The sequence below is a fragment of the Pantoea sp. C1E2 genome, assembly GCF_056491465.1.
Genome location: NZ_JBSZHT010000004.1, coordinates 744,501 through 859,843, shown reverse-complemented (window position 1 = coordinate 859,843; position 115,343 = coordinate 744,501). Strand labels below are relative to the sequence as shown.

The 115,343-nt window shown below is 50.5% G+C and carries 99 protein-coding genes and 5 pseudogenes (2 of these 104 cut by a window edge); 54 read left to right on the top strand and 50 right to left on the bottom strand.

Annotated elements, in window-relative coordinates; translation table 11 throughout:
- The 3 genes in view from ACXI0A_RS25495 to ACXI0A_RS25485 are tightly spaced (at most 36 nt apart) and all read left to right on the top strand, a layout consistent with a single transcriptional unit that may run on beyond the window.
- Window positions 1-403, top strand: partial view of a fimbrial outer membrane usher protein gene (locus ACXI0A_RS25495; RefSeq protein WP_476147135.1) — the end only. It extends 2,132 nt beyond the left edge of the window; 403 of the gene's 2,535 nt are visible here — the last part of the coding sequence; its start codon lies off the left edge, out of view; it ends in the stop codon at window positions 401-403.
- Between the two features lie 36 nt (window positions 404-439).
- A complete protein-coding gene (gene stbD / locus ACXI0A_RS25490) occupies window positions 440-1,726 on the top strand; it encodes a fimbrial usher protein StbD (protein WP_476147136.1) in 1,287 nt (428 codons plus the stop codon).
- Window positions 1,727-1,736: 10 nt separating this feature from the next.
- Complete coding sequence (locus tag ACXI0A_RS25485; RefSeq protein ID WP_476146169.1) at window positions 1,737-2,411, top strand: fimbria/pilus periplasmic chaperone; 675 nt, start codon at window positions 1,737-1,739, stop codon at window positions 2,409-2,411.
- A gap of 43 nt (window positions 2,412-2,454) precedes the next feature.
- Here ACXI0A_RS25485 and ACXI0A_RS25480 read toward each other — a convergent pair whose 3' ends face one another.
- Genes ACXI0A_RS25480 through ACXI0A_RS25465 form a run of 4 tightly spaced genes read right to left on the bottom strand, consistent with a single transcriptional unit; the run spans window position 2,455 to window position 6,409 of the window.
- The gene (locus tag ACXI0A_RS25480; protein WP_476146171.1) at window positions 2,455-3,801 is read right to left on the bottom strand and encodes an MFS transporter; all 1,347 of its coding nucleotides are present in this window, start codon (window positions 3,799-3,801) and stop codon (window positions 2,455-2,457) included.
- 36 nt (window positions 3,802-3,837) lie between these two features.
- The gene (locus ACXI0A_RS25475) at window positions 3,838-4,770 is read right to left on the bottom strand and encodes an SMP-30/gluconolactonase/LRE family protein (protein ID WP_476146173.1); all 933 of its coding nucleotides are present in this window, start codon (window positions 4,768-4,770) and stop codon (window positions 3,838-3,840) included.
- The gene (locus ACXI0A_RS25470) at window positions 4,767-5,717 is read right to left on the bottom strand and encodes an NAD(P)-dependent oxidoreductase (protein ID WP_476146175.1); all 951 of its coding nucleotides are present in this window, start codon (window positions 5,715-5,717) and stop codon (window positions 4,767-4,769) included. Before ACXI0A_RS25470 ends, ACXI0A_RS25475 begins: the two co-directional genes overlap by 4 nt.
- The gene (locus ACXI0A_RS25465) at window positions 5,717-6,409 is read right to left on the bottom strand and encodes an RraA family protein (RefSeq protein WP_476146177.1); all 693 of its coding nucleotides are present in this window, start codon (window positions 6,407-6,409) and stop codon (window positions 5,717-5,719) included. Before ACXI0A_RS25465 ends, ACXI0A_RS25470 begins: the two co-directional genes overlap by 1 nt.
- Before the next feature lie 168 nt (window positions 6,410-6,577).
- On the opposite strand from ACXI0A_RS25465, the gene ACXI0A_RS25460 reads away from it, so the two are divergent.
- Window positions 6,578-7,309 (top strand): IclR family transcriptional regulator, encoded by a 732-nt coding sequence (locus ACXI0A_RS25460; RefSeq protein ID WP_224932952.1) that lies wholly within the window; start codon window positions 6,578-6,580, stop codon window positions 7,307-7,309.
- A gap of 63 nt (window positions 7,310-7,372) precedes the next feature.
- Here the strand turns inward: ACXI0A_RS25460 and ACXI0A_RS25455 are convergent, their stop codons facing one another.
- Complete coding sequence (locus ACXI0A_RS25455) at window positions 7,373-8,713, bottom strand: MFS transporter (protein WP_476146179.1); 1,341 nt, start codon at window positions 8,711-8,713, stop codon at window positions 7,373-7,375.
- Window positions 8,714-9,028: 315 nt separating this feature from the next.
- A complete protein-coding gene (locus ACXI0A_RS25450) occupies window positions 9,029-9,514 on the bottom strand; it encodes a DUF1203 domain-containing protein (protein WP_476146181.1) in 486 nt (161 codons plus the stop codon).
- A gap of 191 nt (window positions 9,515-9,705) precedes the next feature.
- Between ACXI0A_RS25450 and ACXI0A_RS25445 the strand changes: the two genes are divergently transcribed.
- The 5 genes from ACXI0A_RS25445 to glgX all read left to right on the top strand — a co-directional run bounded on the left by ACXI0A_RS25445 (window position 9,706) and on the right by glgX (window position 18,360).
- Window positions 9,706-9,948 carry a hypothetical protein gene (locus ACXI0A_RS25445; protein WP_224932949.1) on the top strand — a complete coding sequence of 81 codons (243 nt, stop codon included), beginning with the start codon at window positions 9,706-9,708 and terminating at the stop codon, window positions 9,946-9,948.
- 333 nt (window positions 9,949-10,281) lie between these two features.
- The gene (proP, locus tag ACXI0A_RS25440; RefSeq protein WP_224932948.1) at window positions 10,282-11,721 is read left to right on the top strand and encodes a glycine betaine/L-proline transporter ProP; all 1,440 of its coding nucleotides are present in this window, start codon (window positions 10,282-10,284) and stop codon (window positions 11,719-11,721) included.
- Between the two features lie 245 nt (window positions 11,722-11,966).
- Window positions 11,967-13,751 carry a malto-oligosyltrehalose trehalohydrolase gene (treZ, locus tag ACXI0A_RS25435; protein WP_476146183.1) on the top strand — a complete coding sequence of 595 codons (1,785 nt, stop codon included), beginning with the start codon at window positions 11,967-11,969 and terminating at the stop codon, window positions 13,749-13,751.
- Window positions 13,748-16,243 (top strand): malto-oligosyltrehalose synthase, encoded by a 2,496-nt coding sequence (gene treY, locus ACXI0A_RS25430; RefSeq protein ID WP_476146185.1) that lies wholly within the window; start codon window positions 13,748-13,750, stop codon window positions 16,241-16,243. Before treZ ends, treY begins: the two co-directional genes overlap by 4 nt.
- Before the next feature lie 41 nt (window positions 16,244-16,284).
- Window positions 16,285-18,360: a glycogen debranching protein GlgX gene (gene glgX / locus ACXI0A_RS25425; protein WP_476146187.1), complete on the top strand. Its 2,076-nt coding sequence runs from the start codon at window positions 16,285-16,287 to the stop codon at window positions 18,358-18,360.
- Window positions 18,361-18,393: 33 nt separating this feature from the next.
- Here the strand turns inward: glgX and ACXI0A_RS25420 are convergent, their stop codons facing one another.
- A complete protein-coding gene (locus ACXI0A_RS25420) occupies window positions 18,394-18,732 on the bottom strand; it encodes a helix-turn-helix domain-containing protein (protein ID WP_476146189.1) in 339 nt (112 codons plus the stop codon).
- The gene (locus tag ACXI0A_RS25415) at window positions 18,704-19,111 is read right to left on the bottom strand and encodes a type II toxin-antitoxin system RelE/ParE family toxin (RefSeq protein ID WP_476146191.1); all 408 of its coding nucleotides are present in this window, start codon (window positions 19,109-19,111) and stop codon (window positions 18,704-18,706) included. The genes ACXI0A_RS25420 and ACXI0A_RS25415 overlap by 29 nt, the downstream gene beginning before the upstream one ends.
- Window positions 19,112-19,401: 290 nt before the next feature.
- On the opposite strand from ACXI0A_RS25415, the gene ACXI0A_RS25410 reads away from it, so the two are divergent.
- Both ACXI0A_RS25410 and ACXI0A_RS25405 read left to right on the top strand, forming a co-directional pair.
- Window positions 19,402-21,039 carry a methyl-accepting chemotaxis protein gene (locus ACXI0A_RS25410; RefSeq protein WP_476146193.1) on the top strand — a complete coding sequence of 546 codons (1,638 nt, stop codon included), beginning with the start codon at window positions 19,402-19,404 and terminating at the stop codon, window positions 21,037-21,039.
- A 77-nt stretch (window positions 21,040-21,116) separates the two neighbouring features.
- Entirely contained in the window at window positions 21,117-22,313 is a 1,197-nt protein-coding gene (locus tag ACXI0A_RS25405) for an MFS transporter (RefSeq protein WP_476146195.1), read from the top strand.
- A gap of 32 nt (window positions 22,314-22,345) precedes the next feature.
- Here the strand turns inward: ACXI0A_RS25405 and ACXI0A_RS25400 are convergent, their stop codons facing one another.
- Window positions 22,346-24,118 (bottom strand): chloride channel protein, encoded by a 1,773-nt coding sequence (locus ACXI0A_RS25400; RefSeq protein WP_476146196.1) that lies wholly within the window; start codon window positions 24,116-24,118, stop codon window positions 22,346-22,348.
- An 81-nt stretch (window positions 24,119-24,199) separates the two neighbouring features.
- Here ACXI0A_RS25400 and ACXI0A_RS25395 point away from each other — a divergent pair, with 81 nt between their 5' ends.
- Entirely contained in the window at window positions 24,200-24,607 is a 408-nt protein-coding gene (locus ACXI0A_RS25395) for a MarR family transcriptional regulator (protein WP_476146197.1), read from the top strand.
- Window positions 24,608-24,610: 3 nt separating this feature from the next.
- Here ACXI0A_RS25395 and ACXI0A_RS25390 read toward each other — a convergent pair whose 3' ends face one another.
- The 4 genes from ACXI0A_RS25390 to fliD all read right to left on the bottom strand — a co-directional run bounded on the left by ACXI0A_RS25390 (window position 24,611) and on the right by fliD (window position 27,466).
- Complete coding sequence (locus ACXI0A_RS25390) at window positions 24,611-24,946, bottom strand: SRPBCC family protein (protein ID WP_476146199.1); 336 nt, start codon at window positions 24,944-24,946, stop codon at window positions 24,611-24,613.
- Window positions 24,943-25,257 (bottom strand): ArsR/SmtB family transcription factor, encoded by a 315-nt coding sequence (locus ACXI0A_RS25385; RefSeq protein ID WP_224932939.1) that lies wholly within the window; start codon window positions 25,255-25,257, stop codon window positions 24,943-24,945. The genes ACXI0A_RS25390 and ACXI0A_RS25385 overlap by 4 nt, the downstream gene beginning before the upstream one ends.
- A gap of 25 nt (window positions 25,258-25,282) precedes the next feature.
- Window positions 25,283-25,894 carry an ATP-dependent Clp protease proteolytic subunit gene (locus ACXI0A_RS25380; RefSeq protein ID WP_476146201.1) on the bottom strand — a complete coding sequence of 204 codons (612 nt, stop codon included), beginning with the start codon at window positions 25,892-25,894 and terminating at the stop codon, window positions 25,283-25,285.
- Between the two features lie 159 nt (window positions 25,895-26,053).
- Entirely contained in the window at window positions 26,054-27,466 is a 1,413-nt protein-coding gene (gene fliD, locus ACXI0A_RS25375; RefSeq protein WP_476146203.1) for a flagellar filament capping protein FliD, read from the bottom strand.
- Between the two features lie 340 nt (window positions 27,467-27,806).
- On the opposite strand from fliD, the gene licT reads away from it, so the two are divergent.
- Window positions 27,807-28,670, top strand: coding sequence for a BglG family transcription antiterminator LicT (licT, locus tag ACXI0A_RS25370; protein WP_476146205.1), 864 nt, complete (start codon window positions 27,807-27,809; stop codon window positions 28,668-28,670).
- A gap of 30 nt (window positions 28,671-28,700) precedes the next feature.
- Here licT and ACXI0A_RS25365 read toward each other — a convergent pair whose 3' ends face one another.
- The 5 genes from ACXI0A_RS25365 to ACXI0A_RS25345 all read right to left on the bottom strand — a co-directional run bounded on the left by ACXI0A_RS25365 (window position 28,701) and on the right by ACXI0A_RS25345 (window position 34,543).
- A complete protein-coding gene (locus ACXI0A_RS25365; protein WP_476146207.1) occupies window positions 28,701-30,095 on the bottom strand; it encodes a 6-phospho-beta-glucosidase in 1,395 nt (464 codons plus the stop codon).
- 15 nt (window positions 30,096-30,110) lie between these two features.
- The gene (gene bglF, locus ACXI0A_RS25360; RefSeq protein WP_476146209.1) at window positions 30,111-31,979 is read right to left on the bottom strand and encodes a PTS beta-glucoside transporter subunit IIABC; all 1,869 of its coding nucleotides are present in this window, start codon (window positions 31,977-31,979) and stop codon (window positions 30,111-30,113) included.
- A 204-nt stretch (window positions 31,980-32,183) separates the two neighbouring features.
- Entirely contained in the window at window positions 32,184-32,906 is a 723-nt protein-coding gene (locus tag ACXI0A_RS25355) for a DUF1275 family protein (RefSeq protein WP_476146210.1), read from the bottom strand.
- A gap of 147 nt (window positions 32,907-33,053) precedes the next feature.
- On the bottom strand, window positions 33,054-33,734 hold the full coding sequence (locus ACXI0A_RS25350) for a response regulator transcription factor (RefSeq protein ID WP_479485310.1): 681 nt from the start codon (window positions 33,732-33,734) through the stop codon (window positions 33,054-33,056).
- A 206-nt stretch (window positions 33,735-33,940) separates the two neighbouring features.
- Window positions 33,941-34,543, bottom strand: a complete 603-nt coding sequence (locus ACXI0A_RS25345; RefSeq protein ID WP_476146212.1) for a LuxR C-terminal-related transcriptional regulator — start codon at window positions 34,541-34,543, stop codon at window positions 33,941-33,943.
- 199 nt (window positions 34,544-34,742) lie between these two features.
- On the opposite strand from ACXI0A_RS25345, the gene ACXI0A_RS25340 reads away from it, so the two are divergent.
- A complete protein-coding gene (locus ACXI0A_RS25340; protein ID WP_084931166.1) occupies window positions 34,743-34,928 on the top strand; it encodes a con-10 family general stress protein in 186 nt (61 codons plus the stop codon).
- 41 nt (window positions 34,929-34,969) lie between these two features.
- On the opposite strand, the gene lepB is transcribed toward ACXI0A_RS25340, so the two are convergent.
- A complete protein-coding gene (gene lepB, locus ACXI0A_RS25335; RefSeq protein ID WP_476146214.1) occupies window positions 34,970-35,905 on the bottom strand; it encodes a signal peptidase I in 936 nt (311 codons plus the stop codon).
- Window positions 35,906-36,123: 218 nt separating this feature from the next.
- Here lepB and ACXI0A_RS25330 point away from each other — a divergent pair, with 218 nt between their 5' ends.
- On the top strand, window positions 36,124-36,378 hold the full coding sequence (locus ACXI0A_RS25330; protein WP_234465385.1) for a hypothetical protein: 255 nt from the start codon (window positions 36,124-36,126) through the stop codon (window positions 36,376-36,378).
- Between the two features lie 71 nt (window positions 36,379-36,449).
- Here ACXI0A_RS25330 and ACXI0A_RS25325 read toward each other — a convergent pair whose 3' ends face one another.
- On the bottom strand, window positions 36,450-36,575 hold the full coding sequence (locus tag ACXI0A_RS25325) for a hypothetical protein (RefSeq protein ID WP_255352476.1): 126 nt from the start codon (window positions 36,573-36,575) through the stop codon (window positions 36,450-36,452).
- 385 nt (window positions 36,576-36,960) lie between these two features.
- Between ACXI0A_RS25325 and ACXI0A_RS25320 the strand changes: the two genes are divergently transcribed.
- Window positions 36,961-37,353, top strand: a complete 393-nt coding sequence (locus ACXI0A_RS25320; protein WP_476146217.1) for a NirD/YgiW/YdeI family stress tolerance protein — start codon at window positions 36,961-36,963, stop codon at window positions 37,351-37,353.
- A gap of 113 nt (window positions 37,354-37,466) precedes the next feature.
- On the opposite strand, the gene ACXI0A_RS25315 is transcribed toward ACXI0A_RS25320, so the two are convergent.
- Entirely contained in the window at window positions 37,467-37,667 is a 201-nt protein-coding gene (locus ACXI0A_RS25315) for a hypothetical protein (protein ID WP_224932928.1), read from the bottom strand.
- A gap of 239 nt (window positions 37,668-37,906) precedes the next feature.
- On the opposite strand from ACXI0A_RS25315, the gene ACXI0A_RS25310 reads away from it, so the two are divergent.
- Window positions 37,907-38,104: a hypothetical protein gene (locus tag ACXI0A_RS25310; protein WP_224932927.1), complete on the top strand. Its 198-nt coding sequence runs from the start codon at window positions 37,907-37,909 to the stop codon at window positions 38,102-38,104.
- Entirely contained in the window at window positions 38,105-38,893 is a 789-nt protein-coding gene (locus tag ACXI0A_RS25305) for a hypothetical protein (protein ID WP_476146219.1), read from the top strand.
- Here ACXI0A_RS25305 and ACXI0A_RS25300 read toward each other — a convergent pair.
- Window positions 38,885-40,651, bottom strand: a complete 1,767-nt coding sequence (locus ACXI0A_RS25300; protein WP_224932925.1) for a sensor domain-containing phosphodiesterase — start codon at window positions 40,649-40,651, stop codon at window positions 38,885-38,887. The two genes, ACXI0A_RS25305 and ACXI0A_RS25300, sit on opposite strands and share 9 nt — an antisense overlap.
- Window positions 40,652-41,427: 776 nt before the next feature.
- Between ACXI0A_RS25300 and ACXI0A_RS25295 the strand changes: the two genes are divergently transcribed.
- The 3 genes from ACXI0A_RS25295 (at window position 41,428) to msrA (ending at window position 43,096) form a co-directional block, all read left to right on the top strand.
- Window positions 41,428-41,673, top strand: coding sequence for a ParD-like family protein (locus tag ACXI0A_RS25295; RefSeq protein WP_045832646.1), 246 nt, complete (start codon window positions 41,428-41,430; stop codon window positions 41,671-41,673).
- Complete coding sequence (gene map / locus ACXI0A_RS25290) at window positions 41,670-42,452, top strand: type I methionyl aminopeptidase (protein ID WP_476146222.1); 783 nt, start codon at window positions 41,670-41,672, stop codon at window positions 42,450-42,452. The genes ACXI0A_RS25295 and map overlap by 4 nt, the downstream gene beginning before the upstream one ends.
- A gap of 107 nt (window positions 42,453-42,559) precedes the next feature.
- Window positions 42,560-43,096 carry a peptide-methionine (S)-S-oxide reductase MsrA gene (msrA, locus tag ACXI0A_RS25285; protein ID WP_476147137.1) on the top strand — a complete coding sequence of 179 codons (537 nt, stop codon included), beginning with the start codon at window positions 42,560-42,562 and terminating at the stop codon, window positions 43,094-43,096.
- Between the two features lie 76 nt (window positions 43,097-43,172).
- Here the strand turns inward: msrA and ACXI0A_RS25280 are convergent, their stop codons facing one another.
- Entirely contained in the window at window positions 43,173-43,790 is a 618-nt protein-coding gene (locus tag ACXI0A_RS25280) for a LysE family transporter (protein WP_476146224.1), read from the bottom strand.
- Between the two features lie 114 nt (window positions 43,791-43,904).
- Between ACXI0A_RS25280 and ACXI0A_RS25275 the strand changes: the two genes are divergently transcribed.
- Window positions 43,905-44,801 carry a LysR substrate-binding domain-containing protein gene (locus tag ACXI0A_RS25275; protein WP_476146226.1) on the top strand — a complete coding sequence of 299 codons (897 nt, stop codon included), beginning with the start codon at window positions 43,905-43,907 and terminating at the stop codon, window positions 44,799-44,801.
- 36 nt (window positions 44,802-44,837) lie between these two features.
- Here ACXI0A_RS25275 and ACXI0A_RS25270 read toward each other — a convergent pair whose 3' ends face one another.
- Window positions 44,838-46,403 carry a methyl-accepting chemotaxis protein gene (locus ACXI0A_RS25270; RefSeq protein WP_476146228.1) on the bottom strand — a complete coding sequence of 522 codons (1,566 nt, stop codon included), beginning with the start codon at window positions 46,401-46,403 and terminating at the stop codon, window positions 44,838-44,840.
- Window positions 46,404-46,814: 411 nt separating this feature from the next.
- Window positions 46,815-47,321 carry a YciE/YciF ferroxidase family protein gene (locus ACXI0A_RS25265; RefSeq protein ID WP_224932920.1) on the bottom strand — a complete coding sequence of 169 codons (507 nt, stop codon included), beginning with the start codon at window positions 47,319-47,321 and terminating at the stop codon, window positions 46,815-46,817.
- A gap of 452 nt (window positions 47,322-47,773) precedes the next feature.
- Between ACXI0A_RS25265 and ACXI0A_RS25260 the strand changes: the two genes are divergently transcribed.
- Together ACXI0A_RS25260 and ACXI0A_RS25255 are read left to right on the top strand one after the other, a co-directional pair.
- Entirely contained in the window at window positions 47,774-47,977 is a 204-nt protein-coding gene (locus tag ACXI0A_RS25260) for a con-10 family general stress protein (protein WP_224932919.1), read from the top strand.
- Between the two features lie 541 nt (window positions 47,978-48,518).
- On the top strand, window positions 48,519-49,103 hold the full coding sequence (locus tag ACXI0A_RS25255) for a TetR family transcriptional regulator (RefSeq protein ID WP_476146231.1): 585 nt from the start codon (window positions 48,519-48,521) through the stop codon (window positions 49,101-49,103).
- Window positions 49,104-49,282: 179 nt separating this feature from the next.
- Here ACXI0A_RS25255 and ACXI0A_RS25250 read toward each other — a convergent pair whose 3' ends face one another.
- Window positions 49,283-49,435, bottom strand: a complete 153-nt coding sequence (locus tag ACXI0A_RS25250) for a hypothetical protein (protein WP_476146233.1) — start codon at window positions 49,433-49,435, stop codon at window positions 49,283-49,285.
- A gap of 360 nt (window positions 49,436-49,795) precedes the next feature.
- On the opposite strand from ACXI0A_RS25250, the gene ACXI0A_RS25245 reads away from it, so the two are divergent.
- A complete protein-coding gene (locus tag ACXI0A_RS25245; RefSeq protein WP_476146235.1) occupies window positions 49,796-50,272 on the top strand; it encodes a DUF1348 family protein in 477 nt (158 codons plus the stop codon).
- Window positions 50,273-50,330: 58 nt separating this feature from the next.
- Here the strand turns inward: ACXI0A_RS25245 and ACXI0A_RS25240 are convergent.
- Together ACXI0A_RS25240 and ACXI0A_RS25235 are read right to left on the bottom strand one after the other, a co-directional pair.
- A pseudogene (locus ACXI0A_RS25240) lies at window positions 50,331-51,452 on the bottom strand (RNA-guided endonuclease InsQ/TnpB family protein).
- A 1,243-nt stretch (window positions 51,453-52,695) separates the two neighbouring features.
- Window positions 52,696-52,929 (bottom strand): DNA polymerase V, encoded by a 234-nt coding sequence (locus ACXI0A_RS25235; RefSeq protein WP_476146237.1) that lies wholly within the window; start codon window positions 52,927-52,929, stop codon window positions 52,696-52,698.
- A gap of 199 nt (window positions 52,930-53,128) precedes the next feature.
- Here ACXI0A_RS25235 and ACXI0A_RS25230 point away from each other — a divergent pair, with 199 nt between their 5' ends.
- The 3 genes from ACXI0A_RS25230 (at window position 53,129) to ACXI0A_RS25220 (ending at window position 55,866) form a co-directional block, all read left to right on the top strand.
- Window positions 53,129-53,299, top strand: a complete 171-nt coding sequence (locus ACXI0A_RS25230; RefSeq protein ID WP_182057135.1) for a hypothetical protein — start codon at window positions 53,129-53,131, stop codon at window positions 53,297-53,299.
- 639 nt (window positions 53,300-53,938) lie between these two features.
- Window positions 53,939-54,628 carry a YetF domain-containing protein gene (locus ACXI0A_RS25225; protein WP_476146239.1) on the top strand — a complete coding sequence of 230 codons (690 nt, stop codon included), beginning with the start codon at window positions 53,939-53,941 and terminating at the stop codon, window positions 54,626-54,628.
- A 746-nt stretch (window positions 54,629-55,374) separates the two neighbouring features.
- Window positions 55,375-55,866, top strand: coding sequence for a nicotinamide-nucleotide amidohydrolase family protein (locus ACXI0A_RS25220; protein ID WP_476146241.1), 492 nt, complete (start codon window positions 55,375-55,377; stop codon window positions 55,864-55,866).
- A 29-nt stretch (window positions 55,867-55,895) separates the two neighbouring features.
- Here ACXI0A_RS25220 and budC read toward each other — a convergent pair whose 3' ends face one another.
- Together budC and ACXI0A_RS25210 are read right to left on the bottom strand one after the other, a co-directional pair.
- A complete protein-coding gene (budC, locus tag ACXI0A_RS25215; RefSeq protein WP_476146243.1) occupies window positions 55,896-56,660 on the bottom strand; it encodes a meso-2,3-butanediol dehydrogenase in 765 nt (254 codons plus the stop codon).
- Window positions 56,661-56,841: 181 nt separating this feature from the next.
- Entirely contained in the window at window positions 56,842-57,975 is a 1,134-nt protein-coding gene (locus tag ACXI0A_RS25210; protein WP_476146245.1) for an alcohol dehydrogenase catalytic domain-containing protein, read from the bottom strand.
- A gap of 230 nt (window positions 57,976-58,205) precedes the next feature.
- On the opposite strand from ACXI0A_RS25210, the gene ACXI0A_RS25205 reads away from it, so the two are divergent.
- From ACXI0A_RS25205 to ACXI0A_RS25195, 3 genes are all read left to right on the top strand, one after another.
- On the top strand, window positions 58,206-58,373 hold the full coding sequence (locus ACXI0A_RS25205; protein ID WP_476146247.1) for a KGG domain-containing protein: 168 nt from the start codon (window positions 58,206-58,208) through the stop codon (window positions 58,371-58,373).
- A 143-nt stretch (window positions 58,374-58,516) separates the two neighbouring features.
- On the top strand, window positions 58,517-58,990 hold the full coding sequence (locus ACXI0A_RS25200) for a YciE/YciF ferroxidase family protein (RefSeq protein WP_182058583.1): 474 nt from the start codon (window positions 58,517-58,519) through the stop codon (window positions 58,988-58,990).
- A gap of 24 nt (window positions 58,991-59,014) precedes the next feature.
- Window positions 59,015-59,530: a DUF892 family protein gene (locus ACXI0A_RS25195; protein ID WP_476146249.1), complete on the top strand. Its 516-nt coding sequence runs from the start codon at window positions 59,015-59,017 to the stop codon at window positions 59,528-59,530.
- Between the two features lie 92 nt (window positions 59,531-59,622).
- Here the strand turns inward: ACXI0A_RS25195 and ACXI0A_RS25190 are convergent.
- From ACXI0A_RS25190 to ACXI0A_RS25175, 4 genes and pseudogenes are all read right to left on the bottom strand, one after another.
- Window positions 59,623-61,974: pseudogene (locus tag ACXI0A_RS25190) on the bottom strand (phosphoketolase family protein).
- 66 nt (window positions 61,975-62,040) lie between these two features.
- Window positions 62,041-63,822: a thiamine pyrophosphate-requiring protein gene (locus ACXI0A_RS25185; protein ID WP_476146251.1), complete on the bottom strand. Its 1,782-nt coding sequence runs from the start codon at window positions 63,820-63,822 to the stop codon at window positions 62,041-62,043.
- Between the two features lie 435 nt (window positions 63,823-64,257).
- Entirely contained in the window at window positions 64,258-64,434 is a 177-nt protein-coding gene (locus ACXI0A_RS25180) for a KGG domain-containing protein (RefSeq protein WP_476146253.1), read from the bottom strand.
- 301 nt (window positions 64,435-64,735) lie between these two features.
- Window positions 64,736-65,893, bottom strand: coding sequence for an EAL domain-containing protein (locus ACXI0A_RS25175; protein ID WP_476146254.1), 1,158 nt, complete (start codon window positions 65,891-65,893; stop codon window positions 64,736-64,738).
- Window positions 65,894-66,640: 747 nt separating this feature from the next.
- On the opposite strand from ACXI0A_RS25175, the gene ACXI0A_RS25170 reads away from it, so the two are divergent.
- The 4 genes from ACXI0A_RS25170 (at window position 66,641) to ACXI0A_RS25155 (ending at window position 69,175) form a co-directional block, all read left to right on the top strand.
- Window positions 66,641-67,651, top strand: coding sequence for a hypothetical protein (locus tag ACXI0A_RS25170; protein ID WP_476146256.1), 1,011 nt, complete (start codon window positions 66,641-66,643; stop codon window positions 67,649-67,651).
- A 579-nt stretch (window positions 67,652-68,230) separates the two neighbouring features.
- Window positions 68,231-68,443, top strand: a complete 213-nt coding sequence (locus tag ACXI0A_RS25165; protein WP_224932911.1) for a hypothetical protein — start codon at window positions 68,231-68,233, stop codon at window positions 68,441-68,443.
- A gap of 255 nt (window positions 68,444-68,698) precedes the next feature.
- Window positions 68,699-68,932: a putative cation transport regulator ChaB gene (chaB, locus tag ACXI0A_RS25160; protein ID WP_337022821.1), complete on the top strand. Its 234-nt coding sequence runs from the start codon at window positions 68,699-68,701 to the stop codon at window positions 68,930-68,932.
- 81 nt (window positions 68,933-69,013) lie between these two features.
- Window positions 69,014-69,175 (top strand): DUF2243 domain-containing protein, encoded by a 162-nt coding sequence (locus ACXI0A_RS25155; protein ID WP_476147138.1) that lies wholly within the window; start codon window positions 69,014-69,016, stop codon window positions 69,173-69,175.
- Window positions 69,176-69,497: 322 nt separating this feature from the next.
- Here the strand turns inward: ACXI0A_RS25155 and ACXI0A_RS25150 are convergent, their stop codons facing one another.
- From ACXI0A_RS25150 to ACXI0A_RS25140, 3 genes are read right to left on the bottom strand one after another with little or no spacing between them, the layout of a single operon-like run.
- A complete protein-coding gene (locus ACXI0A_RS25150; protein WP_476146259.1) occupies window positions 69,498-70,808 on the bottom strand; it encodes a c-type cytochrome in 1,311 nt (436 codons plus the stop codon).
- Between the two features lies 1 nt (window position 70,809).
- Entirely contained in the window at window positions 70,810-72,582 is a 1,773-nt protein-coding gene (locus tag ACXI0A_RS25145; protein ID WP_476146261.1) for a GMC oxidoreductase, read from the bottom strand.
- A 22-nt stretch (window positions 72,583-72,604) separates the two neighbouring features.
- The gene (locus ACXI0A_RS25140) at window positions 72,605-73,324 is read right to left on the bottom strand and encodes a gluconate 2-dehydrogenase subunit 3 family protein (RefSeq protein ID WP_476146263.1); all 720 of its coding nucleotides are present in this window, start codon (window positions 73,322-73,324) and stop codon (window positions 72,605-72,607) included.
- A gap of 424 nt (window positions 73,325-73,748) precedes the next feature.
- On the opposite strand from ACXI0A_RS25140, the gene ACXI0A_RS25135 reads away from it, so the two are divergent.
- Window positions 73,749-74,768, top strand: coding sequence for a substrate-binding domain-containing protein (locus ACXI0A_RS25135; protein ID WP_476146265.1), 1,020 nt, complete (start codon window positions 73,749-73,751; stop codon window positions 74,766-74,768).
- On the opposite strand, the gene ACXI0A_RS25130 is transcribed toward ACXI0A_RS25135, so the two are convergent.
- Window positions 74,765-75,643, bottom strand: a complete 879-nt coding sequence (locus tag ACXI0A_RS25130; RefSeq protein WP_476146267.1) for a LysR substrate-binding domain-containing protein — start codon at window positions 75,641-75,643, stop codon at window positions 74,765-74,767. The genes ACXI0A_RS25135 and ACXI0A_RS25130 overlap by 4 nt on opposite strands.
- Before the next feature lie 134 nt (window positions 75,644-75,777).
- Here ACXI0A_RS25130 and ACXI0A_RS25125 point away from each other — a divergent pair, with 134 nt between their 5' ends.
- Window positions 75,778-76,548 (top strand): enoyl-CoA hydratase-related protein, encoded by a 771-nt coding sequence (locus ACXI0A_RS25125; protein WP_476146269.1) that lies wholly within the window; start codon window positions 75,778-75,780, stop codon window positions 76,546-76,548.
- Between the two features lie 188 nt (window positions 76,549-76,736).
- Here the strand turns inward: ACXI0A_RS25125 and ACXI0A_RS25120 are convergent, their stop codons facing one another.
- The gene (locus ACXI0A_RS25120) at window positions 76,737-77,849 is read right to left on the bottom strand and encodes an oxidoreductase (protein WP_476146271.1); all 1,113 of its coding nucleotides are present in this window, start codon (window positions 77,847-77,849) and stop codon (window positions 76,737-76,739) included.
- A 146-nt stretch (window positions 77,850-77,995) separates the two neighbouring features.
- Here ACXI0A_RS25120 and ACXI0A_RS25115 point away from each other — a divergent pair, with 146 nt between their 5' ends.
- The 4 genes from ACXI0A_RS25115 (at window position 77,996) to ACXI0A_RS25100 (ending at window position 81,589) form a co-directional block, all read left to right on the top strand.
- A complete protein-coding gene (locus tag ACXI0A_RS25115; RefSeq protein WP_476146273.1) occupies window positions 77,996-78,367 on the top strand; it encodes a hypothetical protein in 372 nt (123 codons plus the stop codon).
- 363 nt (window positions 78,368-78,730) lie between these two features.
- The gene (locus tag ACXI0A_RS25110; protein WP_476146275.1) at window positions 78,731-80,350 is read left to right on the top strand and encodes an inorganic phosphate transporter; all 1,620 of its coding nucleotides are present in this window, start codon (window positions 78,731-78,733) and stop codon (window positions 80,348-80,350) included.
- A 25-nt stretch (window positions 80,351-80,375) separates the two neighbouring features.
- Entirely contained in the window at window positions 80,376-81,284 is a 909-nt protein-coding gene (ppk2, locus tag ACXI0A_RS25105; RefSeq protein WP_476146277.1) for a polyphosphate kinase 2, read from the top strand.
- Window positions 81,285-81,322: 38 nt separating this feature from the next.
- Window positions 81,323-81,589, top strand: coding sequence for a DksA/TraR family C4-type zinc finger protein (locus ACXI0A_RS25100; RefSeq protein WP_476146279.1), 267 nt, complete (start codon window positions 81,323-81,325; stop codon window positions 81,587-81,589).
- A 182-nt stretch (window positions 81,590-81,771) separates the two neighbouring features.
- Here ACXI0A_RS25100 and fhuE read toward each other — a convergent pair whose 3' ends face one another.
- Together fhuE and ACXI0A_RS25090 are read right to left on the bottom strand one after the other, a co-directional pair.
- On the bottom strand, window positions 81,772-83,991 hold the full coding sequence (gene fhuE / locus ACXI0A_RS25095) for a ferric-rhodotorulic acid/ferric-coprogen receptor FhuE (RefSeq protein ID WP_476146281.1): 2,220 nt from the start codon (window positions 83,989-83,991) through the stop codon (window positions 81,772-81,774).
- A gap of 644 nt (window positions 83,992-84,635) precedes the next feature.
- The gene (locus ACXI0A_RS25090; protein ID WP_476146283.1) at window positions 84,636-85,100 is read right to left on the bottom strand and encodes a nuclear transport factor 2 family protein; all 465 of its coding nucleotides are present in this window, start codon (window positions 85,098-85,100) and stop codon (window positions 84,636-84,638) included.
- Window positions 85,101-85,197: 97 nt separating this feature from the next.
- Here ACXI0A_RS25090 and ACXI0A_RS25085 point away from each other — a divergent pair, with 97 nt between their 5' ends.
- On the top strand, window positions 85,198-85,599 hold the full coding sequence (locus ACXI0A_RS25085; protein WP_476146285.1) for a winged helix-turn-helix transcriptional regulator: 402 nt from the start codon (window positions 85,198-85,200) through the stop codon (window positions 85,597-85,599).
- 36 nt (window positions 85,600-85,635) lie between these two features.
- Here the strand turns inward: ACXI0A_RS25085 and ACXI0A_RS25080 are convergent, their stop codons facing one another.
- On the bottom strand, window positions 85,636-86,526 hold the full coding sequence (locus ACXI0A_RS25080; RefSeq protein ID WP_476146287.1) for an AraC family transcriptional regulator N-terminal domain-containing protein: 891 nt from the start codon (window positions 86,524-86,526) through the stop codon (window positions 85,636-85,638).
- 137 nt (window positions 86,527-86,663) lie between these two features.
- Here ACXI0A_RS25080 and ACXI0A_RS25075 point away from each other — a divergent pair, with 137 nt between their 5' ends.
- The 7 genes and pseudogenes from ACXI0A_RS25075 (at window position 86,664) to ACXI0A_RS25045 (ending at window position 91,767) form a co-directional block, all read left to right on the top strand.
- A complete protein-coding gene (locus tag ACXI0A_RS25075; RefSeq protein ID WP_476146289.1) occupies window positions 86,664-87,407 on the top strand; it encodes an SDR family oxidoreductase in 744 nt (247 codons plus the stop codon).
- A gap of 14 nt (window positions 87,408-87,421) precedes the next feature.
- Complete coding sequence (locus ACXI0A_RS25070) at window positions 87,422-87,823, top strand: VOC family protein (protein ID WP_476146290.1); 402 nt, start codon at window positions 87,422-87,424, stop codon at window positions 87,821-87,823.
- 77 nt (window positions 87,824-87,900) lie between these two features.
- Window positions 87,901-88,884, top strand: coding sequence for a saccharopine dehydrogenase NADP-binding domain-containing protein (locus ACXI0A_RS25065; protein WP_476146291.1), 984 nt, complete (start codon window positions 87,901-87,903; stop codon window positions 88,882-88,884).
- Between the two features lie 153 nt (window positions 88,885-89,037).
- Window positions 89,038-89,325: a hypothetical protein gene (locus ACXI0A_RS25060; RefSeq protein WP_476146293.1), complete on the top strand. Its 288-nt coding sequence runs from the start codon at window positions 89,038-89,040 to the stop codon at window positions 89,323-89,325.
- A gap of 138 nt (window positions 89,326-89,463) precedes the next feature.
- Window positions 89,464-90,036: pseudogene (locus ACXI0A_RS25055) on the top strand (tyrosine-type recombinase/integrase).
- A gap of 157 nt (window positions 90,037-90,193) precedes the next feature.
- A complete protein-coding gene (locus tag ACXI0A_RS25050) occupies window positions 90,194-90,859 on the top strand; it encodes a DUF2625 family protein (RefSeq protein ID WP_476146295.1) in 666 nt (221 codons plus the stop codon).
- A 344-nt stretch (window positions 90,860-91,203) separates the two neighbouring features.
- Entirely contained in the window at window positions 91,204-91,767 is a 564-nt protein-coding gene (locus ACXI0A_RS25045; RefSeq protein WP_476146297.1) for a hypothetical protein, read from the top strand.
- Between the two features lie 249 nt (window positions 91,768-92,016).
- Here ACXI0A_RS25045 and ACXI0A_RS25040 read toward each other — a convergent pair whose 3' ends face one another.
- Window positions 92,017-92,757, bottom strand: a complete 741-nt coding sequence (locus tag ACXI0A_RS25040; protein WP_479485306.1) for a hypothetical protein — start codon at window positions 92,755-92,757, stop codon at window positions 92,017-92,019.
- 597 nt (window positions 92,758-93,354) lie between these two features.
- Here ACXI0A_RS25040 and mntP point away from each other — a divergent pair.
- Both mntP and ACXI0A_RS25030 read left to right on the top strand, forming a co-directional pair.
- Window positions 93,355-93,927, top strand: a complete 573-nt coding sequence (gene mntP / locus ACXI0A_RS25035) for a manganese efflux pump MntP (protein ID WP_476146301.1) — start codon at window positions 93,355-93,357, stop codon at window positions 93,925-93,927.
- A gap of 127 nt (window positions 93,928-94,054) precedes the next feature.
- Entirely contained in the window at window positions 94,055-94,741 is a 687-nt protein-coding gene (locus tag ACXI0A_RS25030) for a ZIP family metal transporter (protein ID WP_476146303.1), read from the top strand.
- A gap of 246 nt (window positions 94,742-94,987) precedes the next feature.
- On the opposite strand, the gene ACXI0A_RS25025 is transcribed toward ACXI0A_RS25030, so the two are convergent.
- Window positions 94,988-100,972 carry an autotransporter outer membrane beta-barrel domain-containing protein gene (locus ACXI0A_RS25025; RefSeq protein WP_476146304.1) on the bottom strand — a complete coding sequence of 1,995 codons (5,985 nt, stop codon included), beginning with the start codon at window positions 100,970-100,972 and terminating at the stop codon, window positions 94,988-94,990.
- 239 nt (window positions 100,973-101,211) lie between these two features.
- Entirely contained in the window at window positions 101,212-107,217 is a 6,006-nt protein-coding gene (locus ACXI0A_RS25020; protein ID WP_476146306.1) for an autotransporter outer membrane beta-barrel domain-containing protein, read from the bottom strand.
- A 747-nt stretch (window positions 107,218-107,964) separates the two neighbouring features.
- Between ACXI0A_RS25020 and ACXI0A_RS25015 the strand changes: the two genes are divergently transcribed.
- Complete coding sequence (locus ACXI0A_RS25015) at window positions 107,965-108,948, top strand: reverse transcriptase domain-containing protein (RefSeq protein WP_476146308.1); 984 nt, start codon at window positions 107,965-107,967, stop codon at window positions 108,946-108,948.
- A complete protein-coding gene (locus tag ACXI0A_RS25010; protein WP_476146310.1) occupies window positions 108,932-110,257 on the top strand; it encodes an AAA family ATPase in 1,326 nt (441 codons plus the stop codon). Before ACXI0A_RS25015 ends, ACXI0A_RS25010 begins: the two co-directional genes overlap by 17 nt.
- Window positions 110,258-110,393: 136 nt before the next feature.
- Here the strand turns inward: ACXI0A_RS25010 and ACXI0A_RS25005 are convergent.
- Window positions 110,394-110,820 (bottom strand): annotated as a pseudogene (locus ACXI0A_RS25005) (Lrp/AsnC family transcriptional regulator).
- A 139-nt stretch (window positions 110,821-110,959) separates the two neighbouring features.
- On the opposite strand from ACXI0A_RS25005, the pseudogene ACXI0A_RS25000 reads away from it, so the two are divergent.
- A pseudogene (locus ACXI0A_RS25000) lies at window positions 110,960-111,088 on the top strand (DUF2000 domain-containing protein); the annotation flags it as partial.
- Window positions 111,089-111,501: 413 nt separating this feature from the next.
- Here the strand turns inward: ACXI0A_RS25000 and ACXI0A_RS24995 are convergent.
- From ACXI0A_RS24995 to ACXI0A_RS24980, 4 genes are all read right to left on the bottom strand, one after another.
- The gene (locus ACXI0A_RS24995) at window positions 111,502-112,593 is read right to left on the bottom strand and encodes a hypothetical protein (protein ID WP_476146312.1); all 1,092 of its coding nucleotides are present in this window, start codon (window positions 112,591-112,593) and stop codon (window positions 111,502-111,504) included.
- Between the two features lie 264 nt (window positions 112,594-112,857).
- Window positions 112,858-113,412 (bottom strand): alpha/beta fold hydrolase, encoded by a 555-nt coding sequence (locus tag ACXI0A_RS24990; RefSeq protein WP_479485305.1) that lies wholly within the window; start codon window positions 113,410-113,412, stop codon window positions 112,858-112,860.
- Window positions 113,381-113,797, bottom strand: a complete 417-nt coding sequence (locus ACXI0A_RS24985) for an alpha/beta fold hydrolase (protein ID WP_479485304.1) — start codon at window positions 113,795-113,797, stop codon at window positions 113,381-113,383. Before ACXI0A_RS24985 ends, ACXI0A_RS24990 begins: the two co-directional genes overlap by 32 nt.
- Window positions 113,798-114,053: 256 nt before the next feature.
- On the bottom strand, window positions 114,054-115,343 hold the 3' portion of the coding sequence (locus ACXI0A_RS24980; protein WP_224932889.1) for an NtaA/DmoA family FMN-dependent monooxygenase. 90 nt of this gene lie beyond the right edge of the window; 1,290 of the gene's 1,380 nt are visible here — the last part of the coding sequence; the start codon falls outside the window, past its right edge — the gene reads right to left on this strand; the stop codon is at window positions 114,054-114,056.

Sequence of the window (115,343 nt, the reverse complement as noted above, 5' to 3'; positions counted from 1 at the left end):
GCTGCCTTCGCTCACCCCTTATCGTGAAAACACCGTCAGCCTTGATACGCTACACATGCGCGCTGATGCCGAATTAAACGGCGGAAGTCAGCGTGTGGTTCCTTATGCCGGTGCCGTGAGTCAGATTAGCTTTGCCACCTTACGCGGCACTGCCGTGTTGATTTCACTGAATACCACCGCAGGTCAGGCACCGCCGATGGGCGCTGAAGTGCGCGATGCCTCCAACACGGTGATCGGCGTTGTGGGTCAGGGAAGCCAACTGTATGCGCGCGTTCCCCATGATTCCGGCACTCTGCAAATCAGTTGGGATGGTCATGCCCAACGCTGTGCCGTCACTTATCAAATCACCGGAAAGTCGCAACAGGCGCTTATCCTCCTCAATGGTATTTGCAGGACGCTATAACTCGTGAAAATTAACTCTCTCCTGATTGTGCTGCTGATGCTGCCGCTGACGTTATGGGCGAACTGCATCAAAGTCACCAGCACCTCATCACTCTCTGCTGCGGCACTGGCAGCAGGCTATACCGCATCATCCTGGGCGGGTGCCTGTGATACCTGCTCCGGTAACCTGGGCTTGCCTTCGGTGATCAGCATTAATAGCGGGACATCCTTTCAGCCTGCAGGATCGTTGCTGGCGAGCTCGGTAGGTTCGTTTCTCAGCGCCGCCAGCAACACCGCTTACAGCCCGAATCAAATCCTCTACCGCTGTGCGGTGGCGGATGCAGGCAGTTTGTATGAGATGTACGCCACCAACGGTGACAGTGCTTATGCTGGCATGTATGCCAGCAGTGAGGTTAGCGGCGCTTATTACGATGTGGCGAAAAACGTGGCAGTGCGCATGACCAATCTGACCACCGGCGAGTATTACAGCCGCTACTGGAAGTCACGCCAGTTTACCGCTGACAGTTGGTACTCCGACGGCACCTACATTTATATTCCGGCCAGCGCGTTTAGTAACGTGCTGTACGAGATGTTCAAAATCAGTTCAACCAGCTATTACGCCAATGGCGATAACCGTTACAGCGATCTCTGGACGCAACCGCGCGGCTACATTGCTTTCAAAGGCCCAGGTCTGGATACCAACAGTCTGGCAGTGGGACAAGACAGCGCCAGCTATTGGTACGGGTTTTACGGTAACTGGCCCGCCGCCTGGAGTACGTATCGTAACGTAACCTATGTACGAGGCGCGCTCTGTGAAGTCCAGAACTACCCTTCTGTGGTGCTGCTGCCAACCATCAGCGTGAACGCGCTCAAAGCAGGCGGCAGCAGTCAGGTGCCGTTTTCCATCTCATTGCAGTGCGAATCGGGCGCGCGATCCAGTACCAGCACCTCCACCAGCAGTGCCGCCAATGTCGCGATGGGCTTGCTGGTGAATCAGCCCAATGCGGTGTCACAGGCGACGCAGTTGGGTTTGACCACCAGCGGCGGCGGACTGACCTGGCTGCTGGATAATCAATATGGCAGCAGCGGCGTGGCCTCGGGTGTGGGCATCAAAATCTATAACGCCAGTGGTGCTGCCATTAACTTATTGCCTAACCTCGCCAGCACCGGCACCGGGAATACACGCGGCTGGTATGCCTATACGGATCTCACCTCGCTGGTCTCTTCCGGCAGCAGCAATATTTACAGCGGTGATTTTTTGGCTTCGCTCGAAGCCTTAAGTGGACAAACAGTAACAGCAGGGACAGTCAATGCGCAGTTGCAAGTGGTGGTCAGTTTTCAGTAGCGCGTTGACGATGAGCAGCCTGTTATTTGCTGCTCACGCCTTGGCCGTGGTGAATCTCGATAGAACACGCATCGTTTTTAATGCCGGTGAAAGCAACCAGACGCTGAATTTAAAAAATGGTGCGGAATATCCCTCCGTGGTGCAGATCTGGAGCGATGACGGAGATTTGATGCAGTCTCCGGAACTGAGTACTGCGCCCATTTTTGCCATGCCGCCGATGATGAAACTCGCTCCCGATGAGCAACGTGCGATTAGTCTGGTGCTCACTTCGCGGCAGTCGTTGCCCGAAGATCGTGAAAGCCTTTACTGGCTGAATATTTATCAGATTCCCGCCTTGACCCGACACACCGGCGGCGCTGAACAAAAAATTCTGTTGCCGCTGCGGTTGCGGCTTAAGGTTTTTGTTCGACCTGCTGCGCTGGGTGCACCCCAGCCTGAAGATGTTAAGAAGCTGCGTTTTGTGGTGCACGATCGTCAGCTCAAGGTGGAGAATCCGACGCCCTGGTCTATGAGCCTGCGATTGAATATTGCCAATAAGGTTAAGGTTGATGATGTGATGGTGGCGCCGTTTGGTTCGTTCACCCTCCCCTTAACGCAACCGGTTAAGGTGGGTGAAAGCGTCACGTACGAGGTGTTTGACGATAACGGTAACCCGGTGGGTTATCAGAGCCATACCGGCATATAAGTTAGATTTCCGCGCCCTAATGGGCGCGGAAATGTTGCGTCATTCACGCAGCGTTTTTGTATGGATCGCGAACCTGAGATACCGCCAGTGCGCCGAAGAGCAATATTACCGATACCGCTAACAGTGCCCACATAAAGCCGCCTGACATCTGTTTAACGTAACCAATCAAAGATGGGCCAAAGAAGCCGCCCAGATTGCCCACCGAAACAATCACGGCTAACCCAGCCGCTGCGGCATTGCCGGTCAGAAAACCAGATGGCAGCGCCCAGAACGACGCCTGAAAGGCCAGAATGCCGCTGACAGTAATGCAAAGTGCCAGCATTTTTAGCACCGGCTCTGACACCACCGCGCTGCAAGATAACGCAATGGCAGCGATCACTAATGCGCCACTGATCCAACGAATGCGATGCGGCGAATGGTTTGCTCTTCGTGCCCAGAACAACATACTCAGTGCCCCGCAAACGTAGGGCAACGCGGTGAGAAAACCCGTCGCTGTGTGACTGACACCCATCTGTTTGATGATCTGTGGCATCCATAAGCCGACTCCAATCGAACCGACGATCCCGCAAAAGTTGATCAATGCCAGCAGCCACAGCAGCGGATTACGCATTGCGTGACGCATAGTGGCGCCATGTTTGGCGGCGATGCGCTGCTGTTCTTCATCCAGTCGGCGTTGCAACAGGCTTTTTTCATCGTCAGTCAGCCATTTTGCCTTAGCCGGTTTGTCGTCGAGGAAAAACAAACAGGCTATGCCGAGTAACACGGCTGGCACACCTTCAATCAAAAGCAGCCACTGCCAGTTACGAATATATTCATGGCTGGTAATCTGCATGATTGCACCCGAGATAGGGGCGCCAATGATGTTTGCCACCGGGATGCCCACCAAAAATGCGGCGGTGATTTTTGCACGCCAGGTACCAGGAAACCAGTAAGTGAAAAACAGATAGATGCCTGGCGTAAAGCCTGCCTCGGCCATGCCGAGACAAAAACGCGCGACGGCAAAGCTGGTTGGGCCGGTCACGAACGCCGTCGCCATCGAAATCAATCCCCACGAAATCATGATGCGGGCAATCCAGATGCGAGCCCCGGTTTTTTGCATTATCAAATTACTGGGGATCTCAAACAGGAAATAACCGATAAAGAACATCCCTGCGCCAAAACCAAACTGCTCCGCCGTTATCCCTAGATCGGCATTCATACCCAGCGCGGCAAAGCTAACATTGGTTCTGTCCAGGTAACTGATCACATAACAGATGAAAATGAACGGCAGAATTCGCCTGAATGCTTTGGCCGCCGCGTGTTCGCTGCGATCCATCTCTTGGGGATTCAGGGTTTTCTCAGGCGCAGCGGGCGCGCCTGGCATGGCATCAGGTACGGTATGCAGGGTCATGTGATGCTCCATGGTGCTCTGTGGCACCTGTTATTGTTAGCTTGCTGGAGTGGAACGGCCTGACAGCACTGCACCGGGATGGGCCATGTCGCAGGTCAGGATTGAGCCGGTGACCGACTCGGTGATAAACAGCTGCCGGCGCTCGGCACCGCCGTAACAGACATTGGTGGTCGAGCGCCCCGCTGGGCTGGTAATGATTTGGATAGGTTCCGCGAGCGCATTCAATAACCACAGGCGGCCTAACCCGGGATTGGCAATCAGCAATTCGCCTTCGGTATTGATGGCGAGTCCATCGGGTCCGCTCGGGCCATGTGAAGTGAAGAACTGCCCGACCTTGCTAACCGAACCGTCGTTTTGCAGCGGTACGCGCCAGATACAATTTCCGCGCGTCATCGCCACATACAGCAGACTCTCATCCGGTGATAACACCAGTCCGTTTGGGCTTGGGCAATTATCCAGCAACAAATCGAGACGACCTTCCACCGATAAGCGGTACACGCGTCCGGTAGGATCATGCAGACCCGTTTGCCCCTGATCGGTGAAATAGAGATTGCCTTGACGGTCAAACGTCAGATCGTTGACGCCTTTGAAACTTTCGCTGTTGCGACGCGTCAGCCATGGCGTGACGGTTCGGTCGATGAGAGAAAGTTTCATCAATCCGTTTTGGTAATCAGTGATCAGCAACGTGTCTTCATCCAGCAGCTTCATGCCGTTGGGTTCGCCCTGATACTGAACGATCAACTCCCACTCGCCCTGCATATCCACCCGAAAGATTCTGCCGTAGGGGATATCGGTGAGGTAAAGACAGCCTGAAGGATGCCAGACAGGCCCTTCCAGAAAGGAGTCAACAGCCTGACCACCGCGATTGGCTGCTGACCAGGCATTCGCCGGATCGTGTTTTCTGAAATGGTCGGGCAAGCGGCTGAACACCTCGGCCTGGCGGATTTCCGGTTGAGTCAGGCTGATCATGGTGACACACCCTCTTCCAGCGGCGTATCTGCCAGCGCCTGCAAAATATTCTGTGCCGCCACCGTTCCCATGCGGATGTAGGAGGCATCGCTCACGCCACCAATATGTGGAGAAAGGATCACGTTACTGATGCCCTGCCAGCGGTGCGGTGCCGTCAACGGCTCAACGCTGAAACTGTCCAATGCTGCCCAATGTAACCTGCCGGACTGCAGCGCATCAGCGAGCGCCGCCTCGTTGATTAACCCGCCTCGCGCGGTGTTAACCAGGATTGCGCCGGGCTTGCACTTCGCCAGCGTATCGGCATTGATCATTTCACGATTGGACTCTGTCAGTGGGCAGTGCAGCGACACCACATCAGCCTGCGCCAGCAGGGTTTCAAGGCTATTAACCGATTCACAGGCCGGTGGTAATTCACGCGCGAAAGGATCATAAGCCACGACCCGCATGCCCAATGCATTCCCGATCCGAGCCACGCGACTGCCGATCGCCCCCAAACCAATTAACCCTAATACTCGCCCTTCCAGTTCAATCGATTTGTGTGTCGATTTATCCCAAAAGCCTGCACGCAGGCGCGCATCCAGCGGCAACACCGATTTGGCACAGGCCAGGATCAATGCCCAGGTGTGTTCTGCTACGGCCGCGGCGTTAGCACCCGGCGCAGAACAGACACGTATCTGGCGTGCGGCGGCGGCTTGCTGGTCAATGACATCAATACCACTGCCGTGTTTGGAGATCACCCGCAAGGCCGGGGCGGCATCCATCACTGCTGCGTTGATTTTTCCGTAACGCACCAAAATCGCCACCGGATTGTGCTGGTGGCACAGGGCAATCAACTGCGTTTCTGTGGGTTGTTTACCCGCATATACCAACTCAAATCCACGGAGTATGGCTACCGCGTCGGCAGCGAGATCGCTGCCGGTAATCAGAATGACCGGTGGTTTCACCATCACAGCGTCTCCCCTTCTGCCAGCATGCCCGCCTGGCGCAGTGCGTTCTCAAGCCATGGCGCGCGCGAATCACCGGCACGGATGGCAGCAATGCGCTGGGTTTCGCCGTCCAGCTTTTTCTTCGCTAAGGCAATGATGGCCTGCACTTCATCACGTGGGATCACCACTACGCCATCAACATCTCCCACCACCAAATCACCGGCCTGAATCTGTGCCCCGGCAACGGAAATAGGATGATTAACGCGGCCTGGAATCAGTTTGGTGGGGCCACAAGGATTCAACCCTGCAGCGAACACTGGATAGGGTTGATTGCTCAGCATGTCGGCATCACGCACTGCACCATCAATGATGATGCCTGCAATACCGGAAGCCTCTGCCTGGGTCGCCATAATCTCCCCTAGCAACGCGCAACTGAGGTCGCCCTTGCCATCCACCACAATTACATCGCCCGGTTGGGCAATGGCCAGTGCAGCATGAATGGCCAGATTGTCACCCGGACGTACCTCCACGGTGATGGCCGGGCCCACCACTTTCATTTGCGGTGAGAGCGGTTTGATTCTGCCGTGCAGCGTGCCGCGACGCCCGGCAACATCCGCCAGTATCGCCGCCTGATACTCAGCAGCTTGTTGCACTTCTTCCGGGGTCACGCGGCTGATATTTCGTTGGATCATTGCAGTAGTGTGAGTGCTCATCTCTTCCTCGCTTTGTTTTACTGTGTAAAACACATGTGTACAATATAAAACAACTATAGCCAGGGCGAGGCAGATTTAGCCATAGCCTTAACGGCGTTTGTGACGTAAACACGAGGTGACTCACAAAAATTCAGGTACACTCGTTGTCGTTCAAAACAGGAGGAATGCATGGGAAATGAAGGCGTTATTGCGGTGGAAAAGGCGTTAGCGCTGCTGGACTGTTTCCGTCCAGGCGACGATAGCCTGACGCTGACTGCGTTGTCGCAGGCGTCGGGTTACCACAAAACCACGGTTTATCGCCTGATGAATTCTCTCGAACGAATGAACTACGTGGTACGCCATGAAAACGGTAGCTATGGACTGGGGCCACGCTTGCTTTATCTGGGCAAGTTGTATGAGCAATCTTTCCATCTGGCTAGTGTGGTGCAGCCCGAGTTGCAGCAACTGGCGTTGGCTACCCATGAGAGCGCCAGTTGGTATGTGATTGAAGGTGGTCAACGCATGTGCTTATTCCGCGCCGAGGCTTCGGAAGGTTTGCGGCACAGTCGTTTGCCTGGCACGATATTTCCGCTTGATCAGTCTGCGATTAGCCAGGTGCTGCGCTACTGGGGACAGAACGAAGCCGTGTTTGATGAGAATCCGCGCCTGCCGTTGTATACCTCTGGCGCACGCGATCCGCACACTGCCGCCTTCGCGATGCCGGTATTCGGCGTGAACGATAAATTGATTGCAGCCCTGGCGTTAACCGGCCCGGCCTCGCGCCTGATTGAATCGCGCCGTGACGATGGCCTGACCCAGCAAATGAGCCAGAGTGCCGCGCGACTCTCTTTGAAATTAGGTGCATCAAAGTTGTTTTGCAGTGCGCAATACGGTGAGGACGTACTGACAACCGATAACTGATGGTTGTGTCAGATAGCTTCCGGGCTCACCACAGTGTGCCCGGAAGTCTCACATTGAGTCAGTTCAGGATGAGTGACTCGACAAGCTACCTTCCGCCTTCTGGCCCTGCGAAAGATTACGCCCCATGATCACCACGGCAATCCCTCCCGCCAGACACAGCGCGGCCAAAGGCAACAGTGCCAAAGTATGACTACCGGTCTTTTCATTGATGATGCCGTAAGCATTCACCATCACCGCACCACCAATCAGATTGGCGATCGCCCCTATCGCCGCCAGCCCTGTTGCAGCGGATTGACTGCTCATCCATCCTGCCGCCAGTGCCCAGAATGGCCCTTTCATGGAATAAGCACCAACCAGAATCAGGCTCATGATAATGATGGTTGCTGGTAACGACAGGCTGATAAAAGCGGCGAAAATCCCTCCAGCGATCATGAACAACGTTAACGCCGTGTGCCAGCGTCGTTCGCCAGTACGATCCGAGCTACGTCCCCACACAACCATCAATACTGACGCCAGGCCATAGGGGATCGCATTGAGCATCCCGGTGGTGAGATTATCGAGCTGGAATGACTTCAGCAGTTGAGGTGACCAGACGCTGAGCGTCGTGCCGGCCGCAGACGCGCCTGAGTAGATCAGTGCCATCAGCCAGATATGCTTGTGCTTTAGCAACTGCCAGGTTGAGATATGACCGATGTTTTTTTGCTGCTGACGTTCGGCCTGCAGCGTGCCTTCCAGCCACTGCTTCTGCTCACCGCTGAGCCAACGCGCTTCGTGTGGGCGATTGCTCAGGACAAAATAAGCGGCAATGCCGAGCAATACGGCAGGCAATCCTTCAATGATGAACAGCAGATGCCAGCCGCGCAGTCCCATCCATCCGTCGAGTGTGAGTATCAATCCAGAAAGTGGTGAACCGATAAAGTTTGCCAGCGGGATCGCCACCATAAACGAGGCAATAATACGCGCGCGATAACGCGCAGGGATCCACCAGGTCAGATACAACACCACGCCAGGGAAGAATCCAGCTTCGGCGGCACCGAGTAAAAAACGCAGCACATACAATGAGGAAGAGGTCTCCACCAGCGCCATGCACATTGACACGATGCCCCAGCTAATCATGATGCGTGGGATCCACAAACGCGCGCCGACTTTCTGCATCGCCAGGTTACTGGGTACCTCAAACAGGAAATACGCCACGAAGTACAGACTACTGGCAAAACCAAAGGCGGCTTTGCTTAGGCCAAGATCTTCGTTCATCTGTAGCGCGGCCATGCCGATATTGCCGCGATCGATAATGGACACCAGATAGCTCACCACCAGGAACGGCAAGATGCGCCAGATTACTCGCCGCATGGTTTCGCGTTCCAGCGCCGAGACCGGCGTCTGTTTCAGTGTTTGTTCAGTCATTCTTTCCTCGCAGGGTCTGATTATGGTTATCAGGAAAAGACGCTTTGTTTTATTGTGTAAAACCAGGTTGTACAATATAAACTATCAGAAACGCTGCAAAGCAAACTGCCCCGTCATCTGGGATGCGGAGCGAATCACAAAATCGCCAGTGACTGTAGATTGAATTGTGATCGAAGGCAGGTCTTTAAAACGAAAAAACCTGCTTCGCTCCTTTGGGATGCTAAGCAGGTCGGCACTGCGGGTACGGGCGGAAAATGCTATTGGCTTTCGGCTACGCCACAACAGGTTTAGCGCTAAAAATATAAAAATAGGCCTCTAAAGAATAAGTTGACCCTCTTGCTTACGAATCGCCGCCAGATAGCAGCCGTACCGCGCGCTGTGGGCATGGATATAAGCCGTTTCAGGCATCTGCAACAGCGTTAACACCATAGGCTCGATATCTTCACCTGTCGCCAACTCCGCCGCGATAATGCAGTGTTCAACATTGAATGCTCGCAGTGAGAGTTGACGCTTAGCGAGATACTTCGGGATCTCGTTGTAGAAGAGGCCAGACTTTATACAACCTTCATGAATGAAGATGGCGTGCTTCCCATGGTAAGGCGATTGCGCAGGTTGATAAGTGTGATTGAGCAAGATTGCATTCTCGCCCGAGGGCACATCTTTCAACCCAATACGGTCAGGTAAAGCGGAGTCAGGACTGGCTAGCACCCGTCGTGCGTTGTGCTGTGCCAGATATTCATCATCCCGGCCGTACAAATGGGCAAAATCGCTGCTTTTCAATCCGCTAATGACATAATGCATACCGTCTCCTGCTTAAAATATGGGTCGTTCTGCAGTAAACGCGATCGCGCAAATCGTTGCTCGCTGGAAACGGACAGTGGATTATGTTTCATGGCCGCAACTGTGATAACCGCCTTAACGTCCTGAAGCAGGATTTGATACAGTAGACAACTTTGAAGTGCAGTATGTGCTTGCTTATAGGGAAAATGACCATGCCAGATTACATCTTCTATCGAAATGACCAGGTCGTCGCCACTGTCGAAAGAAACGATGTCGAGAGCGCCGTCTTGTTAATTTCAAAAGGCTACAAGAAGTTAGATGAAGAAGTCGAAGCGGCAAGTCCGGAAGCGGCGTTAAAACGGTTAGCGGATATACAAAATCAAGACAACGTCACGCATCATGCTTTCGTTACGGGTTCGGTATTAAGCTCAATCGTCAGTGCCTTGTTCAAATGATTGACTCACCCTGAGTTCCGCCGCTGAAGTTGATGCGGCGTGAATTGCTGCAGCATAATTAACTCTCTGACTAACTGTCACCACATAATATGGTGCAGAATAAAACCAACCTCACCCATCACGACACAATCAATTATTTCACCTCAAGAGCACTTTGACAGAATATACCTTCATCGCTACGCTTTTATGCAAGGATATATGTCACAAACTTGCACATCTTTAAAATATTTCCTAAGGTGTCCGCCTTTCAGCCTCTTATAGCTTTCATTTCCATTGGTGAATTGTTCGGCTGCGAAAGCTATAAGATCGCTCTAATTTCACTCATGGAGGTTTATGAGCACCGGAACGATTTCTAAACAATCTGACTTAACCGTTGATGATATTACGGTTATAGATAAAAAATTACTAAAACGCGCCGTCGGTGCTGCTGCATTAGGCAACACCATGGAATGGTTCGATTTTGGCGTATATAGCTATCTTGCCGTGATTATTGGCCAGGTCTTTTTTCCTGGTGCCAGTAATACCGCGCAATTAATCGCCTCTTTCGGTACTTTTGCTGCTGCGTTTTTAGTGCGTCCAATTGGCGGCATGGTATTTGGGCCATTAGGCGATCGCTTTGGACGGCAGAAGGTTCTCGCCTTCACCATGATCATGATGTCCATCGGAACCTTCTGTATCGGCCTGATTCCCAGCTATGCCAGCATTGGTATTGCCGCGCCGATCCTGTTGCTGGCCGCGCGCCTGCTGCAGGGTTTCTCCACCGGCGGCGAATACGGTGGTGCAGCAACCTTTATCGCGGAATACTCCACCGATAAGCGTCGTGGCTTTATGGGCAGCTTCCTGGAATTCGGCACACTCGCGGGTTACCTGCTCGGTGCGAGCCTGGTGACCGGCATGATTGCGCTATTACCGCATCAGGCAATGATGGATTGGGGCTGGCGTATTCCCTTTTTCCTGGCTGCACCCTTAGGTTTATTTGGCCTCTATATTCGCCTGAAACTCGAAGAAACACCGGCGTTTAAAGAGCATATGGATAAGCGCGAAGAGCTTGAGCACAATAAGCCGCAGTTAACTTTGCTCAAAATGCTGCGTGTGCAAAGCAAACCGCTGCTGAAATGTATTGGTCTGGTACTGTTATTTAACGTTTCTAATTATATGTTAACGGCTTATATGCCAAGTTATTTAACCGGCGTATTGGGCATGAGTGAATTGTCAGGGCTCATGTTGGTGATGGTAATTATGTTTATTATGATGCCATTAACCTTAATGTGGGGGCATTTGACCGACCGTATTGGTCGTAAGCCGGTGATTGGTTTGGGTGCATTGGGCTTAATCTTACTGGCTATTCCCAGCTATATGCTCATTGGATCCGGCAATATGATGCTGGTATTTGCCGGGTTGGCCGTATTAGGTTTATTGCATACCTGCTTTAGCGGCACCATGCCTGCAACGTTACCGGCGCTTTTTGTCACCGATATTCGCTACAGCGCATTAGCGATTGGCTTTAACTTGTCAGTGTCGTTGTTTGGCGGAACCACACCGTTGATCACTGCCTGGCTGGTGGACACCACGCACAATGCCATGATGCCCGCTTATTACATGATGGGCGCCGGGGTTGTCGGCCTGATTACCGTGTTAACGCTGAGTGAAACGGCGCGTAAGCCGTTGAAAGGCTCGTCTCCTGCTGTCGCCACCAAAGCAGAAGCCCACAAACTGATAGATAGACTGCGTAAGCAGCGCGGCCGCAAGGCCCAGCAACACAAACCTGCGTAAGTTCGAGGGCGGCCATCATGCCGCCCTTCTCTTCTTTACTTCCCGCTGATTAGCGAAGCGCAAGGCGTCGATAATTTCCTAAACCCATCTGTTCGCGCCAGAAAAGACCAAAATATCGACTATGATCTGTTCTCAGTCTTTTCGTGTCGTCCCACTGTAAATCGTACTCAGCCTGCATCTTTAAACGGAACGTGTACCGCTTGATGTCGTCCATTGCCCTTGCGAGGGTTAAACGAGGCAATTGAATGGAATTCAGATCATTTGAGAAATCCTGGGGAGCTGAGATTCAGGCAGATGGCAGCGTGCTATTCCGCTTGTGGGCACCAGGTCAGCAACAGATTACCTTGCGTCTCGCCGATGGCGATCAACCTATGTCAGCCTCCGACGATGGCTGGTATCAACTGCAACTTGGCGGCATACAACCCGGAGCGACATACCATTTTGTCCTGGCGGATGGCACGGAAGTGCCTGACCCTGCCGCGCGCGCGCAGCAATCCGAGGTCAATGGCCCTTCAGTGGTGATCGATCCTCATCATTATGCGTGGCAGCACACGGATTGGCGCGGGCACGCCTGGCAAGAAACGGTGGTGTACGAACTGCATATCGGTACTTTTACCTCCGAAGGCACTTTTCAGTCCGCCATTGCCAGATTGCCGTATTTGCAGGCACTCGGCATCACTATGATTGAGGTGCTGCCGGTCTCGCAGTTTGGGGGGAATCGCGGTTGGGGCTACGACGGCGTGCTGTTGTATGCACCTCATTCCGCTTACGGCTCGCCGGATGATTTCAAAGCCTTTGTCGATGCCGCACATGGACACGGCCTGTCGGTGGTGCTCGACATTGTGCTTAATCACTTTGGCCCGGAAGGGAATTATCTGCCGCTGCTGGCGCCCGAATTTTTCCATAAGGAACGCATGACGCCTTGGGGCGCGGGCATCGCTTATGATGTTGATGCCGCACGTCGTTACATCGTGGAAGCGCCACTTTACTGGTTGCAGGAGTATCATCTTGATGGCCTGCGCTTTGACGCCATCGATCAGATCGAAGATACCTCCAGCACACACGCGTTGATTGAGATCGCTGAACGCATCCGCCGTGAGATTACGGATCGCCCTATCCATCTCACCACTGAAGACTCACGCAATGTCACCTTCCTGCATCCACGTGACAAACAGGGCAATGCGCCGCTGTTTACCGGCGAATGGAATGACGATTTCCACAACGCCATTCATGTGTTTGCTAGCGGTGAAACCCATGCCTACTACCAGGATTTCGCCGAGGTGCCTGAAAAGCTCATCGCGCGCATCCTGACTGAAGGTTTTGCTTATCAGGGAGAGATCTCGCCACAGAGTGGTCAACGGCGTGGCGTGCCCAGTGCAGCACAACCACCGGTTGCCTTTGTCGATTTCATCCAGAACCACGATCAGGTCGGCAACCGTGCGCAAGGTGACCGCTTGATTACGCTGGCAGGCGCCGACCGCACCAAAGTGCTGATGGCCACGCTGTTACTGTCACCGCATATCCCGCTGATGTTTATGGGCGAGGAGTATGGCGAAACCAACCCGTTCCTGTTCTTCACCGATTTCCACGGTGATCTGGCTAACGCGGTACGTGAAGGACGAGCACGCGAGTTTACCGGCCATGCGGGCCATGACGACAGTGTGCCCGATCCCAATGCGGAAGAAACTTTTAACCGCTCGAAACTCGACTGGAGCAAGCTGGAAAGTGAAGAAGGTAAAGCCTGGCTGGCGTTCACCCAGCAATTGCTCGCATTGCGTCAGCGCCACATTGTGCCGCTGCTCGCCACGGCGGGCGGTCACAGTGGCAAAGTGCTGAAAACCGCCAAAGGTTTTATCGCGGTGAGCTGGCAGTTCCCGCAGGGTGAACTCTCGTTAGCGCTGAATATCAGTAAGCAGGCGCAGCCTCTGCCAACCATGCCAAGCAAAACGCTCTTTGCCTGGCCACAGGAGAACGATGTGTTGCCGCAACATGCCATTGTGGTGCGTCTGGCACAGGGAGAAAAAGCATGACGATTCCTTCAGCGACCTATCGTATTCAGTTCCGCAACGGCATGACCTTTGATCGCGCCATCAGTCTGCTGCCTTATTTGCAGCGGCTCGGTATCAGCCATCTCTATGCCTCGCCTATTTTCACTGCCACCACGGACTCTACGCACGGCTACGATGTCACCAATGCCAACGAGATCGACCCTGCGCTGGGCGGACGTGAAGGCTTTAAACGGCTGTCGGCGGCGTTACAGCAGGCCAATCTCGGTTTAATTCTGGATATCGTGCCAAACCATATGGCGGCTTCACTGGAAAATGTGTGGTGGCGTGATGTGATCGAGCATGGCGAGAGCAGTCAGTATGCGCGCTATTTCGATATCGACTGGTGGCGTCGCCTGACATTACCGTTCCTCGGCGATGACTTTGATCGCGTCCTGCAAAACGACGAATTGAGCATTAAGCCCCATCCACAAACCGGGCATCCGGCGCTGGCTTACTACGACAGCTTTTATCCGCTGACGCCGCCCAGTTGGCAAGGGCGCGCCGATGAGGTGCTGGCCATCAACGATCGCGCTGCCATTGCTGAATTGCATCAACAGCAGCCCTGGCAGTTGATCAACTGGCGCGATGCACGAAAAGATCTTTCGTACCGACGCTTCTTTGAAATCACCGGGCTGGTCGGCGTTCGCGTCGAGGATGAAGCGGTATTCAACGCATCGCACGCACTGATTCTGGAGCTGGTTCACAGCGGTGCAGTGGGTGGTTTGCGTGTTGATCACGTCGATGGTCTGGCCGATCCTCAGGGTTATCTTCAGTGTTTGCGCCAGGCCGCAGGTGAGGATTGCTATATTACGGTGGAGAAGATTCTGGCGGAAGAGGAACAAATTCCGTCTGAATGGCCGATTTCCGGCACCACCGGCTATGAGTTTATCGCCGCGCTTTCACATGCGCTGATCGACGATACCCAGATTGATGCGTTGCATCTGGCCTATGAAGCCGTTACCGAAGAACGGAATGATGTCAGTGCCGGACTGCGCGCCGCCCGTGAATTGATGGTTGATCGTAATTTTGCCGGTGAATTCTCACGCCTGCTGGCGATAGCGACTGACGTGGCGCATTCAGAGCAGCGCAATTTTGGCGAAGCAGAACTGCATGTCGCGCTGCGCGAGATGTTGATCGCCTTCCCGGTTTACCGCACTTATGGCCGATCGGCGGGTATGCCTCTGGCCGGTGAGGCACTTCTCCAGCAAGTGCTGGAACTGGTGAAGTTTAGTGCCTCCCCGCCTGCACTCAGTTTCCTGCAGGCCATTTTACTGGGCGCAATATCGGAACAAAGTGAACAGGATGCTGCTGAATTCCGTACGCGCTTCCAGCAGCTCACCGGGCCATTGATGGCAAAATCCGTTGAAGACACGCTGTTCTTCCGTAATCACGCCATTCTGGCCATCAACGAAGTGGGCGCAGAGCCGCTGCCGCATCCCTTCTCGGTGGAACACTTCCACCAGCAGATGCAAACCCGGTTGCATCATCAACCCGACGCACTCTCAACGACATCAACACACGATACTAAACGCGGGGAGGATGCCCGTGCCCGACTGTATACGTTGAGTGAAGCGCCCGCACTCTGGGCAGAGAATGTCACGCGCTGGCGGGAGCTGAATCAATCCAAAGTGCTCACCCTGAACGAAGGCCCGGCACCCGAACCGGCGGTAGAATGGATGCTGTATCAAGCGCTGGCAGGCGCGTGGCCCACCACGTTACAGCCAAACGACAGCGATGGATTGCGTGCCCTTGAAACGCGTTTTATACCCTTCGTGGAGAAAGCGCTGCGTGAAGCCAAGCTGCGCACTGACTGGGCTGAAGGCGATGAAGCTTACGAACAGGCGGTAGTGGAATATGCACAACACCTGTTATCAGCCGAAAATCAGGCGTTCCTGACCGACTTCTGCGCGGCCATCCAACCGTTCGTGGATGCCGGACTGATCAATAGCCTGACCCAGACCGTGATCAAACTTACCGCGCCAGGCGTACCAGATATTTATCAGGGCAGCGAAGCGCTGGATTTCAGCCTTGTCGATCCCGATAACCGCCGCGAACCTGATTTCGCCACGCTGGAGGCGCAACTCGTTGATCGCAGCCGTCCTGACTTCACTCAGCCCTCTGACTGGCGCAGCGGCAAACTAAAACAGCAGGTGATTGCGACCTTATTACACCTGCGCCTGGATAAGCCGCAGCTATTCCGTTTGGGCGAGTATCAACCGTTGTACGCCACAGGCACGCATCCAGAACACCTGATTGCCTATGCGCGACAGGACAGTGAAAACAGCCTTATCGTTGTAGCGCCTCGGTTGATGCTCGAAGGCACATCCTGGGCTGAAACATCCATACCCCTGCCTGAGTCGCTGGCCCATCGACATTATCGCAATCTCTTGAGCGGTGAAACCTTAGCGCTTAACGAACAACTTTCATTAGATAACTTACCGCCTTACGCGCCACTGGTGCTGATTGCCAGTTAATAACAAGCCTGTATTTCTGTTCATGGGATGGAGAGGGATCAATGTCTAACGTAAAACCTTTTGAAATTATTGCGGGTTCGGGTCAAACGCTTGGCGCAAATTATGATGGCGAGGGGGTCAATTTTGCCCTGTTTTCAGCGTTTGCCGAGCGTGTGGAGTTATGTCTATACGATGAGAGCGGCCAGCACGAAATCGCGCGTTTCGACTTACCGGAATATACCCACGAAGTCTGGCATGGCTATATTCCCGGTTTGAAGCCCGGCGCGCTTTACGGCTATCGGGTACATGGTCCGTTTGAACCGGAGAACGGCCATCGATTTAATGCCAATAAATTGCTGCTCGACCCTTATGCTCGTGAATTGCGCGGCGATATTCAGTGGAACGATGCGCATTTTGCCTACGACCTGCTGCATGAAGATAAAGATCTGACTTTTGATGAGCGTGACAGCGCACCGTTTACGCCAAAATGCCGGGTGATCGATCCCAACGAATTTGACTGGCAGGATCGCAATCGCCCGGTTATCCCGTGGTCAAAGACCATTATTTATGAGACGCATGTTAAAGGTTTCAGCCAGCTGAACCCGGCAGTGCCACCCGAAATACGCGGCACTTATGATGGCATGAGCAACAAAGCCACCGTGGAGTACATCAAAAGTCTCGGTGTTACGTCGGTTGAGCTGCTGCCGGTGCATTGGTTCCCGGACGATCAGCATCTGCTCGACAGAGGGCTGAAAAACTTTTGGGGCTATAACTCACTGGCATTTTTTGCCCCGGCCTCGCGCTACTTTGGTCCGCGCGGCATTCAGGGCTTCCGTGACATGGTCCGCGCCTTCCACGACGCCGGTATCGAAGTGATCCTTGACGTGGTTTACAACCACACGGCGGAAGGTAATGAACTGGGGCCGACGCTGTCGTTTAAAGGCATCGATAACTTCTCCTATTACCGCACCTTGCCGGATCAGCATCGCTACTACATCAACGATACCGGTACCGGCAACACCGTGAACACCTCCCATCCACGCGTGTTGCAGATGGTGATGGATTCTCTGCGTTACTGGGCGGAATCGATGCATATCGACGGTTTTCGCTTCGATTTGGGCACTATTCTGGGGCGCGAACCGGAAGGTTTCGACCAGCGTGGCGGCTTCTTCGATGCTATGACGCAAGATCCGGTGCTGTCGAAATTAAAACTGATTGGCGAACCCTGGGATATTGGCCCCGGCGGCTATCAGGTCGGAGGCTTCCCGCCAGGCTGGGCCGAATGGAACGATAAATATCGCGACACGGTGCGTGAATACTGGAAAGGCGACAACGTCTCGACCGACTTTGCCGCACGCCTGCTCGGCTCCGGCGATCTCTACGATCAACGCGGCCGTCGTCCCTGGGCCAGCATCAACTTCCTCACCGCGCACGATGGCTTTACGCTCAACGATTTAGTGTCGTACAACGATAAACATAACGACGCTAACGGTGAAGATAACAACGACGGTCACAACGATAACCGCTCCTATAATTACGGCGCGGAAGGCCCGACCGATGACGAGGGCATCAACGCGGTGCGCGAACGGCAAAAACGCAACTTCCTTGCCACGTTACTGTTCTCACACGGCACGCCGATGCTGCTGGCGGGCGACGAATTTGGCCGCAGCCAGATGGGCAACAACAACGGATATTGTCAGGACAGTGAAATCTCCTGGCTGCATTGGGAAAACTTGCCGGAGTCCGCGGATGCATTACGTGAATTCACTCGTCATTTGCTGGCGTTGAGGGCGAAACAGCCGTTGCTGCGCCGTGAAAACTGGCGCGACGGTATGGATATAAAATGGTTTAACGCCGGTGGCGGCTTCCAGCAGGAAGATCAATGGGATGAAGGCAGCACGCTCGGCGTCTATATTGGCCGCCCCGATCTGCAAACCGAAGAAGGCATCTGGCACGATGTGTTGATGCTGTTTAATCCGTTTGAAGGCAACGTACCCTTCCGCATCCCACAATTCGGCGAAGGCGGCTGGGTGCTGGAACTCACCACCTCCGATACCGCTAATAAAGGGTTGGTGATTACCAAAGAGAAGGATTTCGAACTGGAAGGCCGCAGCATGGCGCTGTTTAGAAGGCCTTAAATTCAACGGGGAAACTGGGTTCCAGTTTCCCCGTTAAACAGAAAATGCATCCGGTCCTTTCGCAGCAAGTGTATTCAAGATGCGAAGTGCCGGGCCACTCGGTTTGATTTCTCCACGCTCCCATTTTGAAACGCTATCAACTGTCATACCCAAGGTATATGCCAGTAATGCCTGACTCAGGCCATACTGTTTACGCATGAGTTTAATTTCCAGACCCGTCATATCATGTACAGCCGCAACTCGCTTGCGATACTCACTTGCTGAAATTCGCGTGGCGATCTGAGCAACATCTTCATCAGAAAGCAGGCCTAAGCCACGCAACTCTTCAGCATCCTCAATCATCTCATCCAATGTTGCTGGTGTAGTTTTCATCGCAGTTTACCTCTCTAAACGTCCCACGACTTTTAAGCTGTAGCAGGTCTGCCGCACTCGCTTGTAAGTAACCTTTGGCAAGGATTTTATACGTTGTCAAAACGTCATCCTCAATCTCTTTGGCATTTTTCTTGTGCAGCTCGCCTTTCGTCCAACCATCATAAAAAACGAGCGTAATTCCTCTCCTGAAGAAAATCACCGATCGGGCACCACCACTTTTCCCCACACTCAGTGCTATACGTTTTTTGATTACTCCCCCGCCGAGGTCAGCCTCAAACTCGCCCCGTTTGACCTCTGCTGCAGCATGGCAAAGGTCAGCATCATGAAGCCTGGCTTTTTTGAAATTCCGATCAAAACGCTTATGTACATAAACCGCCATTCCTTAGCCCTTAGTCTTAACCCGTAATGATTATTATAATAATCATTACGGCATCGCGACAACATCAGCTTATTTAGATTTCTGAATCTGGCGCACAGTACATTTCACTGGCACTACTTTACATCGTGAGATTGGCTAAAAATGTTGCATCTTCGCTACGGGACATTTGATCTCCATCACTCCTCGCTAAAAAATAATTAACTAAATCTCACATTCTGCCGATGGTTATTAATCTGCCCTATTCCCTGATTTTCCTGAACCAGGGGTGCTTTTAGATTAAGGATAATTAGATGAACATCTCACAGCGTCTCTTGCTGACCCTTTCCATGTTGTTTGGCGCCATCATCCTGCAGGCGATTCTTGCGCTCTCGCTCCTGTCAGGATTTCAGGACCGTTTTGAATTTGTGCAAACCAACGCCATTCCTTCGATTAAAGACATCGGCAAACTGATCGACCAAAGTAACCAGCTGGCCATCACGCTCTACAAACACCAGAGCCAGATTCACGACAGCAACATGCCAGCCGTAGAAAAACAAATCGATGAGCAAATCAATGGACTGAAAGCGCTGACCGATTACTACATGGCGAACGATATTTCGAATGAGGAAGACAAACGCCTAACCAATGTTGCTTTTGATAACATTCAGCGCGTTGCTTCGCAGTTGCCTGTATTTCTCACAGCGTCTCGTGCTCACCAGAACGAAGTGAGCCTGGGCTTGCTGGAGGGAAATAGTGGTGTGGGTGCCGCCATTCGTCAGATGATCGCTGATTTTCAAACTCAGCTGGCACTCAACATCAGTGCGGGTGACGCTTTACGCGCCACCAATCGCAGCACTTTCCATTTTGTCTTCTGGACGACCGTTGCGGGTGTAGCAGCAACAGTCGTTATCTTCGGACTGTTTTCGCTGTTCACCGTGATGCGCATTCGCCGCAGTTTGGGCGCCGTAGGCAAAGTGATGCTGACTGCCAGTGAAAACCTCGACATGACATTGAGCGCAGACGAGAGCCGCCGCGATGAAATCGGCAATATGGCACACTCATTCAATCTTCTGATGCAGCGCGTCTCTGAAGCCCTCTCTTCAGTGCGTAAAGCGTCTCAGTCCGTGAGCAGCGCTTCGGTGCAGATCTCAGCCGGCAATGAAGATCTCTCTTCACGTACCGAACAGCAAGCGGCATCGCTGGAGCAAACGGCTGCCAGCATGACGCAACTCAGTGAGACGGTGCGCCAGACGGCGGACAATACGCGGCAGGCGAGTCAGCTGGCAGCTAATGCCAGCGCGCTGTCAGAGAAAAATGGAACATCGCTCACCACCATGCTGTCGACCATGGACGAGATTCGTGGCAGCTCACGTAAGGTGACCGAGATTGTCTCGATCATTGAAGGCATTGCCTTCCAGACCAACATACTGGCCTTAAATGCGGCGGTTGAAGCGGCGCGTGCTGGTGAACACGGTAAAGGATTTGCGGTGGTTGCGGGTGAAGTGCGCAGCCTGTCACAGCGCTCAAGCAACGCGGCGCGCGAGATCAAAGTGCTGATAGAGGAATCTCATCGTCTAACCGAATCAGGTGCCACGCAAGCCAGTGATGTGGGCCGCAATATGGACGTGATGAATGAGGCCATTCACCAGGTGAGTCAGTTGGTAGGCGAAATCGCTGCGGCTGCCGTAGAGCAAAGCCAGGGCATCGTGCAGGTACAGCAGGCGGTTAATCAAATGGATGATGTCACCCAACAGAACGCCGCCTTAGTGGAACAGGCCGCGGCCGCTTCGCAATCACTGCAAGAGCAGGCGGGTAACCTGAATCAGCTGGTTGGTAAATTCCACGTCAGCGATGTCATTGACGTTCCACAGCCCATCGTCCGCACGCCATCGCGCCCCAAACCACAGCGTTTAGCGGTAGTTAATGACGCCGACTGGCAGAGTTTTTAACGACTGTTTCTCCCCGCGTCGCGCACGCGGGGAACCTTTCTGTTACCCTTTCCGATAACTTATGGATGGGGATTAATATGGATTTACAGCAACAGCTGCGTGGTAAATGGGCGATTTACGGCCTGATGTTTTTGCCGGGTTTCACCTGGGCTTCATGGGTGAGTCGTACGCCCTACATGCGCGATATTCTGCATGCTTCCACTGAAATGATGGGCATGATCCTGTTCGGCTTTTCCTGCGGCTCGATGCTGTGCGTGCTGCTGGCAGGAAAACTCATCACCCATTTCGGCACCAGCCGTGTCATGCGTTACGGTTTTATCCTCCTGTTAGCCGGTATCGCCCTGATGTTGAACGCCTTACTGCTACATAACGCTTACGGCGTGTTTGCCAGCCTGGTGTTGCTGGGCGGCGGCACCGCGCTGATTGATGTCGTGATAAATGTCGAAGGTGCGGCCTTTGAGCGTCTGATTGGCAAATCGATCATGACCACCATTCATGGCTTTTTCAGCTTTGGCACGCTGATCGGCGCGTTATCAGGACTTGCCATGACGGCAGCGGATTTCAGCATCACCTGGCATTTCGCCCTCGTGGTGGTGGTAAACGTGCTTATTATTTCCGCAGCCTTGCGACATTTACCCTCCACCAGCGACAACGAACGACATGAACAGGCGCACAGCGGGGGCTTCCTGGCTCAGGTCGGACGCGAGCTGCGCGATCGCCAGCTGCTGATCCTTGGTGTGGTGATTCTGGCCATGGCGCTGGCTGAAGGTTCCGCCAATGATTGGCTACCGCTTTTGATGATCGATGGTCATAACCTCAATCACATGCAGAGTACGCTGGTATACGCTGGTTTCACGGCAGGCATGACTGTGGGGCGTTTCCTTGGCGGATATGTGGTGGATCGCCTTGGCCGTGTGCTGGTGTTACGCGCCAGCGCGTTCTCAGCAGCTTTGGGTCTGGCGATGGTGATTTTCTCCAACAATCAATGGCTGGCGGCAGCGGCAGTGTTGTTCTGGGGAATTGGCGCATCGCTGGGCTTCCCGCTGACCGTTTCGGCCGCGGGCGATGGCAAAAACAGCGCGATTCGCGTAACCATCGCAGCAACCCTCGGCTATCTGGCATTTCTGGTGGGACCGCCAGGCCTGGGCTTCATCGGTGAACATGCAGGACTGCGTATGGCGATGCTTCCTGTGCTGGTGATGGTGCTGCTGGCGCTGTTCTGCGCGGGTGCAGCAGGACCTCGCAAACTTAAGAAAGCTGACCAATCAGTGTAAATATGGCGGCCTGCGGGCCGCCATAAAGGTTTCTAAGCTGACTTGCGCGAACCAAAATATCGCACTTTGAAACTCTCCGCCTGTTGTGCCAGATAACGCACGCGGAAAATATCATGGCGTGTAATCACCCCTTTTACCTGACCAGATTCTGCATCGGTGACCACCACCATGCCTACCTCCTCGCTGTAGAGATAGTCGGCAATGTGGCTGCACAAAGTATCAGGATCAGCGCTCATTTGCGGTTGTTCACCCATCAACGCCTGCAAAGTCGTATCAGCATGCTGCAGGCGTTGCCAGTGAACCATCTCTTTGCGTGAAACCACCGCGATAAAGCGCCCTTGCGCATCCACGACCGGATAGTGGGGATGCGCGCGCACATCGCTCATGATGGCGATCACTTGCTCCAGAGGTGTCGTGTCCAGCAAAGTTGCTGGTGCTAAGGACATAATTTGTCGCGCTTTGGTTGTTTCCAGGGTATCGGTGGCATACTCCTGCACAATGTGGTGTCCACGGCGTGCAAGACGTTCTGTAAAAATCGAGCGAGGCATCATTAATACGCTGACGGCATACGAAGCTACCGCAGCACCTAATGCCACCGGTAATAAGTCAAAATGGCCTGTCACTTCCACAGCAAACAGGGTACCGGTCAAGGGTGCACGCATGGCACCACTGAGAATCCCCGCCATACCTGCCATCACTAGCATGCCACCGTAGCCGGGCAACAGATGGGCCACCATCGCACCCACCGCGCCACCAATAATCAGCAACGGCGCGACTACGCCACCAGAAGTCCCTGAACCCAGCGAGATCAGCCAGACGATGCTTTTTACCAGTAGCAGCGAAATAATGATGTTGATTGCCAGCGAGCCATCTAACAAATTCTGGATACTGACATAACCGGCACCTAAAACGCGTGGCTGAAGAATGCCACCAATCCCCACGAACACTGAACCCAGTGCAGGCCACCACATCCAGTGGACAGGCAATTGATGGAACCACTCTTCAAGTCGATACAGGCTTTTCGACAGCGCAACAGCGATAACCCCAGTCAGCGCACCTATACCGACCGCCACGATGAGTTGCATCGGTTGCAGATGCGTCACCCACTGGAAAGGGAAAATGGCGCCAGTGCCAATCAGCGCATTGCGCCAACACCAGGAAACCAGCACCGCACTGACCACCGGAATAAAGCTGCGTGGCTTCCATTCAAACAACAACACCTCCAGCGCCAGTAATACTGCTGCGATAGGAGCATTGAAAATGGCGGTCATGCCCGCAGCCGCGCCCGCCACCAGCAGGGTTTTACGTTCCGCCGCGCTGAGATGAAATAACTGAGCAAATAAAGAGCCGATAGCGCCGCCAGTCATGATTATCGGCCCTTCTGCACCGAATGGACCACCGCTACCAATCGACACCGCAGAGGAGAGAGGTTTAAGCACCGCCACCTTAGGCGACATTCGACTTTCACCATAAAGAATGGCTTCAATGGCTTCGGGAATACCGTGGCCGCGAATTTTCTCTGACCCGAATCGCGCCATCACACCAATGATCAGGCTGCCAATCACAGGAGCAGCCACAATGTGGAGCGCATTAGCATTACCTGGCATGATGTGCTCAGCAAACGAGAACTGGTGATACCAGAAGAGGTTGGTCATCAAGGCGATGAGATGCAGTAAAACGATGGCACCAAACGCGCCGCCGGTTCCTATCAGAATGCCCATGAGCGCGAGTATAATGACGCGCCTCGTCACGGTGTGGTCAGAAAGTTTGGGTCGATGTGGGGCATCGGACAGCGTGTCCCGCATAATGTTGCTCCTGGTAACATAATTGAGATGCGCAATTTACATCGCATTACGATATAAATTCAACATTGAAAGGTTTTCAACATGTCACAACCCAAAATGAACGACGCCGATTATGCGTTACTGGCAGATTTCCGCGCGACCTTGCGGACTTTTATGGCCTTTAGCGAAACTCAGGCACGCAGTGTGGGCTTGACGCCGCAACAGCATCAGGCGCTGCTGACGATTCGCGGCACCGCATTGGGTAATGCCACGGTGGGTTATGTGGCTGAACGATTGATGTTGAAACCGCATAGCGCTTCAGGATTACTAAGTCGTTTAGAAGAGGCAGGATTCGTCTTGCGTGAGTCAGATCCAACGGATCAGCGTAAGACCTTTATGCGATTAACAGTGGAAGCGGAGCAACTACTGGAGTCGCTCTCGCTCGCTCATCTGGAAGAATTGAGCAATTTAAAACCCATGTTGATTTCGATGATTAGTCAATTTTGTTAGGCGTTATGCCGCCAGCATCAGCGTAATCCCATCATCGTTAGCAGCTGGTAAGTGCTGTTCATTCAGGCGATGTACGATAGTTAACAGAGTGCCGCCCGCGTCATCCGACGCGATGAGAAACGTCACGTCACTTTCCAGATAGGGTGGCGTGTCATCACGTAACCGGTAATGGATCGATTTTCCAGGATCGCTGGCAACAGGTTCAGCTTCGGCTAATACGGAGTTGGGCAGCCAGGCTTCCCGGTACTCCGCAATACTGATAGCGCGCCACACTTTCTCCGGCGGCGCATCAAGTTGATACTCTTGTACCAGTTGGTTGGATTTCCCGGCTTCACTCATTGATCCATCTCCTTCAGCAAACTGTTTAGGGCATCAATGCGCGTTGGCCAGAAAGCACGGTATTTGGCCAACCAATTAACCAAAAAAGTCATGCCCACCGGATCAACTTCATAGTTAACAAAACGCCCTTGCCGCTCTTCACGCACCAATCCCGCACCGCGCAATACGGCAAGATGCTGAGACATTGCCGACTGGCTAATCTCCATGCCGTCTCGCAGTGATGTCGCGTTCATGCGCCCCACCGACAACTTTTCAAATATGGCACGGCGGGTCGGATCCGCCAGCGCTTTGAATATCGCATTTTCAATCATGTCGATAACATTAGCACTGGCTTATTTAAGCGGCAAGATAATGCGCGGCGATGTCCTGCTCAGTGATGATCACTTTCGACACCAGACCGTATTCCACTGCTTGTTCCGCACTCAACCAGAAGTCACGCTGAGTATCTTGCTCAATCCTCGCAATCGCCTGTCCGGTGGCATCCGCGAAGATGTGGTTAAGACGATTTTTCATGCGCACGATTTCATTGCTGTAAATCTGCATATTGCTGGCGGGGCCTTGCATACCACCGGAAGGCTGATGCAGCATGAAACGGGTGTTGGGCAACGCATAGCGATTTTCTTTTTTTGCGGCGGCATAAATCAACGCACCAGCACTGGCTACACAACCAGAACCAATCATGATCACTTCGGGTGCAATATAACGGATGGCATCAAAAATCATATCGCCCGATTCAGCATGACCGCCGGGAGAGTTGATGAAGATTGTGATGGGATTAGCATTGATGGCGGCGAGAATGTGCAGGTGCTGCAACACCTCTTTAGCCATTTTTTCATCCACGGTGCCGGTGATGAAAATCTTGCGGGCGTTGATCAGGTGTTCCATCAATGATGGGTTGAGTGGTGCAGCAGAAGGAGGTTGAGAAGTTTCGGTATCGTGGTAGCGCATGGGATAACTCCGCAAAAAGGATAGAGACCCAAACACATTAGCAGTTACTTATCTATTGAGCGAGCGCTTGCCACCATGATTTGAAAATAGGTTGGCAAAACATGCGTCAACTTCAGGGCACAGACCAAGTGCCCTGAGTTTCATAATTTGGCGGGAGAATTATTTCTTGCTGCTATTGGTGCTCTCGAACTGCTGAGTGAGATAAGTACTGGTGTTGTTCAACACACTGACCATCTTATCCAGATTGGTGAACTGCGTTTTGTAGCGCGCAATTTTGTCATCAATACGTTTACTGGTGGTGTTGTATTGTTCGGTCAGCTGGTTCAGCTTCTTACTGATACTGTCAGTGGCACCCTGGATTACGCCTTTGCTGCTCAGGAAAGCCGTAAAGGTAGTGTCTAATACCGTGGTAATCCCGGTTTTCTTGCCATCGCCGGAAAACATGTCACGCACCGCATCCGGTCTGACCTGCAGCGCAGTGGTCAGCTTATCGGCATCCAGCTTCAGTTTGCCGTCTGTGGGATCGGTGGTAATGCCCGCCTGGCTCAGAGTTTTATAGACTGACGAACCTGAGGAGTTAGACAGAATGCTTTTCAGCTGGGTTTGAATATTGCGCAGCGTACCGTCACCCAGCAGCGCACCGTTTTTGCTGTCCTGATCCTTCCCTGCATCTACCGCGGTGTATTTGGTTAAGGTTCCAATGGTGTCCTGCAGCGAATTATAAGCGTTAACCCATTCGGTGATGGCGGTTTTTGCTTTGCCGGTGTCACTGCTTACCGTCAGGGTCTGATTACCGCTGGTTTGATCGTTGAGCTTCAGCGTGATGCCTTCCACCGCATCGGTGACGGTGTTGCTGCTGCTTTCAATCGCGACGTTGTTAACGGTCAGGCTGGCGTTTTGCGCTTCCACGCTCTGCTTCAGGCCACTGTTTGCAGTATCAGCGGCATCGAAACCAATAAAACCGTGCAGCGTGTCGTCTCCCGTCACGCTTAATGATTTCACCGCATGCTCAGTTCCGGTGGCGGTTGACGTCAATGACAAACGGAACTCCGTTCCCGACACCTTAATTAAGCTGGCGCTGATCCCCACATTAGATTTGTTAATGGTATCGCGCAGCGCGGACAAAGATGTTTGGTCTTTAGTTAGCGTGATGCTCTTCTCTTTACCGTCCGCAGTGACAAACTTAATGATGCGCGAATCAGCATCGCTACCTATCGCAGATTTAACATCCGTGGCTTTTTCACTGGTCAGGGTTTGCGACTGCGCCAGGTGCTGCACGCTGATGGTGTATTTACCCGCCAGTGCGCTGCCGTTGGTATCGGCGCTGAATGCACTCGAACTGGAAGTCGTACTGGTCGCCGTATAAAGGCTCGCATCCTTTAATTTGGTGTTAGCCGTCTGAAAAGCCTGAATCGCGGTTTTAAGTGTGCCGTAAGCAGAAAGCTTCGCCGTGGCGGCAGACTGCTGCTTGGAAATCGGCGTCAGTGACTGTTTTTCAGCGGCGGTCAGCTTATCCAAAATGGTACTTAAACCCAGTCCTGAACCCACACCTAAAGTTGAAATCCCGGCCATGTACGTAACTCCTGTTATTTTGACGTTACGGTACTATCGGCGACTTAACGCAAACCTTTAAGAAAACCTGATCATTTCTTTACTATATCCTTACGAACAACCTTACAGTTTGCACAACATCAGTGCAGACGCGGCTTCAGGAGCCATTGCCTTATTTCTCTCCCATCGCCTTGCACCGCAATAAAACATGACGTGTCTCACATTTAACTGTCAGTATGCTTGTCGGAATCGCAGAGCGGCTTATGATCTCGCCAGATTGTTACTGCGCGCAAACGCAGGCAAAACCTGACACGCCGCCCTCCCGGTGGGTCAGGTTTTTTCTTTTTCAGGGCTGATAAAAATGAAAATCGCGAAAATCCTCAATAACAACGTCGTGGTCATACTGGGCGAGAACGGCAAAGAGCAGGTGGTGATGGGACGCGGGCTGGCTTTTCAGAAGCGCGTGGGTGATGCGCTGGATGCGCAGCAGATTGAGAAAGTCTTCGCGCTGCAGAATGACACCCTGACAGGAAGGCTGAGCGAGTTGCTTTCTGATATCCCGCTGGAAGTCATCACCACCAGCGAGCTAATCATCGCCAACGCGCGTCAACAGCTAGGTCAGCCGCTTCATGAGAGCCTTTCGATTGCGTTGTGCGATCACTGCCATTTCGCCATTGAGCGTCATCAACAAGGCATTCCGATTCGCAATGTGCTGAAGTGGGAGATCAAAACGCTCTACCCTAATGAGTTCGCGATTGGCATGGAAGCACTGGCACTGATCAACAAACGCCTTGGTGTGGCGTTGCCTGACGATGAAGCAGGCTTTATCGCCCTGCATTTGGTCAACGCACAGCTGGGCAGCGATTTTGCCGATGTCTCTCATGTAACGCAGTTTATGCAGGAGATTTTGCACATCGTGAAGTATCGGTTGCAGCTGGATTACCGTACCGACAGCCTGAGCTATAACCGCTTCGTCAACCATCTGAAATTCTTTGCCCAGCGCATGCTGGGGAAACGTGGCGTGTGCAGCGAAGATGAGTCATTGCATGATGTGGTGCGCGACAAATATCCGATTGCTTATCAATGCGCGGTGAAAATCGACGGCCATATCCAACAAAAATATCTCTATGCTCTCTCAGCTGAAGAACGCATGTTTCTTACCATCCATATTGAGCGAGTGCGCAAAGAGACGTTAGCGTTGCAGGAAGATGCTGACGAGGCGTGAAAACGGGCGCCAGCGCGCCCGTTAGCGGGATTACTTCAATGCCGCGCCGTGGCTGCGGATCACATCCTGATACCAGAAGAAGCTCTTTTTACGCGAGCGCTCGAGCGTGCCGTTGCCCGCATCATCGCGATCAACATGGATAAAGCCGTAACGCTTAGAGAACTCGGCTTTAGAGGCGCTGACCAGATCAATCGGTCCCCAGCAGGTGTAGCCCATCACTTCCACACCATCTTCAATCGCTTCCCGTACCTGCACTAAGTGATCATTCAGATACTGGATGCGGTAATCGTCATTGATGCTGCCATCGGCCTCAACCACATCTTTGGCACCCAGGCCATTTTCCACAATAAATAGCGGCTTCTGATAACGGTCGTACAAGATGTTAAGCAGAATACGCAGACCTTCCGGATCAATCTGCCATCCCCACTCTGAGCTGGCGAGATGCGGATTCGGCACCATCGACAAGATATTGCCCTGCGCTTTTTGGTTCTCTTCTTCATTGGTGGTGACGCAACCGGTCATGTAATAACTGAAGGAGATGTAATCCACGGTGTTGCGCAGGTCGCGTTTATCCTCATCCGTGATGGTGACCGTGATTCCGCGATCGGCAAAGAAGCGTTTCATGTAAGCCGGATAGGCACCGCGCACCTGCACATCACCAAAGAATAACCACTCGCGATTCTGCTGCAGCGTTTCCAGCACATCGGCTGGACGGCAGCTGAGCGGATAGAGCAGCGCACCCAGTAGCATATTGCCGATCTTACCGTCCTTCACAATCTCATGGCAGGCTTGTACGGCGCGGCCGCTCGCCACCAGTTGGTGATGAATCGCCTGATAGATCGCCTGTTGATCGCTCTCTTCCGGTAATCCGACGCCGGTAAAGGGCGCGTGCAATGACATATTGATTTCATTGAACGTCAGCCACAGCTTCACTTTGTGCTGGAAGCGAGTGAAGACCGCGCGCGCATAGCGCTCGAAGCAATCAATAGTGATGCGATTGCCCCAGCCGCCGTATTTATGGATCAAGCCGTAAGGCATTTCGTAATGTGACAACGTCACAAGTGGCGTGATGTTGTATTTCGCCATCTCATCAAATAAACGATCGTAAAAGGCCAGCCCCTCTTCGTTTGGCTGAGCTTCATCGCCCTGCGGGAAGATACGTGTCCAGGCAATCGAAGTGCGCAGTACGGTAAAGCCCATCTCCGCGAACAGCTTGATGTCTTCCGGGAAGCGATGATAGAAATCAATCGCCGTGTCTTTGATACCAAAATCATCACCAGCGCGTTCAACGCGGGCGCCGAAAATACCTTTGGGTTGCAGATCCGAGGTCGATAGCCCTTTACCGCCCTCCTGCCAGGCACCTTCTACCTGATTGGCAGCCACGGCGCCACCCCATAAAAATGCATCCGGGAAACGTGAAGTCATTTACTTGCTCCTTGGTTATTTCAGCACGGCCAGCAGCGGCGAGCCTTCACTCACTGCGCTGTTGTTCAGGGTTAACACATCAATAAAATCATCACTGTTACTCACCAGCACCGGTGTGGTGAGGTCGAATCCAGCGTTTTTAATCGCCTCAATATCAAACTCCAGTAGCACATCGCCCACTTTCACTGGCTGATCGTTTTGCACCTGAGGATGGAAATACTGCCCATCGAGTTTGACGGTATCGAGTCCAACATGAATCAGCACTTCCGCGCCTTGATCTGACGTCAGGCCAATCGCATGTCCGGTACGAAACATGGATGACACCACGCCATTGACCGGCGATACCACACGGCCCACTTGCGGCAGAATGGCCGCGCCCTTGCCGAGTAAACCGCTGGCGAAGGTTTCATCTTTGACTTTCTCCAGCGGCAACACATCACCCGCAATCGGGCTAACCACGCTTTCGCGGCGCGTTAATGTCGCAGGCGCGGGAGCGGCGGCTGGTTCAGAAATAGCGGGTTGTGGCGCAGACTCCCGTAAACCAAACACATAAGTCATGACGCAGGCGAAAACTAGCGCGACTGCCGCACCGGCAAAAGAGGCCACCACGCTGGCATCAATACCCGTACTTGGCACGACCTGAATAAACGTGAAAATGCTGGGGAAGCCAAAGGAGTAAATGGTGGTGTGCCAGAAGCCCAGAATGGCGGCACCTAAGGCGCCACCGATACAGCCGAAGATGAACGGACGACGACGTGGCAGCGTGACGCCATACACTGCTGGTTCAGTGATGCCAAAAATGCTGGCGCTGAACGCCGATCCCGCCATCGCTTTGAGTTTGACATCTCGTGTTCGCAGGAAGATCCCTAACGTTGCGCCCGCCTGTCCTAAAACTGCTGGCATCAACAGTGGCAGTAAGGTGTCGTGACCGAAGTTGGCTAAATTATTAAGCATGATCGGCACCAGGCCCCAGTGCAGACCAAATATCACACAGATTTGCCAGATGGCACCCATCACCGCTCCCGCAACCATTGGGCTGAGGCTGTAAATCCAAAGATACCCTTCAGCCAGCAAGCGGCTGAGCCAGGTCGCTGCGGGTCCAATCGCCAGGAAGGTCAGCGGAACGGTGATTAATAAGCACACCAGCGGCGTGGTGAAGTTGCGCACCGCACCGGGTGAACGCGGATGCACCCAGCGCTCAATCAGGCTTGATACCCATGCAGCAAAGATAATCGGAATCACCGAGGAGCTGTAATTAAGGATTTCCAGCGGGATACCGACAAAGGTCAGTGGCTTCCCTGCCTGCTGCTGTTGCATCGCTTCAAGTATCAACGGATGCACCAGCGCCGCAGCAATCGCCATGCTGACAAAAGGGTTACCGCCAAATTTCTTCCCGGCGCTGTAGCCGAGCAGGATCGGCAGGAAGTAAAACAGTCCATCACTGGCAACAAACAGTACTTTGTAGCTGCCGCTGCTCGCATCCATCACGCCGAGCACCAGCGCCAAAGCCAGCAGGCCTTTAATGATGCCGGTGGCGATCATCACACCAATAAACGGCGTAAAAATACCGGAAACCAAATCGATAAAACGGGCAAACAGGTTTTGCGGCGCGCTGTCCTCCACGTTATCGGCCTGATCGAGTGCATAACGTGCCGTTAAGGCACGGTAGACCTCTGCCACCTGGTTGCCGATGACCACCTGATACTGTCCACCGCTCTCCACTACCATGATCACGCCAGAATTATTTTTCAACTCGGCGGTATGCGCTTTTTGACTCTCTTTTAACTTGAAACGCAGGCGCGTTGCGCAGTGCATCACGCTGATGATGTTCTCTTTTCCACCTACGCCGGCCACGATCTCATCTGCCAGTTCCTGATATTGCATCTTCCCTTCTCCTGCAAAACGCCCCGAATTTCGCGCAAAAAAAAACCTGAGGCGCGCCCTCTTCTATCGAGAAAGGGCGCGCCTCAGGTTTTGCCTGCCGAACAGTAACAATCATTAACGCAGGCCATCTTGCGGAGCATTGCCGAAAAGTGGCAAGCAGTTTTCTAAAATCGCTTTGAGAAGTGTGAAGTAGGTCAATATTGTTCAGGAGTGCATTACCTGTCCGGCACGTTGCAATGTCGATAGCGCCAGCAAGCTGAGCATCACGCCAATCAGAATCAACAGTTTATAGCTCAACGCATTAAGCAGCAGAATGCCCAATACTCCGCCGAGCAGGAAAGCCATCACCGTGAAGAAATGCAGTTTTAAACGTTCAAGATAGAGCGGCGCATCTTTCGAAGATTCTTTTCGGCGCAAAACATCAAACAGCATGGCCAGCTCAATGCCGATATCAGTGGCGGTGCCGGAGACATGGGTGGTGCGCACGCGAGCGTTGGAAATGCGCGTCACCACAGCGTTCTGTAGCCCCATAAGAAAACTCAAGCTGAGAACCAGCAACACGCCTGATTGGCTAAAGCTGAACCAACTCTCAATGACGCCCAACACCAGTAATGCCACGCCTTCCAGCAGGATATTGATGGCATAAATCCCGCGAATCTGTCGTCTGCGTCCTGAGTTGATAATCAGGGTCGAGACGGAAGAACCTGCAATAAAGAGCAGCACGATCAGAAGGAAAAACAATCCGACATGCAGATTCGCTTTCGCCAGATGGTCGGAAAGGGATGAGACGTTGCCCGTCATATTGGCGGAGAAAAAGCCGACGGTTTCAAATGCAGCGGTGTTGAGCGCACCCGCCACGGCAGCCAGCGTGCAGGCGAGACGAATGTCGGTATTAAAGGTGCGCGTGTTTTCAGATGTGATCAGCATGGCTATTCCCGGCCCTGGCAAAGTGGAATATCTTCCTCCTGCGGGCTGGAATACTCAAGTATCAGGCAAAGGCAGCAATGGCATTTTACAGCGGCTTGTCACCGCCGCGAAAGCATTGTCCATACACCACAGATCAAGTCTTCTCTATTAGCGGAAAAGATCAGCGTGATATTTAAACAGCTCAAGATCGCTGTTGATACCGAGCTTTTTCAATCCAGCTTGCTTGTGACCACTGATGGTTTTTCGACTTCGCTTAAATTTATCGGCAATCTCGTGATTGCGCATGCCGTCGAGTACGCAGCGCATCACTTCGGCTTCACGTGGTGAGAGTAAGGTTTCAAGCCGGGAACGTTCAGGTAGGTTGGATGGATTAGATGATGCAGAAGGTGGCACCCAATCAACCACGGTACGCCTGCGTGAGGGCATTTTGGCCAGCTCAAACTCAATATTGGTTGGAATGAAACACTGCCCGCGCCCGGTCACGCGAATAGCGTACAGCAAGGTGGGCGCCGGTTCGCGCTTGGAGAGATAACCTTTAATTCCCCGCATAAAAGCAGCACGGATGACCGCCAAATTTTCCATGGAAGAGTAAAGTAAAATGCCCAAATCAGGATGGCGTGAAAGGATCTGTTTGATGAGTGAGAGCCCATCTAATTCCTCGCTGCCCAGAATATAATCCAGCACCAGCACATCGATAGGTTCCTGTTGCAGGTAGGCCAACAAATCACGGCTGTGGCAAAAACTGCCTGAGATCTGCAGATCCGGTTGTTTAGCGATGGCAATTTCCATCGCCAGTAGCATCATCGGATGATCATCCAATAACGCCACCGTCACTTTATTTCCTTTTACGCTATTCACCTAAGCCTCCCTGAGTCACCACTGGCTTATATTTGCCACGGAGATCATCTGGCTTAAATCCCTGTTGTGCCAGTCTTGTAAGATGAGATTAGCGTCATACATTGCCAATTAATTTGTAGGGGTTAGCTGAGCGTGCTCACCTGGCTGAAAGAGACGGGACATAAAGGTAAAAAATACTATCCGACAGGGGGCCGATTAAACCCGTATTGCGTAAGCCGATGATGAAACTGAACATTATTCTCGCAATTCAGTTTCAAATAAATTGACCGCTTGTAGTGGCTTATGGTTTTGTTATTGAGTCTGACACGCAAAGCAATATCCTGCTGACTGCTGTAGTGAGCCAGCCATTTTAGCATGTTAAATTCTTGCAGAGAGAGCGTTGGTACACTACCACGCGTTGACGCAGGTGGGCTCTTTTCAGCAAGTGAATTGACGCTTTGAACGATACTGGCTAGCGAGGATTTTTTTGTCAGAATGACCACTGATTTAAGTTCACGTGCAAAAAAATTGAGGATTGCCGCATCACATATCTCTGTAAGTACCAGCACGCTAATACGCGGATAGAGTGCTTGTAACAGACGTAAAAATGCGTAGGAAGATTCTATATCATCAACTGCCGTTTTTAACTCAATAATCATCACATCAATAGGTTGTTCAATCAGAATACGTTTTGCTTCACAAAAAGAGGCGCAGTTTGTGACTTGAACCTCACGGGATATGAATAACTTTTTCAACCCTAATGCAGCCCAGCAATCGGCATCAACATTTAATATTTTCATGTTTATTACTTGAACGATTAAAAAAACATTTAATCGTGAATAAAGCGCATTTTAAATCGGACAATATTTCTTTTTACGTACGATAACGACTACAAAAAAATTAATTATCCTGCGCTGGCGAAGCCGCAACGGCGCACTAGAATTATGGGGTGACTAGCTAGTCCTTATCTCTCACGGAACATTGATATGAGGTCTTCCTATGAAACAACAGAGCTACAGAGGCGGTGCAGGGAATTTTGCTAACGATCCGGCACGAGCAAAAGAAGCTGGAAAAGCGGGAGGCAAAGCCAGTGGAGGCAACTTCAGAAACGACCCTGAACGCGCCGTTGAAGCGGGTCGGAAAGGAGGCAAGATAAGTCGCCGTCCTCCAACAAAGTCTGAGTAAAGCGCTTTAGGATTTGTTCTGCCAGGGACTGGCATCTCCTCCTAATGAATGCGTCCAATGCGAGCCAGCCTCAAACCCGTTGGCCACTGCCCTTCCTGTTTTTCCATGCTAAATCCAATCGCGACCGCTTTGCCCACCAAATTATGCTCAGGCACAAATCCCCAATAGCGGCTGTCATAACTGTTGTTACGGTTATCGCCCATCATAAAATAGCTCTTCGCCGGTACTATCCACTCGCCAGGCTGCTGACCCGGCTGATGGAAAAACTGCGAGGCTGAATCAGTCAATTCAGGCTTCTGCAAAATGCGATGCGTTACACCCGCCAGCGTTTCTGTGCCCACCAGTAAACGCTGTTCAGAGGCTGATTCCTCCCCAACGGGCCTGACATAGAAGCCCGGATGCGCGCCAGCCGTTTCCACAAATTCGCCCGCTTTGAGTGCGCTGTAGTGAATGGCTAACGGAGCCACACAAGGTTGGTCAGCCTTGCAGGCTGGCAAAATAGTGAGCTGTTGCGTCGCGGGATTAAATATCACTTTGTCACCAGGTAACCCGATCACACGTTTGATAAACAACTGCGTTTCATCCTGCGGAAAGGTAAAAATCGCAATATCACCGCGTTTTGGATGCCCGGTAGCGATTAACGTTTTCTGATTGAAGGGATTTCGTAGCCCATACGAATATTTATCGGCCAGCACCCAGTCACCCGTTAGCAACGTAGGCATCATTGACCCAGAAGGAATGCGGAAAGGTTCCCAGCCAAATGCCCGAACCAGTAATACGATGACGAGCAGCGGAAAGAGAGATGCGGGCGTGTCCAGCCAGCCCGGAAGACGCTGAGTCTTGTTCTGCTGCAAGGCCGATGCTTCAGCGCTAACCTGATCAGCACTGCCACGTGTTGTTACAGCAAGCCTGTAGGCCCAACTCAATCCACTAAAAACCACAGCAATAGCCAGAATCAGGGCAAAGATGTTCATCATAAGTCGGTTCCAGCGCAGCTGTGTTATCCGCGTGAGTCAATACGGATCATGAATATGCGCCGTCAATATAAACCAAACGTTATGCTCTCGCTCTCCCATCTGTGCTTTACGTCTCGCTTATTATGGCTGCAAAGCAGAGGCTTGAGTTATAAGCCTTTCAATGCGATATTCATTTCAATACGGTGGTTTGCTTAATCAACAGACTTTAATAAGGAGCGATGATGTCAGCTGAAGAAAGAATAAAGGAACTTGAGGAAACCGTGCAGCGGTTAAAGATTGAAACCGATGTATTGCGCGAGCTGATGATTAAACAGGTTGCGTTGAACAACATTAGCTTCAAAGGTAAGTATGATGAAGTCATTATTAATATGGCTAAAGAGTATGAAGAGCGGGGACTTGAGGTAGATCGTAATCGTGCCATGCATGAAGCGATGCGCCAATACATCAAAGATGATACATCATCCAATGATTGAACCTTTTTTCTGCAACAAAAGTTACCTTCAGATGGATCGAAAGAGCCGCAGCAGCGGCTCTGTATTGAGAATCAGATAATGGGTTTTTGATCATCAGGTAAACCACGATCGTCAGTCTCATCGTCCTCTTCATCGGGCAAAGGCAAATCGTCGCCAGGCAGTGGCTTAACATCATCTGGATCGGGACGTTCTGACATACATACCTCCATTCACCCTGATTGGGTATAGGTAGTTTAGTTAGGTGATGATTAAAGCGATGCAGTAAATAACCGATTCTGTGAATCAAGCGTAAGATATTTTTTAAAAACAGCGCGCCACTAGTAAAGTGGATTTTCTTTACTACGTGCTTCGTTTATCTTCGGCTCTGTTTTTTTTTAAAACAAGAGAACAAATTGTATAAACCGCATTTCGAACTTTATGCTCGATAACCGTCACCTTATCATTTAAACAACCCACTCTCTTTCAAGCTACTGCATGTGCTCAATTTTCGACGTTTGAAGACGTAATTACACTGCGGCTGCGTTTACTTTCCCTGATCTGTGCCAGGCTTAAGCCTTACACATTCATCTCAGGAGATGAGATATGCATAAAGCCGCATGGGTTGCGTTACTGTTATCATTTAGTTTTGGCACATACGCTGAAACGGGAGGTTTTGAGGCGGGTAAAACGCCACCGCCACAAAATAAAGAGGATGCCGGTTATAAAGGCTCAGAAGATACGGGCGAAACTCCCGTCACGCTGATTAAAGACTTTCGCCAGGGTGGATATGTCACGCTTGAAGGCTACATCACCCACAAGATTAAGGGTGATACCTATCAATTTCGAGATAGTTCAGGCACGGTGAATATTGATGCACCAGTCAGTACTTTTAAGGGTAAAACCTTTAATGCTGAGGATAAAGTGCGAGTCAGCGGGAAAGTCTTTGGAAAAGGGGAAAGTGCTCACTTAAAAGTCTCAAGGATAGATGAACCTTGACCCCATCATTTGCACACCTCAGCCACATCATATTGGCTGAGGTGCCACTCTCGCATTATTATAATGACAGAGATCGTTACTGCACGTAAAAATCCAATCCAGTTCCAGGCAGGTTATTTGTCCTGAAAAGGATCATGCTTATGATCTTTACTGTCATCGCGCGTGCGCGGAATCTCGCCATGTTCTTCGGGATTATCTTTGGCAGGATGATCATCTTCTTCATAGGCATTTCCTGCATTCGGGGCCGCCTCAGGAAGGCCTTTGTGCGCATCGCCTTCCTTTTTATGGTGTTCATTTACATTATGATTTTTCATAAATCACCTCACAAATAATGGTTTTTTAACTATAGTCTACTATTTGCAACAGAAATTAATATTTATCGTTTACTAACATCAGATAATAATATTTCATCTCCATTAACGGCTCGCTTAATTATTTTTATAACCGGATTAATCTGTAAAGTACTCAACATCCCCTTTGGGGAGGGGGGTAAGCCTGATCAACCACTGGCTTTGTGCCATACTCTTGGCACCCCGGAAAAATGGAAATTAACATGTTTAGTTTTGTCACCTCCCTCTTCAGCAGCCCTGAATCGTTGCTACAAGTCATGAGTCAGGAAGATATGAAGGATTCTATTCAGGAGGGTGACAGAATCATTATTGATGAAGATGGTAACGCTTCGGTTAATCCTTTAAGTCCAAAAGTACAGCGCGATTTCTCCCATCACGTCAAAACATTAAAGGATATTTAAATGGGAACGGCAATATTTATGGTGCTGATGGTCTGTGGCTATTGGTATACTAGTCGCGACATGTCGAGTCGCTTAAAAATAAAACGGTCCTTTGGCTGGGATGTTTATTTTTTAATTGCACTTTATGGCTGTATTTTTGTCTTGCAGGGCGTGCTTGCTACCGGGATCGTCTGGCTAATATTACTCGCCGCTTCTGCACTCAATAATACTTTTGCACTCAGCAGTCTGGTGCATGCCCGCTGGCATGTAGATTTTATGACCTGGAGCTTCCTGGGTATTCAGGCACCGGTGGTGATTATGCTCGCCTTTGCCGTGCTGTTTTGTGTTTATCGTTCAAACTGGGCAGGCAGTGCGCGTCTCACCGCCAGCAGCCGTCGGGACCTCTATCAGCAATTATCTCGTTCAAATGGTATCGAACAGATGCTACTGCAGTGTATGGAAGAAGGTGAGTTGGCCTGGGTAACGCTGAAATCCCGCCGCATTTATATCGGCATGATCCACGCAGCGACCTTTGAGCATGTCAGCACCGCCAACATCGTACTGATACCGATGCTGAGTGGTTATCGCGATGCCCGCACGTTAAATCTCGCGGTTGAACATAATTACAGTCGCTGGTATCACGAACACAACATCGATTTTATGTCTAAACCCAAAACGGCTTTGGAATTTCGTAAGGTGATCATGGTGGATCAAATTGAAAGTCTGTCACTGTTTGACCCCGCCAGCGCCAGCGCCCTGGCGATGGGTGAAACAGATGACAGTGATATCAGACCCGAGGCATCAGCCTAATTTCCATCTTAGCCACTTATCCAGTTCGCCTTCAGGCAATGGGCGGGAATGAAAGAACCCCTGTGCCTGATCGCAACCGAATTCTTTTAACGCTTCGAGCGTCTCAATATTTTCCACGCCTTCGGCTAAAACCACGTAATCCAGTTCTTTAAGCATGGCGATAATACTGCGGGTGATGATGCGTGACGCGGTATCTGTGGCAAGTCCGCCAACAATCGAACGGTCGAGTTTAACCACATCCAGAGGCATTTTTCGCAGGTAACTGATATTGCTATAACCGGTGCCAAAATCGTCCAGCGCAATGCCAAAACCGCGCAGTTTTAGCATTTCCAGACCATTAATGGCCGCCGTGCTTTCGATGATGCGCTCGGTTTCCAGACACTCAATGCCGAGAAGATTAGTCGGTAAGCGTGCCTTGTTCATCTTATTCTCCAGCCTGTCGGCAAAATTTTCCTGGCTAAAGTCGCGTACGCTGACGTTTACCGTGACAGGCAACTGGATACCTTGCCCATTGAGCCGTTTCAAACGCTCAATGGTTTTATCAATGACCCATTCGGTGATCTCTTGCAACAGCGTGGTTTGCTCAGCAAGAGGGATGAATACCGCGGGAGAGAGTTCACCTCGGGTCGGGTGGCGCCATCGGATCAGCGCTTCAAGCCCAATGGGCAACCCGCTGCTTAGACAGATTTTCGGCTGGAACACCAGATATAAGCCGTGATTGTGCCGAACGGCAGTGGCCAAATCGTTGACGAGGGTAAAATCGTCCGTACGGCGCTCATCGTTTTTTTCACTGAAGCTCATGCAGGGAATTCCACGGCAAATGGCTTCATGCAGAGCGCTGACGGCGCGCCTTAGCGCTTCCTGTGCGGAGATTTCTGCCGCTGAAAACAGGGTTTCACCGGTATGCGTGGCCAAATCCACCGATAATCCCTCGCCAATCTCGGCGCGCACTCCCTCCATGCGTTGCGCCACCCACTCGGCGCTTAACGGGCTGTCTTGTTGGGTTAAAAGTGCAAACCGTCCAGTCGCCACGGTATAGAGCAGTTCGTTTTTGCCGGGACGAAGACGTAGCGGCAGTAACGTGGCCATATCTTTGAGCAGCCCTTCAACCGGCGCCATACCCAATGAACGCGCCAGTTCATACGCACGCGGCATATCGATGCAGTCGATCAACACCAGCCGATGCCGAGTGGTATCACCCGCATTACGCAAGGATTGCAGGTCTCTAATCAGTTGCTGGCGGTTGGGCAATCCCGTCACTGAGTCGGTGAATCCCACTGAGTGCCATGCCTCAAGGAAAGAGATCACCAGTTGTGATAACAGCGTCATCGTCGCCAGTTTTTCAGCGCTAAAGGCCTGCGGTTTACCATCCACCACGCACAGCGTGCCTAATACCAGCCCTTCCCGACTCTTCAGTGGCACGCCGGCATAAAAGCGAACAAAAGGTTCGCCGATAACAAAAGGATTGACGGCAAAACAGGCGTCCAGTTGGGTGTCGGGCACCACCAGTGGTTGATCTCCTTCTACAACGTACTGGCATAACGAATCGGCGCGCAGGGTTTCGCCAACATTAAAGTTGTGAGCGGCTTTGATGTATTGGAAATCATCGTCAAGGACGGAGATGAAACTACTGGGAACCCCCAGGGTTTTACTGACTAAATCAGTGAATTTGCTCAGGACATCATCACGGCAGATATCTGGATTTCGAAGTGCCTGCAGCGTTATGCAGCCGGGTTTAAATTCGTTAGTTCCGCTCATTTGCACTCGCCCAATCCATTGGTACTGAAAGCAATTCAGAACTTAACAGAATAACTTCATTATCATTAAGGAGAATATCCGCCATTTTGCGTCTATTTTGCTCATTATTAACCGGTGAATTACCCCATACTAAGCCCGTTATCACAGTTTGTCATGCTTAATTATCCTTACAAAAAGCTTACATGAAAAACGTGCGGAGGTATCAATCACCCTCATCAAGCGAAGCGTTATTTAAGTCGATTATCATGGCCTGCATAAGATTTTATCAATAGCACACTAATTAATAAGATTTTCGAATAATGATATTAAATTCAGCTTGTTGCCTGGGTGAGTATAAGTCCAAAAATTATTCTAATAATCGATTCAGACCGGTTTGGCTATTCTTAACTTACCACTCACTTCCCCCTGACTTTTCCTCAATAATACGCCTCGCTTATTAGACAACCGATTTATCCTGGGCATAATTTATTTTAACTCAGGGATTAAAGTGACGAACTTTCATCAAACCATTGTGTCCGAGTGGTGAGATATTTCTCTGTAACGAATGTTGACCCGCCTTGCGCGGGTATTTTTTTTACCTCCTTTACTTCCATACCTGTGCCTTCTTCTCCCTACTTTCAACGTATCCGTTCTGCAGTCGCATCAGGCTTAATGGACAGAGAGTCAAAGTGGGCCTGCAAAGTCACGATAAACAACTCAACATTTCCCCTTCCATCTTCACGTTACCCGGCGTAACCTATATGCAAAACGACTATGTTTCATATACGGATCGCATAATGGGTATCGTAAAAATTTCTGACCTGATGCATGAGAATCTGCGTATCGCCAGCACGGCATTAAGCCGTTCCATCAACGCGCAGGCAGAACACTGGATGAAGATTGGCATGCTGGCTGAGCTTTATCCTGACCTCAACCTTCAGGAACTGACGCGCCTGTTAATGCGCGTCGAACGTGACGGCGGCGCGGATTTAGCGCAGCTGCTTGACCAGCCAACTTTAACCACGCAGGGAATCGCGCAATGACCATAAAAATACACACCGCTGAAGAAATCGAACTGGCACGCGCTGCCGGACACGCTGCGGCTAAAGTGCTGGAAATCATCACCCCTTACGTCAAACCCGGCGTAACCACAGATGAATTAGACGCCATTTGCCATGACTACATTGTCAACGAACTGAAAGTGGTGCCCGCGAATATCGGTTATCACGGCTACACGCGCACCACCTGTACGTCGATAAACCATGTGGTGTGCCATGGCATTCCGGGCGAGAAAAAGCTCAAGAATGGCGACATCGTCAACATCGATGTCGCTATCATCAAAGATGGTTGGTACGGCGATACCAGCCGTATGTATTACGTCGGCGAGCCTTCAGTTCGCGCTAAACGTTTGGTCGATGTAACTTATGAATCAATGGTGGCGGGAATCAAGGTGGTTAAACCCGGCGCGACGCTAGGCGATATCGGCGCAGCGATTCAGCAGGTTGCTGAGAAAGCCGGTTTTTCCGTGGTGCGTGAATATTGCGGTCACGGAGTCGGTGAAATTTATCATGGCGACCCACAGATCCTGCACTACGGCACGCCGGGTACGGGTATTGAGCTGCAGGCAGGCATGATCTTCACCATCGAGCCGATGATCAATGCCGGTAAAGCAGGCACCAGTGTGCTGTCTGATGGTTGGACGGTAGTGACAAAAGATCGCTCGTTGTCGGCACAGTGGGAACACACCATTGCCGTGACCGAAACCGGATTCGATTTGCTCACCCCATGGCCGGAAGGCACGGGCGATTACGCAGCAATTTAAGCCAGCGGAAGAGTAACGTATTCTCGCCTACTCAGGATGCGCCAATGCAGTGGCGTTACTTTTCACCGCCGTGTAAGGTAACGTCACTTTTTGATCCGGAACTCAGACTGATGCGTGAACAAGCCATTTTTGCCGGCGGCTGCTTTTGGTGTACTGAAGCGATTTTCCAATCCATTCATGGCGTATTGAGCGTCGAAAGTGGTTACATCGGTGGCCATGTTGCGTCACCCACTTACGATCAAGTTTATAGTGACACCACGGGTCACGCCGAGGCGGTGAAAATCGAGTTTGATCCCGCTCTGGTCAGTTACGACGATTTACTCGACATCCACTTCGCTACGCACGATGCCACGCAGGAAAATAGTAAAGAAGGCATAGTGCGATCACGCTATCGCTCCGCACTGTTTCCGACCAGCGATGCACAACGTATTGCCGCTGAACAAGGAATCGCACTTGCCGCTGCCGAACTCGGCAAACCGCTGGTGACAAAGCTGGAACCTTTAGCCGAGTGGTACGCTGCAGAGGACTATCACCAAAACTTCTGGGAAAAAGAAGGTCAGAAAAATGCCTTCTGCATGATGAACATCCCGGCAAAATTAAAGAAATTGCGTAATAAATTCCCTGAGCAGGCGTCTGATAGCTAACCTGGCATCTATTCAATAATCTGAGTGATTCGTTGGATCACCCTCAGTCCCGCGCTGGGCGGGACTGATTGTTTCTTTAAGCCATTAAAGCAACGAGCTGGTACAAGTTATAAGCCGTCCCGGTAACTGCGATCGCTAACAACATCATCATAGATAGTCGCTCCAGTCTCTGCTGCAACGATCGCGGCATCCAGCGTTTAACCGAAATGATGTAGAAAGTCAGCACAGCGAAATCGAAGATCACCCACACCAACGCCAGGGTGACCAGACTGCTGCTGAGATGCGGCGTCACCGCGATAAATTGGGGAAACAGTGCAGCAAAAAACAGAATATCTTTAGGATTTGATACCCCAATCATAAAGCCTTGCAGCAACCCGCCTTGCGTGCCTGCGTTGTCCAGCGAAGATATCCCGGATGACCGCAAGCCCCGCCACGCTATCAAGCCGATAAACAACGATCCTACCAGACCGATAATCTGCAAATTAAGTGGATTAAGTGACACCAGTCCCGTCAGCGCTAAAGCGGCCAGCGCCATCAACACCAGCGAAGCACTGTTGGTGCCAATCAAGGTGGCAAAGGCGCGACGATATCCCTGGCGCGCAGCAGTGCCCAATACCAGCGCCACCACGGGGCCCGGCGTCAGTATTAACAGCAGAATGGCCAACATATACGTCAGCAGTAGCGAGATATTCATGAAGACGACCCGGACACGTTTTAAAGGTTCGCCAGTATTACGGGTAAACCGCGCGTTGAAAAATGGATTAAAATACCGTTCAATGTGAGTTTTACTCAACATTGAAAGCACACTATGACGCTTCCACCACTTTATGCCCTGCGCGCCTTTGCCACAGCAGCACGTCTTGAGTCTTTTAGTCAGGCTGCCGCCGTGCTTAACGTCACGCCCGGTGCCATCAGTCGTCATATTCGTACGCTGGAAGCCTGGTTCGATTGTGAATTATTTGTTCGTAAAGGGCCTAAGGTTGCCATTACTGCAGCCGGAAGCGTGTTAGCCGCGCAGCTTGAAGAAGGCTTTGAACAACTGGAGAGTGCCTGTGCCGCTTTCACCCAACATAACCACCAACTGCGTCTGAAAGCGCCTTCGACGCTCACCATGCGATGGCTGTTAGATGTATTGCAAAAGTATCGTGAGCAATACTCAACGCCAGACGTACAGATCACCAGCGTATGGATGGACACCGACAGCGTGGATTTTGCGCGCGAGCCTTATGACTGCGCGATCTTATTGGGAAGCGGCGAGTTCGGTGCCGATACAGAGAGCCGCCTGCTTTTTCAGGAGTGGTTGATTCCAATTTGTGCACCTGCGCTGAAGCAGCAAGCACAAACGAATCTGGCATCCTGCGAATTGATTCATCCTACGCACGATCGCCGCGACTGGCGTCGCTGGTTAGCAGGCGTGGCCGATGCTCCGCAAATCAATCTGTGGCAGGGAAAGCTATTCGATACCTTAGAGCAAGGCAATATGGCCGCGATCAGTGGCCATGGGATCTCTATCGGGGACTTGCTGCTGAGTATTGAAGCCATCCAAAGCGGACTGCTGACGTTACCCTATCCACAACCCGTGGCAACCGGTGAGGGCTATTATCTGGTGTGGCCGAAATCGGTGAGCAGTATGAAAAATATCGACTTGTTTGCTGACTGGTTGGTTACACAGATCCCTCAATACAACCAGGCGGATCTCTATTAGTCAGAGGGCGGCTTGTTGGCCGCCACTCTTTATTATTTACGCTGTTTTTTGCAGCGTAAACACGCTGACACTGCTAACCATGTTCGCCGCTTGCTCGCTCAGCATGGCTGAGGCGGCTAAAGATTGCTCCACCAGCGAGGCATTTTGCTGGGTGGTGATATCGATTTGACTGATCGCAATATTGATTTGACTGATGCCATCCGCCTGCTCGGTGCTGGCCTGATTAATCTGCGACAGCACATCCTTCATGTTAACGACGTTCGTCATCATCTCCGTCATCAGTTTGTTGGCGTCCGCAACCATGTCACGTCCATCCATAATGCGCGTGGAAGACTCCTCAATTAAATGGCGAATCTCATGGGATGAGGTTGCCGTCTTCTGTGCCAGCGCACGCACTTCTTGCGCCACCACGGCAAAACCGCGACCGTGCTCTCCTGCTCGTGCTGCTTCAACGGCAGCATTCAACGCCAGGATGTTGGTCTGGAAGGCAATCGAGTCAATCAGGTTAATGATGTCGGCCATGCGACCTGCTGAATCATGGATCTCAGCCATTTTGGTCGACACATTGTTCATCATTGTGGCGTTTTGACCTACCGCGCTTTCCGCCTTTTCAGACAGATCGGCAGCAAAGTGCGTGTTATTGCGCGTGTTGCTTATCGTGGCGGTGAATTCCTCAACTGATGCAGCCGTTTGCTCGACGGAACTGGCCTGTTCTTCAGTGCGCGCGGCTAAATCGTGGGTACCCGACATAATTTCGCTGGCACCGCCGGATATTTGTTCAGCACTAATACGAATATGACTGACAATCGTCGACATCTTTTCCTGCATCTGCTGAATCGCGTTTATTAATTGCCCCATCTCATCTTTACGTTTTTCATAAAAACTCGTACTGAGATCGCCATCGGCGACACGTCCTAAGAATGCAATCACATTTTTTAATGGCACAGTAATCGACCGAATAATAATCCAGCCGATCAGTGCAGAGAGAATGACCGCCGCAATAAAGATGACCACCATTGAAATTTTAGTGGTGTGATAGGAATCCATAAAATGTGTATAGGAACCGTTCATCTGCTGCTCTTGCAATGCGATAAAACGCTTCACTTCACCCGTGTAGTCCTTTTGTTTATTCGCCAGTGTCGTCAGATAATAATCCAGCGCTTTGCTGGAATCCTGGTTAGCAAGTTGCAAAAATTCATTACGTCCCTCTAAATAAGCTTTACGTTTATCATCCAGACTTTTGAGATAGGCAAGAGAATCATTATCAGTCGCCAGTGCATTGAGCTGACGGTAAATCTCCGTAATTTGCCCGGTAGCGCCTTGAAGCTCATTCATGATGGTATCGCGGCGCTCCGTGTTGATTGGGCTGAGCAGCAAAGCCTGTCGCTGAATGGTGGTGTTAATCTCATCGATCAACTGATTGCCCAACGCTATGGTGGGGTAATCATCTTTCATCATGCCGTTGACGCCGGTTTGCGCCATAAACAGCGAATTTAAACCCAGGACGGCGACCAAGAGCAGCATGCCGATGTTGAGGAGTGAAGAAATAATGAGTTTGCTGCGCAATTTAATATTGCGTGAAAATCCTTGAACTATGTCCATTTAGAAACCTCAATGATTTTTATTAATGAGTCATGAAATCCAGGTGTTATTGAAAACAAAGAAATGGAGATGCTCCACGTTCTTATCGGCAGCATCCCTGCTGTTATCGTCAGCACGGTCATTAACCTTAATGCTTTTACTTAAATATAACTTACTCATAAAAGACAGTTCACTTTGTACGGAATAGCTTAAATATTGAATTTGATCAGTTATATTAAATTGTTGGTAATAATAGTCACATGGGTGATCAGTGTGCTTTACTTATTAAACTGAAATTGGGGTCATTGAACTTACGTTTGAATAAGCGTAACGGGTTTTTACTGCAGCTTATGCAATTGCTGTTAACGTGAAATCATCAATTATGCAGGCTGTTTACTCTCTGGGCGGCCAACTGGCCACCCAGAGAGAACACTACACCGCGCTTGACGCTTCACTATCCGTGAGCAAGTCTATCGATTCATTGGCTGCTTCAGGCAAGTCCGCAAGCAATCTGGTCGCCATATGCGCTTCCTGTTGCAAGATCCGCTGAAAAATATCTACGCCTTCACTGTCATCAGCCTGCCCGGCGGCTGCAATTAACGTGGTGTAAGTGGCAATTTTGTAACTGCAAAAGACATATACTCCGACTGCCATACGCGCGCCCTGCTCATCACGCAGCATATCGCTTGCGGCTTGCCCCACCACAGACATGCGACCTAGAGACTCTTTTAGGGCCGACCAACTATTGTCCTTACATTTCAAAACCTCTTTGACCTGCAACTGCTGTTCGCGCCCCTGATCCAGGTAATGCGCGATATGCCTCCCAATCGAGGAACCACTGTCGAGACGATCCATTGCCACTTTCAATAACGTTTCACCGTGCTTCTCCATCGCGTGTGCATCACGTAGCCAATCCAGATAAACAGATTCCCTCGTCATTCATTCGCTCCTGGTTGATATGCTCTTAGTGAACTACCTTTGTGGATGGTATGCAGATGCTTAGCGAGCTAACCACTTCAACACTGCCGCTCATGGAATTATCTGGAAATAAGCGAAGCGTTAATTAACAGCTGAGCAATCATCTTAATTAAACGTAGCAAGTAAGCCCCTCTGCGCAAGCCAGTCGGCTCGAAACTGAGAGCAAGGTTAATATCACAACCTTACCGCTTCGCTTATATTTCCCCGTGCAACACACTTTACTCAACATCTGAAATGCGCTAACAATCATCTTTGATGCGAGTTTCATCCGCTTATAAACAAAAATCGACTTATACTTAAACAAACAGTCCGCAAAATATTAAAACTTAAGATTAATCCTGACTTGATTATGGTAAAAACAACGCTACATTTATTTTTGCTTTATGTTGGTACAAATATAATGAGGAGAACGCATGACGGACCCTAACAAGCATCCTGAAGAGGAAGAGAAAAAGACGCAACGTCGTGGGGGCACAGGGAACTTCGCCGAGGATAAAGAGCGCGCCGCCGAAGCAGGCCGCAAAGGTGGTCAAGCAAGTGGCGGCAATTTTAAAAACGATCCAAACCGGGCCGTTGAAGCTGGCCGCAAGGGAGGAAAGATTAGCCGCCGGAAATAACTACATCATTAATTCAATCCAGGGTTACCTAAGCTAACCCTCATCACAACACTCTCCTGACGAGTATTAGCGCTTCGCTTAAATGCAAAATTAGCGACGTCAGGAGGGTTATTCCCATCGCTAACTACCAAAAATCGATCATTTCTTGATCAATCGTGCGTCATTTACCGCTTCGCTTATCCAGCATTTTTCCTATATATTTTAATGATCAATTAAGATCCTGTAATAAATAGCCAAACACGAATTAACCAACATATTTGTACATGTAAGTTTAAGTTGTACACCTTCAGAAAAATTAAAATTGATAATGATTAAGTTAATTACAAAAGTGGAAGGCAACCCACCACTTTGTCGGTGGAGAGATGAAATGGCTGCTCGATAACAATCCCTTTACGCCCTCTCATTCTTCCTGCCTGGTGTCTGTAAAATTCTTCGCATCATTCTCCGGTCACAAAGCTTGTGTCAGGACTGCATGCTTTTTTCAGAAGGTTCTTTTTAGAAAATCGTTGACTGGGTAGAACGATAATTCTACTTTTAACCCATGAACAAGAAGACAACTGATACACGGGATAAAATCCTGACAACCGCCGAGCAGCTGATCTACCAGAACGGTATCCACGCTATGGGCATGGATCTCCTGGTCAAGACCTCAGGTGTCGCAAGGAAAAGTATTTATCGCCATTTCGCCAACAAAGAGGACGTGGCATCAGCCGCGTTAATAGAGCGCGACGAGCGGTGGATGCAGTGGTTCAGAACAGAGTCTGACAAAGGCAAGACGCCTCAGGAACGTATTCTGAACATGTTCACCGTTCTGAAGAGCTGGTTCGAGTCCGACGGCTTCCGGGGCTGCGCGTTTATTAATACGGCCGGAGAGGTTGGCGATCCTGAAGACCCTGTGCGCCAGATTGCGAAGATGCACAAGCAGAAGTTGCTGGATTACACCCTGGAGCTTTCCGAACAGCTAAACGTTGAGCATCCGGGCGATTTGGCTCGACAGCTGCTGATCCTGTTGGAGGGCGCTATCACGATGTCATATGTGATGGGTGACGGGAGTGCTGCCGACAACGCACAGGACATCGCGAAACTCATGCTGGAACGAGCCTCATCCGGAACCCAGGGACTGTGAACGTTTATTCACCCTAACTAAGATTTACATAAGTCTTTGAGTTCGATTTATCCTCAAAAAGGCGGGACCGTTAAATGGCTCGCCGCCAATGTGTACGCACGCCAGCAGCCATTACCATCATACTCAACAGCGATGTCACCACCCCGCATGCCCGCACTTTCGCGCCGTACACTTAATCATCAGCCACAGTGATATTCGGCAGCTGGATAATCTGTTCCCTGCTGGTCACCTACAGCTCGGCGGTCACTCTTCTTATCGGCGTTTGAATTCATCGTGAACGTCCATTCCTCGTTTAAAACCGACATTTTTTGTCCTAATTCTTCCACCTTCATGCCTGAACATGGTGAATTTCAATGAATTTATCACTATAAAAATCAATAGCATACTGGAAATTAATACCGAAAATTTTCTGATCAAGTTATTCATCTCAGAAAAACCGATTGACGAAGTAGAACGATCGTTCTACCTTTAAGCCACGGACAAGAAGCCCAGCAGTACAGAAGGGTAATCCCGGAATTTGCTGAAAGGTTTACTGATCAAAATGGCATTGATGCCACCGATCTGAGTCTTCTGGTCGAGGCTTCAAAAGTGGCGAGAGAAGTTGCGAAAATTTTGCTGGAACAGGTCTCTCACTGAGTCCTGTGTGACGAGAACGATTTTTAGCCTAAACCGAAATTTACAGGAGTTTTACCATGACTGATTCACAAGTTCGTCCACCGCTCCCTCCTTTCACATTGGAAACGGCCATTGAGAAAGTCCGTCTGGCTGAAGACGGCTGGAACACCCGCGATGCTGCAAAAGTGGCTCTGGCTTACTCACCGGACACCAAATGGCGTAACCGCGCAGAGTTCGCCAACAATCGCGAAGAGGCACAGGGTTTCCTCGACCGTAAATGGAAAAAAGAGCATGAGTACCGTCTGATTAAAGAGCTGTGGGCGTTTGGCGGTAACCGCATCGCCGTCCGCTACGCTTACGAATGGCACGATGACTCCGGTAATTGGTTCCGCTCTTATGGAAATGAAAACTGGGAGTTTGGCGCTGATGGCCTGATGGATCGTCGTTTCGCCTGCATCAACGACATGCCGATTAAAGAGAGTGAGCGTAAGTACTTCTGGCCGCTGGGCCGTCGTCCGGACGATCATCCAGGCCTGTCAGACCTGGGGCTTTGACTGCTCCCCGCCCTAAAGGGCGAGGATTCCCACATCACAGTAACTAGCCTGCTCCGCACTAAGCGGCGGCAGGGCTTATAGTCACTCCGTGGGCTAACACTGCCAGCCCGGCAGCTTTGATATTCTTCGCGGCGTTTACGTCACGATCATGTGTTGCCGCGCATCCCGGGCACGTCCACAACCGCACGTTAAGCGCCAGTTTCGGCAGTGTGTAGCCGCACGCACTACAACGTTTCGTAGACGGGAAAAACTGGTCAATCGCTACAACGGATCGTCCAGCCCACTCGCTTTTGTACTGGAGTTGGCGCACAAATTCGCCCCAGCCCGCATCCGCTATTGCTTTGGATAGTGACGGGTTGCGGATCATGTTTTTAACTTTCATGGATTCGACGCAAACAACTTGGTTTTCGTTAATCAGTTTGCGGGATAGCTTGTGCAGCCCATCCAGACGGCAATCGGAAATCTTCGCGTGGATGCGGGCGACTTTTGCACGGGCTTTGGCGCGGTTCTTTGAGCCTTTTTGTTTTTTGCTCAAACGGCGCTGTAGCAGGGCTAGTCGCTTCGCATATTTAGCGGTGTGGCGGGGATTGCCGGTTTTGAATCCTGAGTCAGTGACGAACAAATCTTTTAAGCCAACATCAATGCCAACCGTCTTAGCGGTGACTGGCAGTGATGCGGGTTCAAAATCGCAAAGGCATGAAACGAAATAACGCCCAGCCGCGTCTTTGCTGATTGTGACGCTGGAAGGCACAGACGGCAGCGGGCGCGACCAACGCACATCTAGCGGGGTTTTGCTTTTCGCCATGAATAACGCGCCGTCACGGTATTTAAACGCGGCATTTGTGAAAGTCGCTGCCTGCTTATGCCGTTTGGTTTGGAATACGGGATATTTGGCGCGTCCGGCAAAGAAGTTTGCAAAGGCGCTTTGCTGGTTGCGAACGGCTTGTTGTAGCGCCACGGCGGAAACGTCATTTAGCCAGGCTAATTCCGAGTCTTTCTTGATGGCGGTTAGTCGCTTGTCTGCTTGCGCATAGCTGATTTTTTCCTAGCGTTGGTAATAGGCATCAGTGCGCCAGCGCAAAATGCTGTTATACACGAAACGCACGCACCCGAACGTTTTCGCCAGTAATTCGGCTTGTTCGGGTGTTGGATAGAATCTGTATTTGTATGCGCGTTTCATAGATCTTACATTTTACGGCGCATTATGTAAGGGGGTCAACGGATGTTACGCAGTTACCGCGCTTATATCCCCGTCCGATTGGGCGAGACTTTACGCGCAAATGGGTAAATCATTGCGAGAAAACGCTCCTGCTTTGAAAAATGGGGAATCCGTTTGCCGCAATTAAACCATTATTTCGGGGTAGGATTTTGGAGGAGTTTTGCGGAAAGGATTCAGGCCGCCCTTCCGGACGGCCTGTTATGTAAACCCGATTAATGCGCTGCTATCTGCGGCGGCAGGCTCAGCAAGGCTCTCTTGTCTGCCACCTCCTCCGATATCACCGGTTTTGCTGGCGGGAAATCGTCGTAAACAAAACCGATACTGTGAACGTTCCCGACCAGAAATCTAGAGATAAGAGTTCTTAAACCCTGACGCGCTACGCTTAGGTTTAGATTTATTTCACACCCGTTACGTTTGCTTTCCAGGAACTACGCCAGGCTTACACCTGAAGACACATCAATAGAGAATGAAATGAATAAAGTTGCCTGGATTGCAGTGATGTTGCCTCTGAGCTTCGGGGCTTATGCCGAAAAAGCGGATTTGAATTTTTCTCGCATCGACGAACACTAAGGGTCAGTTCAGGTCCTCAGCTAAAGTTTCAACAGGAGGCCTAAATGCTTACAGCTTATTACGGCTTCAAAATACAGATAAGCGTTAACTTCATCTCTTCCCGCCCTACGACGCTCACATCCTCAATTGAATCAACCTGAATAAGCAGCTCGTCTTGGATCATGATCCGCGCTACGCTTTTGGTCCATGAAGACCTGCACTACGCTTAATGAGCAAAAAGCCTGTGTTGCAACGCTGGATAAAAAATGTCGTGCTCCGTGGAGAATCATCAGTAAGGCAGCGTCAGTGATTTCAGCGATGACCAACTGGCCAGCAGCCCGATGTCGTGTCTTGCTGCATACCGCCGGTGCCATTGTGCGGTTGGTGATGAATACGGGCGGGTTTTCATCAATTCAAATCCTTGTGGACAGACAGGAGATTGAATATGCGATACCTGATCATACCTGCCATCACTACGCTGTTAGTCCTGGTGATTGTGTTTCTGGTTCAAACCCAGTGGGGACCCACGCCATGGTGACTCGACGCATTAGGGCGGGCAAGTAAAAATGAGTAGTCAGTACTCTGCATGAACTGGATTCAAAGCTGGTTCATGCTTTTTTCTGCATCTCTTATCGAAATTACTGTCACTCTGGTTTTATCCGTTTGGATTAAACACCTGGAAAACCCTCTCTTCACCTTCCTGAACGGAAATATCCCTGAACGTAGTCGTGTGCATCTCGATCCACCTGTTAGCGGCACGTAACGAATAACCCCAGTTAAGGCGATCCAGCTCTTTCACAAAGTCGAGTGTGCTAACGGTGTAGCGGCCAGCACAATCACGTTTTACTGCCAGCCTGAACGCGATCATAATTTCATAGTCACGGGGCATATCTGTGCCCTCCCAAATTCAACTGTTTATACATACAGTAATTGCAATCTCTGAGGTTGAGCAAGTTTGTTAAGGGCGTTTTATCAGAACTCATTGGCAGTAAAGCGTATTTAGTTTTACGGCTTCGCTTTCATATGCCCTCAAATATGACCAGGCTTGTTAAGCAACATTGGGTTGCCTGAATTCTTGAGGGGATGCTATGAAGAGCTTTTTAGGTGGGATGTTTATCATTGCAAGTCTGATGACGCTGGCAGGCTGTCAGGAACCCGGCCCTGCAGTAGGTCCGGATGGTCGACCTCATGCACCAAGCCAGCAATCCGTACCCGGAGGTCCACAGGGTCAGGGTCCCGTCGGTCAGCCACAGTCTTAAAAAAAGTCCGGCCTGTGTGCCGGGCTGTATCAACTAAGTAACGTTACCAACTGTTCATAATAATGAAATCCACTTTCCCCTCTGAATTATCTCCTCCATACACACTTTAAGTCGAATTACGTCATTTAAGTGAAAAACCTTTCGTTTAACTTATCCTGCGTCTCTCATAAAAGAGACTTTACTCAGCATCCGCATCTTCAATTTACGCCAGGATAAAAAAGGTCACTCAATCAAGGGTTGAATTTTTATCATATTAGTTAAAAAGAGGGTGAATGAGTCGCCGGGTTCTTAGAATCAGTTTGCATGGAGCGCGGGCGCAACTTTTTTCATTTCTATCATGCTTCGTGAGCAGTATAAGATATAGAAGCGAACAGTTGCAAAAAATAAAGATATAGTGAACCATGCTTAATAAACGAAGCGACAAATCATCACTTTTAAGGAGAAAACCTTTATTAATTTTTCACCTTTGCTTTTAAAATCCAAAGCCCGTTTAAAACTTCCCACTCACTCCTATTCAAGTTAATCCCTTGATTGAAAGCCCTTTGACTATAATTTATCGTTATCAGTAAGCGTCAGTACATAGCTCACGTTCCAAGTCGATTCAGGGCTCGATTCAGGTTTAACGTTCAGGAGTGAAACATGGCAGATTTCGACCTCCATAAATTTCTCATTAACGATCAGCCTTACACCTTCCTCTTTGAAGTCGTTATACGCGTACTCATTGCATATATCATCGTTTTCACCTTTTTGAAAATTTCAGGCAGGCGCGGTGTCCAGCAGCTCTCACTCTTCGAAGTTGTGGTGATCCTGACATTAGGATCAGCTTCAGGGGATGTAACTTTTTACGATGATGTCCCTGTTCTTCCCGTCATTTTGGTCTTTGTCATATTGTTAGTATTGTATCGACTAACCACCTGGGCAATGACCAAATCTTCGTGGTTCTCGACTCTGATTGAAGGAGAAGTGGTAACGCTGATCGCTGAGGGCAAGTACGTTTCTGAGAATCTGGACCGGCTGAACATTTCAGAAGATGAGTTTCTGATGGAGTTACGCCTTAAAGGGGCCGAACACCTTGGTCAGATACGGCTGGGGCTGGTAGAGGTCGATGGCCAGCTCAGCCTCTACTTTTATCCGGACGAAGAAGTGCGGGCCGGGTTATCTGTACTTCCTGAAGCACACCGTCATTGTTTCACCCAAATCCCTGAAACAGGTTTATATGCCTGTAACCGCTGCGGCACTACTCGAGAGATACCTGGATATGAAGAACCTAGATGTCCTGAATGCGGACGCAATACCTGGTCACTCGCATTGAGCAAAAAGCGGGTTTGAAGCACAGGTGCAGCATATTTTTCGATATCTCATAAAATTCTTACCCAGCGTCAAGCCAATCAGGATTAGATATTCAGGAAACTTTTTTTCTGCCGCTTTAACCTAAAGAGACTATTAATATTCCGTTGTGACTATTTTACCTGGACAGAAATTTACCTTCGCTCACTAAGTTTCACACCGCATGCCTGCCTTTATTCAGGTTAGCCTCTTCCCTATATCTCAATCACTTTTTAAGGCAAAAAAAACCCGCCGAAGCGGGTGTCATATGATAGTGACAACACCAGGGAAAATCGCTGTGACAACACCTACCATAGGTTTGGTTGACACATATAATATAGCTTAGCCCTTCTCATGAATATGATTTGTAAAACGCAGTAAATCTCTGATTTAGTGTAAATCATCACTAATACTCATAAGCTTAACTACTAATTTTGCAAGCTCCTCTATTATGCTTCAGCGGTATAATAAAGATTGCCCAAACAGCGTGTTGCCCCTGCTTTGGTGTCTCATGACGCGTTCTGAAAATACCTTTCCTGATGTCCCTGCCCCCCTTTTCTCAAATGAGCACTAAACTCATCTCCACCATAAAAATTTTATGCATGTACACCCAACTGACTCGACTCCGGCTATATAGCGGCTCTTCGTATGACTTTGACCGATAATGAGCGTTGATACTGTCAGGGGTTAAAATGCATGTATGCACTGAAGATGTACCTGATAAACTTTTTCAATCATGCGAGACGGCCATGGACGAAGAACTAATCAATGCGGCTACCATTCTGGGTGAGTTACTATCAGCAACATCACTGACAGTAACGACTGCCGAGTCATGTACTGCCGGTTGGGTCGGTTCGGCCCTGGCGGCGGTCAGTAACAGCACGCGATTCTACAACTGCGGCTTTATAACCTATACCGATGCGGCTAAGCAGCGCATTCTCAACGTCAGCCCGCATATCCTTGCAACTCACTCTGCAGTCAGTGAGGCTGCTGTCATCGAAATGGCGCGCGGCGTCAGATCACTTGCTGGTGACAATATCGGAATAGCTGTCACTGGCTATGCGGGACCGGACGGGGGCGATGACGGTACCCCAGCCGGGACCGTCTGGTTTGGCTGGTGTCTGGATGATGAAAGCGTATGCACATCGCAGAAATGGTTTACGGGGAACAGTGAAGAGGTGGTCAGGAAAGCGGCCTTGTATTGCATAACCGAACTCACACGCATTTTGAAGAATAGATAGGGGAACGCTGATCGCTCCCCTTTTAGATATTAAGCCTGTTTGGGTTGGCCATTAGACGCTGTCAGCCCACCGTCGACGGGCAGGTTCACCCCTGTGATATAACGCGCATCATCGCTGGCAATGAAGGCGATTGCACTGGCGATATCTTCAGCCTGGCCTGCCCGCTGGAGGGGAATGCGGTCATAAAACCTGTTTAACAGTTCCTGATCGTCTTTCATATCTTCGGTAAGATCGGTCAGCGTAAATCCCGGGCAGATGGCATTCACGCGTACACCGTCCGCACCATAATCCATCGCCAGCGCGCGCGTAAAATTGGTCACGCCGCCCTTGGCAGCGTTATAAACGCTCATTCCCCAGTCTCCACCCAGCCCTGAAACCGAGGACGTGTTCACCACATTCCCTTGAGTTTTGAGCAATGAGGGCATGAAGTAATGGACGCAATGAAATACCCCATCCAGATCAGCCCCCATCAGCTTTTTCCAGTCTTCAACGGTTACTTCATGTATTTTTCCCTGAACGACACTCCCCGCATTGTTCACCAGGACATCGACTCTGCCATAGGTTTGCTCGACCCGTTCCGCCAGCTGTTTGACCTGAACGGAATCGGACACGTCACAAGGCGCGATAAGATGCTCTCCCTTGGGAAGCGCATGAAGCGTAGTTTCGAGTTTTTCACGGGTTCTTCCGACCAGCACCACCGAAGCACCTTCACTGGCAAAACGCTTTGCTGAGGCCGCCCCTATTCCTGAACCCGCACCGGTGATCACGACAACTTTTTCTAAAAAACGTGACATCGTTATTCTCCTTTAGGCCTTTTTAATGAGTGATAAGCCTGGCAGCCATGAGGGGATGATCAAGCGAAGCAGGATCGCCAGGATGGGACATCAATAGAAGTGGATACCCGTGGGCATACCCGGTAAGCCCTTAACCTTTTGAACAAGGCAAAGGGCTTATCGAAAACTTAAAGAGCTGGGTTTAAGGTTTAAGAATGACTTTTGTCCAACCGGGCGCTCGGCTATCAAATTTTTTGTAGCCTTCAGGAGCCTCATCAAGGCTCAGACGGTGCGAGATAATCCGGCCAGGGCTGGCTTTATTATGATGAATAAGCCGTGCGAGCTGCCGGTTGTAGGCCTTCACGTTTGCCTGGCCAGTGCGGATGGACTGCCCCTTGAACCAGAAGCTGCCAAAATCAAACGGCATCTTACCCTCTTTTGCCAGGTCACTTTCCGCTTCAGGATCCTGGGGCACAAAGACACCCACTACGCCTATTCCGCCTGTGGCCTTGGTTGAGGCGACCAGACTATTCATAGTTGCACTGTTGTCTTCATGGCCGTGTTTATTGCAGCACTGGTAACCGACACATTCACAACCGCAGTCGGTTCCCCTACCGTCAGTCAGCTCAAGGATTTTCTGTACGGCTTCATCCCCGGCAGCATTAACCGGTATGGCCCCAAATTGCTCAGCAAGGGCCAGACGATCGCTGTGAGTATCAATGACAAAGACCTGAGAGGCACCTTTAATGATGGCTGAATGCGCGGCCATCAGCCCCACCGGCCCCGCCCCGTAGATGGCGACGCTCTCTCCCGGACGCAGCCCCGCCAGTTCGGTTGCATGCCAGCCGGTCGGGAAGATATCTGAAAGCATGACGTAATCTTCTTCTTTCTCCGCCGCATCCTCTGGCAGGACCAGGCAGTTAAAATCGGCAAAAGGAACCCGCAATAATTCCGCCTGACCACCGTCCCACGGCCCCATTTCAGCAAAACCATAAGCGGCGCCCGCACTTCCCGGGTTAGCTGTCAGACAAAATCCGGTCAGGCCTTTTTCACAGTTTTCACAAAAGCCACAGCCTACATTGAAAGGCATACACACGCGATCACCCACTTTGATTCGCTCCACTCCCTGGCCAACTTCAACGACCTCACCCATGTTTTCATGGCCAAAAATCCGTCCTTCTTCAAAGCTGGTACGTCCTTCATACATATGCAGATCCGAACCGCATATATTCGTGGTGGTTATCCGGATTAATGCATCCCCGGGACGCTCAATTTTTGCATCAGGAACATTTTTTACCGTTACGTTAAATGGGCCGTTGTAAATAATTGCTTTCATAATATCGCCTTAGCCATTATCTGAGTGGTTAAAAGTTAACAGAAGTATTTAATCGTTGCGCTTATATCTTTTATCTGTCAATTCTCCACAACAAATATGGCACATATTCCAGATTATGGTTTTAATGGTGCCGACGCGCTTGCATGAAGTTGATTGTGAATTACGATTAAAATGCTATATGCATATTTTCATCTAATCATCACGTTAACAGTTCATGAAGAGGAAATATTATGGCTCAACATAGAGGCGGTTCAGGAAACTTTGCAGAACACCCAAAAAGAGCATCTGAAGCTGGAAGAAAAGGCGGTCAGGCAAGCGGTGGTAATTTCAAAAATGATCGTGAGAGAGCTTCCGCAGCAGGTAAGAAAGGTAGTCAGAACAGACATCAAAGTTCGTGAGAAATCTTGTTATATCGTTAACAATCAAGGAAGCTATTTTTAATAATTACATTTCTAATCACCTACCATTAATTTTATTTTTTCTGCCCACTTACCTCAGACGGTAATTGCCAATCCGTCAAGAACTCGCTGGAGTTTACCCTATGAAAGTTAAAACACTTCTCGATTTATTTATCCATGACCTGTCCGATGTTTATAGTGCTGAAAAACAAATCACCCGCGCCCTCCCAAAAATGATCCGTGCAGCATCCGAGCCAAAACTTAAAGAGGCCTTTCAGCATCACCTTGAAGAAACGCAGGGTCAGATTGAACGTCTCGATCAACTTGTGGAATCACATGAGGAAGTGCGGATTGTGCGTATGAAATGTCACGCGCTTGAAGGTCTGGTTGAAGAAGCGCAGGAATTGATCGAAGCGACTGAAGCCGGTCCCGTCAGAGATGCAGGCCTCATTGGTGCCGCCCAGAAAGTGGAACATTACGAAATCGCGACATACGGCACGCTGATTGCACTGGCCATCAAGCTTCAGCTTGGAGAAGCCTCCACGCTTTTGAAAGAGACGCTGGATGAAGAAAAAAACACCGATCAGAAACTGACATCAATCGCTGAAAAACAGTGACACGGCCACCATCTGGAGAAACCTATGTCATCTACCTCTGCACATTCGCATTATCATGACTGGCTACGTGACGCGCATGCCATGGAAAAGCAGGCTGAAACGATGCTTGAACAAATGGCAAAACGACTTGAACATTATCCCCAGCTGCAATTGCGCATTGAGCAGCACATTGAAGAGACGCGTCAGCAGCAGACGCTTCTTGAAGGCATTCTGGACAGGCATGGAATAGCACACTCAAGCGTAAAAGATGCAATGGGAAAGATGGCTGCAATGGGACAGGCATTTGGCGGCATGTTTACGGATGACGAAGTTATCAAAGGTGCCATCGCCGGATATGTCTTTGAAAATGCCGAAGTGGGAAGCTACACCAGTCTGATTAGCGCGGCTAAGCGCGTCGGCGACACGGCAAGCGTCCCAATACTGAAGCAAATATGCGAGCAGGAACTGGCGATGTCTGACTGGCTGATCAGTCACTTGCCAGAGTTAACCGAACAGTTCCTGACGCTGAGTGAGGATCCCGATTCAAAGGCCAAACGCTGAAATCCCGGACGTAATAAATTCCATATCCCTAAAGTGAAGCGGGTAAATACATACCCGCTTTCATTTGGCCTAATACCTCCGTGTAAACTGCTTCATCCGCCCCAAACCCAGTCGCGCACTTCAGGCACATCCTCGCCATGCTCTCTTACATAACGATGGTGCTCAGCGATTCGCTCCTGCAGATCATCGAGGAGTTCCGGATGACGCTCAGCTAAGCCCGGCACATGCAAAATGGCAGCCTGTGCCAGATGATAGCGGTCTAGCTCATTCAGCACCGTCATATCGAATGGTGTGGTGGTTGTACCCTCTTCATTGAAGCCATGAACATGGAAGTTACCGTGATTGTTTCTCTGATAGGTCAGGCGATGCACCAGACTTGGATAACCATGGAAGGCAAAGATGACGGGTTTATCCGTGGTGAAAAGGGCGTCGAACTCTTCTTCGGCTTTGCCATGCGGATGCTGATCCTGTGTCTGCAACGCCAGTAAATCCACCACATTGACGACCCTGATAAGCAATTCCGGCAGATAGCCCTTCAGCAAATCGACTGCCGCCAGGGTTTCCATGGTAGGCACGTCTCCCGCACAGGCCATGACAACATCAGGTTCACCCTTACAGCTTGCCCAGTGTCATATGCCCATGCCTGCCTCACAGTGAGCAATGGCGCTTTCCATATCCAGCCATTGGGGTGAGGGTTGTTTGCCTGCAACGATGACATTGATCCGGTCCCATGTTCGCAGACAGTGATCCCCCACCCACAGCAGCGTATTGGCATCGGGCGGCAGGTAAATACGCACAATGTCGGCTTTCTTGTTCGCGACATGATCAATAAATCCCGGATCCTGATGGCTGTATCCATTGTGGTCCTGCCGCCAGACGTGGGACGACAGCAGATAGTTCAGCGAGGAGATGGGTTGTCGCCAGCCCAGCTTACGGGTGACTTTCAGCCATTTAGCGTGCTGGTTAAACATCGAATCGACGATATGAATAAAGGCTTCATAGCAGTTAAACAGCCCGTGGCGCCCTGTAAGCAGATAGCCCTCCAGCCAGCCCTGACACTGATGTTCACTGAGGATCTCCATGACACGTCCGTCCCGGGCCAGCTGTTCGTCGTAATCCTTGATGGGTTCCATCCAGGTACGGGAGGTGACGTCAAACACGGGTGATAGACGGTTGGATGCCGTTTCGTCCGGGCCAAACAGTCGGAAGTTATCAAGATTCTTTTGGAAGATTGCACTGAGGTAACGGCCAAACTGTTCGGTGGCCTGTCCCTGTGTGCTGCCGGGTTGACCCGTCTCCAGCGCAAAGTCGTGAATATCGGGCGTGATAAGTTCACGGCGCAACCTTCCCCCGTTGGCATAGGGCGTTGCACCCATACGCTTATTACCCTTCGGGGCCAGCGCGCGCAGTTCAGGGGCAAGGGTTCCACTCGGGTCAAAAAGTTCCTGCGGCTGATAGCTGCGCATCCACTGCTCAAGGATCTGCCGATGGCCGTCATCCTCACGACAAGCGGAAACTGGTACCTGATGGGCGCGCCAGAATCCCTCCACCTTTTTGCCATCCACCTCACGCGGGCCGGTCCATCCTTTCGGGCTTCGCAGAATAATCATGGGCCAGCGTGGCACAACATCAGTTGCATTACCGCTGCGCGCCTGCTGCTGGATATCAGCAATGATATCAAACGCCGTGTCCAGCGCGGTGGCCATTTGCTGGTGCATGGCAAGCGGCTCGTGACCGCTGGAAAAGAGCGGGGTATATCCATAGCCACTAAAAAGCTGCTGAAGATCTTCATGACTGCTGCGTCCCAGCAACGTTGGGTTTGCGATTTTATAACCGTTGAGATGCAGAATTGGCAGCACCGCACCATCTCGCTGAGCATTCAGAAATTTAATGCCGTGCCAGCTGGCAGCCAGTGGCCCCGTCTCCGCTTCACCGTCACCGATGACACAGGGCACCACCAGTTCAGGATTATCGAAGGCCGCGCCAAACGCATGCGACAGTGAATAGCCAAGTTCGCCCCCTTCATTAATCGAGCCCGGCGTTTCAGGGGCAGCGTGGCTCGGTATCCCGCCCGGGAAAGAAAACTGTTTAAACAGCCTCTGCATTCCCTCTTCATCTTCACTGACGTGAGGATAAATTTCGCTATAGTTCCCTTCCAGCCAGCTGTTAGCTACCATGCCAGGGCCGCCATGCCCGGGCCCGCAGACGTAAAGGAGATCACGGTCGCGCTGGCGAATAATGCGGTTGAGATGAGCATAGATAAAGTTCAGGCCCGGCGTGGTTCCCCAATGCCCCAGCAAACGAGGTTTGATATGTTCTGGCTTCAGGGGTTTTCGCAGAAGCGGATTTGCCATGAGATAGATTTGTCCCACAGAGAGGTAATTAGCCGCGCGCCAGTATCTGTCTATGAGAGCAAGTTCATTGGCCCCGGTGACTGTCGTCATACCTGTTCCTCCGATGTTGCGTTCGTCGTTGACTTGTGAAAATGCGGCCCCCAGGACCACCTTTCGTTACCTTTTTTTAGAAAACAGCTGGCTTGCCGTATCTTTGAGTATCTGAGAGGTTCCATGATCGCCTTTTGCCATCGATGACATAAAGGCTTTAGCCTGTTTAAAGGTGATATGTGGTGGGAGCGGAGCCACTTCCGGGTCAGTTTTGACCTCAAGCAATACGGGGCGATCTGCGCTTAGCGCACGTTGCCAGGCGCTGGCCAGCTGTTCGGGGTTGTCTACATAAATGCCCACCAGCCCCAGTGATTCAGCAAACTCAGCGTACTTCACATCAGGCAATTGCTGCGTGGCTTCGAAGCGGGGATTGCCCTCCATGACGCGCTGCTCCCAGGTCACCTGATTCAAATCCTGATTGTTGAATACGCAGACAATCAAACGGCTATCCGTCCACTGCTGCCAGTATTTCTGGATGGTAATCAGCTCTGCCATGTTGTTCATCTGCATGGCGCCATCACCTACCAGCGCGACAACCGGGCGTTCAGGGTGCGCAAATTTGGCCGCGATCGCATAAGGGACGGCAGCACCCATACAGGCAAGCCCGCCTGACAGCGTGGCCCGTTGTCCCTGCTTGACGCGATAATCGCGCGCAAACCAGTTTGCACAGGATCCGGAATCAGAAGTGACGATAGCGTTATCCGGCAGCTGCGGAGACATCTCCCACACCACCCGCTGGGGATTGACGGGATTGGCTGGTGCCAGCGCTCGCTCTTCCATCTGCTTCCACCAGTCCTGAACCTGCACCGCAATCTCTTCCTGCCAGCTGCGATCCTCTTTGTGATCCAGCAATGGCAGGAGTGCACGCAGGGTTTCAGCAGCATCGCCGTGAAGATTCACCTCACAGGGATAGCGTAAGCCGAGCATGGCCGGGTCGATATCGATTTGCACGGCACGTGTCTGCCCCTCTTTTGGCAGGAACTCCGTCCAGGGAAAACCGCTGCCAATCATCAGCAGCGTGTCGCAGTTCTGCATTAACTCCCAGGAAGGTTTAGTGCCCAGCAGGCCTATGGAGCCGGTCACAAAAGGGGCGTCATCGGGGAGCACATCTTTGCCCAGCAATGCTTTGGCAACGCCAGCTCCAAGTTGATTTGCCGCCTGGACGACTTCAACCGCCGCGCCGCGTGCGCCAGAGCCAATCAGGATTGCCACTTTACTCCCCGCATTGAGCACATCGGCGGCGCGCTGCAAATCGGCTTCATAGGGGATAATTTTGGGGCGATGATAGCCACTGCCTGAATGGGTAAACCCGTGCAGATGTGGCGGTGACTGCCACTCTTCATCCTGTATATCTTTTGGGATGATCAGCACGGCAACGCCGTTCTGCGCTTTGGCAATACGCACGCCACGATCGACGAGATGCCGCACCTGAGCAGGGGCGGCAGCTTCCTGTACAAAATTCGCCACATCCGCAAACACCCGATCGAGGTTCATTTCCTGCTGATAGCTTGCGCCTCTCGCCGTTACCTCTGCCTGCCCGGCAATGGCCAGTACAGGAGCATGATCCATTTTGGCATCATAAAGCCCGGTTAAAAGGTGGGTTGCCCCCGGCCCGCCCGTGGACAGGCAGACACCCAGCTCGCCGGTAAACTTAGCGTGACCGGCGGCCATAAAGGCCGCCATTTCCTCATGGCGCACCTGAATAAACTCAATGCCATCGCCCTTTTCATTTGCGCGCTGAATGGCACCCAGCACCCCATTGATTCCGTCCCCCGGGTAACCGTAAATGCGCGTCACGCCCCACTCTTTCAGGCGCTGGACAAAAAAATCACTGGTCTTGATGCTCATTGTGGTCTCTCCTTCGCTGATCACATAACCCCTAAGGATAGCCGTTGAGAAATTATGGCCTGCTCAGTAGCAGCCAGAAGAGGGTTAAATGAAAGTTTCCAGGTGCCGCAAACCGTTAAGCGTGCCGCAGATGAACTGCACTCATGTTTCTCTCATGCAGTACAAACAGAGCACTGCCCTGCCTGTAGAAAAATGCGTGAAAAAATATTGCCAGGCGTGAAGTGGGGTATAAAACGATCCCATCGTCACGCGGTTGAAGATATCCGGAACGAATCGACAATGAGACTGGTGGAGGAAGCAACATCCATCAGCATCCTGCTTGCTGAAAACATAAATTCTGGTGGCAGAATAAGTCATAGCTGTCCCTTATGTGGCACGAAACACTGCAGTAGGTGTGACCTACTGAATCTTGCCCCGCGAGGGACGGTGAAAATATCAGATATCAGGTTTTCCTCGGCGGCTTATTTTCCCACCTTTACGACCCGCTTCTGCGGCTCGCTCAGGGTCAAATCGGAAATTACCGCCACTGATATGCCCTCCTTTCCGCCCTGCTTCTGCTGCCCGTTCTCTGTTCTCAGCAAAGTTGCCGGCACCGCCTCTTCTAACACCCATAATGCCTCCGGTTTGGGTTAAGTTCCTTCCAAACTCTAGACACAAAAGGGTTAATTAAGTAGCGAAGCGGTAAGCATTTAGTTCAAATGCATGAAAATCGAGCCTATAACCGAAGCGGAAAGCGCCCCTGTTTTTTTACTAAAAAAAAAGAATGCCTGGTCCTGGAAATATTTGAAAAAAGCCGCAAATATATGCGGCCTTTAAGGAGAAGAATGCGAGTTCACTCTAAATATTCCTGGTGCTGCATCGGGCGCTTTATAAGATTTAGATCATCACAGCCATGCACGTTAACACTCTAATGTCAGATAGCATCGCGGATTTCCGGCCAGGCCACTACCGCGCCTTCAGACGAGAACAGACTGCCCTGGAAATCAATGACACCCGCCGCTTCAAGCCACATCCACTCTTCGGGACGCTCAATGCCTGCAACGATCACCTTGATTTCAAGGGCTGAGCAGCAACGTATCACAGCCTGCACCACAGCCTGTTTAGGACCACTTTGATGAATATTGCGCACAATGCTGGCACCGACACGAATACGGTCAGGCTGAACGTATGCGAGAAGAGAAAGGCCGGCAGAACCGTCACCAAAGTTATCAATGGACAGGCTGATGCCGGCCTGCTTAAGCTGACGAACCGCGGCACTAAACGCATCAAGACTGGAGATGACTTCCGTCTCGCTGACGCCAAGTATAATTTGCTCTGGCAGGAGTCCTGCACTTTCGATTTCTTTGACAAGTGTCCCGATAGCATCAGGCACAGAAACCAGCGTCATAGGCAAAATACTGACATACAACGTCATACCATCGGGACAGGTTCCGCCCGCTATCCGCAAAGCTTCAATCACTGCAGTGAGATTATGAAGGTATCGCTCCTCTCCGGTCACTCCGCCCGGTAAAATCTCGGGAATGGCTTCAATCGCGGTGACTTCCCGTCCAAGCGGATCAACAACAGGTCTGAAGGAGACGCCCGACGCAGCAGGTGGCGCCTCATTACCCGGAACAAAATCCCAGTATTCAGCAGGCAGCACTTCAAAGTAATTCTCTTTCTCGCGCGCTTCCACAAAGGTCCGGAGAAACTGAAGGCCGCGATCATCGTAGGTCAGACGATATCTGGACGTCCCCCGGTCCAGAACCGCCTGCAGAACACTGGCTGCTTCATGCTGACGCAGGTCGAACAATTCCATGCCGTGGTTACCGAATCGGCGTGAGGGCGAATAGTCACGCATCAGTTCAACGACATTATGATGTCGTGAATCGGAACAGATACGCTCGTAAATATGCTGTACACCTTCTTCCGGCCCTTCCAGGATTTGGAAGAAGTGCGTTCCATTGAACAACAGTATTCCTGTTACCTTGTGCCGGGCATTAAGAAGGCTGGCCCTTGCAACCATATCAGGCAGGATGTTCACGGGTACATCATCACGAAGATGACTTCGGTATATTATTGTTGTAAGCATTTCGGCTCCATAATGTCGCAGATTGTCCCCTGCACAGTAACAGCGACCGACCCAATATCAAACCGGACCGGTAATTGAATTCCAGCCTTCAATTCTCATTTTTATGCCGGTTCTAACTGCTATGGACTTGAGCAACTTAAGGCTAAGAAGAGATGCATGACAGTGCATTAATGGGGAATTTTGGCATTTATGGCTTGAACGCATGATCACTAAATCGCTTCGTTTATAGAGTAACCGTATAGAAAGTTGCACCGGCCATATGGCAAATGATTATTAATACGCTACATTAAAAATGTAAGCTTTCAGTTTATTCTTAGGTTAATCAAGGATAAGGAATTCCATGTTCCTTCTCTGCCCGCTTCGGTGGGATTTTTTATTTTATAAGAGAGCGAGTCACCAACCAAAGATTTCCCCCAAGTCTTAGACGAGTAGTTTTTTAAGCGAAACGGCATCGGATAACCTAATGTCAAGAATCCGCAACACTTAGTCAAATAACAACCTCAACAAACCCAATGACTAATTGATAACAATCAAATTTTTTCGAGACCCGTTTATTTCTCTGTTGATTAAAGGGAACCTGAAGCCATGATTTCCCTTACCACTTATACATTGCCTTAAAAATCACTTCGTATAGTCCATCACTGTTTCTGACATAAAAAATGGGTTTAAATTTAAACTGTGACTACGCTAAATCATAACGCATGCGTTTCTTTTTCAGATGGTAAAAATAAATTCAGGAGAACGATCATGGCTGAACGTTGGGTTAATGATGGTGCGGTTATCACAGAACCTCATGGCGGCCTGCCGCTAAAACGTATTTCATGGAGCGCGGTATTTGCGGGTGTTATCGCCGCGCTTATTGTTCATATTTTATTAGGATTACTCGGCACTGCGATTGGTGCTTCTGTCATTGACCCTCAACAGGAACGCAATCCACTTGAACATATAGGGACCGGCGCGCTGATATGGACGGGTGTCAGTATGCTTATCGCCATCATCGCCGGCGGTTACGTGGCTGGCAGGCTGGCTCAACGCGAGGGCGCACTGCACGGATTACTGATGTTTGGTGTCAGTACACTTATCACCCTCTGGCTTGCATTTTCACTGGCAACTGGGATTATCGGAGGCGCATTTAATATCCTGGGTGCCGGAGCAAGTGCGCTAGGCAGTGGTGTTTCAGCCGTTGCCCCGTCTGTCGGGAACATGGCCAAAGAGAAACTTCAGGAGAATAATATTAATTTAGATTCGCTCCAGAATGAGTTACAGGCCACCCTCCGTCAGACAGATAAGCCTGAACTTCAGCCGGATAAGCTTCAGCAGGATGTGAACAGTGAGGCAAATAGCGCACAAGATCAGGCTAAACAAACGGCTCAGAACCCGCAAAATGCGGATAACGATATCGTGAACTGGATCCGTGGAGTTATTAATCGTCATTCAGACACCCTTCAGGCTGCCGACCGGGATGCGCTCAAAAACATTATTAAAGCCCGGACAGGTAAGAGCGATCAGGAAGCTGAGCAGATCGTTAACCAGACGGTTGAGAGTTATCAGAAAGCCATGGCACAGTTTCAGCAACTGAAACAGCAGGCTGAGCAGAAAGCCCGTGAAGCCGCTGAAAAGGCTGCCGCCGCAACCGCCAGAGCCAGCTGGTTCACCTTCTTCGTATTGATTATTGAGGGCGTGCTGGCTGCTGTATTCGGACGCATTGGCAGACGCACTCAGCCTCATACCGTTCTGGCTGGTGAACGACCTCTCTGACAAAGTGAGGGGCGAAACGTATTATTGCAATCATCAAAACATCTTGCTAAAAACATGCCGCTATGTGCAGTAAAAACACATGGCGGCATGAGCGTCAAAGCTATACCGTTTGATTCGCAACTAACGAATTTTCCGAGGAAAATTAAGAAGTTTTAATTCTCGTTTCGCTTTGTGAAGAAAAGCAAAACGAACTATTAAAAGCTTTTAATTAATCAATTGTAACCACTCCCTGCCCATTGCCTTCAATTTAAACCGAAGCGATTTACCTGCACCTTCCATCAAGGTGAGAAGAACTCTCTCAATAAGCAAAGCTCGAGAAAAGTAGTGATTGCACTAACTGTTCTCCCGTTAAATACGCCCCTCGCTACCGATGTCCACTGCCAAAAAAAAGATGACATAGTGAGTTTTCATGCCTTGCTCGTGTGGAGATTAAACGTCGGCAGGTTGATTCACTACTTTGCCTGCAGGTCTGGATCATAAATGAGTTACCGATAGTTTTTTTATACAAATTCTCATTGCAGGTAAGAGGTCTTATCAGTATAAATTTCTGACGACCACATCATATAAAGGGATGTTCTTATGAAAAAAACATACGCAGACCTGTCTTCAGCCCCTCTATTAACTGGCATTATTGGCGAGGCGGTACTGGAGCTTGTTGAACGCAGCATGAATATCAGCCGCGAAAGCATCATAGCTATGCTTGAAAAGAAGAAGCGTGAATCCTCGATCCCGGCCATAATTCGCGTAACTGATGATGCTCTTTTCTGGTTGCGAAAAGGAAGCGGAGACTGATAGTCAATTTAGGACGAAAAAGTTTTTTTGTGGTTTAAGCTATAAACTGAGAGGTTAATAAATTGTCTTCCTCTTATTTAACGCCTCGCTTATAAGCACAAAGTCATTAAGCTTTTTCGTCTTGCCTCTGCGTTTTTACCTTTCATTTGATTGGGTATGCGAAAGCTTTGCTCAATTAACCTTATTCACTTAGGTTTACGTTGAAAATTGCCATAACTGAACCAGGCTTAAGTCTCTCATCACAGGAGGCCAACAATGCCGTATAAATCACGAGATTCCCTGCCAGACAGCGTTAAGCACGTACTCCCTGCTCATGCGCAGGATATTTATCTTGCAGCTTTTAACAGTGCCTGGGATGAGTATAAGGATAAAAAGGACCGTCAAGATGACAGCTCCCGCGAAGAAGTATCACATAAAGTAGCCTGGGCTGCAGTCAAACATACGTACGAAAAAGGCAGTGATGATAAATGGCATAAGAAGAAGTCTTGATCAAATTCTAATGAGTAATGTATTGATCATTCATTGAGATTGCTGGTTTTAGCCAAGGTTTGGTACAGTTTATCCCCCCTCATGGAGAATGATTTGTCATTTAGCAAACATATTGATCATTGTGACCTGAAATGTTCGTTCTTCTCCGCCGTTCCGCTGGAATTCGGCGTGATGGCTGCAATAGATGAGATCATATTTTATCAGCTGCTTGCCTGGCATCACTTCTTTGACTGGTATAGCTGAACTTGCTGATTACTGGTTTGTTTGCGAGCTGGTTCAGGTATCGCAGTGCATTGTCTGAGTTTATGACAATCAGAAGTGATCGCGCCCGCGATAATGAGTAATGACTAATCCTATGCTTTAGTGAAAGCGACCTGTCGGTAGAAGCATTATGGATTATTGAAACTGCAGATGAGTAAATAGCCTTACAAGTCTTCTTATCAGACCCAATTTGGCTCCAAAGGAAGAGATCTTCAGTAAAGGTTCATTTTTAGGAAGAATTTAGTGGGAATTTTAGGGAAAGGATTCAGGCCGCCCTTCCGGACGGCCTGTCATGTAAACCCGATTAATGCGCTGCCATCTGCGGAGGCAGGCGCAGCAGGGCTCGCTTGTCTGCCACCTCATCCGATGTCACCGGTTTTGCCGCATTTCCCCAGCTGTTGCGTAGGTAGGTTGCCACCGCTGCCACCTGTTCGTCCGAAAGCTTCCAGGCAAACGAAGGCATCGCACCGCTGGTTGGGTTGCCTGCAGTGACCGCCCCGCGTCCTCCTTGCAGCACCGTCGTGATGATCGAAGAGGCATCATCCGCTAACAGGCCAGGGTTATTTGCCAGGCTCGCCGCGAGGTTAGGAATCCCTTTGCCATCGCTGTTATGGCAGGCCGTACAGTTGGCTGAATAGACATTTTCACCCATCTTCATTTGCGCATTGTCCATCGACAAGGGTTGCGGCAACGTCGCGGTCGATGCCGGCACTTGCTTGAGATATACCGCAATCGCGCGCAAGTCAGCTTCGGTTAAATGCTGCGTTGAGTTGGTCACGGCTTCCGCCATTGGGCCAGACGCGACAGCCACATGGTTGCTGCCGAGCTTGAGGTAATCCACCACCTGCTGCTCAGACCAACGTCCAATGCCGACATGCAGATTAGGGGTGATATCAGGTGCATGCCACTCGCCCAGATTACCGCCCTGCAGATAATCACTGCTGTCACCGCCGATCAGGTTCTTAGCTGTGTGACAGGCGGCACAGTGTTCCGGCCCTTCCACCAGATAAGCGCCTCGGTTCCATTCAGCACTTTTACTGTTGTCTACCTGGAAACCTTCGTTTCTGAAAAACAGCAGATTCCATCCCATCATCGCCAGCCGGATATTATAAGGAAAGCCCAGATTGGTTTCGGGCACCTGATAATGAATCGGTTTTACCGAACGCAGATACATCCACAGATCATGCATATCCTGATCGGTCAACTTGACGTAAGCGTTGTAAGGCATGGCAGGATAGAGATGCTCGCCCTCTTTGCCCTTGCCGTGACGCACCGCACGAAAGAAATCCCGCTCGGTCCAGTTGCCAATACCGGTTTCGCTATCCGGCGTAATGTTGCTGGCATAAATGCCGCCAAATGGCGTACTGATAGAGTAACCTCCAGCTAATGGCAGTTTACTCTCCGGCTTGGTGTGACAGGCGGTACAGTCACTGGCTATCGCCACATAACGTCCACGTTCAATGGCGTCGTTGTCTGCCGCCGTTGGCGGTTGGCTGGTGAGAACGTTGTTGCTGGCGACATCATCCGCTGAGGTATCGCCGTTCATCCACAGCATGCCCGCTGCCACGGCCGCAGCGATCACCGCCACGCCCGCAATGAGTTTGCTCTTTTTCATCTCACACCTTCACCAACGGACCTGGATTTTTCAGGTACTGCTCGATAATGGCTTTCGCCGTCCACAAACTCAGAGCGCCAATGGTGCCCGTTGGGTTGTAACCCGCATTGTTAGGGAAGGAAGACGCCCCCAGCACAAACACGTTGTGCGCATCCCAACACTGCTGATAACGGTTGAGCACCGACGTTTTCGGATCGCTGCCCATGACCGCACCGCCAATGGTGTGATCGCTGGCAAAGTTATATGGAGAATAAGCCCCCGAAGCAGAGTTGGTGCCGATGACGATTTCAGCGCCCATCGCCTTCCCGATCTCAACACTCTTCTCTTCGATGAACTTCGCCGAACGGCGATCGTTATCGTTGTAGTCGAAGGTGACACGCAGCAGCGGGTTGCCGTTGTCATCCTTGTACTCAGGATCGAGGTCAAGGTAGTAATCTTCGTGCGAGAAGCTGGTGCCCTGGCCGAAAATGAAGGTAGTGTTTTGGAAAGCGTGGGTATAGGCTTTCTTCCACTCTTTACCCCAGCGCGGCGAGCCAGGTGGCAGCGCATCGGCATTCCCGATGGGACGCGCACCACGCGCCACGACTAAAATGCCTGCTCCGCCGATAAAGCCAAGGCCCTTATGGTCAAAGTTATCGCCGTTCCAGTCATCGACTTGGGAAGAAAGCGCGCCTGCGCCAATGTATTGGTTCAGATTCTCATCTTTGAAGTGGAGCGCCGCGCCCGACACGGTCTGGAAGCTGTAGGCTCGCCCTACCACACCGGTTTTGGTCACCGGGTTATAAGGCACCCCGATTTTCGACAGCAGCAACAGACGGACGTTTTGCATCTGGAAAGCAGAGAGGATCACGATGTCAGCCGGTTGCACCCACTCCTTCTTGTTCTTATCGAGATAGGTCACACCGGTGGCAGTTTTGCCGTCTTCTGCCTTGTTGACGCGAACTACCGCTGAATCCGTCAGCACCGTGAAGTTCTCACGCTGCATCAGCGCCGGAATAACACAGGCGTTTGGACTGGATTTGGAGAAGTTGCCGCAGCCGTAATAAAGGCAGTAGCCACAATAGGTACAGGGCCCCATGCGCACACCTAGCGGGTTAACATAGGCGCGTGAAGCCTGACCTGCAGGCACCATAAAGGGGTTGAGTCCAATTTTCTTCGCGCCTTCGGCGAAGATATCGGTGAGGCGCATGCTTTCGAGCGCTGGTAACGGATACTCGCTGCTGCGGTTACCTTCAAACGGATTGCCGCCTTCAATGGTTTCACCGTTTAACTTGCCGGCTTTGCCCGAAACACCCGCGATCTTTTCAAAGCGATCGTAGAAAGGTTCCAGCTCATCATAGGTCACACCCCAGTCCTGCAGGATCACGCCTTTGGCGATTTGCTGCTTGCCGTAACGCTTCACTGTCTGGCTGTAAGGTTCAAAATCAAAAGGTGTGAATCGCCAGGCCATCCCCGCCCAGTGCGTGCCCGATCCCCCCACGTTATAACCCAGCTCGTTAAGGTTCCATTCCCGGCTCGGTAGCGCGGTTTGTGTGACGTTATTGCGAAAAGTGGTGGTTTCGACGGCGGGCGGCAGCAGCATACTGCGGCGCGTATCCCAGCGCAGTTCATCGGTATCGACCGATGGCGGAAAATCTGTCGCGGTTTCAAACCACGGGCCACGTTCAATGGCAACGACATTCAGGCCAGCGCGGGTCAGCTCTTCGGCGATCAAAGAGCCGCACCAGCCCAGGCCGACGATGGCGACATCAGCTTTTGGACGGACGTTATTCATAGTTTATTGCTCAGCAAACAAATTAAAGGGTGTTATCAATCAGGCTGGTGGGAATGATGTTGAGCTTCTGTCCCTTTTTCGGCAGCAAATCGCGGAAGTCATAGCGAGCGCCAGGGAAGCCAATCATTTTCCAACTGGTCATGTCTTTGTTGCCCCCGTATATCGGGTCAGCCAGGAAGCCTTCACGCACGTTCTGCAGCAGCAGCTCAAAGAACACTTTGGTTTCGACCTCTTCCCCCAGATCGAGACGGTTATTTTCCATCGCCGTCAGAACCTGATCCTGCTGATCACCGCTCAGCGCCAGGAATTTTTTGCCGAACTGTTGCTGGGTCGCCTTATCCAGTGCGGCAATCCCTAAGCGATAACGTTGCGCCGGAGTGAGCGAGGATTGCGGTCCTTGCTCTGGCGTGCCCTTCACGAATTTACCGAGGCGATAAATCGCCACTGCGTTGCCGTAATCACCCGCGAGCTGACGGTCGATAAAGATCGCGCACCCTGCCTCTTTGCCACTGAGACTGGTTTCATCGGCGGGGATAAATCGTTCAGCGATGGCACCTACCGTGTCAAATTCATGCTGAGTGAGATATTGCAGCCCCCCTTTTCTGGGCGGTGCGGGCGGCGTTTGGATCTTGCCGGGTTCCCAGGGCTGGCCACCCTTCACCTCATCGGCCTGCGCCAATGTCGGGATCGTGGAAGCCACTCCCAATGCGGTGATGGAAGTGAGAAATTCTCTGCGTTTCATGTTTTCCCTGCTTTCACATTGCAAACCAGGTCAAATAACAGACGTATTTGTGCCTGGCATTGAGCCATATAAATAAGGTTTATTGGATAAATAATGACGCTGCCCGGTGGGCTTTTATTAGATAAATATGGAGGTAAGTTTTTACATTCAAATCACGTAATTAATTAAATATTAACAACGCAGCAAAGAGTAATGACTCCCCCTTCGCTTTGAAAGGTTTTTGTTGATGGTTTCCCATCATTGAAGTTTTTAATAAGCCGGACTGGACGATGTAGAGTGTGGTTTCGTCTCGCAACATTTAACATCTTGCCAGTCACGAAACGTTGCGCATAATACGGCGAAAATAGACGCCAGGCTGTGACCTGAGGCGCACTCTGCGTTGTTGAAATAGTAGACATGAATTTTACTGGGGCTTAGAAGCATAATGAAAAAACTCACCCTGATTAAAGTGGCTGAACTGGCCGGGGTTGGTATCGCAACGGTTGACCGTGTGCTGAATGAGCGTGGCGGGGTTCGTCCGGAAACGGTGCGCAAAGTGCTGCGCGCCGCACGTCAGGCTGGGTTGCAGCGTTTACTGCCGGATGACACTCAGCATCCATGGCAGATTGAAGTTTTCCTCAGCAGTAATGGTACCTGGTTTTTTCAGCAGTTAGCCGATGAATTTGCCAATATTGCCGACCGCCTCGGTTATCGTAAAATTAAATTATTTCGTACGCTGGTGAGTGAAAACCCACCGGAAAAACTGGCAGAAAAGATAAAAAAAAGCGGTGAGTTGCGCGACGGTATTATTGTTTATGGACATGACTACCCCGTTATTCATGAAGCCTTATCCTGGTGCAAAGATAAAGGCGTGCCGGTGGTTACGCTGGTTTCAGATTTACCCAATTCGCATCGATTCTGTCATGTTGGAATAAATCAATATCAGGCAGGACGTACCGCCGGCTTATTAATGAGCCAAACCATGCCCCAGAAGGGTGATGTCATCATGGTCAGCGGACGTTTTGATTTCAGCGCACATATACAACGTATTTCAGGTTTTCGTGATGCTATTACCCAGCGCGCACCCTGGCTACGCTTGCGTGAAGTATTGGCGGGTGAAGATGAACGACACAAAATCCGCACGCTGCTGAATCAAGCGTTACAGCAATCCGATAATGTCGTCGGGCTCTATAACTCTGGCGACAATAACAGCGATATCAGTGCAGTATTGCAGCAACACCAATTGCTGGGCCGCTGCTGCTACATCACGCACGAATTGTACGATGTGACGAAAGATCTTCTGCAAACTGGCGCGCTCTCCTACACGCTGGATCAAAATGCCCGTCAGCACGCCGTGCTGGCCACTGACCTGCTGATAAGGCATCTGGAACAGGGATTTGAGCCCGATCTGTATCAGGACGGCCACGTGGAACTGCGTATTGTGACGGCGGAGAATCTGGATTAGTCAGTCATGACCCGTTCAACAAACGCGGCAAACTGACGTGCTTTCGCCGTCGCCATGCGCCCACCAGGAAAAACGGCCCACAGGTCAATATCAGGCAAAGCCCAATCGCTGACCAGACGCTCAACGCTACCATTGGCTATCTCTTGGGAAAACATCCAGTCAGAAGCCACCGTGATGCCCATATGCGCCAGCACAGCAGTGCGAATCCCCTCCGCTGCACTGAGATGAAGTCGCCCGTTCAGGACAACATTTTCGACTTCAGCTGCGCGCTTAAACTGCCAGGTATCATTGAGCTGACTAAAAATCAGCGCTTCATGTTGGCTGAGGTCACGGGGATGCAGCGGATGCCCCTGCCGCGTCAGGTAGTCGGTGGTGGCCAATACAGAACGTCGTGAGGTGGCAATTTTACGCGCCACCGCGCCGGAATCCTGCAATGTGCCCATGCGCAGGCAAATATCGATCCCTTCAGCAATCAGATCGATGGGGCGATCGTCGAGCCGAATATCCACCTTGAGTTGCGGATGCTGCTCCATAAATTGGGCAAGATGTGGAATCACATGTAATCGGGCAAAAGTCGGTGCTGCCGCCACGCGCAGAATACCGGTGAGGCCTTTATCCGCACCGCGCGCCGCCATCTCCGCTTCATCTGCCTGCTGCAGGGTAATTCGTACACGCTCATAAAATCGCTGCCCCGCTTCAGTGGGCGTGAGTCCATGCGTGGTGCGCAACAGTAAACGTACATCCAGATGCTTTTCCAACTGGGCGATAGTCTTTGATACCGCCGGTTGCCCAATATCCAAAATGCGCGCTGCCGCCGAAAACGACCCCGCATCAACCACCTGCACATACATCTGCATCGCCTGAAAGCGATCCATGGTATTCCTCCTGGGAATAGCAATTATGGTTTTTGGCCCTCTGCCATTACCCGTCGACATTAACAGATACTCGTTTGCATCAACAACGGCTAACCCGCTTTCAACGAAGGCGCATCATCCAAAAGGAAATCACTATGTCTCGCTTCGAAAACTATCGTCACAGCTTTAACAACGCACGCCTTACCCGCTCGACCACCGGTGTATTGGAAGTGATGTTTCACACCGATGGCGGATCACTGTTGTTCAATGGACATACCCACGAAGAGTTTGTTGAACTGTTTCATCAAATTGGTTCCGATCCCGATAATCGCGTGGTGATTCTGACCGGTGCCGGAGAGGCTTTTATGGAGAACATCAGCCCGGAAGGTTTTGATTTCTTCACGCCACGCGGTTACGACAAAATTTTCCGTGAAGGCAAAAAAGTTCTGATGAATCTGCTGGATATTGAAGTACCGGTCATCGCTGCTTTAAACGGACCGGTGCGCCTGCACTCGGAATACGCTTTGCTGGCGGACATCGTGTTGGCCACGCCCGATACCGTTTTCCAGGACAAACCCCATTTCGACTTTGGCATCGTCCCGGGGGATGGCGTTAACCTGCTGTGGCCGGAAGTCATCGGCAGCATACGTGGCCGCTATTTCCTGTTAACCCGTCAGGAATTGGACGCTGAAACCGCCAAAGATTGGGGCGTGGTTAATGAAATTCTGCCACGCGATACCTTGCTGCAACGGGCTCATGAGCTGGCAGAATCGCTCGCGGCGTTACCTCCACTCACCAGCCGCTATACACGCATCGCGCTGACACAAAAACTGCGTCGCATCATTGATGAAGGTGCGGGCTACGGCCTGGCATTGGAGGGCATTAGTGCAGCCGATGTCGCTCTGCAAGCAGCTTCAGCCTCATAAATCACCCTTAACCGTTTTATCCGATCCGGCGCAGACATCTGCGCCGGTTTTTGTCGTTTAACGCAGTAGTAAACCTGCACTGGCTTGAAACTTCATTAGACCTTTAGATAAAGGGTATTGAGGCGGGAGTATAGTCGTTAAGTCAAAAGCGGCCTGACGGCCGCTCCTCGCAGGGTTAACTCGCGTTATCACTGCGCATATGCTGGGAAATCGGTATAGCCTTTGGCATCTCCACCGAAAAATGCGTCACGTTGATAGTGAGCTAACGGATAGCCATGTTGGATCCTTGCAGGTAAATCGGGATTCGAGGTAAACAAACGGCCAAATGCGATCAAGTCTGCCTCACCCGCTTCCAACATCTTCTCCCCCGCCTCAGGTTTAAAGCCTCCCGCCGCGATAATGATGCCATGGTAAAACTCGCGCAGTTGTCGGCTGGCAACCGGTTCTTCATAGTGCCCGCCTTCCCTGTCTTCTGGTCCGACAATGCGCGGCTCAATAATGTGCAAATACGCCAGCGCGGCATCGTTGAGCTTGTCGGCCAAATAGCTGAACGTCGCTGCCGGGTCACTATCATGCATATCGCCATAAATGCCACTCGGAGAAATTCGGACGCCAACCCGCCCCGGCCCATACACTTCCGTCACAGCTGCTACTGCCTCCAGTAAAAAGCGCGCGCGATTTGCCAGGCTCCCGCCCCAGCTATCCTGACGTTTGTTGCTACCATCCAGCAGAAACAGCTCAGGTAGATAGCCGTTGGCGGCATGCAGTTCAACTCCGTCAAAACCTGCCGCTTTTGCCCTTATCGCAGCTTGTCGATACGCTTCAATAAGTTGTGGAATTTCTTCTTCTTGCAATACCCGTGGTTCAGGGAACAACTTTCCTTCATAAGTACCGTCGGTATTCTTACCCACGCCGTAAGTTTCTCGCGCAGTCAAAGCCGAAGGTGCAATCGGCTGGTAACCTTCTGACAGTTCTGGCAATGACTGACGCCCAGGGTGCCACAATTGCAGCACTATCTGGCCGCCCTGCTTATGCACCGCATCAACCACCTGCTTCCATCCCGCCTGTTGAGCGTCATTGAAAATGCCCGGCGCATCGGCATAGGCATTTGCATGGGGCGAAATCGCGGTGGCTTCCGCAATCAGCAACCCACCGGGACTGGTGCGCTGTCGATAATACTCAACCATCAACTGACCCGGCACGCCGCCATTTTCGCTGCGCATACGGGTTGTCGGTGCCATCACGACACGATGCTGAAGACGTATTTGTCCGGCAGTAATAGGCGTAAATAGTGTGTTCATTTGTCGCTCTCTCATTGAATGATGGGAGCAGCATAAACAGGCCCATACCCGGCAGAAATATGCCCAGCCGCATAACCGCTATGCCATTGAGGAATACGCTGGTTATTAAATCTCTGCCATTACGCCCACAGGGAATAGGGAGATGATTGAATAAGCGAACCGCAACTACTAAATATTCACTTGTGAAGCATGATTATTCTGCACATCGAGGAAATAGCGGTTTACACTGGCTCACCACTATTCAGGAAGAAGAGGTCATTGTGCTGTCGAAGATCCCCGATTATGAAACCGATCGCGAAGGCTATCTGGAGTTCATGACCCGCAGCAATGCGCTGCGCATGGAGTTACTGATTCTGTCGGAGAAGTTTGTTGAGGTGCACGGCTCTTATGAGGCTGGCATGGCGGAACTGGGAGAATGGCTGCTGAACTATGCGGATAATGCCATGATCCAGAAATTAAGCTCGGGCCCCATCAGCAAAGAATGGTTGTTTGATGAGTTGAAAAGACGTCACCCGTAGTTGTCATAGTTGATGGGCGAACGTTAAAGATACAGATAAGTTTTCATCCCCCAAAATCAAATTAGCACGGTAATGATTCCCTGCTGTAAATGTAATCTATGGTAATCAGTTCAATATCCAATATGACAAATTTATGGCAGAAATAAAACTCACCCCGATTTCCATCACTAAACCAAAATCAATACAAGCGATTGTTTATAATGACTATATTTTAAACACGACGACTAGCCAGCCCTCAAAGATTGCATTTATATGACTAAATTTTGACAGCACTGTCATAAATCTTTCATAAATTTTCTATATGTTAGCCACACAAATCGTTGTGCTTGTGCCGCTTTAGCGATCTATAGGAAATTTTCACTAATGAGCGATTACGTTACGCCTCAAACTTTACATGTTGCCGCTACACCGTTGTCTTCTGCGATTCAACTCCCTGTAAAAAACAGCAAAAAACCGCTATTCCTGTTTGGCGTGGTTTTACTCGCCGGCATTCTCTTTGCAGGAACGCAATTAGTCGGCGATATTCAGCAAACCGGGGTCACATTTAGCAGTGCGCTGCCGTTAATGCTGCTCGGTTTTGCCTTATTAGCAGCATTGGGTTTCGAGTTCGTCAATGGTTTCCACGACACGGCCAACGCCGTTGCCACCGTCATCTATACCCGTTCGCTTTCCCCGACCGTAGCGGTTGTGTGGTCAGGGATTTTCAACTTCCTTGGCGTTTTATGCTCCTCGGGCGCGGTGGCTTTCGGCATCATCTCCCTGCTGCCGATTGAACTCATTATGCAGTCCGGCAGCAGCGAAAGCTTTGTGATGATCTACGCTCTGCTGTTCTCGGCGATCATCTGGAACCTCGCCACCTGGTGGCTGGGCCTGCCCGCTTCCTCGTCACATACCTTGATCGGTTCCATTATTGGCGTCGGTATCGCCAATGCCGTGATGCACGGGCGCAGCGCCATGAGCGGCGTGAACTGGGGACAGGCATTAAACATCGGCAATGCGCTGATCCTGTCACCGATTGTCGGCTTCGTCTGTGCTGCACTGTTGCTGGTGTTGATGAAGCGCATGGTGAAAAAACCTGAGTTGTATGCCACCAGCAAACATGAAGGTGCGCCGCCGATGTGGATCCGCGGTTTGATGGTGTTGTCCTGCACCGGCGTCTCTTTTGCACATGGCTCAAATGATGGCCAGAAAGGCATGGGGCTGATGATGCTGATTCTGGTGGCTGCCCTGCCCGTGACCTATTCTCTGAACAGTTCCGTGCCGCAGTCTGATATCCCACAACTGATTACACTGGCCGAAACAAGCCAGACACAACTGCTGCAGTTCAGCGCCGCACCGACTCCTGCTCAGCCTGATGATGTGTTAACAACATATCTGCGCACCGGCCAACGTGATGCAAAAGTGATCGCCGCGCTGGCGCAGGTCAGCGGCAACATTGGCACCACGCTGAAGCAATATGGCGCGTTGCAGGCTATCCCCGCCGAGCAAAAACCTGCGATGCGTAATCAGATGTATTTGGCAGCAGAAACCATCAAACGTCTGCAAGCCGATCACTCGCTGATCTTACCCTCAGCCACGCTGCAAAATCTGCAGGCGCTGAAAACCGCGCTCAATGGTGCAACGCAATTTGTCCCGACGTGGGTGAAAGTCGCAGTGGCGCTGGCGCTGGGATTGGGCACCATGGTGGGCTGGCGTCGTATTGTGACAACGCTGGGTGAGAAGATTGGCAAAAGCCAGCTCAACTATGCGCAAGGCATCAGTGCTCAGATGGTGGCGATGGGTACCATTGGCGCAGCGGATGCATTCGGTCTGCCGGTCTCAACCACGCACGTGCTCTCTTCCGGGATTGCCGGCACCATGGCCGCCAATCGCAGCGGCTTACAGTTCGGCACGTTACGCAATATGGTGCTGGCATGGGTGCTCACCTTGCCTGCCGCCGCACTGCTCTCCGCCGCCCTCTACTGGATAATGACTTCACTGTAACGCTTGCTTCGACAGGGATAAGACGATGTCTGCACACGAAATGAACAATAACAATATGTTTGATGCGCGCTTTTTACAGGAATTCTATGACAGCTATGACGAGTCGCTGGAGATGGAGTTAGCGGATTTTGGTCTGGCGGCCAATAACGATCCGCAAGAAACGGCGTGGCGTCGCCGCTATTTTATGGAGTTACTGCATCTGCAGGGCGAGCTGGTTAAGCTGCAAAACTGGGTGATCCGTACCGGTCATCGTCTGGTGGTGATATTTGAAGGCCGCGATGCGGCAGGCAAAGGCGGCGTGATTAAACGCATCATGCAGCGGCTGAATCCGCGCTATTGCCGCGTGGCAGCACTTCCCGCACCGAATGAACGTGAGCGCACGCAATGGTACTTTCAGCGATACGTCTCACATCTGCCGTCAGCGGGAGAAATCGTGTTGTTCGACCGTAGCTGGTACAACCGCGCAGGCGTCGAAAAAGTGATGGGATTTTGCAGCGATGCGGAGTACGAAGAGTTCTTCCACAGCACGCCAGAATTTGAACGCATGCTGGTGCGCAGCGGCATTCAGATCGTCAAATACTGGATCTCCATCACCGATGAAGAACAGGAAATGCGCTTCCTCAGCCGCATCCATGACCCGCTAAAGCAGTGGAAGCTGAGTCCGATGGATTTGGAAAGCCGACGACGCTGGGAAGATTACACTGCCGCCAAAGAGAGGATGCTGGATTGCACCAACATTACCGAGGCGCCATGGTGGGTGGTGCAAGGCGTTGATAAGAAGAAAGCGCGTCTGAACTGTATCTCTCACTTGCTGCAACAGGTTCCATATGAAGCAGCAGAAGGCGAGCAGATTTCGTTACCTTCCCGCATTCATCATGAAAATTATGCCCGTCATCCGGTGCCAGAGAGCATGATCGTGCCCGACAGCTACTGAACTATACTTTGACCAGTCGATGAATATCAGGAGGGGTTATGGCAGGCGGCTGGTCTGAAGATGGTGCAGTGCAAAAGCAGATTGATGCGACCGTGGATGACGCAATTGCGCGGGCCAGGAGTCACCTCAACCATGGCGCAAGTGCAGAGTATTGCGACGAGTGCGGGGAGCCGATTCCCGAGGCGCGTCGCACTGCATTACCAGGGGTGCGTTACTGCGTGAAGTGCCAGGCTGCGTTAGATAAACAAGAAGCCAGCCACAGCGGATATAACCGCCGTGGCAGTAAGGATAGCCAACTGAGATAGATTTAGTGCCCCAGGCCAGAAAAAATAGCGGTTAAAAAAAACCTTATGGAGGTTGAGTTGGCACTGTAGTTTGCTATCCCATCCAGCGATACATTGCCCGAATAATCAGGCTCTATTCTGATTATTCGGGCGCTGGAAGTCTTCATTAAATGTACTGGCCCCATTAGCGGGGCAAGTAGACATCAGAAGCTGTAATTCACGCTAACCGAATAGTTTCTTGGCTCGTTGAATGCTACACCGCCTGACGGATTGGTGTTGTATTCACGATCGAACAGGTTTTTGATGTTGCCCTGCACTGACAACTCTTTCGTCACCTGATATCGAGCAAAGAGGTTCGCCAGTGGATAGCTTCCCTGATAAATGCGCTCGGTCTCACCTGCTGGATTGGTTGCTTCCTTGTAAGTGCGGTTCTGCCAGTTAATACCGCCACCCACGGTCAGAAGAGGCATGAATGGCAGATTATAGCTGGTGAACAGCTTCAGACTGGTCTGCGGCATGTAAGGGTTGGTACGGTCGCCGTCGGCATCCTTTGCCACATAACGTGTCGCACCAAACGTCACCTTCAGGTTATCAGTCACCGCTCCGTTGATTTCAAAATCAACACCGCGGCTGACCACGCCTTTAGATGCTCTATAAGCATTTTCGCTGCTGTTATTCACGTAGGTGTTGCTCTGGATCTGACCCAGGTTGTCCTGCTCAATACGGAACACTGAAAGGCTCGCCGTGATGCGGCTGTTGTCCCAGTCCCCTTTGATCCCCGCTTCGTAGTCTTTACCGGTTACGGGCTTCAGGTAGTTACCCTGCTGATCACGATAGGTCTGCGGCTGGAAGATCGAGGTATAGCTCGCAAACGCAGAGTAGTTCTCGTTGATGTCATAAACCAGGCCGCCGTATGGCGTGAGGTTGTTTTTCTCCATGTCAGCCGACGTGCCGTGCGCGCTGTACTGGGTATAACGTGCACCAACGATCAGGGAGAGCGGATCGGCTAACGAGAATCGCGCCGCGGCATAGCCCGATTTCTGACGGATGGTATCTTCTGACGATAGCGCCCACGCAGGCCAATCTGGTTCTGCCACATCACCGTTCCAGCTGTTCAGATCCCCGAGTTGAGCAGGCGACATAATTGAGGAAGAGTATAGATAGCGGTTGCGCTGACGGCTGTAATCTATCCCGGCAACCAGCTGATGCTGACGCCCGAAGAGCTCAAAGGGTCCACTGGCATAGGCGTCCACTGCTGTCTGGGTGCGCAGGCCTTTATACCATCCTGCAAAGCCGTACCCGCTGCTGTCCAGAATGCCGGTTGTCTGGTCAGGATAGCCGGTGACATACAGCAGCTTGCTGTCAAAATCGGACTCCGTATGCGATCCATTAACGCGGACCTGCCAGCCGTTGTCGAAGTTTGTCGTCAGGTTGGCGAACACCTTACGCGACAGAATGTTGTAATGCGTCCAGTCAGCTGACGGGTTCGCGCTGCGGTCGTATTGAATACGGTTGCCGTTGCTATACCAGGTTGGAAGACCGCCCCAGGTCGGCCCATCGGTGTCGCGGGTCTGGTAATCGTATCCCAGATCCAGCGTGGTGTTATCGGTGATATCTGCCGCAACGGTGGCGTAAAGGAACTTCTTACGTTTGTGGTAGCGGTCAACCCAACTGTCCTGATCCTGATATCCCGTGACCACGCGTCCGCGCAGCGTGCCAGATTCATTCAGCGGCCCGGACAGATCTGCAACATAGCGCTGGTTGTCCCAGGTTCCGTAGCTCGCGGAGAGATTACCGGCGAAGGTTTTGCTGTCTGCCTTTTTGCGGATCATGTTGATAGCCGCGCCCGGGTTACCCGTACCGGTCATGAGCCCCGTTGAGCCGCGAACCACATCGATGCGCTCATAAATAGCGGAGTCGCCGTCGGTTTCACCAAAGTTCCAGGCTCCGGTTTGAGTAGAAGGAATATCGTCGTACGTGTAGTTGTTAACGTAGAAACCGCGCGAGTAGAAATCCACACGTTCAGAGTCATTCTGGGATGCTGAAATACCTGTGACGTTCGCCAGCGCATCCCCCACGTTCTGGAGATTCTGATCTTTTATGCGCTGCTGAGTAAGCACGCTGACCGACTGCGGAATATCACGCTGCGTCAGGTTCAGTTTAGTACCCGCCCGCGTAACTGGAACGGTATAGGACTGAGCAGGATCTGAACCCGAACCACCGCTGGTATCGGCGGTGACCACCAGCGACTGCTCTTTGTTGGTAATTGCCGGCGCGGCAACACTCTCTGCCGCGCTGGCTGCTTTAATACTAACGGCATTCGCAATACAGATCGTCAATAATGAATAACAAAACTTCTTACTAAACTCTGACGCACCCGGTATGGCGCTGGCATGATGGCCCGCAACCCTTTTGAAAGACATGCAAATACCTCATCATTGTATTGTTTATGCTTTGAGCTGGCCAGTTATGAATGCGCTTCATAAGAGAGCAGATACACGTAGGTAAATCGGCCATCTGAGCCCATTATAGTAAATACAAATGATATTGATTTCTATTACTATTATCCTTATTGGGATTTTCAGCATGCCTTTTGTTTCACCCTATGCGGCCTATACACATGCTTCATGACCTAATTTATGAAGTTAAACTGGACTGGATTTCGTGCCGTTTGCCATTAGATCCCAGCAGAAAGGTAGGAAACGTGTTCCTTTGCGGTTCGGCGAAGATTATCGGCATGGGGGAGCAAGAGGTAGCCACAGAAGTTTTAAAGCTAATGGCAGCTGAGTGCCAGGAGCGGACGTCAGTTAATTTGATTATGTAATCAATGGGGTTTTCTGAAGTAGTTTTGAACTTCACAACAAATTTATTAACTCATAAGGTACACGGGGAAATTTTGATACCGGATGGAATGCTCTGAATCGCTTTTATTAGGTTAGCTCATTCAACTTTATTGAATATTGATGGCAGGAATAATTTCTCACCATCAACCTTCAATAGGGGATTAGTCAACACGAGTATGTAATTTACAAGCTTCTAACCGACAATAATATCCAACGCTATCGGCTCAAATCCCCGCCAATACCGCAGGATCGCCACTCCGCCAGATATTATCTACCGTAATGCAACTGATGAGCCATTGTCCGTTATGTTTTTCCAGCTCAACGTCGTATCGATTTTTCATTAAGTAATGACGGGATGCATCTGATTTAGGGACATGCTGTGCTTCGACCAGTGCGTCAATTTTTGCTCTATCTCCTTCAATGAAGACGCGGGAATTGTTTACCGAGTGGGTCGTCAAAAGCGAGCTTAGGGAACTCATCAGAGCTGAAGTTATAGTCTCCCTTCCTTTCAGAACGGGATAATCAAAACCCGCTTTTGCTGCAGCTGCGCTGAAATCCGATACCGCATCCTGTGTAAAAACTGAAGCAATCAGGATCGGGTCTTTCATATCAATTCCTGCAGCGTACTGATACAGGGATTCTGTGATCGCAACTTTACTCTCATTCTCAGTCAGTATTTTCGATGGCATAGTTAACTCCTTAGTTAATGGAGTTACGATGGTATACAATGGATACTTAGTGTCAATCAGGCACTAATTTTCAACCAGGTATACTAAGGTAAACCGCATGTCACCGTTAAAAAGTAAACAAACAGACTCAAAGGTAGCCTCTGGTTTGCTATGTGAAGACCAGATTTCCAGCCGTCTTTTGCTGGACCAGATCACTGATAAATGGTCCATTCTCATTCTCTCATTACTTTGCAAAGAACCCCTTCGCTTCAATGAGATAAAAAGAAACATGGACGGTATAACGCAAAAATCGTTAACACAGTGTTTGCGCAGACTTGAACGCAACGGCATTGTCGGCCGTCGTGTTATCCCGACCTCTCAGGTCGGCGTTGAGTACAGCATTACTCCTCTCGGCCGAACGCTTGAAATCCCCTTTCAGGCTTTATATAACTGGACTGTTGAATACAGCCCGGCTGTTACAGATGCTCAGATTGAATATGACAGCCGTAACCTGGAGTAAACTTGCCAGATAACAACCGCAGTGTTTTTTAAAACCTCATTCCGATTGACTGCCGCGAAATAGATAGCGGATATCGGCGGTGGGCGAGCGGCCAAACTGGCGCGCATATTCCCGGCTGAACTGTGTATGGCTCTGATATCCTACGGACAAAGCAATTGTCGTTACACTCTCACCTGAAGAGGAAAGTCTGAGCCGTGCCTGCATCAGGCGCATTCTTTTTTGATACTGAACCGGGCTTAACGCCGTTACCGAACGAAAATGTCGGTGGAATGCAGAAACACTCATCGCAGCCATTTCTGCCAGTTCTTCAACCCGAACCGACTGCATATAATTCTGCTTCAACCAGTTAATCGCTTTGTGGATGCGGGCTAGATAAGTGTCCGGTGTTGCGATATCACGCAGCATCCAGCCCAGCGGCCCCTGAAGAACCCGAAACAGAATTTCGCGTTCATAAACCGGGGCCAGAGCGGTAATTTCGTCAGGCTTATTCATCAGGCTGAGCATTCGTAACCACGCATCCAATAATTCTGGCGTCACTGGCGCGACCGAAAATCCGGTATCGCAGTGATTTGCGATACCAGAATCTGGAAAACCTGCCAGCAAAGTCGCGAGTATTTCCGGTTCAGGGGTCAGGCTGACGGCAAGATAGGGAGCATGGGTATGTTCATCGGCAAAGACCTGGCCTACCGCCGGTAAATCCACTGACATAACAAAGTAAGTCGCGGGATCATAACGCAGAGTTCTGTCCCCAACCGTCATGCTTTTAGAGCCCGTCAGAATGAGATTAATCATCGGTTCATATACGGCAGACAATCTGTGTTCAGGGATTTCTCCCTGCACCATTGCCACTCGTGGAATGCCGGTCTCAGTGCGTTGATTATCCGCGCCGGAAGCCAGTAAGCGTAATTTCTGTAATTGTGTTTCCATGCCCGATTGATAACACGTCCCCCCGATGACAACAAGAGACAGGCAGGATTAGGCAACTTCGAAAGAGGATCGCATCAGCCAGACCTACCACATACGCGTAACCTGTACTTCGACATCCTGATATCGAAGAGGTTTTTATGAAAAATATCCTGATCACCGGCGGCAGCCGTGGAATTGGTGCCAGTACCGCCTTAGCCTGCGCCCGTCGCGGTTACCGGGTGATTTTGACCTGGAACAGCCAGCCGGAAGCCGCTGACAAGGTTGTGGACCGAATCAAGGCGGAAGGTGGAGAGGCCATCGCGTTAAAGCTGGATGTGGGCGATTCTGGCAGCTTTGTTGATTTCTGTTCAGCCCTAAAACAAACCATGCTAAGCCGCTGGCGTGATACGGGTCTCGACGGTCTGGTTAATAACGCCGGATACGGGCTATATGCTCCGATTGAGAACGTGACCGAAGCACAGTTCGACAACCTGATGAATGTGCATCTAAAAGGACCTTTCTTCCTCACGCAGACATTACTTCCCTTACTGCGTCCCGATTCCGCCATCGTCAATATCACCAGTGCTACCACACGAGTAGCCACTGCGGGTGTTGCACCTTACGCCACTTTCAAAGGCGGCCTTGAAGTCCTGACCCGCTATATGGCGAAAGAATTTGGTGAGCGCGGCATTCGGGTTAATGCCGTCTCTCCGGGGGCAATTCGTACTGAGTTGGGTGGCGGACTTAATGATGAATTTGAAAACTTACTCGCCTCACAAACCGCATTGGGACGGGTTGGTGAACCTGAAGAGGTCGCGCGAGTCATTGCATCTCTGCTTTCTTCTGACAGCGGCTGGATCAATGCGCAAAGCATTGAAGTGGCCGGCGGCTATAACATCTGACCACGGAGTGTTTCATGCTGGACCACATCTTTATTACCGTAAGTGACATTAATCGTTCGGTTGCTTTCTACAACACCGTGCTTCCTGTACTGGGCGTCGTCAACCGCCATGACTATGAAGGCAGCGAAGGGCCCTCGGGTCATCCTGACTTAAAGGGATTCGGCGCCAACGGACGCATTTTTTTCTGGCTCAGATCGGGCACCCCCTCCGCGGATGCTGTTCATATCGGGTTCGTGGCGGATTCTGAAGACAGGGTAAATCAGGCTTATAAAGAGGCTATTGCAGCGGGTGCTACAGAAATTCATCCTCCGGGTGCCCAGCTGCACTATGACCCACGCTATTACGCCACTCAGGTCAGGGATCCTGATGGTTACAGCCTCGAGTTTGTCTATAAAAGCTGGCAGCACGAGCGGTAACAGCCACCGCTAATCAGGAATGTTAATAGCCTTCAGGACTCTCTTACTTTGTCACCTCAGTCAGGAAAAATGACTAAATGAAAAAACTGATGATTTATGGCGCAACAGGTTATACCGGTAGCATGATTGTCCAGCACGCATTAGAGGCCGGACTTCAGATAATTATTGGCGGACGCAACCAGCAAAAACTGGCAGAAATGGCATCAGAGAAAAACCTCCCATTTCGCGTGTTCGGGCTCGACGAGCCAGACCTCATTGATAAGGCGTTGGCCGACATTCACGCTGTCATCAACTGTGCCGGTCCGTATATGTATACCGCACGGCCGTTGATGGAAGCCGCAATCCGTCAAAAGCGTCATTATATGGATGTGGCGGCTGAACTGGACAGCTACCAGCTTGCAGAAACACTGGATAAGACGGCTTTTGAAGCGGGTGTGATGCTGCTACCCGGCTGTGGTGGGAGCGTGGCGATGCTGGGATGCCTGGCTGCTCATGCCGCTGCGAGGATCAATAAACCTGTCCACATTTCACTTGCATTGAATGTCACCGGAACGATGTCGCGCGGATCGGTGGTCAGTGCAACCGAGAATGTCTCAACTGAGTGCCTGGTTCGCCGGAAAGGCCACTTGCTGCAGCGCGAGTCCTCTGAGCTTAAAGACATCGATTTTGGCCAGGGATCACAAGCCTGTTTTCCCGTTACACTGCCAGATCTCATCACAGTCTGGAAAGCAACTGGCATCGCTGATATCGAAACCTTTGTGCATGCCACCGGAGAAGGTTTTCCACAGGGAGTTCCGGCAGACCTTCCGGACGGGCCGACCCTTCAGGAGCGTGAAAGCAACCGTTATCAGGCTGTAGCGGAAATTATGAATGCTGAAGGCAACACCCTGCGCCTGCTGCTGGATACAGTAAATGGCTACAGTTTTACTGCAATGGCTGCCGCTGAGGCGGCACGCCGGATCTTAGCCGGAGAATCGTCCCCCGGATTCCAGACGCCCGCCGGATTATTTGGAAAGGGCTTTGCAGAAACTATTGCTGATACGCGAATTACGGAGATGTAGACGGGCCGTTTAAGGCGATAAGTTACAGCTCACTGGCTTAAAAATGCTCGCTCATAGCTGTCCCACCTAACTTCTTGATGGGCAGCTTCGTGCCAGGAGCGGATGTTCAGTGTATCCTTCAACCATATGATCATTACGCACGGTGGATAGTAAATGACATTTGAAGTTAGAAAAGACAACAAGGTCATTGGTTTCACTGAATTAGAGTATGGCGACCCGCCGATGGGATTCGTTTATGGTGCATTAAAACCTACTTGTTGTTATCAAAAACTCGACTCAACGTCTGAGCATGCACTTTTTAAGTGTGACGGAAGTCTGTATATTCTCACTGAATTTATTACCACCGTGGTTAATTCAGAGGAAATGGGTGAAGAGTCCATTGAAGTTACAATTTTAATTAAATCATCAAAAGAATATGAAAATACTTTAAGCATCACCTGAATAATTATCATAATCAATTAAAGTAAATCAGCTGACATCCTATTTATTAATAAGCCTAATATCAAAAAAGCAATTATTAACATTGAGTGATGATTGCTAATTTCCGCTGTTCGCTCATAACCGTGGAACAAAGACCGTATCATCGGTCAAAAAAGAACATTTCAGATATCTCATATCTGGGGGATCCGAATCCGGCTTGAACTGGAAGGTAAAACGCGCGATTTAGATCTGTTCAATATGGCTCTGGACAGTAAGCTTCGAGGCTGTGATCTGGCCAAACTCAAAGTACCTAGTGTTGCATATGGTAGCTCTGTTTCAAGCAGAGCAACGATGTTGCAACAGAAAACCGGTAGCCCTGTGCAATTTGAGATAACCAAAGGAACAAGAGAAGCTGTTGTTGCATTGATACAGCTTAGCACTTTGCACAGTAATGACTTCTTGTTCCGGCCTCGGGTCGGAACTGACCAGCTCATATCAACCCGGCAATACAACCGTATTTTTCATGGATGGGTATAAAAGCTTGGTCTCGAAGATTCGCTTTACAGCACACATTCCCTGAGAAGAACAAAAGCTCACCTAATCTACATGAAAACCAAGAATCTCCGGGTGATTCAACTTCTGTTGGCTCATAAGAAACTGGAAAGCACAGTCCGTTATCTGGGCATTGAAGTCGATGATGCGTTAGAGATCTCTGAATCGATTGAAGTTTAAGGTTGTCAGGGCTGCAACAGCAGCCCTGTGCCAACAGTGAAAGTTGATAACCTAACCCATGATTATTTAAATGGTGTACGGTAGAAAATGCTCTAATGTTTGCGGTTTATAGCCCGATAAATGGAATGTAGATGGGAAATGGAAATGAGGGAAAGGCGTGAAGGAACTCATTGAACTAATCGACAACCAGAGGTCTGGCTGGCTTTCACTAAAAGAATCGCTTAAAGAAGCGAACAACCATTATGAAGTGCTTCCCTGTGACCCTATTCCCGCAGCATCTGCATTACATCAGCTTCAGGTGACGACGCACTCCATGCTAGGCGGGCTGGTATATGAAACGGGCGGAATCCTGATTGATAATGGCTGGTTGAGGATTCTAGGCTCCGGTCACCCACGACTGACACGGACACCTACTTCATGGACGCAATCGGTAACAACAAGCCGGACATTTAAAGCGCTGTTAGTCGCTGATGATGTATCCGGAGGCTTTTTTGCACTTAACGGTGGTGAATTCGGTGAAGATATTGGCGGAGTGTATTATCTCGCACCAGAGTCACTTGAATGGGAAAACCTTGATATTAACTATTCCGGGCTTCTGCAATGGGGTATTCGTGGAAATTTGGAACAATTCTATCAAAGTATGCGCTGGACAGGCTGGCGTGAAGAAACATCTTCGATGTGCGGTGACACAGTCTACTCCTTTTATCCCTTTCTGTGGACCGAGCCGAAATTACCCATAGAACAGCGTTCAAGAGTTATCGTTACTGTGGATAAACACTGGGCGTTAAGCATGGACTTAAAATATCAAATGACTAACTCGTAGCCCATGCAGCCGCATAGAAATCATCAGAGCCTTTTAACGGAATTCTGTCGAAATGTGCCTGAAACGGCCCGCACGCGCCAGAATTGCGCTGAGGAACCATAAGGCGAGCCAGTCAGACACAATTATATTAAATCTGGATAAAGAAATGGAGATATTTATGGCATTGCAGCATATAAGATGATGCATGGTTAAATCATTAAATTCCTACTGTGACCGTGATAGCGTTACTTTCGCGGTATGGATTGATACAGAGTTGTTATTAAAAAGATGAACTGAGGCAAGCTCTGAGCCACAGTTCTTGGCCGGATGTTATGATAAATGGACTATCTATTAGGATTTTCAAAATGAAAAAAATATTTTTATTGCTTTGCTTCTTTCCGACAATAGCTCTAGCACAAAGCTATGATACCGCTGTTATGGACATCTGCGGTAAACCACCAAAAGGGGATGCGGTAATGAAAGATCTGAATATAAATCCTTTGGATTTAACAATCCAAGTCCCTGAGAACTTTACCAAAATGCCAGATCTGTTAGCGGATATAAAATATCCATCTTTAAAAAATAAACCTAAATACATTTATTCTAACGATGATGGCGCAGTGTCTTTAGGATTAACTGAAAAAGCCTCGTCGGGTCTGGTCGATATTGATGTGGTAAAGGATGGAATGTTGGACCTTGTGAAAACTCTCAAGCCAAAGGCATTATCATTGACTGGCGATGGGAATAAGGCTTGGCTGGTTACATTTAAGTCACAAGCTAGAGATGGCAGCATATTGAATATCCAATTATATACCATGACAAATACAAAGTTCGTAGTAGGCACATTCAACATGACAGATAAGTACATCAATCAATATTGCGATGCTGGAGTCTTATCTTTGATGTCTTTAAAAGAGATGTCGCGTTAATTTAAGACAAAACTACCTAATGCCGTCATGGTGGATATATAAAAATCACGGGGAGTATGGCGAGCTTCGTTGACCTTCTCCACGTTGATAAAACAGAGTGCTGTTAGCAATGACCGCAGATCGCTCACTGCAGCCCTTTCGACCATGCCCTTGGGCAGTTTCATGTCAACAGCGTAACTTTCTTGCATATTGTAATGGTGGTTTTTGGAAGCTAATCCGCAGGAGCCAAAAGGTCGGTATCAATTGCAGTTATATAGACCTGATAGTTTTTTTTAATATTTTACCGCTTAAGACCAAATCATCTTGTGTTGAAATAAGCCATAACTCTCTGAGTTCTTCTTCCCAAAGCGTTTCATTACAAAAACGATTGAGGATCTCAGAAAGCTCCATCGTTTCAGGCTGATTGAGATGATCTGTCAGGTTAAAATACCCCACAAGGAAAAACTCTGTTTGCTTAAGCCCAAGTCGTGACTGGATCTCGCCGAATATGTGCCCCGAAACGGTCGCTTCAGGATACACCTTTAGATAAAGTCTTCCAGTATTGACCGGCCCCATGAAAACTCCGCCAAGCCTGTATTTTTTGACTGGTTGTGTATCCAGGAATGTCTGAAGTGATTCAATGACAAGTTCTATGCAATTATCGTTCAACCCGCTACTGATTGTCGCATGTAACAGGTTTTTCCTTTTTTCCAGCAAGTCCCAGGCTATCTTATTTGTAAACGATGCGTTGCGAAGAGCCTTCTCAATCTCGATAAAAGTTGTTGTTTGGCGCAGGCGTTCATCACTGATGGGCAGCACTATAGAACGCCGGTGGGTATTATACGTTCCCATACAGTAGTCTTCATCACTGACTATGACATCTGGATGTGACGAATTAACCAATGGGAGGTGAGCACGGCGGTAATATTTGTCTAAAACAAGCTTGTCCCCGGCTGAAAAAATCTGATACGAATTGCCATATCCCAGAATTTTATCGTCAGTAAAAATCATCTCCGTGCTCCTTTTCCGCTATTGATAGTTAAAGCGTCGGTAACTACCAAAAACGATAGTTAGTCTAGCCCAGAGGGCTTAAGGACTTACTTTTGAATAAAGCTAACAGGCTAATGTTACAGACGATATCTGCCCCACCGTTGATTCACATAGAATGCTGTCATCAATGTCCGCAGATCGCTCACAGCGGATTGCCCTTGCTCCCCTTTATCAACTCTTTTGCCATCAGACCAAAGCCGACAGGCCCGAAACGCATTCCTTCACGGTTCGGCGAAGTTTGCCGGCGAGTCGGTTGGAGCGACCCTGCACGCCGGGGAGCCAATGATTCGGCAAAGCTTTTAGGCTTTGACGGTTAGCGCAGTAGGGCAGACGAGCCGGCAATAGCGGACGTTGTAAATACAGTCTGAGTTCCGCCCATTTATCCAGTGCCTCAGCGAGAAGGTTAAAATGTCAGCATCTATAGCCATGGCTATCAAACTTAGCCATAGCTATAACACATTGAATTTTAAGGTTTTTTTATTTCATTATTTGTGGCAGGATAGCGCCCTCTTAAACCTTCACGCCTTTCTCCTTTGAAAGCACACCCGGGAATCAGTTATGAGCTTTTACGCTGTGATCATTCTGGCCTTTGGCATGTCGATGGATGCCTTTGCCGCCGCAATCGGTAAAGGTGCCTCACTGCACCGCCCTCCTTTCAAAGAGGTGCTGCGCACCGGCCTGATCTTCGGCGTGATTGAAGCCATTACGCCCGTTATCGGCTGGGGGATCGGTCTTGCTGCCAGCCAGTTCATCATGAACTGGGATCACTGGGTCGCGTTTACGCTACTGTTTGTGCTGGGCGCTCGCATGATCGTTGAAGGCATCCGTAAAGAAACTGATGAGCCACAAGAGGCGCCGCGCCGACATGGATTCTGGTTGCTGGTGACGACCGCCATTGCCACCAGCCTTGATGCAATGGCCGTGGGCGTTGGCCTCGCATTTCTGCAGGTCAACATTGTGGTGACGGCACTGGCAATCGGTGCAGCGACCACGGTAATGGCAGCCAGCGGCATGTTGCTGGGTCGATTTCTCGGTGCAAAGATTGGCAAGTGGGCAGAAATTCTCGGCGGCGTAGTACTGATTGGCATCGGCAGTTCAATCCTTGTAGAGCACCTGGGGCTGCTGAACTAAGCACGCTCCTGCAACATCTTTCCGCACACCTGAAAGGCGCGTTTACTCCGCGCTTTTTTCATTTCTGAGCCGGCATTAACTCACGTTCAACAATCGCCGGTGATGACACCGTTTATGAGGCCCCCCCATGTACTTAACGCTGCTGTATACCCTTTTCCCTGTCACCGCGGCAATAGCCGGGGCCGGCGCAGCGCTTTATCGCCAGCCGGCTGAAAAGACCATGAGTCTGATACATCACTTTACCGCTGGCGTCATATTCTCAGCGGCAGCCACTGAAGTGCTTCCTGGCCTTAAGCAACACTCAATGATGGCCGTTCTGGCAGGCGGGGTGACCGGTGTCGCACTGATGATGCTGATCCAACATTATGGGGAAAAAGCAGCCAGTAAGTCAGGGATGCTGGTCGCCATCGGCATTGATATCTTTATCGACGGATTAGTGCTGGGGATTAGCTTCGCGGCAGGGGCCAAAACCGGCATGATGCTGACACTCGCGCTCACTCTGGAGATCCTCTTCCTGGGACTGTCCGTGGTGGGTGATTTGAAAACCATGCTGGGTACCACGATGAAGGTGTTACTTGCTGTCACCGGCATTGCCCTGCTCCTGCCAATAGGGGCCATAGTGGGTACGCCTGTCGCTCACCTTGGTGAGTTCTGGCTGACGTACTTCCTCTCCTTTGGACTGGTTGCCCTACTTTATCTGGTAACAGAAGAGTTGCTGGTTGAAGCGCACCGGGGAGACAGGGACACTCCTCTGGGCACAGCAATGTTTTTTGCCGGATTCATGATCCTGATGGTGATTGAGGAAGCCATCTGACACGCCAGCTCAAAGCGGGGAATGCTTCTCCACGAAGCCAGGGGGTTATTGTCAGTCCGGTGAGTAAGCCTTCCGGACTGAGTAGACGAGTCACCGTCTGTCCCGGTACGCCTGGGAGCCGCAGGGGGTCATCTGGCTTAGAGAGTTTCAGGTTTAATGACCAGGAAACCGGAGACGCAGCTCCATTTAACTCGCGGGTTTTAAAACGTGAAATATTTCCGGTCGCCATAACGGCGACCGGTTCAATTAAAACGACCAGCGCACGCCCGCGTTGTAACGCCAGCCTTTCGCACCGTTGCCGTCGATCTCTTTGCGGTAATCCGCCTCCGCGTACAGCGCCACATCCTTGTTCACCGTCGCGGTGCCGCCCACGCCAACATCCCACATTTTGCCGAACTTGCCGCTGTCGAAGGTTTCGCTGCCGCTAACATCCGCCGCGCCGATCTTCACTTTCGCGGTGCCACCCCAACCCTGCGTGTAATTCACGCGCAGATACGGTGTGTACTGATTCGCGCTGATGTCCTGCCAGGTTTTATCCACGCGCGCGCCGACGCGGCCAATCGTCTGGCTGTAATCGTCGTAGGAAACCCGGGTGTTATCGCGGTCGGTGAAGCTGTCCATCTTCATTTGCAGCCAGGTGATCTGCGCCTGCGGTTCGATGCGCACGCCGCCGCCCAGTTCCAGTGGATAACCGGTTTCAATCGAAGCCGTCCAGCCGTTGCCTTTTGGTTTGGCGACATCTTTCTGCCGTGCAATGTCAGTCGCGCCACGATGCCAGCCCCAGCTCAGCGAGCCGTCCACGTAAAAACCGCTGTCGCGCAGCCATGTGCCGTACAGAGATAGCGTATCGCTGTCGAAGCTGGTCGAGCTGTAGCCATCTGCTGCGTGCGGGCGAATGCGCGTATTACCGCGCGTGTAGGCCACGCCGCCGCGCAGGCTGCTGTCCGCGCCATCCACGCGAATGACGTTGCCGCCGAGCTGCACCGCGCTGTAGTCAAGATCGAAATCGTAGCCGTAATGGCTGACGCTTTGACTGGTCTGGTATTTCAGGTTGGAGCCGATGTAGCGGATGAACATCTCGCCGCCAACCGCATCCGGATTTGCCTGCTGCTGGCGCAATTCACCTAGGCGTTTATGCAGATCGTCGGTGATTGCCAGCGAATAATAAGCGAGGCCAACCGGCGCAGAGAGGTAGGACGGCACCTGCGGCGTGACCGCCAGACGCGCGCCGCTTTGTGCGCTGCCTGCTGACGGCTGGCACAGGCTGCCGTCTTCGCACACGAAGGTGTTCGCCAGCCGATAATCCCACGCGCTGCCGCCTACCGCGCTGCGGGCTGCGTCATTGCTGCCCGGTGCAAAGCTGTATAAACCGTATTGCCAGGGCCCGGATGCGACATAGCCGCTTTTCAGCACAAAGCTGTTGGCATTCGCGCTGCCGGAAACCTGCGCCAGCGACACGCCTTCGTTCGCAGCGATCACGCCATCGCCGTTGCTGTCAAACAGTGGCGCTCCCGCGAGTTTTGCTTCAACCTGCGTCACGCCCGATGCCGCGCCATTCACCAACACCACATCGCTGCTGGCCGCTGTGGCGTTCAGCTTGACGCTGCCGCCCGCCGATGCCAGTTCGCCGTCGATGGTTAAGGTATTGGCCGCCGTGTTGTCGCCGTTGGTGAGATCCAGGGTGCCCGCGTTATTCACCACCAGCGAATCATCGCTCGCGCCCTGCAACAGCGGATTGACGTTGTCACCCGCGAACAGCGTACTTCCTGCATCCACGTTAATCGTGCTGTGCGCCAGTTTGATGTTGTCGGTTAACGTCCATTGGGTGTTGTGGAAGTTCAGCGTGCTCCAGCCTGAACCCAGATTGGTGCCTTTTTCCGCATCATCGCTGGCGAACGAACCGCCGCGTGCTTTGAGTTGGCTGAGATTGAGCGTGCTGCCCGCGCCATTTTCCGTAGTGATGTGACGCGTATCAGCCAGACTCACCTTCTGCACCGTGGCCTGATTACCCGCACCACTGCCCATCGTCAAACTGCCTTTGATGGAGCCGCCGGTGACAATCAGTTCATCGCGTCCGTTGCCGGTGTTCACATCGCCAATCACCGCGCCGTCAAGCAAAGCGATCACATCATCGGTCCCGCCACCCGCAACCACCACCTGATCGGGGAATGGCGCACTGATGGTGCCTTGGTTAATAAACACCGTTTGCCCGCCGCGCAGGTCGATCAGCGGCGCAACGCGGCTGAGCGAGACGATTGAACCTTGGTTAATCACCTGACTGGCGGTTTTAGTAATGATTGCCGATCCACCGCTAAAATCGCGGATGCCAATCGAGCCTTGCGAAATCACTTTACCGGTGGTGTTAGCAATTACGCCGTTGCCCGGACCTGAAACCAGAATGGCGTAATCCTTGCCGATCACCAGATCGTTACTGGAGGTAGAACCATCAGCGTTCTCGAAACGATAACCGGTGCCGCCGCTGACGTTGATCAGCGCGCTGCCGTTAGGATCAAACGAAGTTGCCGAACGCACACCGTTACCGCGTGTGACATCTAACATCACGTTGTTCAACGAGATATTGGCGGTTTCTGCCCGGTTATTGATCACGCTACCGCTGCCGTAACTGCCAATAATCACATTGCTGGCGGCGAAGCCCTGCGCACCTTCATCCAACAGCACGCCGTCCGCGCTGCCGCTGGCCTGAATCGCGCTGTTACCTTGTCCATCACCCAGCACATTCATCGTCCCGCCGTCGCCAACGCGCAACGCGGCGATGCCGTTATTGACCTGCAGCGAGCTGTTGATAGGCGTGTATTGGCCGAAGCCGCTGGTAACATCCACGCCGGTTCCCGAGTTGATTTGAATCGTGCCGCGGTTGATGAAGTTACCGCCGCCAGAAACACGTGCGCCGGTGCTGTTCGGCCCTGTCAGGATCACTGATGCATTGGGCTGATTGAAAATGCGCGAGTTGCCGCTGACATCAAACGCCGTGGCGTAATCCGCGTTGCCCGTGATAGTTGAAGCGGCGTAGATTTCTGCTTCTTCGCCGCTGGCTCGCGCAGCGGTGCTATTTGGGCCGTTAAGTTGAATGCTGCTGGTGATTACGCCCTGCGCGCCATCGCTGGCATTCATCACCGTCGCGTTATAGCCGGTGGTAAGATAATTATCGGTGCTGCTGACAAGCGATTCCGCGCCAGATAACTGAATGCCGATGCTGTTGTTGCCACTCAGCGTGACATTCCCAAAACCTTGCGTGTACAGCCACGCGCCACCGCTGATTTCATATAGCTTTGAATTCGCGGTGCTCACATTCACATTGTTACCGTTGCTGACTAAGCGCGTGCCGTTACCAGCGGCGCGATAACCGGTTTGTTCATCAGCATTAAACACCACGCGACTGTCCGCGCCGAACGTAATGCGTCCACCGGCGAAAGCATAAGCGCCAACCGCGCCGCCGCCGTAGAGGTTGATGGTGCTGTTTTGATTAATACGCGCCAGTTGATGATAAGAAATTAAGCCATAAGCATTGAGCGGCGTGAGATCTTCTCCGCTGCGTACATTAATGGTTCCGGTGTTAAAAATTTCGGTCAGCGTGGTGCGGTCGCCGAGGAAGGGTAAACCATCAGCAAACAATCCCCGGCTGCGCCCGCCAACGTTGATTTCTCCGCTGTTGGTAACTTTCGCGCCGTCCTCAGCGGAAATGCTGGTGGTGCCGACGCCGCTTAAGCTGATCTTGCCGGTATTAATCAGTTGCGCCTGATTGCGGGCAATTAACCCAATTTGCTGGTTGGCGCCGCCGCTGATTGCCGCATGGTTGGTGAGTTGCGTATCGGTATCGAAATCCGTGGCAGGATTGATTTCCACGCCTTGCAGCGTGTACTGCACGCCATCAACAATCGCCGCTATCGCTGACACGCCGTTCATATTGAAGCGCGTGGCGGCGTTGATCAGCCCATGCGCGCCGTGCGTCACCTGTAAACCTTGCGCAAAGTCAGCGATATTGAAGGTTGCACCGTTGGTATTCACCTCCGTTCCCGCGCCGCCGCCAAACACGCCGGTAGCGAAGGCGTTGTTAGCCGCTAGCGTTAATCCGCGCCCGTTAAAGTCGGCACCATCTTCCACGCGGAAAATAGTGCCGCCGTAAACCTCAGAGCTGTAGCTGCCGTTTTCCGGCAGATTGATTTTGGCGTTTTCCCCTTTGGTGTAAAAACTGATCTGGCGTTGCAGCGAGAAAACATCGCGCGGCACGGCGACCGGAATCGCGTTGGCGCTAACGTTCACCGTGGCATTGCCTTCGGCGCGAATGCCAATCGCATCGCTGCCGCCGAGGCGAATCGGCCCGCTAATATTAGCGACGGCGCTGCCGCCCGCTGCGCCAATCGCCCAAACGGCGGTGTTATTGGAAAAGGCAAAGCGGTCGGCATCGCTGGTGATATTGATCGCACCACGCGAATACGCTTTGGCGCTTTCGCCCGCGTTGGCGATGACTTTGATAGCGGTGCTGTTGTAGCCATTAAGGTTGATGGTGCCCGCATTGCCCACATTGCCGTTACTTCCCGCATCGACCACCAACATGCCGATGTTCTCGGCGGGCTGCACTTGCGCCTGGCCGTTGATGTCGATTACGCCGTTGTTGCGTAGCAGCGCGTCCGCGCCATATTGCGCACGCATCGCTACCGCGTTTTGTACTTTAGAACCGAGTACGATTTGGCCGTTATTCACCGCGCGTCCGTCGCCCGACGCCACCACGGCGCTCACGCCGCCGCTGAGATTCACCGCTACATCTTCGGTGGGATCGGTTTTGCTGTTTTGCGGCGTGCGACCGACGTATATAACGCCGTCCAGCGCGTTGGTAAATCCGCCGGAACCGCTTGCCAGCACGCCAACCGCCGAGCCGCTTCCGGTGATGTCTGCCACGCCTATATTGATGTTGCCGTGGTTAACGGCGCGTGAATCAAACAGCCACAGCGCCTGGCTGTCGCCGCTGCCCGGCTGGAAGTTGATCACGCCGTAATTGCTAAAGCGGCTGCGATTGCTGGCGAGAATGCCGCGCCCGGCGTTGCCGATGGTGCTGCTATCGACACCGCTGCCATCGCTGTTATTTAGAAAGCCGAGATTGATGGTGCCGTTGTTGCGGCCGCGACCGTTGTTAAGCAATTCCAAACCCGAAGTGGTACTGGCGAGTTTGCCGTTGATCGTGGCTTGTGCGCCATTGCTGGCGCGCATCACCGCACTGCCGCCGTTCATCACTTCGAGGGTTTTGCCGCGATTAATCTTCACGCTGGCGTTCGCACCGTCGGCACTCAACACCACCTGATCATTCAGCGGTTCAGCAACTTCATCACCAACGTTATTGGCGCTCATGCGATACACCACGCGGCCTTCGCGTAGCGCGTAGCCTTTGTCGAGTTGGGTGCGATAATCGCTGATGTCGAGTTGGCCGTTGAGCACCAGGCTAATCAGCGCGTTATTGTAGGCGCGCAGATCGCTCAGGCTATTCACGTAATACTCTTCGCTGAAACCAAAATTACCGTTGACGGTGACGTATTGCGGATATTCGACTAATCCGCCTACATCGTAAGCCAGACGATCGCCACCGTAAGGCGGCGTTGCGGCGGTGAAGGTAATACGATTATCGGAGTTCCAATTGATATTCCCTTTTTTAGTGGCGGCAAATAATTGGCTCTGTTTAGCGGCCATTGACCAGCCGTTGGTTGTGGAATGTGTTGCAGCACCCTGCTCACCGATGTCGATATTTAATCTGCCGTTGCTTACCGAAGCAATGCGCGCATTAATATATTGTTTATCATTGACGTCGTAATAATCCGGCACCACCTGATTTAAACCGACCGTGGGCAGTTCGACGATCTCATCGGAATTTACCACTTCATAGCTAAGGGTGGTATCGGTGCCGGGATAGTAAACGCTGACCACATGATTTTGTTCGCCGATCTGCAAACGCGGCGCGTCAATCAGGTTGTCATTGATGATGCGACCCACGCTTTGCAATTCGCCCAATGTGACGCTGTTGGCACCGCTTTCGCCAGGCGCAAACTGCGGCAAGCCGCTCAGTGTTTGCGTGCTGCCATTGCATAAGCAATAAGCGCCGACCTTATTATCATTTAATTCAGGCGTGTAGGGATTTAATACCGCCGCTGTGGTCTGCGAGAGTGGAAACAGCATACCTTGCGCAGCCACAAGGCTCAGAAATATCGGATTTAATTTAAACACAATGTTTTCCTCAAAGGAGAAAAGACAAAAGGTGCGTAGCTGTGGAATAGTTACGCTTCAGGTATAGAGGTTATGTAAATAACGGTTTATCCCGATTGGGTTATAGTTGAGCGACCTGCGCCACTTAACATTGCGCAATAAATTTCGCCGCTACCGATTTCAGAAATAATTCGGTAGCGGCGCGATTCATCGCGCTATTTAATCTGATGCGCCGCAGCCAGTCATCGCGGTGCTCATCATCAAAACGACCAGCGCACGCCCGCGTTGTAACGCCAGCCTTTTGCGCCGTTGCCGTCGATCTCTTTGCGGTAATCCGCTTCGGCGTACAGCGCCACATCCTTGTTCACCGTCGCGGTGCCGCCCACGCCGACATCCCACATTTTGCCGAACCTGCCGCTGTCGAAGGTTTCATCGCCGCCAACATCCGCCGCGCCGATCTTCGCTTTCGCGGTCCCGCCCCAACCCTGCGTGTAATTCACTCGCAGATACGGCGTGTACTGATTCGCGCTGATGTCCTGCCAGGTTTTATCCGCGCGTGCGCCGACGCGGCCAATCGTCTGGCTGTAATCGTCGTACGAAACGCGGGTGTTATCGCGGTCGGTGAAGCTGTCCATCTTCATTTGCAGCCAGGTGATCTGCGCCTGCGGTTCGATGCGCACGCCGCCGCCCAGTTCCAGCGGATAACCGGTTTCAACCGAAGCCGTCCAGCCGTTGCCTTTTGGTTTGGCGACATCTTTCTGCCGTGCAATGTCAGTCGCGCCGCGATGCCAGCCCCAGCTCAGTGAGCCGTCCACGTAAAAACCGCTGTCGCGCAGCCATGTGCCATACAGCGAAAGCGTGTCGCTGTCGAAGCTGGTCGAGCTGTAGCCATCTGCTGCGTGCGGGCGAATACGCGTGTTGCCGCGCGTGTAGGCCACGCCGCCGCGCAGGCTGCTGTCCACGCCATCCACGCGAATGACGTTGCCGCCGAGCTGCACCGCGCTGTAGTCAAGATCGAAATCGTAGCCGTAATGGCTGACGCTTTGACTGGTCTGGTATTTCAGGTTGGAGCCGATGTAGCGAATAAACATCTCGCCGCCAACCGCATCCGGATTTGCCTGCTGCTGGCGCAATTCACCTAGGCGTTTATGCAGATCGTCGGTGATTGCCAGCGAATAATAAGCGAGGCCAACCGGCGCAGAGAGGTAGGACGGCACCTGCGGCGTGACCGCCAGACGCGCGCCGCTTTGTGCGCTGCCTGCTGACGGCTGGCACAGGCTGCCGTCTTCGCACACGAAGGTGTTCGCCAGCCGATAATCCCACGCGCTGCCGCCTACCGCGCTGCGGGCTGCGTCATTGCTGCCCGGTGCAAAGCTGTATAAACCGTATTGCCAGGGCCCGGATGCGACATAGCCGCTTTTCAGCACAAAGCTGTTGGCATTCGCGCTGCCGGAAACCTGCGCCAGCGACACGCCTTCGTTCGCAGCGATCACGCCATCGCCGTTGCTGTCAAACAGTGGCGCTCCCGCGAGTTTTGCTTCAACCTGCGTCACGCCCGATGCCGCGCCATTCACCAGCACCACATCGCTGCTTGCCGCTGTGGCGTTCAGCTTGACGCTGCCGCCCGCCGATGCCAGTCCGCCGTCGATGGTTAAGGTGTTGGCCGCCGTGTTGCCGCCGTTGGTGAGATCCAGGGTGCCCGCGTTATTCACCACCAGCGAATCATCGCTCGCGCCCTGCAACAGCGGATTGACGTTGTCACCCGCGAACAGCGTTGAACCGCTATCCACGTTAATGATGCTGTGCGCCAGTTTGATGTTGTCGGTCAGCGTCCATTTTGAGCCAATGAAGTTCAGCGTGCTCCAGCCCGCGCCGAGGTTGGTGCCTTTGCTCAAATCATCGCTGGCGAACGAACCGCCGCGTGCGTTGAGTTGGCTGAGATTGAGCGTGCTGCCCGCGCCATTATCCGTGGTGATATGGCGCGTATCAGCCAGACTCACCTTCTGCACCGTGGCCTGATTACCCGCACCGCTGCCCATCGTCAAACTGCCTTTGATGGAGCCGCCAGTGACAATAAGTTCATCGCGTCCGTTGCCGGTATTCACATCGCCGACCACCGCACCATCCAACAGCGCAATGACGTCATCGGTCGCGCCGCCCGCCACGACAACCTGATCAGGGAACGGCGCATTAATGGTGCCTTCATTGATAAACACCGTTTGCCCGCCGCGCAGGTCGATCAGCGGCGCAACGCGACTTTGCGAACTGATGGTGCCCTGGTTAATCACCTGGCTGGCGGTTTGGGTGACAATCGCCGAACCGCCGTTCGCCGCCTGAATATCAATCAAGCCCTGAGAAATCACGTTGCCGCGGGTGTTGGCGATCACGCCATTGCCGGTTCCTGTTACCACAATCGAATAATCCGGCCCGATCACCAGATCGTTGCTGGTGGTTGAGCCATTGGCGTTTTCAAAGCGATAACCGGTGCCCGAACCGCTAACGTTAATTTGCACACTGCCAGCGGAATTGAATGAGGTCGCCGAGCGGATACCGTTACCGTTTGCTACCTCTAAACGCACGTTATCCAGATTGATATTCGGTGTTTCGGCGCGGTTGTTGATGGCGCTGCCGCTGCCGTACGCGCCGATAGTGATGTTGTCGGCTTCGAACCCCTCCGCGCCGACATCCAGCAACAAGCCGTCGGCGCTGCCGTTAGCCTGCATCACGCTGTAGCCCTGGCCATCGCCGTAGATTTTCATCCATGCGCCGCTGCCGACGCGCATCGCCGCAATGCCATCATCGACGCGTAATGCGCTATCGACCGGCACGTATTGGCCGTAACCGCTGCTGACATCGATGCCGATGCCTGACGCAATGTGCATGCTGCCACGATTAATGAAGTTGCCGCCGTCATGCACGCGCGCGCCGGTGCTGTTCGGTCCGCTGAGATCCACCACGCCTTGATACTGGTTAAACAAGCGCGCGCCGCCGCTGACGTCAAACGCCGTCGCATTCGCGCCGTTGCCGCTGATGGTTGAGGCCGCGTAGATTTCCGTTTCGTCGCCGCTGGCAATCGCGGCAGTGGTATTTTCGCCGCTGAGCGTAATGCCGCTGCTGATCACGCCCTCTGCGCGGTTGCTGGCATTCATTACGCTGGCACCTTTGCCGCTCGCGACATAATTGTCGGTGCTGGACACTTGCGTGCCTTCACCACTCAGCACAATGCCTCGGCTATTTTCACCGCTGAGCGTCACGTTGCCGGGATTCTGTGTATACAGCCACGCGCCATTGCTGATGTCATACAGCTTCGAATTGGCGCTGCTGACATCCACAATGTTGCCGTTACTGATTAATTGCGTGCCCTCATCGGCGGCGCGATAGCCAGTTTGATTCGGGTCGTTGAAGGTGATGCGGCTGTCCGCGCCAAACGTGATACGACCGCCTAAAAATGCGTTGGCGCCCATCGCTTCTTCGCCATACAGATTGATGGTGCCGTTTTGGTAAATGCGCGCCAAATAATTGCTGGCGACCAAACCGATGGTGGTGTTCAACTCAAAACTGTCGCGGTTGAAGATGTTGATGGTGCCGCTGTTGGAGATTTCGGTCAGCGGAGCGCTATCTAAGCGACGCTGCAAACCATAGGCATACAATGCTTGCCCGCGCAGCGTCATGTTGATGGTACCGCTGTTGGTCACCTTCGCACCGTCTTGCGCGTAAATGCCGGTGCTATCCTCGCCGGTAAAAGTGATGTCGCCGGTGTTGGTGAGCTGAGCCAGATTGCTGGCAATTAAGCCGGTTTGGAATCTGCCGCTGCCGTTTATTTCAGCATGGTTGGTGAGATGCGTGTCGGTATTGAATCCGTGTTCGAAATCAATGGCCGCGCCTTGCAACGTGTAGGCTAAGCCATCGACTTCTGCCGCCAACACGCTAGAGCCATCAAGGTTAAAGCGTGTCGCAGCATCAATCGTCCCTTGTGCACCATGCGCAATTTTTATCCCGGTGCCACCGATTCCACCATTATCCCCGCTGCCAATATTAAACGTTGCGCCGTTAGTATTAACGTGGGTTCCCACGCCGCTGCCGTACACGCCTGTGGTATTCAATTCGTTCATGGAAAGGGTTAAACCGCGGCCGTCAAAATCCGCGCCATCCTCGACGCGGAAAATCGTGCCGTCGACCACCGATGTTGAGAAGCTGCCATTTTTCGGCAGGTTAATTTTGGCGTTTTCGCCTTTGGTGTAAAAACTGATTTGCCGCTCCAGGCCAAAGATAACGCGCGGTCCGGCAACCGGAATCGCGTTGGCACTGACGTTAACCGTGGCGTTGCCTTCGGCGCGAATACCAATCGCATCGTTGCCGCCAAGCTGAATCGGTCCGCTGACGTTGGCGACGGCGTTGCCGCCCTCTTCGCCGATGACCCAAACGGCAGTGTTGTGATCGGTTGTGCCATATTGGCCAGCATCACTGAGGATGTTGATGGCACCGTGAGAATAAGCTTTGGCACTTTCGCCCTCGTGGGCGATGACTTTGAGGCCGGTGCTGTTGTAACCGTTGAGGTTGATGGTGCCCGCTTGACCATTGCCGACGTCGCCACCGCTGCCGGCATCCACCACCAGCATGCCGACGTTCTCGCGTGCCTGCCCTTCAACCGTGCCGTTCACATCGATGACACCGTTATTGCGCGCGATGGCACTTGAACCGTATTGAGCCAACATGCCAACGGCATTTTGCACCAGCGAGCCGATCACGATACGGCCATTGTTAACCACGCTGGAACCGAAAAACGCACTGATGCCAGTGACGCCGCCACTGAGATTTACCGCCACATCGCTGGATGCATCTGTTTTGCGATTTTGCGGCGTGCGCCCAATGTAAATCGTGCCGTTTTTGGCATTCGTAAAATCGCCGGTGACACTCACGCCATCGGAGCCCCAACTGCCTACAGTTTCAGTGACACCGATATTAATGTTGCCGTGATTAGTCGCGCGCGCATCGTAGATCGAAATCGCCTGGCCGGGGTCATCGCCGGGTTGGAAGTTGATTACGCCATAATTGCTAAAGCGGCTGCCGTCGCTGACGAGCACGCCGCTTTCCCCACTGCCGATAGTGCTGCTATCCACGCCTTTGCCGTTGGCGTTGTTGAGGAACCCGGCATTGATCACACCGTTGTTACGGCCACGCGCGTTATTTATTAACTCTAAACCTGTGCCAGTACTGGCGAGCTTGCCATTAATCAACGCTTTCGCGCCATTGCTGGCGCGCATCACTGCGCTGTGGCTATCCAACACTTCCAGAGTTTTACCACGATTGATTTTGACACTGGCATTCGGGCCATCGGCGCTCAACACCACCTGATCATAAATCTGTTGCGTCACTTCATCGTCAACATTGTTAACGCCCATGCGATACACCAACTGTCCCTCACGCAGGCTGAAGGCATTGTGGAATTCGGCGTTATAGCGGTCGGTACTGAGGTTGGACACGCTGACCTGCTCGATCAGCCAGTTATTGTAGTTGCGCAGATCGTTGATATTTTTGATGTTGAAACGGGTAGTACCACCATCCAGGGTTGAAACGCTGATGGCTCCGGCATAATCCACCACGCTTTCGGCAGTGTACACCAACTGATCGTCGCCAGGGGGCGTAGCCGCGGTAAAAGTGATGCGATTATTCGCGTTCCAGTTGAGATGTCCTTTATTGGTAGCGGTAAATAGTTGGCTTTGTTTCGCCGCCATCGACCAGCTATTAGTAGAGTAATTAGCCGCCGCACCATGTTCACCAATATCAATATTTAGCGTGCCGTTGCTGACAGAACCGATGCGCGCATTAATATATTGTTTGTCGTTTACATCATAATAATCTGGCACTACGGTATCGAGGCCGACACTCGGTAAATCCACTAAATCGGCGGTGTTATATACGTCGAACGTTGTATATGTCCAATCTTCGAAATTTGGTATTTGAATAGTGAGATTCTGCTGGCCAATCTGTAGTCGCTGCTCGCCAATCAAGTTGTCATTGATTATTCGACCAATACTTTGCAATTCGCTAAACGTCACCGTGGTTGCCCCGTTTTCTCCCGGCGCGAATTGCGGTAAACCGCTAAGCGTTTGCGTCGAGCCATTGCATAAGCAATAAGCTCCAACTTTATTGTCATTAATTTCAGGCGTATAAGGTTTTAACTCCGCCGCCCACGACAGCGAGATAGGGAACATCAAACCTTGCGCCGCCACAAGGCTTAGTAACACCGGATTTAATTTGAACACAACGTATTCCTCAACAGAGAAGGACAACGCGCGCCACGAAGTTCCGCTGCGCTGGAAGTTAAGTCGCTGATATAATTTGTTTCAGAAATTTAATGTTTGGCATCTGGTGTAATGAGTATCTACGTATTGCGCGGGAAACGTCTAGTTTGAGTTAAGGAATTGTGAGGCGGGAGATGGGATTTAGGAATTTGGCTAACTGCTATTGTCACTATAAGTGGCACTAATATTATGTGAATAGGCTCCCCCCAAATATGCCAAAGATAGTGTGATACTATATGCGGTAATGTTAATAAAACTTCTTCACTCCAAATGGGGAGTCCCGAAAGGTTGACATATGAAATGATGGAGATTACTATCATTCACATGCCTCTGACCAGGAGCAGCTCCGGTCTAGATAGAGGCCTCTACAGGCAATTAGTAACGTTACATGGCTTCCTTTGAAACCGCAGGTTTTGAAGGAAGCCTTTGTAATGTAAGAGCTTTAGAAGCAACGCTATCCTAAACCATAATCAATCCTCTCCCCTTCAAGCTCACGACTTTATCCTTCATCAAATGATTGTCAACCTCTACACATCCCTGAGATTTGATTTATTTGTCTAAAAAAGCGCCTATTCATGACGATTTAGGCGTGACTCTAAATTTTTCACAGCATCTATTAAGAATTGACGTAAAATGTTCAGGTATAGATTAAATTTTTGAATATGGTATTATATGAAAAAAAATTCCATACTTACATCTGAGGTAATAATGAAAAATAAGATATACCTTGAAGATGCTTTCAATCTATATTTCCATGGTAAATTAAAGTTTAAATATTTCATGGAGCTAGTGATCCATAATGAACTTAAATTAATAAAAATTGAAGACCATCTGAGAAACAAAACAAAAACAACTTACAAAGCTTCGTCGGAGTTGTCTTTAATTCATAGGTTCATTAATTTATTTGTTTTATCAAGACTTCCAGTGATGGAAAATGTTGTTTTTTCATATAGAAATGAAAAAAATGTAATTGATGCAGTAAAACCACACCGTAACAGTCGAGTTATTTATAAAACTGATATAAAATCGTTTTTCCCATCAATTAGTTCCTTTCAAGTAAAAGAATGTTTGCATAATTATTCTGACGATTCATTTATTGCCGACTTAGAGCTTCAAATTGAACGAATCGTCTATTTGATTACATATGATAATAAAGTCCCTCTAGGATTTTCTACATCGCCTGTTATAAGCAACTTTTCATTTTTCGAATGTGATAGAGATATTTCTGATTTCTGTTATAAACATAAATACTCATACTCTCGCTATGCTGATGACTTAATAATTTCAAGTAATGACTTCATCGATAGAGAATTTATGAGTAATAGTATCCAAAACATTTTTTTAAAAAACAAAACCAATTTTAAATTAAATTCAGATAAAACAAAAATTTTATCGCTGGGTAAACCTAGGACAATTTTTGGGGTTAGCATTCTTCCTGATGGTACATTGACCATCAGTGGTAAGCTGAAAAAAGAAGTAGAGACAAAGATCTATCTGTATCTTAATGATAGGGATGCCTTTACTGATTACTCTGGTGTTACTGAGGAGAAGGCTTTAGCAAACCTATCTGGAGTTATAAACTACATAAATTCGATAGATCCCAACTATCTTATTAAATTAAAAAATAAATATGGAAACTCAATTATAGACCTTTTTTTCAGGAAGACATTAAGCAATGAATATAAAAATTGAAGTTAAAAACCTTCAACACATTGTAAATATGAAGGTTGATTTGGATTTTGATCATAGCAGTATAATATGCATCGTCAGTCATAATGGTGTAGGAAAAACCACCTTACTAAAGTCCTTAGGGATGATCTATGATACAACGGTAATCAAGAAATCTAGCTCGGATCTGCTAGATTATACTAATTCAGAAATTTTAATTAATTACAATGATCATGACTACAACTTTACTTACAACTCAAACATCAATTACTTAGATCACCAAGGTGACATTAGCCATTCTTCTGATGGAATTCTTGAATTACCCATACCATATGGTAATAGATATTCAATGTTCTCTTCATTAAGTGGAATTGATAAGACATTACGTACTGAGTTCATTATTGGCAATTACCACCCTGCAACAGATTTAATCGATTTCCTCACGAGAATATACAAAAATAATAAGTTTAGCAATTTAAAAAGAGTGATTATTTCAGGGCAAGATTATTATTTCTTGCCCTTACAAAACAACAGATATATACGAGAAGATTACTTTAGCTCTGGTGAATACTTTTTGATAAATCTTTACAGGCTTCTAAAATCACCAAAGAAGCTTATTGTAATTGATGAAATAGATATATCTTTAGATGCTTCAGCACAAGTTTCATTGGTGTCTGAAATTAAAAGCTTATGCCTCGAAAATAATAAAAAAGTACTATTTACTACTCATTCACTAGCGATGATTAAAACAATTGAAAACTCTGATGGTACAATACTGTTTCTTGAAGAAGAATCAAATAAAGTAGTTGCCAATAGACGATCTTTTAATTTCATAAATGGTGTAATGTTTGGATTTAAGGGTTTTGATAAGTATATCCTTACGGAGGATATTCAACTAGAACGTTATCTTAATCGAATTTTGAAAAGTATCAAAACAATTTATAGCTGCAAAGTTATATACGTTGGTGGCTGTAATGGTGTTATATCATTAATGAAAAGGAATGATCATGAAGAATTCTTATCTGATGGAAGTAATGTAATTGCTATACTTGATGGTGACGTAAAAGCTGAGATGGAAAATAAGATAGCTTCAGTACGCGATAGAGTTCATTTTCTCCCTTTTCTCAGCATCGAAAAGGAAGCATTTAATAAATACAAGAATAAAACATTTAAGCTTCCATATGTTGGATATAGAAATTCAGGGGCGAAATTTGTTTTCGACAGATTAGAGCAAAAGCTTTCCTATGAGAAATTAATTAAAATCGTTGAAAAGGGTCATGATCATACACTTAGAAAATTACATGAAACAATAAGCAATTTTCTACGCGCCTGAAAAATGGTGGAGAGCTAGCGCTCTCCACCATTTAATTAAAATAATTCACCTATAATTTCACCCCCCCCTCTTTCGAGCAATAAGAACCAATGAAATAATAAATATTATATCATAGGCCAAGCCGCCATCCCTTTATCTACTTCAACACAAACATACCCAACATCTCTTTAATCACCGGCAATCGACGAATCATCGACATCGCGAAATCCGCATACGCAGCCATATCTGCCGCAACCACCTGCAATAAGAAATCCGTATCGCCACTGCTGCTGTAGCGGAAACTTCATTATTTAGCGCCATCACTTCTTGTTCGAATTTACGCGCTTCGGCTTCGCTGTGGCTATCAATGGTGACGCGCACAAACACCATCACATTAAGGCCAATCTTTTTTGATTAATCGCGGCGCGATAACTTTGTATCACATCGTTCTCTTCCAGCTTGCGGGCTTTGCGCCTGGTCGGCGATGCGGAGAGGCCAATTTCACTGGCGAGATGTTGATTGGTGATGCGTGCATCCTGCTGCAACTGCTGGAGGATTTTAATATCTGTATTACTTAAGCTCATCAAAGGAAGATCCTTTCCGTTTATCTGCGGTTATCGAATGCTTCATCCCTAAATCAATCTTTTGCAATGCATTGCGCAAGCATCTCTCTCGCGCCCAGCCGCATACTATTTTCACATAAACCGCTTATGTGAGAAGCCCATGGAATTCTACGCAAACACGCATCGCTGCACTATCGTGATCGATTAACAACTGCCTGCCGGATTGGCAATGAATGCTACAAGTGTTAGCGGCATCAGTTTTAGAAAGTTGATGGGTAATTTAGTTGGGACACGCCTCCTGCAACCGTGTTACCCATATTTTTCCGCTTCACTTGCTCCATTTCGGATGCGATGACGCTAGGCCCCCTTAAGATCTTTAGTGCAAATAGTCGGAATTTTTCATACACGATTTAGCAACCTTCATTGCGGTGCGGTGATATTAGGCTCTAATTCCTGGAATCTGGCTTTAAGAAAAATTTAATAGTGCAGTTTTAACTGCCTGAACATATATCTTATTTGCCATAAGGCTCAAGTAGTCAGGCCCAAATCGGAGCGCATGACGGTTTGACGAAACCAACCACTTTGCGGCTTACGTAATCGGACTGACGAAGCTGTCTACCATGTAGCTTGAAGTGGTTCTGGAGGTAAGGATATTAATGGCAGTTGTGTACCAAAAGCAGATATTATCTATACAACAGAGTGTCAATCAACAGAGGAAAGGCCATCATTTTTACTTATGTTCCACTCATGCATAGAAATAAAACCATGATATCTTTTTTTCACTAACTCTTCACTTTCATTAGGAAAAGCACCACTATTCGCCATTCGCATTAGGTCTTTTTCATTTGGTTCTTTGAATCCATTTTTTATACAATGACGGTCAAGCCATATTTTCGATATAGTATAAAATTTAAGCAACTCATCAGACTGATAATCTTCATCTACATCCTTCCACCATAGACATACTGAAGATATGATGCGCCTTTGCATATCTAATATATAAGCATCTGGAGTCTGAGCAACCTTTGAAAAGATACATTCAATAATAACGTAAAAGTAGTAAAGCACATATGGCAATCTACTGTATAAATAAGACCATTGTGAAAGTTTATTATCCCAATCAGAAAATATAAAGTTAATATTGAGTTTTTCAGTCTTGATAGCTTTATGCTCAGTGAAAAGATGCATTGCTAAATTACATATTCCATCAAAATTATCTTCAGTATTCTTATCATATCTTAGCCTTGCTATATACTCCGGACAAAACCTAGGATCATCTCCTAAAAGTGTTACTATGTTAGAAATTCGCCCTATATGATTATCAATCCCTCCCGCATTCTTAGGACGGAGTGTTAAAGGGTTTTCTGATAGTGATTTTGAAAATTCATTGCCATCCATAAATAATGACTCAATCACGTATAGAGTTTCTTGAATTGGCTTTCTTATTAACATATAGGTAATATTTAACTTTCCTTTCTCTGAACATTTAAGTGCTTCATATATACAATGTAGCGCATCAGATAAAACAGCTTGAAGAACGGTCGCTCTTATTAATTTTACTTTATCTTCAGACCTATCTTTTACATCTAACAAATCAAAAATATTATTGGATAATTTGAATAACTCTTCATCTTCATGGGGTATTTTCAGGGGGGTTTTAAAAATCCCTGCAGTTTCTCCAGACTTCAATGCCTCTACCATAATATCATGTATTAAAAAACACAGGTTGTGAGCAGACTTATACTTAATAGGCATAACTGCTTTAAAATTTCTTCCATCATTCGTCAAACTCATAGTTACCTCCAGCCTCCCTTAATTAATTGTAATTAATATGATCTATTACTTACTTAGAGACAATACTACGCGTTGCTTGCATTACTATTTGGTTTGTAACTCAAGGAACAGACCACTACAGTCTGCCCAATCCTCGCTCAAAGCAGCCCTTGCCGTCTCATCCCCACACCTCTTTCACATCAGACACGCATCCTGCGCAATATTTGCGCCCTACACTCTAATGCACCGAAACAACGGCCAATTCCAGCCGTCCCGCCCCAAATCTCATTCAGTTTGCGACTTCATCTGGCTACCATCGCCATTCAAAAACGACTCAGCCACGTCGGAAAACCGCTCAGGCTTATCAAGCATCACAAAGTGAAAACTGTCATCGATCCGTGTGAAGTGGATATCGTGTGCAGAAGCATAGGCTTGACGGTACATCGCATCCACGCTGGCTGCAGGTACGCCGAATAGCGTGTCATAAGCGTATACAACCTCAATCGGCGCTTTAATGCTGCCCAGTTCGGGACGCAAATCGGTGATCATCACTTCATACACGGCATCAGCAATGGTTTTACGATCGGAATGGATTCCTGCCGCCACCAGTGCTGGCCTTACCGCTTCGGTCCTGGCTAAGCGAGCTAGGGATGCTTTCTGAAACTCGGCGAATTGCTCCGGCGACTGTCCCAAAATTAAATTTCGCGTGGCAGTGGCCTGCGGGGCGACAGTTTCGCTGGTCGCCGCTGGATTGAACAATAACGAATAGAAGGGCAATGCATCAACGACCATCACGCGACCCACCAGTTCAGGATGACGGGCAGCCAGTATCAATGCCATTTCTCCCCCAAAGAGAATGGCCAATGATCGTCGGGGCTTTGATGTGCTGGGCGTGAATATAAGCAGCAATGGCGTCAACTGCCGGAACCATGATTTTCCCGTCCGGGTTGGCAATGGCAGGCGTACTCGCAAATCCCGCCAGCTCTACAAGATGAATGCGATGGCTCTTGCGTAATTTTGCAGATAAATCAGCCCAAACGTCGCGTGAAGACGCCAGCCCCGGAATCAATATGATATCCGTTCCCGCCCCTTGCATCTCCACGGAGATTCGCTGTGAGTTAGGATGTTCTGGAGATATAGGCAAAGGCTGTGCGGCAGACGCCGATAAGCACGATGCCATTAAAAGCGTTCCACCGATGACGGCGCGGATAGTTGCGGTATTCATTAAACCTCCCTGTTTAAGCTGAGCAATGTTAGCAAAGCTATAAATGATTTTCGTCCATAATAGGATCCCGATGCATTATAACTGATGCACCATCCATTCGTTGAACTCACTACTTTAATCAGACCCGAAATCGAAACCCTGGCCACTCTGCATAGGCATCAGTGATAATTAACCCCCCGAATCGAAATCGTCTGAAACATTCATTTTCGGTACATGAAAGTAACCCACGTCGCAGAACGTGGGTTTGAGATCATCTTTATTTCAAGCGCAATTTCCTTTGCGGATGAGAGTCTGGCAACCGGCTCTCTTTGCCGAAAATTTTCTCACGCAATGTACCCTGCTTATAGTTCGTTTGAGCAAGACCACGCTTCTGTAATACCGGCACCACATGTTCAACCCACTCTTCCCACCAGCCCAATGTCGTGACCGGAACCACGTTAAAGCCATCCACGCCTGCATCAGCAAACTGCTGTACTTTGTCGGCGATCTGCTCCGGCGTACCGGCAAAACGGCCGGGCAATAAAGCATGTTTTATCAGGTATTCGCGCCAGGTCAGCCCACGTCCCTGGCCATAATCCGCATCGACAGCGATACGGAATTTAGAACGCATATGTTGGCTGAACTCCTCGCGGCGACTTAATTCCGTTAGTGGCGTATCAGGATCGATATTGGCCAGGTCAATACCTGAACCTCCGCTATAGAACCCCTGTAATGCATTGATATCAATATTGTCGAAGAGATATTGCTGCTTACGTTTTGCCTCTTCTTCAGTGGAACCAATCACTGTTGAAAGCATTACCAGCTTTTTGAGATCTTCAGGCTGGCGGCCATAATTCACCACATCCCGGTTAAGAGTAGCGATATCTTTGCTCGCAGTTTCCGGCGTTTGTGAAGGCAGGAAGGTCACTTCGGCATTACGGGCGGCGAAATGACGGCCCGCTTCTGAATTGCCAGCCTGGAAAAATACCGGGCTGCGCTGTGGTGAAGGTTCCACAATATGCGGGCCTTCTACACGATATCGCTTACCGACATGATTGATTTTATGGATCTTATCGGGATCGAAAAAGCGGTTGGTCGCGGGATCGTGAACAACCGCGCCCTCTTCCCAGGATAGTTCCCACAATTTATAAGCGACATCCAGATATTCCTGTGCCCATTCGTAACGATCATCGTGCGGCACAATCTCATCAAAGCCATAATTACGAAAGCCATTAGAGAGATATGAAGTCACGATGTTCCATCCAATGCGACCCCGCGTAAATTCATCCAGCGAAGATATCTGACGGGCAAACGAGAAGGGGTGGGATTGAATCACGTTGCTGGTGACGACCAGCCCCAGATGCTCTGTCACAAGGCCCAGTGCTGAAAGGATGGTAATAGGATCGGGCTCAGGAAATTGCGTCCCGGCGCGGATGGTGGTTTTACCATCACCATATTCAATGTCATACACTCCCACTACATCGGCAATGAACAACGTATCAAACAAGCCCTTTTCAAGGGTTTTCACTGTATTGACGTAAGCATCAAGCTGGTTGTATTTGTACTG

Bases quoted from the DNA above. Each gene is read 5' to 3' on its own strand.
- stbD (WP_476147136.1), top strand. From the start codon at position 440: ATGCTGCCGCTGACGTTATGGGCGAACTGCATCAAAGTCACCAGCACC.
- ACXI0A_RS25485 (WP_476146169.1), top strand. From the start codon at position 1,737: ATGAGCAGCCTGTTATTTGCTGCTCACGCCTTGGCCGTGGTGAATCTC.
- ACXI0A_RS25480 (WP_476146171.1), bottom strand. From the start codon at position 3,801: ATGACCCTGCATACCGTACCTGATGCCATGCCAGGCGCGCCCGCTGCG.
- ACXI0A_RS25475 (WP_476146173.1), bottom strand. From the start codon at position 4,770: ATGATCAGCCTGACTCAACCGGAAATCCGCCAGGCCGAGGTGTTCAGC.
- ACXI0A_RS25470 (WP_476146175.1), bottom strand. From the start codon at position 5,717: ATGGTGAAACCACCGGTCATTCTGATTACCGGCAGCGATCTCGCTGCC.
- ACXI0A_RS25465 (WP_476146177.1), bottom strand. From the start codon at position 6,409: ATGAGCACTCACACTACTGCAATGATCCAACGAAATATCAGCCGCGTG.
- ACXI0A_RS25460 (WP_224932952.1), top strand. From the start codon at position 6,578: ATGGGAAATGAAGGCGTTATTGCGGTGGAAAAGGCGTTAGCGCTGCTG.
- ACXI0A_RS25455 (WP_476146179.1), bottom strand. From the start codon at position 8,713: ATGACTGAACAAACACTGAAACAGACGCCGGTCTCGGCGCTGGAACGC.
- ACXI0A_RS25450 (WP_476146181.1), bottom strand. From the start codon at position 9,514: ATGCATTATGTCATTAGCGGATTGAAAAGCAGCGATTTTGCCCATTTG.
- ACXI0A_RS25445 (WP_224932949.1), top strand. From the start codon at position 9,706: ATGCCAGATTACATCTTCTATCGAAATGACCAGGTCGTCGCCACTGTC.
- proP (WP_224932948.1), top strand. From the start codon at position 10,282: ATGAGCACCGGAACGATTTCTAAACAATCTGACTTAACCGTTGATGAT.
- treZ (WP_476146183.1), top strand. From the start codon at position 11,967: ATGGAATTCAGATCATTTGAGAAATCCTGGGGAGCTGAGATTCAGGCA.
- treY (WP_476146185.1), top strand. From the start codon at position 13,748: ATGACGATTCCTTCAGCGACCTATCGTATTCAGTTCCGCAACGGCATG.
- glgX (WP_476146187.1), top strand. From the start codon at position 16,285: ATGTCTAACGTAAAACCTTTTGAAATTATTGCGGGTTCGGGTCAAACG.
- ACXI0A_RS25420 (WP_476146189.1), bottom strand. From the start codon at position 18,732: ATGAAAACTACACCAGCAACATTGGATGAGATGATTGAGGATGCTGAA.
- ACXI0A_RS25415 (WP_476146191.1), bottom strand. From the start codon at position 19,111: ATGGCGGTTTATGTACATAAGCGTTTTGATCGGAATTTCAAAAAAGCC.
- ACXI0A_RS25410 (WP_476146193.1), top strand. From the start codon at position 19,402: ATGAACATCTCACAGCGTCTCTTGCTGACCCTTTCCATGTTGTTTGGC.
- ACXI0A_RS25405 (WP_476146195.1), top strand. From the start codon at position 21,117: ATGGATTTACAGCAACAGCTGCGTGGTAAATGGGCGATTTACGGCCTG.
- ACXI0A_RS25400 (WP_476146196.1), bottom strand. From the start codon at position 24,118: ATGCGGGACACGCTGTCCGATGCCCCACATCGACCCAAACTTTCTGAC.
- ACXI0A_RS25395 (WP_476146197.1), top strand. From the start codon at position 24,200: ATGTCACAACCCAAAATGAACGACGCCGATTATGCGTTACTGGCAGAT.
- ACXI0A_RS25390 (WP_476146199.1), bottom strand. From the start codon at position 24,946: ATGAGTGAAGCCGGGAAATCCAACCAACTGGTACAAGAGTATCAACTT.
- ACXI0A_RS25385 (WP_224932939.1), bottom strand. From the start codon at position 25,257: ATGATTGAAAATGCGATATTCAAAGCGCTGGCGGATCCGACCCGCCGT.
- ACXI0A_RS25380 (WP_476146201.1), bottom strand. From the start codon at position 25,894: ATGCGCTACCACGATACCGAAACTTCTCAACCTCCTTCTGCTGCACCA.
- fliD (WP_476146203.1), bottom strand. From the start codon at position 27,466: ATGGCCGGGATTTCAACTTTAGGTGTGGGTTCAGGACTGGGTTTAAGT.
- licT (WP_476146205.1), top strand. From the start codon at position 27,807: ATGAAAATCGCGAAAATCCTCAATAACAACGTCGTGGTCATACTGGGC.
- ACXI0A_RS25365 (WP_476146207.1), bottom strand. From the start codon at position 30,095: ATGACTTCACGTTTCCCGGATGCATTTTTATGGGGTGGCGCCGTGGCT.
- bglF (WP_476146209.1), bottom strand. From the start codon at position 31,979: ATGCAATATCAGGAACTGGCAGATGAGATCGTGGCCGGCGTAGGTGGA.
- ACXI0A_RS25355 (WP_476146210.1), bottom strand. From the start codon at position 32,906: ATGCTGATCACATCTGAAAACACGCGCACCTTTAATACCGACATTCGT.
- ACXI0A_RS25345 (WP_476146212.1), bottom strand. From the start codon at position 34,543: ATGAAAATATTAAATGTTGATGCCGATTGCTGGGCTGCATTAGGGTTG.
- ACXI0A_RS25340 (WP_084931166.1), top strand. From the start codon at position 34,743: ATGAAACAACAGAGCTACAGAGGCGGTGCAGGGAATTTTGCTAACGAT.
- lepB (WP_476146214.1), bottom strand. From the start codon at position 35,905: ATGATGAACATCTTTGCCCTGATTCTGGCTATTGCTGTGGTTTTTAGT.
- ACXI0A_RS25330 (WP_234465385.1), top strand. From the start codon at position 36,124: ATGATGTCAGCTGAAGAAAGAATAAAGGAACTTGAGGAAACCGTGCAG.
- ACXI0A_RS25325 (WP_255352476.1), bottom strand. From the start codon at position 36,575: ATGTCAGAACGTCCCGATCCAGATGATGTTAAGCCACTGCCTGGCGAC.
- ACXI0A_RS25320 (WP_476146217.1), top strand. From the start codon at position 36,961: ATGCATAAAGCCGCATGGGTTGCGTTACTGTTATCATTTAGTTTTGGC.
- ACXI0A_RS25315 (WP_224932928.1), bottom strand. From the start codon at position 37,667: ATGAAAAATCATAATGTAAATGAACACCATAAAAAGGAAGGCGATGCG.
- ACXI0A_RS25310 (WP_224932927.1), top strand. From the start codon at position 37,907: ATGTTTAGTTTTGTCACCTCCCTCTTCAGCAGCCCTGAATCGTTGCTA.
- ACXI0A_RS25305 (WP_476146219.1), top strand. From the start codon at position 38,105: ATGGGAACGGCAATATTTATGGTGCTGATGGTCTGTGGCTATTGGTAT.
- ACXI0A_RS25300 (WP_224932925.1), bottom strand. From the start codon at position 40,651: ATGAGCGGAACTAACGAATTTAAACCCGGCTGCATAACGCTGCAGGCA.
- ACXI0A_RS25295 (WP_045832646.1), top strand. From the start codon at position 41,428: ATGGGTATCGTAAAAATTTCTGACCTGATGCATGAGAATCTGCGTATC.
- map (WP_476146222.1), top strand. From the start codon at position 41,670: ATGACCATAAAAATACACACCGCTGAAGAAATCGAACTGGCACGCGCT.
- ACXI0A_RS25280 (WP_476146224.1), bottom strand. From the start codon at position 43,790: ATGAATATCTCGCTACTGCTGACGTATATGTTGGCCATTCTGCTGTTA.
- ACXI0A_RS25275 (WP_476146226.1), top strand. From the start codon at position 43,905: ATGACGCTTCCACCACTTTATGCCCTGCGCGCCTTTGCCACAGCAGCA.
- ACXI0A_RS25270 (WP_476146228.1), bottom strand. From the start codon at position 46,403: ATGGACATAGTTCAAGGATTTTCACGCAATATTAAATTGCGCAGCAAA.
- ACXI0A_RS25265 (WP_224932920.1), bottom strand. From the start codon at position 47,321: ATGACGAGGGAATCTGTTTATCTGGATTGGCTACGTGATGCACACGCG.
- ACXI0A_RS25260 (WP_224932919.1), top strand. From the start codon at position 47,774: ATGACGGACCCTAACAAGCATCCTGAAGAGGAAGAGAAAAAGACGCAA.
- ACXI0A_RS25255 (WP_476146231.1), top strand. From the start codon at position 48,519: ATGAACAAGAAGACAACTGATACACGGGATAAAATCCTGACAACCGCC.
- ACXI0A_RS25250 (WP_476146233.1), bottom strand. From the start codon at position 49,435: ATGAAGGTGGAAGAATTAGGACAAAAAATGTCGGTTTTAAACGAGGAA.
- ACXI0A_RS25245 (WP_476146235.1), top strand. From the start codon at position 49,796: ATGACTGATTCACAAGTTCGTCCACCGCTCCCTCCTTTCACATTGGAA.
- ACXI0A_RS25235 (WP_476146237.1), bottom strand. From the start codon at position 52,929: ATGCCCCGTGACTATGAAATTATGATCGCGTTCAGGCTGGCAGTAAAA.
- ACXI0A_RS25230 (WP_182057135.1), top strand. From the start codon at position 53,129: ATGAAGAGCTTTTTAGGTGGGATGTTTATCATTGCAAGTCTGATGACG.
- ACXI0A_RS25225 (WP_476146239.1), top strand. From the start codon at position 53,939: ATGGCAGATTTCGACCTCCATAAATTTCTCATTAACGATCAGCCTTAC.
- ACXI0A_RS25220 (WP_476146241.1), top strand. From the start codon at position 55,375: ATGGACGAAGAACTAATCAATGCGGCTACCATTCTGGGTGAGTTACTA.
- budC (WP_476146243.1), bottom strand. From the start codon at position 56,660: ATGTCACGTTTTTTAGAAAAAGTTGTCGTGATCACCGGTGCGGGTTCA.
- ACXI0A_RS25210 (WP_476146245.1), bottom strand. From the start codon at position 57,975: ATGAAAGCAATTATTTACAACGGCCCATTTAACGTAACGGTAAAAAAT.
- ACXI0A_RS25205 (WP_476146247.1), top strand. From the start codon at position 58,206: ATGGCTCAACATAGAGGCGGTTCAGGAAACTTTGCAGAACACCCAAAA.
- ACXI0A_RS25200 (WP_182058583.1), top strand. From the start codon at position 58,517: ATGAAAGTTAAAACACTTCTCGATTTATTTATCCATGACCTGTCCGAT.
- ACXI0A_RS25195 (WP_476146249.1), top strand. From the start codon at position 59,015: ATGTCATCTACCTCTGCACATTCGCATTATCATGACTGGCTACGTGAC.
- ACXI0A_RS25185 (WP_476146251.1), bottom strand. From the start codon at position 63,822: ATGAGCATCAAGACCAGTGATTTTTTTGTCCAGCGCCTGAAAGAGTGG.
- ACXI0A_RS25180 (WP_476146253.1), bottom strand. From the start codon at position 64,434: ATGGGTGTTAGAAGAGGCGGTGCCGGCAACTTTGCTGAGAACAGAGAA.
- ACXI0A_RS25175 (WP_476146254.1), bottom strand. From the start codon at position 65,893: ATGCTTACAACAATAATATACCGAAGTCATCTTCGTGATGATGTACCC.
- ACXI0A_RS25170 (WP_476146256.1), top strand. From the start codon at position 66,641: ATGGCTGAACGTTGGGTTAATGATGGTGCGGTTATCACAGAACCTCAT.
- ACXI0A_RS25165 (WP_224932911.1), top strand. From the start codon at position 68,231: ATGAAAAAAACATACGCAGACCTGTCTTCAGCCCCTCTATTAACTGGC.
- chaB (WP_337022821.1), top strand. From the start codon at position 68,699: ATGCCGTATAAATCACGAGATTCCCTGCCAGACAGCGTTAAGCACGTA.
- ACXI0A_RS25155 (WP_476147138.1), top strand. From the start codon at position 69,014: ATGGAGAATGATTTGTCATTTAGCAAACATATTGATCATTGTGACCTG.
- ACXI0A_RS25150 (WP_476146259.1), bottom strand. From the start codon at position 70,808: ATGAAAAAGAGCAAACTCATTGCGGGCGTGGCGGTGATCGCTGCGGCC.
- ACXI0A_RS25145 (WP_476146261.1), bottom strand. From the start codon at position 72,582: ATGAATAACGTCCGTCCAAAAGCTGATGTCGCCATCGTCGGCCTGGGC.
- ACXI0A_RS25140 (WP_476146263.1), bottom strand. From the start codon at position 73,324: ATGAAACGCAGAGAATTTCTCACTTCCATCACCGCATTGGGAGTGGCT.
- ACXI0A_RS25135 (WP_476146265.1), top strand. From the start codon at position 73,749: ATGAAAAAACTCACCCTGATTAAAGTGGCTGAACTGGCCGGGGTTGGT.
- ACXI0A_RS25130 (WP_476146267.1), bottom strand. From the start codon at position 75,643: ATGGATCGCTTTCAGGCGATGCAGATGTATGTGCAGGTGGTTGATGCG.
- ACXI0A_RS25125 (WP_476146269.1), top strand. From the start codon at position 75,778: ATGTCTCGCTTCGAAAACTATCGTCACAGCTTTAACAACGCACGCCTT.
- ACXI0A_RS25120 (WP_476146271.1), bottom strand. From the start codon at position 77,849: ATGAACACACTATTTACGCCTATTACTGCCGGACAAATACGTCTTCAG.
- ACXI0A_RS25110 (WP_476146275.1), top strand. From the start codon at position 78,731: ATGAGCGATTACGTTACGCCTCAAACTTTACATGTTGCCGCTACACCG.
- ppk2 (WP_476146277.1), top strand. From the start codon at position 80,376: ATGTCTGCACACGAAATGAACAATAACAATATGTTTGATGCGCGCTTT.
- ACXI0A_RS25100 (WP_476146279.1), top strand. From the start codon at position 81,323: ATGGCAGGCGGCTGGTCTGAAGATGGTGCAGTGCAAAAGCAGATTGAT.
- fhuE (WP_476146281.1), bottom strand. From the start codon at position 83,991: ATGTCTTTCAAAAGGGTTGCGGGCCATCATGCCAGCGCCATACCGGGT.
- ACXI0A_RS25090 (WP_476146283.1), bottom strand. From the start codon at position 85,100: ATGCCATCGAAAATACTGACTGAGAATGAGAGTAAAGTTGCGATCACA.
- ACXI0A_RS25085 (WP_476146285.1), top strand. From the start codon at position 85,198: ATGTCACCGTTAAAAAGTAAACAAACAGACTCAAAGGTAGCCTCTGGT.
- ACXI0A_RS25080 (WP_476146287.1), bottom strand. From the start codon at position 86,526: ATGGAAACACAATTACAGAAATTACGCTTACTGGCTTCCGGCGCGGAT.
- ACXI0A_RS25075 (WP_476146289.1), top strand. From the start codon at position 86,664: ATGAAAAATATCCTGATCACCGGCGGCAGCCGTGGAATTGGTGCCAGT.
- ACXI0A_RS25070 (WP_476146290.1), top strand. From the start codon at position 87,422: ATGCTGGACCACATCTTTATTACCGTAAGTGACATTAATCGTTCGGTT.
- ACXI0A_RS25065 (WP_476146291.1), top strand. From the start codon at position 87,901: ATGAAAAAACTGATGATTTATGGCGCAACAGGTTATACCGGTAGCATG.
- ACXI0A_RS25060 (WP_476146293.1), top strand. From the start codon at position 89,038: ATGACATTTGAAGTTAGAAAAGACAACAAGGTCATTGGTTTCACTGAA.
- ACXI0A_RS25045 (WP_476146297.1), top strand. From the start codon at position 91,204: ATGAAAAAAATATTTTTATTGCTTTGCTTCTTTCCGACAATAGCTCTA.
- ACXI0A_RS25040 (WP_479485306.1), bottom strand. From the start codon at position 92,757: ATGATTTTTACTGACGATAAAATTCTGGGATATGGCAATTCGTATCAG.
- mntP (WP_476146301.1), top strand. From the start codon at position 93,355: ATGAGCTTTTACGCTGTGATCATTCTGGCCTTTGGCATGTCGATGGAT.
- ACXI0A_RS25030 (WP_476146303.1), top strand. From the start codon at position 94,055: ATGTACTTAACGCTGCTGTATACCCTTTTCCCTGTCACCGCGGCAATA.
- ACXI0A_RS25015 (WP_476146308.1), top strand. From the start codon at position 107,965: ATGAAAAATAAGATATACCTTGAAGATGCTTTCAATCTATATTTCCAT.
- ACXI0A_RS25010 (WP_476146310.1), top strand. From the start codon at position 108,932: ATGAATATAAAAATTGAAGTTAAAAACCTTCAACACATTGTAAATATG.
- ACXI0A_RS24995 (WP_476146312.1), bottom strand. From the start codon at position 112,593: ATGAGTTTGACGAATGATGGAAGAAATTTTAAAGCAGTTATGCCTATT.
- ACXI0A_RS24990 (WP_479485305.1), bottom strand. From the start codon at position 113,412: ATGGCATTGATACTGGCTGCCCGTCATCCTGAACTGGTGGGTCGCGTG.
- ACXI0A_RS24985 (WP_479485304.1), bottom strand. From the start codon at position 113,797: ATGAATACCGCAACTATCCGCGCCGTCATCGGTGGAACGCTTTTAATG.